Source organism: Frederiksenia canicola (assembly GCF_011455495.1).
Classification (GTDB): domain Bacteria; phylum Pseudomonadota; class Gammaproteobacteria; order Enterobacterales; family Pasteurellaceae; genus Frederiksenia; species Frederiksenia canicola.
Genome location: NZ_CP015029.1, coordinates 346,029 through 461,371, shown reverse-complemented (window position 1 = coordinate 461,371; position 115,343 = coordinate 346,029). Strand labels below are relative to the sequence as shown.

The window sequence follows — 115,343 nt, the reverse complement described above, 5'->3', positions numbered from 1 at the left end:
CGCGTGCGGTTAAACAAAAAGGCTTTGCGGGTAAAATTGTTGCAGTAGGCTTTGATGGTAACTCAGACCTACAAAACTTCGTGCGTGATGGAACCTTAGATGGCATCGTGGTGCAATCTTCTTACCAAATGGGTTATAAAGGGGTTGATTCTGTAGGTAAAATCATTAAAGGTGAAAAAGTGGAGAAAACTATCGACACAGGTGTTGTTTATGTAACCAAAGACAACATTGACTCAGAAGAAGCGAAAGCTGTTCTTTACTAATAAAGAAAAGGCGACAAGCAGCGGTCTGTTCTTAATCATTTTTTACGCTTCCAACCTTCTGTTGCTGGCTAATTATTTAGAAGGAGATTCTCTAGCAATCCGAGAAATTGTACTGCGGAAGCGTTATTGGATGTATATAGAATGGCTTTTTGATATTGAAAATAATGCCCCCAATCGGCTAGGCCGTTGGGGGCATGGTAATGTTTATTTTTTTACTTCTTCTTTATTGAAATGTTCGGTGAAGAAGAAAGTGTGTTGGTGAATCGATTCACGCCAATAGTCCCAAGTGTGTGAACCTGGTTTTTCGATGTAAGTGTGTTTTACATTGAGATCCAGTAGCTTTTTGTGGAGAGCTCGATTGGGCTCAATAAAAAAATCATCGATACCACAGTCGATGATGATTTGTGTTTTACTAAAAATAAAACGATGAGCTAAGTCTGTGATATTGTAATTTTCCCAATTTTTATTGATCACGGCAGAAATTCCCCAATTATGTTGATATTGCTGTGGGATAACGCCGCCACTCATACTGCCGATATAGCCAAATAAATCTTGGTTATTCACACCGATATACAAAGCACCAAATCCCCCCATGCTCAGTCCGGTAATCGCTCGATGTTCTTTGGCGGCAATAGTCGCATAGTTTTGATCAATATAAGGCACTAACTCTTTAGCGATAAAGGTGTGGTATTTAGAGTCAGGCTTGACTTCGCTATCTACAAACCAGCTGTCGTAGTTGCCATCGGTAGAAACATAAATCACATGGTATTTATCGGCTAATTCTCCTAATGCCGTTTTTTCAGGGTAATTACGATGGTTGCCAGACCAACCATGTAAAGTATAAATGACACTATATTTTTTATCCTCAGAATAGCCGTTAGGGAGTACGACTGTCGTCGGTACTTTTTTATTCATACTAGGGCTGAATACGTCTATTTGTTTTTCAACAAATGCCATACTGCCAGCGGAATAGCATAAACCGAATACCACACAAGAAAAACCAATGATCTTTTTCATCATAGACTCCTTTAATGTTATGGATTGAACGTAATGCTTATATCGACATAATGCGTATTGGTATAAAAAATAGCAATGTATTTAGGTTGAGATAAATCAAAGGAAAAATTATTTTTTATGGCGAAATAAACATACTTGTAAGAACAAATGCCCGATTTTGACCGAATGTGTAAAAATCGGGCATTTTTCTACCGTTCAACCCCACCCATTTTGTGATTTTGTTCACAAAAAATTAACTAAAAAGATACAAATCAAATAAATCTGTTTAGAAAGTCACCGTTTTGGTCAATCATAACTCAGTACAAGCGGTCAGATCCCGACAACATTTTGCAAATGACCCTATTTCCACTCAACTCGAAGGAGAATTTTATGGTTAAGTCTTATCAAATGTATATCAATGGCGAATTTACTGATGCTGCCCACGGTCATACTTTTGAAGTGTATAACCCAGCGACTGAACAAGTGGTTTCGACGGTGCCTCGCTCAAGCGATATTGATGCGATCCGAGCCATTGATGCGGCGGACAACGCTCAAGAAGCGTGGGAGAGATTGCCTGCCGTTGAGCGTGGTAAATATCTGCGGTTGATTGCGAACGGCATTCGTGAACGAGCTGATGAAATCGCCCGCACGATCACCGAAGAAATGGGTAAAACGTTGGCTCTCTCGTTAGTAGAAGTGAATTTTACTGCCGACTATTTGGATTATATGGCGGAGTGGGCTCGCCGTTATGAAGGCGAAATCATCCAAAGCGACCGTCCGAATGAGCATATTTTCTTATATAAAAAAGCGATTGGTGTGACCACAGGGATTTTGCCGTGGAACTTCCCTTTCTTCCTTGTGGCTCGCAAAACCGCACCAGCCTTGGTAACGGGGAATACAATCGTGATCAAACCGAGTGAAGATGCCCCAAACAACGCCATTTTGTTTGCAGAAATTGTGCATAAAATCGGCTTGCCGAAAGGGGTTTTCAACGTGGTAACAGGCTTTGGTAACGAAGTGGGTCCAGAGCTTTCGTCTAATGAAAGAGTGGGAATGGTATCCTTCACAGGCAGCCAGTTAGCAGGGCATAAAGTGATGGAAGCCGCAAGCAAAAACATCGTGAAAGTGAACTTAGAGCTTGGTGGTAAAGCCCCTGCGATTGTATTAGACGATGCTGATTTAGAATTAGCCGCCACCGCTGTGGTAAATTCTCGGGTGATCAACTCAGGGCAGGTGTGTAACTGTGCGGAGCGGATTTACGTTCACCGCAGCATCAAAGACGCTTTCGTGGCGAAACTCACTGAAAAAATGCAAGCGGTGCGTTATGGTAATCCATTAGAGCGTGATGACATTGATATGGGGCCGCTCGTCAATGAAAAAGGCCTAATTAAAGTGAAAGAGTTGGTTGAACGTTCATTGCAACAAGGCGGACGTTTGGTGATGGGTGGTAAAGTGGTCGAAGGCACGGGCTACTATTTCGAGCCGACCATTATTGATAATGTGGACAATTCAATGGAAATTATGCGGTCAGAAATTTTTGGGCCAGTGATTCCTGTTGCCACATTCGATACTATTGATGAAGCGATCAAACTTGCTAACGACTGTGAATACGGCTTAACGTCGTCCGTTTACACCCAAAATTTAAACAAAGCGATGAAAGTCATCTCCCGTTTGAAATTCGGTGAAACCTATGTGAACCGTGAAAACTTCGAAGCAATGCAGGGCTTCCACGCAGGCTGGCGGAAATCGGGTATTGGCGGTGCTGATGGCAAACACGGCTTAGAAGAATATCTCCAAACCCAAGTGGTTTACTTGCAGTTTGATGATAAGGTCTAACCTTTAGGGCTAACAAGCGGTCAGATCCCAGCAAAAATTTGCAAAAAATTGGCGGGATCTGACCGCTTGTTGTCTATATCTACTTAAATCCGTCCGAATTTACCCCGATTGAAATCATCAATCGCTTGGCGAATTTCTTCAATGGAATTCATGACGAATGGGCCATAACCAACCACAGGCTCATCAATCGGCACACCCGAAAGCAGTAAAATTTTCACTTCCGCATCGCCTGCAGAGACACGCACTTCGCCGTTGGTTTGTTCAAAGTTTACCAACTGACCTGCACTGGCGTTGTCTTTGCCGTTGAACGTGGCATCACCACGTAATACCACCATAGAAAGACTGTGGCTGGCTGGAATGTTAAACACGGCGTCTTTACCTGCATGGATCACCACATCCCACACATTCATTTCAGTGAATGTGTCTGCCGCCCCTTTGGTTGTGTCCATTTCACCCGCAATGATGCGAACGTGTCCCGCATCATTTGGAAGTGCGATCACCGGAATGTTCTCTTTGGCTAGATGTTGATAGCGTGGTGGGGTGTTTTTGTCTTTTGCAGGCAAATTGACCCAAAGTTGCACCATTTCAAATGTGCCACCGCTTTTGCTGAAGGCTTCAGAGTGAAACTCTTCGTGCATAATGCCCGCACCTGCGGTCATCCATTGTACATCGCCCGCTTTGATCACGCCGCCGCCACCGGTGGAGTCACGGTGAGCTACTTCGCCTTGGTAAGCGATAGTCACCGTTTCAAACCCTTTGTGCGGATGCTCGCCCACGCCGTGGGCGTGATCTTCATAATGACGGTTTGGCTCGAAGTGGTACGGTGCCGCATAATCCAACATTAAGAATGGATTGGTGCCACGATCTTCACCCATATGAGAGAAAAGTGGTTGTACTAAGAAACCATCGCCAACCCAGTGTTGGCTATTTGCTTGATAAACTTTTTTCACATTACGCATAATAAAATCCTTTGTTTTCAATTGGTGAATTTTTAGTGAAGTTGCATACCCACAGCTTGCATTTCACGTAATTTTGCGGGGGTAACGTCATTCCCTTCACTATCTAGTACGGTTACTGTGGACATAATATTCACCACTTGGCCGCGAATTTGGCTGAGATAGGCTTGACGTAAAGTGGCACGCTCTGCGATTTCATCACTACTCAAGCCAACCGTTTTGGCTTTACGTGCCAGTTCATTGATTCGATCTAATTCTGCGATACGCATCGTTTGCTCCTTGGTTATCTTCATTTAATTTTGCTAATTTTCACTAGCATTTCGTTTTGTTGTATGTATTATATGATGTACAAACCTAATTACAAGTACGCACATTTTTGATACTGTAAAAGACGTGAAAAAATAATGGGAGAAAGACAATGAAAGAAAAACCAGAAAGCCTTGAACATCAATCCGTTTGTTGCCCTGTTAGCACCACATTAGAAATTATTGGCGGGAAATGGAAAGTGTTGATTTTGTATCACTTAAACAGCCAAACTCGCCGTTTTAACGAGTTGCAACGGCTATTACCGAAGGTGACACAGCGGATGCTCACCTTGCAATTACGTGAATTAGAAATGGACGGTATCGTTCATCGTGAAGTTTATCCCCAAGTACCACCAAAAGTAGAGTATTCACTCACGGAATTTGGTTCTACCTTGATGCCAGTGATTGAAGCGATGTTTGAATGGGGGCAACGTTATGCGGTGGAGTGTTTGAAACACAAGAAAGGGGCATAACAAGCGGTCACTTCCTTGCAAAATTTTGCAAAAACTGACCGCTTGTGTTTACTTCGCAAATGCTATTGAGTGAGTGCAAGCTACTGAGTTTTATAAACGAATTAGTGCTTCGTCCTTACTTAGTATTACTTAGTATTAGGAGGCATCGCTTTTTTGATCTTATTTGTGATTGTGCGATGGCGACATAATACCGCACATCTAGTTTCTGTTTACATACCTTTACAAGCAAAAATACATTTGAGATAATATGATAATTATTGTTATTTGTATTTTTGTTTGCTTATTTCCTTTCTTTATTACCTTATATAAGTAAATTCTTAAATATACAACCTTCTATGAGATAAAACATAATGAGAAATAGAGTGCATTCTATTCTTATAACAACATTCGTTACTTGTTTACATGTGTTACTCGCTTGGGGGCTGATGCAAATTCCTTTTAATACCTTAGAGTTTGATGAGATCAGTAATTTACAAATGGTTGAAGTTAATCTCGGTGTGGAGGCACCGAGTGTTGAGGTAGCACCAGAACCTGAGCCTGAGCCTGAACCAGAGCCCGAACCTGTTGTTAAGGAAGAAATTACTACGACTGAAGTACCTGAGCCAGTTGCTGATTTGGTTAAGGAAGAACCCAAAATTGAGCCACCACCAAAAGTCGAACCCCCGAAAAAGAAACCAGAACCTAAACCTAAAAAGGCAGAGAAAAAACCAAAAGAGAAGAAAGAGGTGAAAGTTGCAAAAAAAGCAGAAAAACCGACCGCTTCCCAAGGAAAACCAACAGCTGAAGGTCCTATCGGTAAGGAGAATGGGGTTGCAGGTAGTAGCGCTACGCAAGGAAATGGGCATACCAATGCCAGCCTTGGGGCTGGGTATGGTAAAGCAATGGTTGGGCGTTGTTCGGATATTTCTGATGAGGCCGATGATGAAGGTTCGGTTAAATTAAAAGTAGCTGTTGCTGAAAGTGGTAAAGCTTCTAGCGTGGAGGTCATTGGTCCATCTGGCATTAAGCGTTTGGATAATCAGGCAAAAAGAATAGCATCTTCCCATATTTATAGCCCTGCTAGATCAAATGGTAAAGCCGTTGCAGGTTTAGTTATTTTTACGATGAATTTTAAATGTGGCAGTGCTGCATAATTTAATTTCGTTTTTGAGAGGTTTTATATGAACTTAATTGACATTTTTAAACATCAGGACATGGTACTTTCTATCTCATTCGGGATATTGGTACTGATGAGTGTAATTTCTTGGAGCATTATTTTTATTCGTTTAACACGTATGATGAGCGTGAAAAGTCGCAATAAAAAAACCTTAGCCACTTTTTGGCAATCTCAACATTTGAGCGAAGCTCAACAAAATATTACTAAAGACAGTTCAGTTATTGCTCGTATTTTGAAAGAGGTTTTACCAAGTTACCAAACCTACATCAATCAAAAAGATAAACTTTCAGGCTTACAATCACAACTCTCTTTGAAAGACTTCTTAACGTTAAATATTCGCAATGCGATGAGCCAAGTATTACGTCAGTTTGATGGTGGATTAGTTACTTTAGCTTCCATTGGTGCGGTTGCTCCTTTTATCGGTTTATTTGGAACAGTATGGGGTATTTTTAATGCCTTAATGGATATTAGCCAGCAGGGGCAAGTGAGTATTGCAACAGTGTCTGCACCAATTGGTGAGGCTCTTGTCGCAACGGCAATGGGGTTATTTGTAGCGATTCCAGCAGTATTAGCTTATAACGCCATTACTCGCTTAAATCGTAATTTATCCCAAGATTTAGATGCGTTTGCACACGATCTTTATGTGTTCTTACTCAACAAAACAGAGGGCTAAAAAATGGCATTTGGATCATTTGAGAAAGAATCTGGCGGTGTGATGTCAGACATTAACGTTACCCCCTTGGTTGATGTCATGTTAGTGTTGTTGATTGTATTTATGATCACAATGCCTGTTTTAACCCAATCTATTCCTCTTGAGCTACCAACGTCAAGCATTGAAAAACAATCTGAGCCGAAGAAAGTGATGCGTATTGCCATCAATCAATCAGGAACGTATATCGGTGAACAGCTTGTTTCAGAAGATGAGTTAAAAACTCAACTTATTCAACAGTTTCAAGAAGATAAAGATGCCGTTGTGGCAATTTCTGCTGATGTTGCCGTCGAGTATCGCTATGTTGTGAAGGTGTTAGAACTTGCTCAACAGTCAGGCTTGAAAAAAATCGGATTTGTAACGGAAGTGAAATAAGACAAGAGGTTTCTTATGAAGTATGCAGTAAAAACAACGTTAGCGGTTGTGATCTCTTCAATGCTTGCAGCCTGTGGCGGCACAAAAGGTAGTTTTGGTGTAGATGATGTTGAGGTTGAAAAACCGGGCGTTACTAAGGGGAGCTCAAAAGATATCAGTACCACGCCAAGAGTAAAAGCTGAAGAAGCAGAAGGCATTATGCGTCCTGCATTAGGGTATGAAGTGAAGATTCCTGTGAGAAATCGTCATCCTAAAAATAAAGATGTACACGTTTCATTGAATACGGAAAGCATTGTTGCCTTGAATCAAAATAATAATGACGTTCCTCATTTAGATGAGGTAAAAAAATCGTCAGATAATGCGGTTGTAATTTATACCCATACGAATACGGGTAAAGCAAGTGCGGAAAGAAATACGGAGTATGTGAAATCAGGCTATGTAGCAAATATAGGTTGGACGGATAGACGCTTTCGAGAGGGAATATTTAAGGTGGGGCCTTACGGTTATGTTTATTACCATGGAACAAACCCTTCAACCGCAGTACCTGCAACATTGAAGGCAACTTACCAAGGGACGTGGGATTTTGTAACAGATGCAAAAGACGGACGTAATTTTGATGGTTCAGGCTTTAACCCGGGTATTTACCGTCCAGGTGATTTTGCTGGGGCATCTTCTTTTGATGATCGTGTTCATAATCAGAAAGATGGTAATAAAATTGGACATACAAGTGAGTTTGATGTTGATTTTGGCACCAAAAAACTCTCTGGCAAGCTATATAAGCATACTGAGGTAAATAATAATAACCCTGAACAAGCACATCTTCTTCGTTATACGATATCAGCTGACATTGTAGGAAACCGCTTTAAAGGAAAAGCGATTGCTAATGATAAAAATAATGAAGCATTTAAACAGGATTCCAACTACCTAGAAGGGGGGTTCTACGGACCAAACTCCGAAGAGTTAGCAGGGAAATTCTTAGCAAATGATTATTCTTTATTCGCTGTATTTGCTGGAAAGCGTGCGAAAACAGAAGGTGAAAAAGTCGAGAAACAATACGATGCGGTTTATATTCCTTTAGATAATTTTAAGGCTAACGATCTCAATACGTTCGGTAATATCGATAAACTAATTATTGATGGTAAAGAGTATGATATTGCTACGAATAAAGATACTTTTGTAAGTTATAAAACGGATAAAAAAGACGGCACTAAAATAGTGATCTGTTGTAGCAATTTAGATTATGTCAAATTCGGTAATATTGGTGTCAATAACCAAGCAAATTATTTCTTACAAGGTGAAAGAACAGCAACAAAAGAAATGCCAACCTCGGGAGAAGTAAATTACAAAGGAACTTGGGAAGGTTATATCTCGGATAGTGCGGTATGGAGTACGTCGGCAGGAAACCAAAATGGTGGAAGCCGAGCGGAGTTTGAAGTTGATTTTGGCAGTAAAAAAATTGCGGGTAAATTAACGGCGGAAGAACGTATCAACCCAACTTTTATTATTCATGGCTCTTTAGATGGAAATGGATTTAATGGTAAGGCATCAACAGGAAAAGATGGCTTCAACCTTGATCCTGCGGCAACAAATAGTTCACGCATTGTTCATATTCAGAATGTTGATGTCAAAGGCGGATTCTTCGGCAAAGATGCATCGGAATTAGGTGGTTCTTTCCACAGTGAAGCATCAAAAGTGGGCGTTGTTTTTGGCGCAAAACGCCAAGCAAATGAATAATGAGGTATGCCATGAAGCAATCTGTATTTAAGTTAAATTTAATTAGCGTCGCACTTTTTTCAAGCTGTTTAGTTGGTGTTGTGCAAGCGGATGAAAGTCAAGAAAAAATTACTACACTAAGCGATGTGACTGTTACAGGGGTGAAGAAAAAAATTCACCGTAAGGAAAATGAAGTCACTGGCTTAGGTAAATTAGTAAAAAATGTTGATTCTATCAATAAAGAGCAGATTTTAGGAATTCGAGATCTCACTCGTTATGATCCGGGTATTTCTGTGGTTGAGCAAGGTCGAGGTGCATCAGCGGGTTATTCGATTCGTGGTGTGGATAAGAACCGTGTTGCGTTAGTGGTTGATGGTCTTCCGCAGATTCAATCCTATGATGTACTTCGCTCATCTGGTGGAAGTGGTGCGATCAATGAAATTGAATATGAGAATATTCGCTCTATCGAAATTAGTAAAGGAGCGAGTTCTGCAGAATACGGTAGCGGCTCTTTAGGGGGAGCGGTCGGTTTTAGAACCAAAGAAGCAAAAGATATTATCAAGCCTGGGCAAAGTTGGGGGCTAAATAGTAAAAGTGCTTATAGCAGTAAGAATAAGCAGTTTACCAACTCACTTGCTTTTGCAGCAGAGCACAATGGCTTTGATGCGTTAGTCGTTTATACCCATCGTAAAGGGAAAGAATTACAAGTTCATAAAGATGCGGGTAGCCGCTCTCAAACGATTCAACGTGTTTCAGGCTATTTAAACGAGTATCAGCTTTCACATACGCTTGATGAAAGAGCAAAATACGATTGGTTTTTAATTGAAAGTGAGTGTAAAACCTTAGATTGCCAGCCTAAGCCAGGTGTAAGAATGACGAGAGCAACTCCTCCTACTCGCCGAGAAGTACCCGCATTGAGTGCTGCTGAGGAGAAAAACTATCTGGCGATGGTTCATCCAATCGAAACGGTAAGCGGTAATGAATATACGGGTGAAGGTAGAGTTAAACCGAATCCAATGGATTATAAAACGGATTCTTGGTTAGTTAGATTAGGCTATCAATTTACCCCTAAACACTATCTTGGCACTATTTTTGAACATACCAAGCAGCAGTATGATATTCAGGATATGGCAGTACCCAAATATTTTACGAATGCAGATGTACAGCGTAATCTTTCACCAAATCCAAATACAGGCATTTATGAAGGGAATAATATTTTAGATGGTCTAGCATTCCGTAAAGAGTATTTCCGTCCGTTAGCGATAGGGTTACGTTGGTCTCGTACACAATTTATTGATGAAGAGCATACAAAAATACGTTCAGGTTTAGTCTATCGCTATATGAATCCCGAAAAAGATGGGGTTGTGGATAATCTTACTTTAAGTGCGGATAAGCAGAAAATTGTGATTGATAACTTCTTGCATCAAAAACATTGTTCTGCGTATCCAACCGTGGATAAACATTGCTTACCAAGTTTAGATAAGCCTTGGTCTTACTATCAAGCCGAACATAATGTTTATACCGAGAAGCACGATGTCGTTAGACTTGAGTTGGATAAAACCGTCAAGCTTGGATTTACCAAACATAAATTAGGGGTATTAACCGGTTTCGATAAGTTTAAGTCTAGCTTAGCTCGCAGTGATTTCTTTGAACAGTATGCAGGCTTTGAATGGAAAACATTATTGGGTCGTGGGACTTTTGATAGCCCCTATATTTATCGCAGAGAAAAAGAGCAAATTGTGACCAAGCAGCTCTGTAATTGGGAAAAACCTTCAGGTTTAACAGATTGCTATACTCGCCACATTACAGGGCATAATTACTATCTAGCGCTACGTGATCATATGAGTTTAGGTAAGTATATTGATTTTGGGGTTGGTGCACGTTATGACTATCATCAAATGAAATCAAATGATAAATGGACAGGCAAAGGTTCTTACAAAACCTTCTCTTGGAATGCGGGTATCGTTGCTAAACCGACGGATTATATGTCACTTTCCTATCGTGTCTCGACAGGCTTCCGTGTACCAAGTTTCCAAGAGCAATTTGGTTTACGCACACCGGGCTTAGAGCGTGGTCGTGATGATGATGCACAGTATGTGAGTAAACTCGATCCTGAAAAAGCCTTTAACCAAGAAGTCGGCATTACCTTTAGAGGTGATTTTGGAACACTTGAGACGAGTTACTTCAAAAATACCTATAAAGATATGATTACTCTAGCGAAGATCCGAGGGCTTGATGCTGGAAACGTGTTTAGCTATGGCTACCACAATGCACAAGAAATCGAACTCACAGGGATTAACTTGCTAGGCAAAATTGACTGGAATGGTGTTTGGGAAAAAGTTCCAGAAGGCATTTACACTTCTCTCGCTTACAACCGCATTAAGCCGAAGAAAGTGAAAAACAAGCCGAATTACACCCATATTCAAAGCCCATTATTGGATTCATTACAACCTTCTCGCTATATCATTGGGTTAGGTTATGATGATCCAAATGATAAATGGGGAATCCTTGGTTCTATGACCTATTCAAAAGGAAAAAGTAATGCGGAGTTAATTGGAACGGTAGAACACGGTGAGCGTGTTTATGCGGAACAATCTACTAAAAAACGCACAAAACCTTGGCGTATTTATGACTTAGTTGGCTATGTGAATGTAAAAGAGTTCCTAACATTGAGAGCGGGTATTTACAATGTCTTCAATACTCGTTATACCACTTGGGAATCGGTTCGCCAGTCATCTATTAATGCCTTAAATAGCCAAAAAGCGGTCACAAATTATGAGCGTTTTGCTGCACCAGGCAGAAACTTTACGCTCTCTGTGGAAATGAAGTTCTAATGATCAGCGTATAAAAAATGAAAGGGGAAACGTGCGTTTCCCCTTTGTTTTTGCAAATTTCGACAAGAAACTGACCGCTTGTTGTTACTTCACCAATGCCATTGAGAGCAAGGTGATCGGGTGTAAGCAGGTAAGATTGGTGGACATATCAATCTGCCATTTGCACGTTTCGCATTCAGATACCACAAAATCAAAGCCACCGTTATTGATGTGGTTGAATAGTGGGTTGCCTATAGCTTGGGAAACATCGTAGTTTTCCGCTTTGAAGCCGTAAGTGCCCGCAATACCACAGCATTGTGATGGCAGCATCACAATATCTAAATCAGGAATGTGACGCAACACATCTAGCGTATAAGGTGCCCAGCCTGCTTTATCAACGTGGCAAGCGGTGTGATATGCCACCCGCAGCGGCATTGATTTAAATTTTGGCTTGCGACCTTCGTTGAAAAGTTGATAGAGATAGCGAGTGACAATATTCACGTGTGGGCGAATGGCGGCGTTATCCATGCCGAGAACGTGGTGATATTCATCTCGTAAGTTCATCGTACAGCTGGAAGATGTACCGACCACATCTAAGGCTTTCTCAACCACTTTTTCCAACTCTTTCAAATTGAATTTCGCCAAGGTTTTGGCTTTTTCAGGGAAGCCGTTCACTGCCAATGGTAAGCCGCAACATTTCTCTTTTTCAAGTAGCACCACACCAATGTCCATTGCATTAAACACATCAATTAATTCTTTGCCAAGCTGTGGGTTGTTGTAGTTGACATAACAGCCGTGGTAGTAGGCAATTTTGTCTTTATACCGTCGTTGGCGTTCAGCTTCTTTTTTCAGATACCAGTTGCGGAATGAACCGAAAGCATATTTCGGTAAAGTACGATGGCGGCTGACATTTAACGTTTTTTCGAGCAGGAATTTGGTTGCTTTGAGCCCAGTAATGGTATTCACAATTGGGGCGAATGGTGTATTGAGTTTCCCCATTATATCGGTATTGCTCAGTACCGCATCCCGTAATTTATGCATCAATGGTTTGTTTTGGCGGTCGAGATGTTTATTTCTGGCACGCACGATAATGTCGCCGATTTTCACATCAGACGGGCAGGCAATTTCACACCGTTTGCAGTTGGTGCAATATTTCAGTGCTTCATCATACAAATCTGCACTTTTCAACCGCAATCGCTCTCCGTCAGGCCCTGACTGTTTCGGACCTGGGTACGCTGGATTTTGGCGAGAAACAGGGCAAACTGCTGTGCAAGCGGTGCATTTTATGCAGCTTTCAAAACTTTCATCAAAGCTTTGATGCACCATTGCAGGATTCAGATTTTGTTGAGCTTGTTCGATTAAACGTTGAATGTTATTCATAATATTTCTCCCACAATGTGGAATTTGTTATCCCTTCAAAATTTCATCTGCCACCGTCAATGCAGTGACCACAGCTACACCTGATCCACAGCCGAGTTCAAGGCTGTTGAAACCGCCGAGAACGTTGCCAATAGCATAGAGGTTTGGCACAAACTCACCTTCTTTTTGCACTTGGCAGCGGGAGTTGATTGCCACACCTGCCGATTGATACGGTTGCGGGGCGGAGAAGCGGTTTGCCGTCCATGACAAGCGGTCAGTTTTATCAAACGTTTTGCAACCGATGATATCGCTATGGAAAATCGGCTCAAAAATCTGTTCAAACTCCGCCACTAAGCCGTTACTGAAGTAGCTGCCTGTGGCTAATACAAAATGCTCTGCCACAATTGGATCTTGCTGATGCAATTGGGTGTAAATGTGGCTCACTTTGCCGTTATCAAATTTGGCTTTCAAGGCTTTATCGCCGTTGAGCATCAAGCCACCGAGTTGTTCAAATCTGGCACGTAACTGTTTGTGTTGACGAATACCAAGCAGAGAGGGTGGCAAGGTTGGCAGTTCAAAAATCGCCAAACCGACCGCTTGTTTCAGTGCGTTGAAGAAACTTTGATCGTCCAAACCAAAACAAGCGGGCAGGAAAATGGCTTCGGCACCTTGGCTGGCTTGCTGAATTTCTTTGACCAAATCCGCAAATGCCAGTTTGTGTTCCAACAGTTGAGCGATATTCACACTGCGGAATTCGCGGGCGTTATCACGTAGCTGGTCTAACTCTGGGATGTGTAAATAAGCAGTGCTAAGTTCGCAATGGGCGAATGATGGAGTCTGTTTGAGGTTGTCTGCCAATAGCTGTGGCTGGAAATCGTGGTAACCTTCAATGCCTAGCACCGCAATTTTTTGATAGGCAAAAGGCTCGTTACCTTGCACGGTCGGAACACTATTAGGTGAAAGCCATGTTGAACGCAACCCTCCAAGCGGTGTGATCCGCAGATGATTTTGCAAATGTGAACCGACTAAATCAAGGTTGAGAGAGGCGGCTAATTGTTCAAATTGTTGTGCTTTTGCGAAAGTCTTTTCTTTTCCAATCAAGCAATATGGATGTTGCGGTAGTTGTTGATAAAGTGCGGTGTAATTTTGCTCTAAGGATAGGATTTTTCGTCCGCTAGGTAGTTGACCAAGCAGATCCATTGAGCCAGAGCTAAAATCAATGGCTGCTTGCCCATTATTGATAATTACGCATTTCTTGCCTTTTTCTTGGAGGGCAATCCCACAGGTGAGTCCAGCTAAGCCCCCACCAATAATCACTACATCAAAATTCATTGTCATCTGTCCCCTGCTGTGCTTGTTGTTCAAGCGGTTGAACATCATTCAAACCGAGTAGGCTGTAATAGATCCAACTGGTAAATTCCGCTTCTCGAATGGCATCGCCCCATGCAATTGGCTCAATGCCCCGCCAACGCTCTTCCATAAAAGAGGCAAGCTGCGTAGTAGATTGGCGTGGCGTGGCAACATTAAAGCGAGTCATCAACCCTGCAGCGCGACAGGCACAAAGTTCTGCTTGGCAAGTGCCCATTCCCACACGAGTGCGGCGGCGGAGATCGACTAAGTTATTGACGCTTAATTCATCGACGGCATAACGCACTTCACCAGCGGTAACCGCTTCGCATTCGCATACCAGTGAGCGATCCAGTCGTTCTTTATCCAGCAAGCGAGTGGCACGAGAACCATGGCGATACACTGCCGAATAACGAATGGTGCTTGGCAACGAAATCACTTTACTGTTGGTTTCCGCACGGCTTTCGCTTGAGCCGGGTAAGGCTCGTTCGGCGGTGGTACAGCGAGTGGTTTTGTTTAGTTTTTTGCAAACCAGATCCGTTGCCCATTCAGCCATTAAACGGTAGGTCATCAATTTACCGCCCGTGATGGTGATAAAGCCTTCTAAGCCGTCTCGCTCTTGGTGGTCAAGCAAGACGATGCCACGGCTGACGTTACGACCAGACGGATCATCATCGCTTGCTACCAGCGGACGCACCCCCGCATATGCCCGGAGCACACGGGTATGGCGAAGGCTTGGTGCGAGCTTTTCACCTTCACGGAATAGAATATCCACTTCTTCAGGGGTCACGATCATATTATCGATTTGATCGTAGGGAATGCGACTCGAAGTCGTGCCGATTACACTGATGGTATCGCCCGGCACGAGTATGTCAGCATCGGCTGGATTGCGGCAGCGATTAATCACCATTTTGTTGATGCGGTGCCCCATGACGAGCAATGCGCCTTTCGCTGGGAACATTCGGATCTTAAGATCGGCATATTCGGCAATGCCTTGTCCCCAAATACCGCTGGCATTGACCACAATGGGAGCGAAAAATTGGCGGTCGATGCGGTTTTTGTGATCATACACATTTACGCCGATCACTTTGCCACCTTCGCGAATTAAGCCCTTCACTTCGCAGTAAGTGAATACTTTTGCACCATTTTCGGTCGCATCTAACATATTGGAAGCGGTTAAGCGGAAAGGGTCAATTGAGCCATCTGGCACCACTACAGCTCCGATTAAATCAGGATTGACAGACGGTTCCATTATTTTGGCTAATTTCGGATCAATCGCAACCGCTTCAATATCCGAGGCGGCACAAGCATCGAGGAAGGTTTTTTGGTAGTTGATGTCATCTTCAGGCAGAGTGATGAAAAGCCCTTCGGTTTCATCAATACAGTGGCGAGCAATTTTACGCAGAATGCGATTTTCGATAATGCACTCCTCGGCGGATTCACGATCTTTGACGGCATAACGTGCCCCACTGTGCAACAAACCATGGTTACGTCCAGTCGCCCCAGTGGCAATATCTCTGCGTTCCAGCAAAATACAGTTGATGCCTCGCAACGCACAGTCTCGGGCAATCCCCGCCCCTGTTGCTCCACCACCGATAATGATCACGTCGGTGCTTTGTGGCGAAAAGTCAGCAGCATTGCGATATATTTGAGGTGATATATTCATAGCTCCCCCACAATTAATTAAAAAATCATCAAAATCATTGTAAAACGAAAATATTTTAGCGTTAAACAACATTAATCAACAATAAAATGATCGAAAAAGAAAGTAAATTTGTGACATATTTCACATATGTACACAATTTTTGTGAATTGGCTCACAAAATTAAAGATTAGTGCTTTGAAAATTATCTAAAAAATTTATTATTTGCGTGGCAGGTTCAGAAATGAACATTTTTCTTTTACCTTTTGTTTTGGAGTTTCTTATGTTTGGTCCATTTAAACCCGCTCCGCATATTCCGGAGCTTCCTGCGGACAAGATAGATTCCACGTATAAACGCTTGCGTTGGCAAGTGTTTGCAGGGATTTTCTTTGGTTATGCCGCTTATTATTTTGTGCGTGCTAACTTTGATTTAGCCCAAAAAGGTTTGATTGAAGCAGGTATGTATAACAAAGCTGAACTGGGTATTATCGGTACAGGTGCTGGTTTAGCTTATGGTTTATCTAAGTTCTTTATGGCGTCAATTTCTGACCGCTCAAATCCAAAAGTTTTCTTACCATTTGGTCTTTTACTCTCTGGTCTCTGTATGACTATGATGGGGTTAATGCCTTGGGCAACTTCAGGTATTGCGGTAATGTTCGCGTTAATCTTCTTAAATGGTTGGTTCCAAGGTATGGGGTGGCCACCATGCGGACGCACAATGGTTCACTGGTGGTCTAAATCTGAACGGGGTTCTATTGTGTCTATTTGGAATACCGCTCACAACTTAGGGGGAATGGTTCCAGGTGCGATGGTGTTACTTGCAAGTGCGTTGTATTTCTCTACCCATGGTGTTGAAGCAACAGCAAAAGATGTATGGCAAGAAGCCCTTTACTATCCAGGTATTGCAGCGATGATCGCCGCCATTCCGATTTATTTTGTAATGAAAGATACCCCACAATCTTGTGGTTTACCGCCAATCGAAAAATGGCGTAATGACTACCCAGATGACTATAACGAAAAAACCTACGAGCATGATTTAACAGCAAAAGAGATCTTCGTGACTTATGTGTTGAAAAACAAATTGTTATGGTACATCGCTATCGCTAACGTCTTCGTTTACTTAATTCGTTATGGTGTATTGAAATGGTCACCAGTTTACTTAGGTGAAGTAAAACACTTCAACATTAAAGGGACAGCTTGGGCATATACCATTTATGAGTTAGCGGCAATTCCAGGTACATTATTATGTGGTTGGGTATCGGATAAAGTGTTCAAAGGTAAACGTGGTTTAACAGGCTTCATCTTTATGATTTTAACCACCGCTGCGGTTGTAGCCTTATGGTTAAATCCAGCAACACCAGAAAATGAATTGGCTCAATATGCAGGTCACGCTTGGTATGAAAACCCATATCAATTAATGGACTTCATTTTAATGACCACTATTGGTTTCTTAATCTATGGTCCTGTAATGCTTATTGGCTTACACGCTCTTGAACTTGCACCGAAAAAAGCAGCAGGTACCGCAGCAGGCTTCACAGGGCTATTTGGCTACCTTGGTGGTACCGTTTCTGCATCAGCGGTGGTTGGTTGGGCTGCTGAATACTATGGCTGGGACGGCGGTTTCTACGTGATGATTGCCGGTGGTGTGTTAGCCATTCTGTTAATGTTTATTACAATGATTGAAGAAAGTAAACATAAAGCAAAAATTGGTGATACTTACGGTAACTAATTTTTAATTGCAAAGGGATATGCAAAAAAGCATATCCCTTTTTGTTTACAAGCGGTCAGTTCCGCAAAAAGTTTTGCAAATGTAAGGCAATCAATCTTTCTACCTTGCATTCTAAAATCACAAAGGAGTTACCTATGAAAATCAAAACATTAGCCTTTTCAACCTTAGCGGTTGCGTTACTTGCAGGTTGCCAAACCGCACCACAAATGGAGATGAGCAAATCAGACAAAATCATCATTGCTCACCGTGGAGCGAGTGGTTATTTACCTGAGCACACGTTAGAGTCCAAAGCCTTAGCATTTGCTCAACATGCGGATTATTTAGAGCAAGATTTAGCGATGACCAAAGACAACCGCTTGATCGTGATCCACGACCACTTCCTTGACGGCTTAACCGATGTGGCAATCGGATTTCCGTATTCATACCTTTGAAGATGAAATCGAATTTATTCAAGGTTTAGAAAAATCCACAGGCAAAAAAGTGGGTATTTATCCTGAAATTAAAGCCCCGTGGTTACATCATCAAGAAGGTAAAGACATCGCCCTTGAAACGCTCAAGGTGTTGAAAAAATACGGTTATGATAGCAAAGACGATATGGTTTACCTACAAACCTTCGACTTCAACGAACTCAAACGCATCAAAACCGAGTTGTTGCCAAAACTCAATATGGACGTGAAATTAGTACAATTAGTCGCCTATACCGACTGGCACGAAACGGAAGAAAAAGACAAGTCTGGCAAATGGGTGAATTATGATTACGACTGGATGTTTAAACCTGGGGCAATGGCGGAAGTGGCGAAATACGCAGACGGTGTAGGCCCGGGTTGGTATATGTTGGTGGATGATAAGCAATCCAAACCAGGCAACATCGTATACACGCCATTAGTAAAAGAGCTGGCAAACTACAAAATGGAGCTACACCCGTACACGGTGCGTAAAGATGCATTAGCCCCATTCTTCACTAATGTGAACGAAATGTACGATGCCTTGCTCAACAAGGCGGGAGCAACAGGTGTGTTCACGGACTTCCCAGACACTGGCGTGGAATTTTTGAAAAAACAGAAATAGTGTCGGAATAAGCGTCACTTAAAATATTCACCGCTTGTATTGGAGAAATACAAGCGGTGACTTTTTATGCATTTTTTGCAAATTTTTGCAAGGAACTGACCGCTTGCTAGTAGGTCTGAGCATCTCGTAAGAGATGCACGTTTCCCTTGCGGCGGAGAAGTCCAGAGCGGTCGAAATATTCGATCAGTTGCACCGTCAGTTTACGACCGTAGCCGATTTCATCTCGCAGCTGATTCACCGAAATCTCGCCATGTTCTGCGATGAACTGTTTGATCAGTTGGGCAAATTCGCTGATCTGTTCGTGCAGTAAAAAGCGGTCTTTCACAATTGGCACGAGATAGCCAAGTTTGCCTGCTTTGTAGAGTAAGTTTCGCATTTGGGTTTCGTCCATCGAGAGTTGGTTGGCGATATCCCGCACCCATAGGGCTTGGTTGGTTGCTGCGAAAAGCGGTCGGATTTCCGCCCAAATGTGCAATTCTTCTGCGGAAAATTCAATGCGATGTTCAGGCGTATGCACCCAGCCACGCGTTTGAGCGAGCTGTTGTGTGCCAAGCAGTTCATCAATTAACGCCAGCACCACAGACTCAGGTTGCTCAAGGGCAGCGATGCGGTGCAAGCGGTTTTTGGTTACGCCGAGCTGGTCGCTATGCTGTTCGTGATAGTGGCGGATTTTCTCAATAATTCGCTGCTGAATTTGCTGTTTGTAGGTAAGATTAAACAGGTGGTTGGCACTGAGAAAATAGTCGCTCTGCTCAGCGAGGGCTTCTAAATCAGTGATGAAAATTTGTTCATTCCACAACAACTGCGGTAAATTGACCGCTTGTTGCTGGAGTTGAACATCAATCCGATCACGATAATCTTCCCCTTTCGCCAATGTTGCCAAATATGCCAAGCGTACTTCGCTGCGTTTATGGCGTTTGGGCGCGTTTATTTCCAAAATTACCGCTCCCGCAACGGTTTGGCTATCATCGCCATTGCGAATAATCAGCTTATCGCCCACCACGCAAGGCAACGGCTGATCGAAAATGACTTCGGCTAAACTCTCGCCAAATCTATCTGTTTGTTTGCGATCAAGCAGGTTTAATTTGCCGGTAATATGGCTTGCGTAGTGATACAAATGTATCATGTTGCTCTCTTTTAGCTCGCTTGCAGCGGTGAGTTTAACGGCAATTCGGTCAGTAGTTTGTGGTTCAAGTTGAGTGATCCAATCGCCCCGCTGAATCTCATCTTTCTCCGCATTAGCGATATTTAACGCCAGTCGTTGTCCCGCCAAGCCCACGGCAGACGGCTGATTTTGGGCATGAATATTTTTAACCCGCACTTTTTTACCGTTCGAGAGAAAAAATTCATCGCCAATGTGTACCTTGCCCGCCACTGCCGTGCCTGTCACCACCAAGCCAGCCCCTTTGACGTTAAACACTCGGTCAATCGCATAACGAAACGGTTTGTGTAGCGGTTGCAGCTCTTGCGAGAGTTCAATCAGATGCTCTTTCAGCTCGTCAATGCCTGTTTGGGTTTCCGTTGATGTCACAAAAAATGGTGAGTTCGCTAAAAATGGATAACGCTGGCGAAGTTGGTTGGATAACTGAAAAATCTGCTCTGCACTCGCTCGATCGGATTTGGTCAGAACCACGATAATTTGCTTAAAATTCAATAAATTAAGAATGGTGAGATGTTCTTCTGTTTGCGGTTTAATCCCTTCATCCGCTGCCACCACCAACAAGGCGTGCTGAATCCCCCCTAGTCCCGCCAACATATTTGACAAAAACCGCTGATGCCCCGGCACGTCAATAAAGCCAATCACTCGATCTTCGATCGGCAAATAGGCATAGCCTAAATCAATCGTCAGCCCTCGCCGCTTTTCTTCGGGCAAATGGGCGGTATGCGTGCCTGTTAAGGCATTTAATAATGAGGTTTTGCCGTGATCGACATGGCCGGAAGTGACGATGATCATTGCTTTCTCCTAAAGATTTGCCACACTTTCGAACCTGCGAATAAGTCATCATAACGTGTGGTTTTTTTGTGCATTGTGGTTCTCTCATTTTGTTGGGGGGATCTGTATGTTCCCTGTTTTCTCTTTGCAAAATAGTATGCAAAACTGACCGCTTGTTGTGGACGGGCACATCGATCCGCCTCTCCTCGACAATTAATACAGCTAGTTTCCTTTTCTATAGCTTAATAGCTTGTTTCGTTTCCAACATCTCAACCAGTTCCCCAAACTCCGCGACGGATCGTAAATCCAACCACATTTTTTGTTGGTGAATTCGGGCGATGATAGGTTGTGGGTAGGTTTTGAAATGTTTTTCTAAATCAAGCAAATCGCTTTGTTTGCTTGCAGAAATCGTCACCGCAATGGATGGAATTTGCTCCGTTGGCAAGGCACCACTGCCTATTTGGGCAAGGCTGGGCTCGATTTGCAAAAGATAGCGAGAATCTAACCGCTTGTGGAGAGTGGTTTTGAGTTGCTCTGCCTTGTACTGTAAGTTCTCAAGCGATTGCGTGAGTAGCTGTAGCGTTGGGAGATTTTCTGCCAATTTGTCAGGGAAAAGATAGTGGCGAAGGGTGGCTTCAAGGGCGGATAAAATCACTTTATCGCATCGTAAAACTCGTTTGAGCGGGTGCTGTTGCAAGCGGTCAATCAAGGCTTTTTTGCCGATAATGATGCCTGCTTGTGGGCCGCTGAGCAGTTTATCGCCTGAAAAGGAAACCAAATCCACACCCTCGGCGATTTTTTGTTGCACCATTGGTTCTTCAGGCAAGTTGAAGGCGGTTAAATCCGCGAGTGAGCCGCTACCGAGATCGCTGATGACGGGCAAATCAAATTCTTTGCCGAGCTCCACCAATTCTTCTTCGCTGACACTCGCAGTAAAGCCTTGAATATGAAAGTTACTGGTGTGAATTTTCATTAAAAAGGCAGTATTTTCGTTGATGGCGTGACGATAATCGCGTAAATGGGTGCGATTGGTCGTGCCGACTTCCACCAATTTGCAGCCCGCTTGCTGCATAATATCGGGAATGCGAAACGCTCCGCCGATTTCCACCAACTCGCCCCGAGAAACGATCACTTCTTTACCCTGAGCAAAGGTGGCTAACATCAACAACACTGCCGCAGCGTTGTTATTCACCACGCAAGCGGCTTCAGCGCCCGTAATTTGTTGTAATAATTGAGAAATATAGAGATCACGATGGCTGCGTTTGCCCGCATCAATATCAAACTCCAACGCCACATTGTGCTTCATCGCATCAGTCGCTGCGGCAATCGCCCCCTGCGACCACAGCCCCCGCCCTAAATTGGTGTGTAGCACTGTGCCGGTTAGATTGAACACTTTTTTAATCGCCACCTGTTTTTGAGCCTGCAAACGGTCAGAAATCACGTCAAAAATGCCATTTTCTGTTTGTATAACATCGGGCAGGCTTTGATCTTGTTGAATTTGGTGGCGGATTTGCTCAATCAGCGAGCGAGCCTGATCTACAAAGGCATGATGTCCAAATTCCGCCACTAACGCAGAGCCTTGTGGTGTTTTGAGCAATTTATCAACAGAAGGAATGGCACGAAATAGGTTTTGCATTGGGGTGATCTCTTTGAGAAATTTTGCACAATTCTAATAAATTCAGTAGAATATCGCCACTTTTTCGGAGGTGTGTCATATCCGGTGATGTGGCAGGACTTCAAATCCTGTTGAGGACGCCAGCGTTCTCGGGTGGGTTCGACTCCCATACGCCTCCGCCAATATCTCAATTTTATCCATTCCATGACCATCAAAACCAAACGTCCAACCTTGCAAGACATCGCAGATTCGCTCGGTATTACTAAAATGACGGTGAGTCGTTATTTGCGTCAGCCTGAATCCGTGGCGGTGGAAACTCGCCAAAAAATTGCAGAAGCGGTAGAACGGCTTGGTTATATTCCCAATAAAGCACCGAATATGTTGTTCAATGCTCGCAGTCGTGCGATTGGGGTGCTTGTGCCGTCTTTAACTAACCAAGTGTTTGCCGATGTGATTAAAGGGATTGAGCAAGTGACAGATGCCGCAGGCTACCAAACGATGTTAGCTCACTATGGATACAGCCAAGAAAAAGAAGAACAACGGATTGAGTCTTTGCTCTCTTATCATGTAGATGGCTTAATTTTATCTGAAACAGGGCATTCAAAACGCACGTTAAAAATGTTGAAAACGGCGAATATTCCCGTGATTGAAATTATGGAAACGAGTGAGATTGGGGCACAACAAGCGGTGGGTTTTGACAATATTTCTGCAGCTCAAGCGATGACTGAAACGATGATTGCTCGTGGCTGCCGTCATATTGTCTATTTTTCAGCTCGAATGGATAAACGTACGCAATTGAAAATGCAGGGGTATGAACAGGCGATGCGTAAACATCATCTTGTGCCGCAGAGCTTATGTACCGAGCAACCCTCTTCGTTTTCGCTCGGGGCGGAGCAGCTTCGCCAAGCATTACAGGCGTACCCTAACATCGACGGTATTTTTTGTACTAATGATGATTTGGCGATCGGGGCATTGTTTGAATGCCAACGATTAGGCATTAAAGTGCCTGAACAAATTGCGATTGCTGGCTTCCATGGGCACGATGTGGGGCAATCGCTCACGCCACAGCTTGCCACCGTAATTACGCCCCGTTTAGCGATTGGGCAAACCGCAGCTCAGGCACTGTTGGCTCGGATTGATGGCACAACACCATTTAGCCCGATTATCAATTTAGGCTATCAAATTCACTTAGGTGAAAGCATTTAAAGCAGCGGTTGTAATGCTTGCACGCAGCGTTTGACCACTTCTTCAAAGCTCGCATCAATATCAATAAAAATCACATCAGACTCATCAGCTTGCGGTACTTCTAGGGTATCAAACTGACTTTTGAGCATGTCGGCTTTCATATAATGTCCTTGGCGTTTTTTCATTCGTTCCAACACCAACTCAAATTCCCCGTGTAAAAACAAGAAATGCAAGCGGTTATTTCCTTGGCGAATTTTGTCACGATAGGCTTTTTTTAAGGCTGAGCAAACAATAATGCCTTGTTCATTTTTTTGTATCAGACTAAAAGCGGCATCGTTGATCCGCTCTAACCAAGGTTCGCGATCTTGATCGTTTAACGGAATGCCTTGCCCCATTTTGAGAATATTAGCTCTTGGGTGCAGATCATCGCCATCAATCAATTTGAGATGGAGTCGTTCAGCCACTGCGGTGCCAACTGACGTTTTGCCTGTACTTGATACGCCCATCAAAATAAATGCTTTTCCGTTAGACATAAATCCCCCATACTTGATGTTACTTATAACATTATTCTATTCTGTTGTCTGGTTAAATAGCGAGAATATTCTTATCAAAATTTGAACCTGTTCACATTTTTGAAATAATTTTGGCGAAAATATTTACATGTTTTTAGGTTGAATGTATGTTACCTGTAACAAATCAACCACAGGAGGTTTCCTATGCCTATTTTGATTATGGTCGTAGCGATTGTGCTATTGCTGGTTTTAATAATGAAATTCCGAGTTCACGCCTTTGTGGCGTTAGTCAGCGTGAGTTTACTGACTGCTTTGGCGTCAGGCATTGCGATTGATAAAGTGCTCCCTACGATGTTGAGTGGATTTGGTGGAACACTCGCGTCTGTCGCCTTATTAGTTGGGCTTGGGGCGATGATTGGGCGTTTGCTGGAAATCACTGGCGGAGCCAAAGTGTTAGCCGATACCTTAATCAATAAATTTGGGGCCGAAAAGGCACCTTTTGCGTTGGGGGTGGCTTCACTGCTATTTGGTTTCCCCATTTTCTTTGATGCAGGCTTGGTTGTGATGCTGCCGATTATTTTCAGCGTAGCGAAGCAGTTTGGTGGCTCTGTACTGCGTTATGCCTTGCCATCAGCAGGGGCGTTTGCGGTAATGCACGCCTTTTTACCACCGCATCCAGGGCCAGTGGCATCGGGGGATTTACTCGGCGTGAATATGGGGTTACTGGTCATTGTTGGGCTAGCCTGTGCTATTCCAACATGGTATATCGGCACCTATTTATTCAGTAAATGGGTCAGTGAACGCATTCACGTTGATTTACCAAAAGCCTTTTTAAATGCGATGTCCGTGAATGAAGTGGCGGTACAAAATCCACCAAGTTTCAGACGTGTTTTAACCGTATTGTTACTGCCTATTTTCCTGATTTTATTTGACACAGGTTTGAACACACTGAGCGTTGCCAAAGTGATCGATGGTTCAGAACTTTGGGTACAAAGTCTGCGTTTAATCGGCAAAACACCTGTAGCATTATTAATCACCCTGATTGTCGCGATTGCGTTGCTGCGTGGGAATCGTAGCTTTGAGCAAATTGAAAATATCTGCAACAATGCCCTTGGGCCGATCTGTTCGATTATTTTGGTCACCGGTGCAGGCGGAATGTTCGGTGGCGTATTGCGTGCGAGCGGCATTGGTGATGTGCTGTCGGGTTTACTTGCCGACACGGGAATGCCAATTATTGTCGCTGCTTTCTTAATTGCTACGATTTTCCGTGTTGCACAAGGTTCAGCAACGGTAGCATTGACCACGACCGCAGCCCTGATCGCCCCATTAGTGGCGAATGCCCCAGAATTGAGTCAATTTGATCTCTGCTTTATCGTGATTGCCATTGCGTCGGGTGCGACAGTGCTTTCCCACGTGAACGATTCTGGGTTCTGGCTGGTGAGCCGCTTCTTAGAAATGGACGAAAAAACCACGCTCAAGACGTGGACACTGCTTGAAACATCTATCGGCTTAGTCGGTTTTGCGATTGCCTTAATCGGCAGCCTCTTGCTCTAGTCGTATGACAAGCGGTCAGATCCGCTGAAAATTTTGCAAATGTTGTCTTTGCAAAAAAAAGCTAGGATCTGACCGCTTGTCAGCAAAAATGCGACGTACTTCATACTTTTCACAAAAATTTAACAACCCCTCCCAAAATCTTGCTACACTTTTCCCGTGAAGACTTTTCTAGAGACGGAGTGAGAAATGCAGCAATCAACTCAACAAATCATCGAACAAACAGAACAATTTGGGGCGAAGAATTATCTGCCATTGCCGATTGTGATCAGCAAAGCTCAAGGCATTTGGGTCGAAGATCCAGAAGGAAAACGCTATTTGGATATGCTCAGTGCCTACTCAGCGGTAAATCAAGGGCATTGCCATCCGAAAATTGTGCAGGCGTTGAAAGATCAAGCCGAGCGAGTGACGCTCACTTCACGGGCGTTTTATAACGATCAACTTGCCCCTTGGTACGAAAAAATCTGCAAACTCGGTAAAAAATCCATGGCGTTGCCGATGAATACGGGGGCAGAAGCGGTTGAAACGGCGATTAAAACCGCACGCCGTTGGGCATATGATGTGAAAGGAGTGGCAAAAGATCGGGCAGAAATCATTGCTTGTGTGGGCAATTTTCATGGTCGTACGATGGCAGCCGTTTCCCTTTCGTCCGATGCTGATTATCAACGTGGCTTTGGGCCTTTGCTACCGGGGATCAAACTGGTGCCTTACGGCGATTTAGATGCCCTGAAAAATGCCATCACTCCAAACACTGCAGCATTCTTAGTTGAGCCAATTCAAGGCGAAGCAGGCATTTTAATTCCACCAACAGGCTTCCTAAAATCTGCTTACGCACTCTGCAAACAACACAATGTGCTGTTTATCGCGGACGAAATCCAAGCAGGGCTTGGTCGCACAGGGAAACTGTTTGCGTGCGAATGGGAAGGTTTCGAGCCAGATATGTACATTCTCGGTAAAGCTCTCGGTGGCGGCGTGTTCCCGATTTCTTGTGTTCTAGCAGACAAAGCGATTTTAGGCGTATTCAACCCAGGTTCTCACGGTTCAACTTTCGGGGGGAACCCCTTGGCGTGTGCGGTGTCGATCGCTGCACTTGATGTATTAGTTGAAGAAAACTTGGCGGAGCGTTCCCGTGAATTAGGCGAATACTTCTTGACGGAGCTGAAAAAAATCCAGCACCCGAAAATCAAAGAAGTACGAGGGCGTGGCTTGTTCATTGGCTTGGAGCTGACTGAGGCTGCTCGCCCATACTGCGAAGCCTTGAAAGAGAAAGGTTTGCTGTGCAAAGAAACCCACGACACTGTCATTCGTTTCGCCCCGCCACTTGTGATCGAAAAAGCCGATCTTGATTGGGCGTTGGAACGCATTCGGGAAGTATTGAGCTAAGTAAAACGGAAGGGCAACAAGCGGTCAGATCCGACCAAATTTTTGCAAAATGTTCGCAGGATCTGACCGCTTGTATTTTTGGTTAAAAAACAAACTGGCTTTTAGTAGTTCTCCACATTACAAATAACCTATTGTTTTTATTAAATTATTTATCCAATATAAGATCTTGTTTTGAGTTATACAGGATCTTTTTTCCGATCTATCACAATTTTATCCACAGATGATGGGGATAATCTTACCTTGAATGTGAATAAGCCATCAAATTTTAACAAATCACGATCAAGTTATTCATGTATGTGAGTTTAAACAGCGATCAAATGTGAATACATACAGTGAATATTGATCGACAAAACCAGTAGAAAAGATCCGAGGATCGTGTTGCGATCATCTTATTCCCAAGTTGAGTTCAGAAAGTTATCAACAAATATTCAACTTTTCCACAGAGTTATCCACAGTTGGTAAATTTTTTCAGGAAACTGACCGCTTGTTGCTCCCCTTTTTGGTTGTTCAATCGGCAGAATTATGAAACAATTCTCTCCTATTGTATTCACGCAAAACAAGGCGGTCTAAGTTGATCGATTTTGATGGTTACCGCCCAAATGTTGGTATCGTCATCTGCAATAAACAAGGGCAAGTTCTCTGGGCAAAACGGTTTGGACAAAATTCGTGGCAGTTTCCGCAAGGAGGCATTAACGAAGGTGAAAACATTGAAACAGCAATGTACCGTGAGCTTTATGAAGAAGTCGGTTTATCTAAAAAAGATGTGCGGGTGCTTTGGGCATCGAAGTATTGGCTAAAATATAAACTCCCTAAGCGATTGGTTCGTACGGAAAATACCCATCCAGTGTGTATCGGGCAGAAGCAGCGTTGGTTCTTATTACAACTGGTTAGCCCTGAGAGTATGATCAATTTGAAAACAAGCAAAACGCCAGAATTTGATGGTTGGCGTTGGGTGAGTTTTTGGTATCCAGTGCGACAGGTTGTGTCGTTCAAGCGGGATGTTTATCGCAAAGTAATGAAAGAATTCGCTCAAGTGTTAATGAGCAATCACCCACCAAAAGATCTGCAGCCGCAAGAACGTAAAGAATCTCGTCCAGAACGACGGGAATCTCGTAAACCTTATCGCGTAAACAAGGGGAAACAACGTGATTGAAATCTTTTTTAGCTGTTTAGCCTTAGGGGCTGTTGTGGGATTTTTGGCAGGGCTGTTTGGTATCGGCGGCGGGCTGATTATTGTGCCTGTGTTGGTTTATCTCTTTCCATTAGTGGGAATTCCAAACGAATATTTGATGTCGATGGCACTCGGCACTTCCTTTTCGACTATCGTGGTCACGGCATTTTCTGCTGCACATCGTCACCATAAAAACGGCAATGTTGATTGGCAAGTGAGCAAATATTTTATCCCAGCGTTGATGATTTCGGTTTTTATTGCAGGTTTTGCAGTCACCAGCGTGCCAAAAGAGCAAATGTCGAAGATTTTTGCGGTGATCGTGCTGTTTTTAGCTGGAAAAATGCTGTTTTCCTTGAAGAAAAAAGCGTCACAAGTCAAGCCAATTACCCCCCAATCCACCATTATTGCTGGTAGCATTATTGGTGTGATTTCGAGCATGGCGGGCATTGCAGGTGGAGGGCTTATCGTGCCTTATTTGGATGGGCGTGGCATTGAGATGAAACGAGCCATTGGCACCTCTTCTTTCTGTGGGGCATTGCTTGGGGTTTCAGCGACCTTCAGTTTTATTTTCAACGGCTGGAATATGCCGAATTTGCCTGAGTATTCCTTAGGTTATGTCTATTTGCCAGCGTTACTTGGTATTACCTTAACTTCTTTTTTCACTTCAAAATTAGGGGCTAACGCCGCTAATGTGCTACCTGTGCCTGTACTGAAAAAAGCCTTTGCAGTGTTGCTGGTCTGCATTGCGATCAATATGTTTTTAAAATAGCGAGAACAAATGAACGAATTTATGATTTTCCCACAAATCGACCCTGTGGCAATAAAACTCGGACCGTTAGCCATCCATTGGTATGGCTTGATGTATCTATTCGGCTTCGGTTTTGCCTATTGGTTAGGCTACAAACGAGCTAAAAGTTCCCACGGTGTCTGGACAACAGATCAAGTCGATCAACTGCTGTTTAACGGTTTTTTCGGCGTGATTTTAGGTGGGCGTATTGGTGATGTCTTGTTTTACAGTTTCGACCGCTTACTTGCTGATCCGCTTTATTTGTTTCGCATTTGGGAAGGCGGAATGTCGTTCCATGGCGGTTTGATCGGGGTGATTTTGGCGATGATCTGGACGTCTCGCCGTCAGCAACGTGCTTTCTGGCAAACGGCGGATTTTGTCGCCCCACTCGTGCCTGTTGGCTTGGGGCTAGGGCGAATTGGTAATTTCATCAACGGCGAACTTTGGGGGCGAACCACCGATGTGCCTTGGGCGATGATTTTCCCGCACGTTGATCATCTCCCTCGCCACCCCTCGCAGCTCTATCAAGCCGCATTAGAAGGCGTGGCATTGTTCGTGATTTTAAACCTATTCATTCGTAAACCACGCCCGACAGGTGCAGTAGCAGGGCTGTTCTTGCTTTGCTATGGCATTTTCCGCTTCCTTGTGGAATATGTACGAGAAATCGACCACAGTGTCAATGTCACCACTGATCTGATCACGCGCGGACAAGAACTCTCCCTACCGATGATTATTGGCGGAGTGGTGATTATGGCGATTGCCTATAAGAAACAATAACCAGTAAGGGCGGATCTGCCAGTCTGCCCATAACAAGCGGTTGGTTTTACTCACAAATTCCTTAGGGAATTTGTTCGCCCCTTCGGGGTCGTTGGCAAAGCCAACGTTCAAAATGCTAAAGCATTTTGTACCGAATTTTTTGCAAATCAAAAATGGGCGGACACCTAGATCCGCCGCTACAACATAGCGAGATAATACCATGACCCCCAAATTCAAACTCATCGGCTTTGACTTAGACGGCACCTTAGTCGATAGCCTGCCTGATCTTGCGCTTTCGCTCAATTCTGCCTTTGCGGAAGTGGGCTTGCCACAAGCCCCTGAAGAGTTGGTGCTAACGTGGATTGGCAACGGGGCGGATATTCTGTTCGCCCGTGGGCTAGAATGGACGGGTAGAGCCGATGAATTTTCTGCTGAACAGCTAGCTCAACTGAAACGCCGTTTTGGGCAATTCTACGGCGAAAATGTGTGTAACATCAGCAAACTCTACCCAAACGTGAAAGCAACGCTCGAAAAATTGCATGCCCAAGGCTACATTTTAGCGGTGGTCACTAACAAGCCGACCAAGCATGTTCAGCCAGTGTTGCATGCCTTTGGCATCGATCACCTATTCAGCGAAGCCCTTGGTGGACAATCGCTCCCCGCAATCAAACCACACCCTGCTCCGCTCTACTATTTATGCGGTAAATTCGGGTTATATCCGCACGAAATGCTATTTGTTGGTGATTCGAAAAACGATATTCTTGCTGCCCAAAATGCCGGCTGCCAAAGCGTTGGCTTAACCTACGGCTACAACTACAACATCCCAATCAGGGATTCTAAGCCGGATTATGTATGCGATGATTTTGCGGAAATTTTAGAGATTGTCGGTGAGTGATTTGCAAAACTTTTGTAAAATCTAACCGCTTGTATAACAAAGAGAAACAAAGATGATGACTAAACCAATTGTATTTAGTGGTGTTCAGCCTTCTGGCGAACTGAGTTTAGGTAACTATTTAGGGGCGTTACGCCAATGGACCAAAATGCAGGACGATTACGACTGTTTGTTCTGCATTGTCGATTTGCACGCGATCACCGTACGTCAAGATCCCGAAGCGTTACGCAAGGCGACCTTGGACACCCTTGCGATCTACCTTGCTTGTGGTATTGATCCCAATAAAAGCACGATTTTTATTCAGTCGCACGTGCCTGAGCATTCGCAATTAGCATGGATTTTGAACTGCTACACCTATTTTGGTGAAATGGGCAGAATGACCCAATTTAAAGACAAGTCCGCTCGCCACGAAGACAATGTGAACGTGGGGTTATTCACCTATCCCGTGCTGATGGCGGCGGATATTCTGCTCTATCAAGCCAACCAGGTACCCGTGGGCGATGACCAAAAGCAGCACCTTGAAATTACCCGTGATATAGCTAATCGTTTCAATGCGTTATACGGCAAAAAAGATGTGGAAGGTAATCTCACTGACGGTATTTTTGCGGTGCCAGAGGTGTTTATTGCCAAAACGGGGGCGAGAATTATGTCGCTGCTTGAGCCAACCAAAAAAATGTCAAAATCGGATGAAAATCGCAATAATGTGATCGGTTTGTTGGAAGATCCAAAATCCGTAGCGAAAAAAATCAAACGGGCAATGACCGACGGCGATGAGCCGCCAGTGGTGCGTTATGATGTACAAAACAAACCGGGCGTGTCGAATTTGTTGGATATTTTAGCCAGCGTCACTGGTAAAACGATTCCAGAATTAGAAGCCGAATTTGAAGGGAAAATGTACGGTCATCTTAAAACCGCCGTTGCGGATGAAGTGTCTGCGATGTTAACCGAGCTGCAAGAACGCTACCACCATTTCCGTAACGATGAGGCGTTACTCGAAAAGATCTATCGTGAAGGGGCAGAAAAAGCGAGAGCCAAAGCCCAAGCGACCTTGAAACAAGTTTATCAAGCGGTTGGATTCGTCGCCTAATTTGCAAATGAAAAGCGAGATAATCTGACGAAGAGTATCTCGCTTTTGCTAGGAACTTTGAGGGCGTTATTTCCGCCCAAACATGCCGCCTAAGCCGCCGAGTCCACCTAAACCGCCCATGCCGCCCATCATGCCTTTCATACCACGCATCATTTTTGCCATGCCGCCTTTACGCATTTTTTTCATCATGCGTTGCATTTCATCGAACTGTTTGAGCAGTTTGTTCACGTCTTGCACCTGTGTGCCAGATCCAAGAGCAATACGGCGGCGGCGGGAACCTTTGATGATGTCGGGGTTGGCACGCTCTTTGAGAGTCATTGAATTGATGATCGCTTCCATTTTGATGAACATTTTGTCATCGACCTGATTTTTAATATGATCAGGCAAGTTTTTCGCACCTGGGAGTTTGTCGAGCATCGACATCATTCCGCCCATTTTTTTCATTTCGACCAGTTGTTCACGGAAATCGTCTAAGGTGAAATCGTCGCCTTTCTTGAATTTCGCCGCCATTTTTTCGGCTTTTTCCTGATCGACCGAGCGTTGTAAATCTTCAATTAACGACAGCACATCGCCCATACCTAAAATGCGAGAGGCGATGCGATCAGGGTGGAATGGTTCAAGGGCATCCGTTTTCTCGCCCACGCCCAAGAATTTAATTGGTTTACCTGTGATTTGACGAATAGACAACGCCGCACCACCTCGTGCATCGCCATCGACTTTGGTTAAAATCACCCCTGTGAGTGGCAAGGCTTCATTAAAGGCTTTGGCCGTATTCGCCGCATCTTGACCCGTCATTGCATCAACAGTAAAGAGCGTTTCAATCGGGTTAAGCACCGCATGAATTTGCTGGATTTCCTCCATCATTTCGCCATCAACGTGCAAGCGACCTGCGGTATCGACAATCAACACATCAAAGAAATTGAGTTTGGCGTGTTTCAACGCATTTTCAGCAATCTCAACAGGTTTCTGGCTGGTTTCCGTTGGGAAGAAATCGACCTTCAAGGCTTCTGCCAAGGTTTGAAGCTGTTTGATCGCCGCAGGGCGATACACGTCTGCCGACACGACCAACACTTTTTTCTTATGGCGTTCTTTTAAGAATTTTGCTAATTTACCGACCGAGGTGGTTTTACCCGCCCCTTGCAAACCTGCCATTAAAATCACGGCGGGTGGTTGGGCTGCAAGGTTTAAGCCTTCGTTCGCTTCGCCCATCGCTTTTTCAAGTTCCGCTTGAACGATTTTGAGAAATTCTTGCCCTGGGGTGAGACTCTTATTGACTTCCTCGCCAATCGCTCGTTCTTTGACTTTGTTGATAAACTCACGCACCACTGGCAAGGCAACGTCCGCTTCTAGCAACGCCATCCGCACTTCACGCAGGGTATCTTTAATGTTGTCTTCAGTTAAACGCCCTTTGCCTGTGATATTTTTCAGGGTTTTCGACAATTTGTCGGATAGATTCTCAAACATAGTTTTTCTCTTCGTTTATAAGGTCATGCAAGCGGTCATTTTTGACGATTTTTTTGCAATTTGTCTCCCCTGTTGAAAAAGGGGATTAAGGGGATTTCGCTTGCTGTAGGAAATTGTTGGGCATTATACAAAAAAATCGGCTAAAATTCGGCGAAATTTCTTCAACGAGAGCAAAATGATGAGTAAATCGATCTGTATTATCACGGGCAGCACTTTAGGTGGAGCGGAATATATCGCAGACAATCTCAACGAGGTGTTGAGCGGGCAAGGGTTTGAGGTGGTCTTGTTTAACAATGCCGAATTGCGTGATATTCAACATCAGCCGCATTTGTTGGTGGTTAGTTCTACTCACGGAGCAGGAGAATTGCCCGATAATATCAAGCCGTTATTTGACACGATTGAGAGCGAAAAACCCGATTTAAGTGGTATGAAGTTTGCGGTGATCGGGCTTGGCAGTTCCGACTACGATACCTTCTGCAATGCGGTCAACATTATCGAGACCCAACTCACTGCTTGTGGTGCAAACCTCGTGTGCGAGTCGTTGCGGATTGATGCAGCAACCAATTTTGACCACGATGGTTCGGCGGAAGCATGGTTACCAAATTTTACTGAGAAATTGTAAATGAAAGTCGGATTGGTGTTAGAAGGCGGGGCAATGCGGGGTATGTTTACCGCGGGTGTGCTGGATGTGTTTCTTGATGAAAATATTCACATTGATGGCATTGTGAGTGTTTCGGCTGGGGCGTTGTTTGGGGTGAATTTTCCGTCTAAACAAAAGGGGCGGGCATTGCGTTATAACAAACAGTTTTTGGGGGATAAGCGTTATATCGGTTGGCACAGTCTGCTTACGACAGGCAATATCGTAAACAAAGACTTTGCCTTTTACGAAGTGCCTTTCAAATATGATGTGTTTGATAATGATGCCTTCAAACAATCGGGAATCGATTTTTACGCCACCATCACCAATGTGGAAACTGGTATGGCGGAATACATCAAAATTACCGATCCTTTTGCCCAAATGGAAGCTTTAAGAGCCAGCTCGGCGATGCCTTATGTCTCGCAATTTGTTGAAATAGATGGCAAAAAATATCTCGATGGTGGCATAGCAGACAGCATTCCGCTGACATTTTGCCAATCGCTCGGCTTTGACAAAATCATTGTGGTGCTCACCCGCCCTTTTCAGTACCGCAAAACCCCAAGCAATCCCTTACTGAGCAAACTGTTTTATCATCGGTATCCTAATTTGGTTCACACCTTGCAAAATCGCTATCTTGAATATAATCAGCAAGTGGAAAAGGTGATTGCAGAAAGTGAAAAAGGTACGATTTTTGTGCTTCGTCCCTCGCAAACGTTGCCGATTAAGCGGATTGAAAAAGATTTGAGCAAAATTCAAGCCATGTATGATTTAGGCGTAGCAGATGCCATTCGTGAAATGCCTGCACTCAACGCATACTTGGCTGCCTAACAAGCGGTCAGATCCGAGCAAAAATTTGCAAAAAAGTGCGATGAGGTCGCTACACTGGGAATGCCATGTGAAAAAGCGGATGAAATGTGCGAGAATAGTCGCTCTTTATCGGACAATATGATGTTTTTATGACTCACCCAACCTATCACTGGCCACATCCACACGACTTATACCCAGATCGCAATGGTAAATCTTACCGTATGAAACGGCTACGTTATCGTCTGCGTTCGTTGTGGAATTTGCCGTCCATTAAACGTTTTGAAACCTTTATCAATCAATCGCCACAGTTGATCCCACTGCTGAATCAGCACCCGAGTTACAGCTATCCCGTGGCACACCGTTTTCTTGACAAGCGTTTTAGTCGCCAACAACGACTGGCTGCAGTTTGTGAGAATTTGACATTTCTGCCTGAAAAATTAGCATCTTTGGGTGTACCGCCATTGTGGGAGCAGCCAATGAGTTTTGGCGAGGTGATTCCTGATTTTGAACTTTTTTTAGACATCAATCATCACCAAGCCATGGAAGGCTATTGGGCGTTAGAGCTGCGATACAAACCAACGGGAGAAAATATCTATTTGCTCACCTTTGGCAAAGTGCAGAATGCGTTATTGATAGCGGTGATCCAAGGACCAAAAAGCGAACATTCCAAAGAATTAGTTAAACAGCTCACCAAAAAATGCCACGGCTTACGTCCTGCTTATTTAATGGTGGAAGCGATGAAAGCCTTAGCAAAAACCTTAGGCTATCAAAAGTTGTTCGGCATTCCACAGAAATACCAAAACAAATCCCGTTTGATTCAGGCAAGTCGTTATGTAGTGGACTATGATGTGATTTTTTCGGAATCTGGCGGGGAACCGGGAGAATATTGGCAATTGCCAACGGACTTCTCGATGAAAGATCTCGAAAGTATTGCGAGCAATAAACGCTCAATGTATCGCAAACGCTATGCAATGTTAGAGCAGCTCTATCAATCGATGCAAAACCAATTGGTGAAACCATAACTAGAAAACCATGCAACTCAACATTCACAACGCCCAATTTTCATTACATAAACAGTGTTTAACGATTGAACAACTGACCATTCAGCACGGTGACTTTTGGGTCATCGTGGGTGGCAATGGCAGTGGGAAAACCGCCTTTTCGCAAAGTTTGAGTGGGAAGTTACCGCTTGCAAGCGGTCAGTTTACGTCAGAATTTTGCAATATTGCCCTCTCTTCTTTTGAACGCCAACAGCAAATCGTTGAAGTGGTGTTTAAAAGCCGTAACAATGATGCGGTCAGCCCCGATGATTTTGGTGTAACTGCTCGCCAAGTGATTTTAAATGGCACGGACAATCCGCAATTATGTGAGCACTACGCTGAAAAATTGCACATTTTGCCGCTACTTGACCGCCCGTTTATTCAGCTTTCAACGGGAGAAAGTCGCAAAGTGTTGCTCTGCCAATTGCTTGTGAGTAGCCCCGACTTGCTGATTTTAGATGAACCCTTTGAAGGACTCGATCAGCAATCGGTGAAAGATTGGCTGAATTTGTTAGATGAACTCAAACACAAAATGGCGTTGGTGCTGATCGTCAATCGGCTCAATGATATTCCTCCGCATGCCACCCACTTGGCGTTGTTGGATCAACTTCAACTGATTTTACAAGGCAAGCGGTCGGAAGTTGAGCAAAATTCGCTCTTTCAACAACTGATCTACGCCGAACAAGCCATTGACGTCCCCCTGCCAAAAAGTGCCGCACCACAGGAAACCTTACCGCCTGATCTTCCTCCTTTTGTGCTGAAAAAGGTGAATATTCAATATGGCGATAAGAAAATTTTAGAGAATTTGTCTTGGACGGTTGAGCCACAGCAACATTGGTGGATTAAAGGTCCTAACGGTGCAGGCAAATCGACCTTGCTGTCGGTGCTTTCGGGTGATCACCCGCAATCCTTCGCCAACCACGTTGTGCTGTTTGGCAAACAACGTGGCTCAGGCGAAACCATTTGGGAAATCAAAAAACACATTGGCTATGTGAGCAGCCAACTGCATATGGATTATCGAGTGAATTGCTCGGTACGAGAGGTGATTGTGTCTGGTTTCTTGGATTCAATCGGTGTTTATCAGAAAACGCCCGATGCCTTACGGATAAAAGCCGATGAATGGTTGGCTCGTTTGAATTTGAGCCATTTAGCCACTAAACCCTTCCGTTCACTCTCGTGGGGGCAGCAGCGATTGCTGTTGATTACACGAGCAATGGTAAAACACCCACCCATTCTGATTTTAGATGAACCGTTGCAAGGCTTAGACGGCTTAAATCGCAAATTGGTCAAACACTTTATCGATCAGCTGGTGCAAAATAGCCAAACGCAACTGCTCTTCGTTTCGCACCAAGATCAAGATGCCCCAAGCTGCATCACGCATTTATTTGAGTTTGTGCCAACCGAACAGGGTTATTGTTACCAACAACAAGCGGTCAGATCCGCCTAAAGTTTTGCAAATTTCTTAAGGCATTTGTGAGTCAATCTCACCGCTCGTGTCAGGTTACGCTTTGAGTTTATCGGCACAAATGACTAATTGTGCCGCTAACTTATGTTTTGCCCATTGAATATGATGCCCAAAACGTGCATCAAATTGCTGCTTGTAGTGTGCCCAACGGTTTGTTTTACCATATAAGGTGCGTTTAGTTTCTTCCAGCAAATCGTTTAGGCTTTGTTCAGCTGTAACCGTATCCGCTTTTAGCTGGTTGATGTGCTGATTCACTTTTTCCGCAAAATGGTGCTGAAGTTGAGCAATATCCGCATCATCATGAGCGATTTCAGTCAGTTCTTGTTCAAGTTCCAACGGTTTGTCCAAGGTAAGTAACTGTGCTTTACTCTGTGAGATTTGTTCAGCTAGAGCCACCTGTGCTTCGACTAATTGCCTCGAGAAATGTTCACTCTGCTTAATTTTCTGCTCAAGGGATTGCTTCATCTCGCGACTTTTCGAGAAGGTTGCTTCAGTGAGTTCTGCAAGATGTGATCTTAGGCTGTCAATAATTTCTTGTTTTGTCATTTTGTGTTCCTTGTTAAGTGAAAACGATGATGAACTATCATCACGAATGATTAAAACAGATGAACCTGAAGAAAATCTTAAGGGGCAGAAAAATGATACAAGCGGTCAGATCAGGCAAAAATGTTGCAAAAAAATGGCAGGAACATCGTCCTGCCAAAATACGCTAATGAACAAAATTTCAAAAGGAATGGAGAAAATCTCTCAAGTGCCGCATTGAAACAAATAAATCTTAAGACATTCTTAAGAAATACTTAAGTAGCGTGATTTTGAATCAATTTTGCGAAATTTCACAAAAGATCGTGGCAAGCACAGCAGAAAATGCTAGAATTGCGAGCTTTCAAAAGTTCCAGTTATCTATTTTTTACTTTTTAGGTCAGATATGTCTAAAGAAATTCAACCAAAACATCCTGAAACCGCAGAAAAAGGGGTGAAAAGTAAAGGTGCAAATATCGCCTTATGGGTATTAGCAATTGCATTTTTGTCGGTTGCTGCAGTTGGAAATGCATACTTTGCTAGCCACTTTACTTTTGTGGTGCGTGTATTACTCTTAGTTGTGCTATTAGTTGGTGCCGTTGTTTTTGCCGCATTCACTAATCAAGGTCAAAAAGCGATCACTTTTATCAAAGAATCTCGCCATGAACTACGTAAAATTGTTTGGCCAACTCGCCAAGAATCAACCCAAACCACATTAATTGTCGGGGCGGTGTGTGTCGTGGTGGCGTTAGCATTATGGGGAATTGATTCCATTATTGTTTCTGTGGTGACATTTTTAACAAATTTGAGGTTCTAACATGAGCGAAACAGAATTAGAAGTTCAAGCACCAACCAAAATGCGTTGGTATGTTTTGCAAGCTTTCTCGGGTTTTGAAGCCCGTGTAGCAATGACTTTGCGTGAATATATCAAATTGCATAATATGCAAGATCAATTCGGCGAAGTGCTTGTACCAACGGAAGAAGTCGTTGAAAACGTGGGGGGACGCCGTCGTAAAACGGAGCGTAAATTCTTCCCAGGCTACGTGTTAGTTCAGATGGAAATGAACGATGATACTTGGCACTTAGTGAAAAGTGTGCCTCGTGTCATGGGCTTTATCGGTGGTACGGCAGATAAACCCGCTCCGATTTCACAAAAAGAAGCTGAGCGTATTCTAAACCGTGTACAAGAAACCGCAGACAAACCTCGTCACCGTAAAGAATTCCAACCAGGTGAAGAAGTACGAGTTACCGAAGGACCATTTGCAGACTTCAATGGTACAGTCGAAGAAGTGGACTACGACAAAGGTCGTCTTAAAGTATCTGTGTCGATCTTTGGTCGTGCAACGCCTGTTGAGCTTGAGTTTGGTCAAGTGGAAAAAGCGAACGGCTAGTTTGCAAAAAATTCTCAGAAAAGCACCGCTTGTAAAACAGCAAACGGTGCTTTTTTCCGTAGTGGGAAGTGTGATGTTGAGATAAAACGCTTGAAAAACGATCACAAACCCAGTAAAATTCGCACCCTATTTACGAGCCAGTTCACTGGCTCGTATTTTTGTGTAGCACATCGTGCTTATTGGAAACAGGGGAGCTAGTAATAGCGTTATCACCCAATTAGAGGAAACTTAAAAATGGCAAAAAAAGTCCAAGCATACGTTAAGTTGCAAGTTGCAGCAGGTATGGCTAACCCGTCACCACCAGTTGGTCCTGCATTAGGTCAACAAGGTGTGAACATCATGGAATTCTGTAAAGCATTCAACGCTCGTACTGAGAGCTTAGAAAAAGGTTTACCAATTCCAGTTGTTATCACTGTTTACGCAGACCGTTCTTTCACTTTCGTTACTAAAACGCCACCAGCAGCGGTATTATTGAAAAAAGCTGCGGGTCTTAAATCAGGTTCTGCAAAACCAAACAAAGACAAAGTTGGTAAAGTAACTAAAGAACAAATCCGTCAAATCGCTGAAACTAAAGCAGCAGATATGACAGGTGCAACAATTGAAACTAAGATGAAATCTATTGAAGGTACTGCACGTTCAATGGGCTTAGTGGTGGAGGAATAATACGATGGCTAAATTGACTAAAAAAATGAAAGCAATCAAAGCTGGCGTAGATTCTACTAAAGCATACGAAATCAACGAAGCGATTGCAGTATTAAAACAATTCGCAACAGCGAAATTCGTTGAAAGCGTTGATGTTGCAGTAAACTTAGGTATCGATCCTCGTAAATCAGACCAAAACGTACGTGGTGCAACAGTATTACCACACGGTACTGGTCGTACAGCTCGTGTTGCTGTATTTACACAAGGTGCTAACGCAGAAGCTGCTAAAGCAGCGGGTGCTGATTTAGTGGGTATGGAAGACTTAGCGGAACAAGTGAAAAAAGGCGAAATGGACTTCGACGTGGTTATTGCATCACCAGATGCAATGCGTGTTGTGGGTCAATTAGGTCAAATCCTTGGTCCACGTGGTTTAATGCCAAACCCGAAAGTAGGTACCGTGACTCCAAACGTTGCTGAAGCGGTTAAAAATGCAAAATCGGGTCAGATCCGTTACCGTAATGACAAAAATGGTATTATCCATACCACAATCGGTAAAGCAGATTTCTCACCTGAGCAATTAAAAGAAAACCTCCAAGCATTGTTAGCGGCTTTAACTAAAGCTAAACCAACAACAGCTAAAGGTGTATTCATCAAGAAAGTAAGCATCTCTACGACAATGGGTGCTGGTGTTGCTGTTGATCAGTCTTCACTATAATTGCTAAATAGTTAAATAAAAGACCACAGAAATTCGATTTCTGTGGTCTTTTTCTTTATAGGATAAAACGTTACAATTTTGCCGCTCACAAGCGGTTAGATCTTGGTAATTTTTTACCAAAGGCAGAGAGATATGAATACATACAATTTTTCGTTCTTAACATCTCATTACGAACAGCTTTCCGAATTGGCGACTTTAGCTGAGAAGTTGCTTCATATTGATGCGGGAAGTTGTTTAACTCGTTTACGCAGTTTTGCGGAAGAAATGGTTTAGGAGATCTATAAAGAAGAAAAATTTGCACGACTGCCTCAAGCCACGTTTAATGAGTTGCTGAAATCGACCGAATTTAGAAATTCAGTCGATAAATCATTATGGTATCAGTTAGATTATTTGAGAATAAAAGGTAATCGTACAGCGCACGGTGCAGTTGGAAAAATTGAGGTAGCTAAGCAAGCCTTAAAAACCGCACATAAACTCGCTATTTATATGGCGGTGCGTTATGCCAATTTGCCAATTGATAAATTACCCGCCTATATTGAACCTACCTTTGAAGCGTCAAATACCGCCACGACAAAACGCTTACAAGCATTAGAAGAAGAACAGAAGCATCTTCACGCAGTCATTGCTCAATTAGAAGCAGAAAGGCTTGAACAAGCTCGTTCTGCAGAAATGTTATCGACAGATGATCTTGCATTACGTCAGCAGCAAAGCCAACAAGTCGCAAATAGTTTAAATTGGGATGAAGCGACAACTCGCCGTCAGTTGATCGATGCTATGTTAGCCAATGCAGATTGGAACTTGCATAATAGAGATGACGTTCAGTTTGAATATCGTCTTACTAACTTTACAGGTTCAATATCAGGCAAAGGTGCCGTTGATTACGTTTTATGGGATAGCGATGGCAAGCCGCTGGCTGTGTTAGAAGCCAAGAAAACGAGTGTTGAAGTACAACGTGGACGTGAGCAGGCTCGTTTATATGCCGATGCATTAGAAGCTCAATTTGGGCAAAGACCGATCATTTTTTATAGCAATGGCTATGAAACCTATATTTGGGATGATGCCGTTTACAATAGTCCTCGCCAAATTTTTAGTTTTTATGATAAAGAAAGCCTACAAAAATTACTCTTTCAACGGCAGTACAAATTAAATTTAGCGGAAAATTACCCAACAGAGTGTACGCAAATTGCCGGGCGGAATTATCAAACCGCAGCCATTAAAACCGTTGCAGAACATTTCCAAAACCAACGTCGTGCGGCATTGATCGTACAGGCGACAGACACAGGTAAAACCCGTGTAGCAATCGGGCTAACCCATCTATTGCTTGCCAAAAACTGGGCAAAGCGAGTGTTGTTTTTATGCGACCGCCGAGAATTACGCAAGCAAGCAGACGACGATTTCCGTGAATATGTACCAACTGAACCCCGCTGTGTCATCGGAGAAGCTAATCAAATTGAATCCAGTGCACGTATTTTTATCGCCACTTATCCCGCGATGATGAATCGTTTTGCTCAACTGAATACAGGGTTTTTCGATTTGATCATTGCCGATGAATCGCACCGCTCTATCTACAATAAATACGGCGATATTTTCCACTATTTTGATTCGCTCAAATTAGGGCTTACTGCAACGCCAGTTGGTTTTGTTAGCCGTAATACGTATGAAATGTTTGGTTGTGAAAATCAGAACCCAACGTACTCTTTCAGCCTTGAAGAGGCTTGGGAGCACGAGCCACCTTATCTTGCTCGTTACGAAGTGCAAGAAGTCACGACAAACTTTCTACGCAATGGCATTCGTTATGATCAACTGTCTGATGAACAGAAACGTCAGCTAGAAGAAGATCTTGGCGAAGAAATGGCACAACATGCTGATTTTGAAGGTTCTCAAATTGGGCGAAATATTATCAGCTATGACACCGATAGCATTATCATTGATAATTTAATGCAAAATGGGCTGAAAGCGAAAAATGGCATAATGGGCAAAACGATTCTTTTTGCGCAAAGCCAAAAACATGCGGAACATCTCGAACAAGTCTTCTGCGATCGTTATCCACAATTTGGCACAAAAATGTGTAAAGTGATTCACAACAATGTGCCACACGTGGATAGACTCATCACTGAATTTAAAGATCCCAACAGTGCTTTCCGTATTGCCATTTCAGTGGATATGTTAGACACAGGGATTGATGTGCCGTCTATCTTAAATTTAGTGTTTGCAAAATCGGTACGATCGAAAGTGAAATTCTGGCAGATGATTGGGCGAGGCACTCGTCTTTGCCCGAAATTACTTGATGGCGATCAGGACAAAACCAAATTTATTATTTTCGACCATCACCAAAATTTCACCTATTTTGATGAAAAATATCAAGAACCAGAAGATCTCAATCAAGCGAAACCACTGTTACAGAGCTGTTTTGATGCTCGGCTTGCCTTTGCCAAAGTCGCCAAAGCGAAAAATCAGCATTGGGATTTAATCCGCCATTTATTGCAGCAAGATATTTTAGCTCTCCCGCTTGATGCAATAGCTGTAAAACGGGAAATGCGGACCGTCGTTCTCTTACGAGAAACCGATCTGCTTGCCGAGTTCGACAGCACCACACAGCATTGGCTTGAGAAAACCATCTCACCATTGATGGCACAGCGAGAGCTGCCCGAGTCAGAAGTACAAGCGGTGAGATTTGACCGACTCATTGCACAAATTCAACATTTATGGTTAGCGGGATCAGCGGATTTAGCGGCATATAAACAGAGTTTGCTTGACTGGTTAAGTGAACTCGCCACCAACCTAGACGTGGTTCGCAAACATCTCCTCACTATTGAACGCTTGCAGCAACCCGTTTTTTGGCAATCAGAAAATATTGCAGCGCTAGAACAAGCACGTTTGATTTTGCGGGGAATTATGCAATACCGCAAACAGCAAACCACTTCACCGTTCGCCTTTGGGAATAAAACCAAAGCCGAAGATGGTGAGATTCAGATGACGATACGAGATCCAATCTTACCTCAATACGCAGACCGCCAACGCTACAAAAAACTGTTTGCAGAATTTGAACAGCACCCTGTCATCATCAAAGTGAAACAAAACCAAGCGGTGAGTAAAACCGAGATTGAGTCGCTGTTTGCTTTAGTTCTAGCTCAGCATCCTGATGTGCAATTTAACGATTTAATTGCGTTTTATGGTGATACACCAGAAAACCTAAACCGCTTGTTAAAAGAGATCGTGGGGTTAGACAGCAAAGCCATCAGCCAACATTTTGAACAATTCATTCAACAGCACCCGAATCTAACTGCCTTGCAGGTACGTTTTATCGACTTATTGCAAAGTGTCATCGCCAAACATGGCGGCATTACCCGTGAACGCTTATTTGATGCCCCTTTCACGCATCTTCATGCCGAGAGTATTGACGGCATCTTTGATGTAAACAGTGCGGATGAACTATTTGAACTGCTTCACCCTTATTTTGTCGAGCCTTTAACCCGTGCGGAAACGTTAGGACGTGTGAATGATGACTGAGTTATGTGTGGCGAAATGGCAAACGTTACACAATATACCGACGTAGATGTCCCACAAGGTGTAGGTTGTCTGGTGAAAAATAAACCAACAAGCGGTTAGATCCGCTCATTATTTTGCAAATCCGATTTGCAAAAAATAATCAGAAAGTGACCGCTTGTATTAAGTTCTTCTTTGAGCAGTGAGAGAGTCTTAATGGACAGTGATGGTGAAGAGAGATGTAGAAGAATTTTATGGAGAAAGAATGAAATTAGGTGAGTTAGTTAATATTAAAACAGGAAAGCTTGACGCAAACGCAGCAGTAGAAAATGGACAATATCCTTTTTTTACCACTGCTCGTGAAATTTCCAGAATAGATAAATATAGTTTTGATGATGAAGTTGTTTTAGTTGCAGGCAATGGCGATCTAAATGTTAAATATTACAAAGGCAAATTTGATGCTTACCAAAGAACCTATGTTTTAACTTGTAAGAAAGATAAAGAGCTTAATATGAAGTATCTTTATTATTTTATGGAGAAATATTTGGGGGTGTTGCGTCAACAAGCAATTGGGTGTGTGATTAAATACATTAAATTAGAAAATTTAACTGAACCTAATATTTATTATCCAAGTATTGAAACCCAAACCCAAATCGCCCAAATTCTCGATAAATCCACAGCACTGATTGCAAAACGCAAAGCACAAATAGCGGAGCTGGATAAGTTAGTGCAAAGCGTATTTTTGGAGATGTTTGGGGATCCAGTAATAAATACAAGGAATTGGAACTTGGTGCAATTATCTACTTTGGGATATTTAGGTAGGGGGGGTTCAAAGCATAGACCAAGAAATGATCCTAAATTGCTTGGCGGAGAATATCCATTTATTCAAACTGGTGATATTGCAAACTCGGGACTTTATTTAGAAGAATATAAGAACACTTACTCGAAAAAGGGATTTGAACAAAGCAAAATGTGGGAAAAAGGTACTCTTTGTATTACGATTGCGGCAAATATTGCTAAAACAGCAATTTTAAAATTTAATAGTTGTTTTCCTGATAGTGTTGTTGGTTTTATTCCCAATTCTCACACAAATGCCATTTTTATTAATTATTGGTTTAGTTTTTTTCAGCGTATTTTGGAAGAAACTGCACCTGAATCAGCACAAAAAAATATTAATCTAGACATTCTTTCAAAGTTAAATGTAATTTGTCCTGACATAAAACTCCAAACCCAATTCGCCCAAATAGCTGAAAAAATCCACGCCCAAAAATCCTTGCTACAAAAAAGCTTGGCGGAGTTGGAAGTGCTGCATCAAGCGTTGATGCAGAAAGCCTTTAACGGGCAGTTTGTTGGCTAACAAGCGGTCAGATTAGAAGAAAATTTTGCAAATAAAAAGGAAAAAAGATGCTCACAGGCAAAATTCGCAGTGATATTGATAAATTATGGGAAAAGTTCTGGACAGGCGGTATTACCGATCCGCTGACCGTCATCAAACAAATTAGCTATTTAGTATTCGCACGAATGCTCGATATGCAAGAAGAAGCGAGCGAACGCAAAGCATACCGTACTGGCAAGCCCTTTAAACGCATTTTTCCTGACACGCCAGAAGGGCAAGCGTTGCGTTGGAAAAACTTCCGTCAAATGTCAGGAGCATTACTCTATCAGCACTTAAAAAACAATGTGTTTCCCCATTTCACCGAGCTTGCCGCAAACGGAGCGGAGCTTGGTAAAACGGGCGAATATATGAAACAAGCCTCCGTGGAAATCAAAAATGAAAGTGTGTTGGTATCAGCGGTAGAGCTTGTCGATCAGTTGCCACTCAATCAAAGCGATGTAAAAGGCGATATTTACGAATATTTATTGAGCAAACTTTCAACTGCGGGCATTAACGGACAGTTCCGCACACCTCGCCATATCATTGATATGATGGTGGCATTAGTTGCCCCAAAACCAAACGAAACGGTGTGCGATCCTGCCTGTGGCACCGCAGGTTTTTTAGTGCGAACAGTGGAGTATTTACACAAAACGCACACCAGTAAAAACTATTTGCAGCCCGATGAGGAAGGGAATGTCCATTACATCGGTGATTTATTAACCGATGCAGAACGGCAATTTATGTTGAATCAAATGTTTTGGGGATTCGACTTTGATAGCACGATGTTAAGTGTTTCCAGTATGAATATGCTGCTGCACGGTATCACGGGGGCAAATATTTGCTATCAAGACACCTTAAATAAATCAATTCAAACCCATTACCCAGACCAAGAGAAAGATTTCTTCGATGTCATTTTGGCAAACCCACCTTTTAAAGGCAGCCTAGACGAAGCGAATACCAACCCTGATGTATTAAAAGTGGTGAAAACCAAGAAAACGGAATTGCTGTTTGTTGCTCACATTCTGAATGCGTTGAAACTCGGTGGTAGAGCGGGAGTGATTGTGCCTGATGGCGTGTTGTTTGGTTCATCTAAAGCACATAAGCAGCTGCGTCAAACACTGATTGAACAAAACCAGTTAGAAGCCGTGATTAGCTTGCCAAGCGGCGTGTTCAAACCCTACGCAGGCGTTTCTACTGCGATTTTGCTATTCAGCAAAGGCGGCAATACTCGCCAAGTCTGGTTTTATGATGTGCAGGCAGATGGTTATAGTTTGGATGATAAGCGTTCACCCATCGCTCAAAATGATTTACCTACCGTCGAAAAAGCGTGGGCAGAATATAAAACGTTGTTGCTTGCCAATCAATATGAAGAAATTGCTCGCCGCTTCGGTGATAAAACCCAACCAAGTTTTGTCGTTGATGTGGCTGACATTGTGGAAAATGGCTACGATTTATCGATCAATCGCTACAAAGAAGTTGTACACCAAGAGCAGGAATATGATCCACCTTGTGAAATTTTAGCTCGAATTGAAAGCCTCGAAGTCGAAATTCAACAAGAGCTTGCGGAACTAAAGGCGTTAATCAACGCATAAAACCGTTTACAGGTTTAATATTTGAGCGTATAATCCGCAACTCATTTTTGCCCTATGGGCAGAATATTGATGGTGCTTGCCTTTTCAAGCCCCGTCCAAGACCGTAGGTGAACCGGTGTGAACCGTTTCTTAATGGAATAACCTACGTAGATGGTGAACAGACAGAATTTTCTGCTTCTGGACACCTTAGGCTCAAAAAACGTTTGGTAACAAGCGGTTACTTTTTTGAGATTTTTTGTAAATTCCACGTTTTTTGTGGAGTGTATCAGGAGCTAAAACCAATGGCATTAAATCTTCAAGACAAACAAGCAATTGTTGCTGAAGTAAACGAAGCTGCCAAAGGTGCCCTTTCTGCTGTCGTTGCGGATTCTCGCGGCGTAACAGTAGATAAAATGACCGAGTTACGTAAAACAGCTCGTGAATCAGGCGTGACAATGCGTGTGGTACGTAATACTTTATTACGTCGTGCGGTTGAAGGCACTGAATTCGAGTGTTTAAAAGACACGTTTACTGGTCCAACTCTTATCGCATTCTCTACTGAACATCCAGGTGCAGCAGCACGTTTGTTAAAAGATTTTGCGAAAGCAAACAAAGAGTTTGAAATTAAAGGTGCAGCCTTTGAAGGTAAAGTACAAGATGTTGAATTCTTGGCAACATTACCAACTTACGAAGAAGCAATTGCACGTTTAATGGGCACAATGAAAGAAGCTGCGGCAGGCAAACTTGTTCGCACTCTTGCAGCATTACGCGACAAATTACAAGAAGCTGCATAATTTTAAGCAGAAAACTTCTTAACTCGTTTAACTTATTTACTTTAGGAATTGATTGTTATGTCATTAACTAACGAACAAATCATTGAAGCGATCGCTTCTAAATCAGTATCAGAAATCGTTGAATTAATCGCAGCGATGGAAGAAAAATTCGGCGTATCAGCAGCGGCAGCAGCAGTTGCAGTAGCAGCTGGTCCAGCGGAAGCAGCAGAAGAGAAAACTGAATTCGACGTAATCCTTGCTAACGCAGGTGCGAACAAAGTTGCTGTAATCAAAGCAGTACGTGGTGCAACTGGCTTAGGCTTAAAAGAAGCAAAAGACTTAGTTGAATCTGCACCAGCAGCATTAAAAGAAGGCATCTCTAAAGCAGAAGCTGAAGCACTTAAGAAAGAATTAGAAGAAGCTGGTGCACAAGTAGAAATCAAATAATTTTTGATTTTTGTGTAACGACCTTCAAGGTTCAGAAAACCCCGATGAAAATATCGGGGTTTTTGTTTTTGATTTGCAAAAAATTGTGGAAAACTGACCGCTTGTATGTGGTCATTTAAACGATAATTTTTTAATCAATCCATTGATTTGTTATCCAAATCTCCCTATAATTGCTAGTCCGAATTTGCATTAAATGGCTGGTGGTAAACCACCAGCCATTTTGTGCTTGATATGTTCAGGTAAACTTGTGTCGTTTAAGTTTATCTAACTGATTGATTTTAAAGTCAATTTAAAAGTTTGCAAGCAGTCACTTCCGTTGAGCGTTTTGCAAATCTTCCTAACCCGATCAAACGCCAGAGCGGTAGTGATTTTTGACCCCTGTTCCCTGATTGGAAAACGACATCTCGTATCCTATTTTATATGCCACTTCCTGCCAGTCTTTAGGCGGATTGTGAAAATTCAACCAGATAAAAAATCAAGAAGGCTATCTAACAATGGCATACTCATATTCCGAGAAAAAGCGTATCCGTAAGAGCTTTGGTAAACGCCCACAAGTTCTGAACGTACCTTATCTATTAACTATTCAGCTTGATTCTTTTGATAAATTCATTCAAAGAGATCCTGAAGGACAACAAGGTTTAGAAGCGGCATTCCGTTCAGTGTTCCCGATTGTCAGCAACAACGGTAGCACCGAATTACAATACGTTTCTTACGAATTAGGTGAACCTGCGTTTGACGTGCGTGAATGCCAAATTCGTGGCACAACCTATGCCGCACCGTTGCGTGTGAAATTACGTTTAGTCACATTCGATCGTGAGGCGGCAGCAGGTACCGTTAAAGATATTAAAGAACAAAACGTCTATATGGGCGAAATCCCATTGATGACCGACAACGGGACTTTCGTGATCAACGGTACCGAGCGTGTTATCGTGTCACAATTACACCGTAGTCCAGGCGTATTCTTTGATTCTGACAAAGGTAAAACACACGCATCAGGTAAAGTGTTGTACAACGCTCGTATCATTCCTTACCGTGGTTCTTGGTTAGATTTCGAGTTCGATCCGAAAGACAACTTATACGCACGTATCGACCGTCGTCGTAAATTGCCAGCCACCATTATTTTACGTGCTTTAGGCTACACCACCGAAGAAATCTTGAACTTGTTCTTTGAGAAAGTGAATTTTGAAATCAAAGACAATCAATTATTGATGGAACTCGTTCCTGAGCGTTTGCGTGGTGAAACAGCCGCATTCGATATCGAAGCAGAAGGTAAAGTGTATGTAGAAAACGGTCGCCGTATTACTGCACGTCATATCAAAGCATTAGAAAAAGATAATATTACTCAAATCAATGTGCCAACCGAGTATATCATTGGCAAAGTCACAGCAAGAGATTACATCGATCTTGAAACGGGTGAAGTGGTTTGCCCTGCAAATACCGAGCTAAACTTAGAATTATTAGCAAAATTGGCTCAAGCAGGTTATCACCAAATCGAAGTGTTATTCACTAACGATTTAGATTACGGCCCATACATTTCTGAAACCTTGCGTGTGGATCCGACCTACGACCGTTTAAGTGCGTTAGTGGAAATCTACCGTATGATGCGTCCAGGTGAACCACCAACAAAAGAAGCGGCAGAAGGCTTATTTGACAATATGTTCTTCTCAAGCGACCGTTATGATCTTTCAGCGGTAGGTCGTATGAAATTCAACCGTTCACTTGATATTCCTGAAGGTGAAGGCTCGGGCATTTTAAGTAACGATGACATCATCGGCGTGATGAAGAAATTGATCGAAATCCGTAACGGTCGTGGCGAAGTGGACGATATCGATCACTTAGGTAACCGTCGTATTCGTTCAGTGGGCGAGATGGCTGAAAACCAATTCCGTATCGGTTTAGTGCGTGTTGAGCGTGCCGTGCGTGAGCGTCTCTCACTAGGCGATTTAGATGGGGTTACTCCACAAGATCTGATCAATGCAAAACCAATTTCTGCGGCCGTGAAAGAGTTCTTTGGTTCTTCACAGCTTTCGCAATTTATGGACCAAAACAACCCGCTTTCAGAGGTTACTCACAAACGTCGTATTTCTGCGTTAGGTCCAGGTGGTTTAACACGTGAACGTGCGGGCTTTGAAGTGCGTGACGTACACGCAACTCACTATGGTCGTGTATGTCCAATCGAAACGCCTGAAGGTCCAAATATCGGTTTGATTAACTCACTTTCTGTTTATGCACGTACTAACGACTATGGTTTCTTAGAAACGCCATATCGTAAAGTGGTAAATGGTCAAGTGACTGAAGAGATCGAATACTTATCAGCGATTGAAGAAGGTAACTTCGTGATCGCACAGGCGAACTCAAACTTAGACGAAAACTTCCGTTTTACAGATACCTATGTCACTTGTCGTGGTGAACATGGTGAGTCTGGTTTATATCGCCCAGAAGAAATTCACTATATGGACGTTTCAACACAGCAAGTGGTTTCTGTTGCGGCGGCGTTAATCCCGTTCCTTGAACACGACGATGCGAACCGTGCGTTGATGGGTGCGAACATGCAACGTCAAGCCGTGCCAACATTGCGTGCGGATAAACCATTAGTCGGTACTGGTATTGAGAAAGCCGTGGCACTCGACTCGGGTGTAGCCGTCGTCGCAAAACGTGGTGGTACGATCCAATACGTTGATGCCTCTCGTATCGTGGTTAAAGTCAACGAAGACGAAACGGTAGCGGGTGAAGCAGGTATTGATATTTATAACTTAATCAAATATACCCGTTCAAACCAAAACACCTGTATCAACCAAATTCCTTGTGTGAAATTAGGCGAGCCAGTTGAACGTGGTGAAATCTTAGCTGACGGTCCTTCAACAGACTTAGGTGAGTTAGCCTTAGGTCAAAACATTCGCGTGGCGTTCATGCCTTGGAATGGTTATAACTTCGAAGACTCAATGTTAGTGTCTGAGCGTGTGGTACAAGAAGATCGCTTCACCACCATTCACATTCAAGAACTTTCTTGTGTGGCGCGTGATACCAAACTGGGTGCGGAAGAGATCACGGCTGATATTCCAAACGTGGGCGAATCAGCATTAAGTAAATTAGATGAATCAGGTATTGTTTACATCGGTGCGGAAGTAAAAGGTGGCGACATCTTAGTGGGTAAAGTCACTCCGAAAGGCGAAACCCAATTAACCCCAGAAGAGAAACTTCTCCGTGCAATTTTCGGTGAAAAAGCGTCTGACGTTAAAGATTCTTCATTACGTGTACCAAACGGTACATCAGGTACGGTTATCGATGTTCAAGTCTTCACTCGTGATGGCGTAGAAAAAGATAAACGTGCGAAAGACATCGAAGAAATCCAACTTCGTGAAGCGAAAAAAGACTTAACCGAAGAGTTGGAAATCTTAGAAGCAGGCTTATTCACTCGAGTGCGTAACTTGTTGGTGGAAGGCGGTGTGTCTGAAGCAGCGTTGGATAAAGTTGATCGTGAAAAATGGTTAGAACAAACCTTAGACGACGAAGTAAAACAAAACCAATTAGAACAGCTTGCAGAACAGCACGAAGAGTTGCGTAAAGAGTTTGAACGCAAACTTGAAATCAAACGCAATAAGATTATCCAAGGGGACGACTTAGCTCCTGGCGTATTGAAAGTGGTGAAAGTGTACCTTGCGGTGAAACGCCAAATTCAACCAGGTGATAAAATGGCGGGTCGCCACGGTAACAAAGGGGTTATCTCGAAAATCAACCCTGTGGAAGATATGCCATACGATGAAAACGGTCAGCCAGTTGAGATCGTATTGAACCCGTTGGGCGTTCCGTCTCGTATGAACATCGGTCAGATCCTTGAAACTCACTTAGGCTTAGCAGCACGTGGTATCGGCGATCAAATCAATGCGATGATCAAACAGCAGCAGTCAGTGGCGAAATTGCGTGACTACATGCAAAAAGCCTACGATCTCGGTCACGGTTCGCAAGTGGTTGATTTAAGCAAGTTCACCGACGAAGAAGTGATGACTCTTGCACAAAATTTACGCAAAGGTTTACCACTTGCTACCCCAGTATTTGACGGTGCACATGAAAAAGAAATCAAAGGCTTATTAGAATTAGGTGGCTTACCAACTAGTGGTCAGATCACCCTTTATGATGGCCGTACAGGTGAGAAATTCGAGCGCCCTGTAACCGTAGGTTATATGTATATGCTCAAATTGAACCACTTAGTTGATGACAAAATGCACGCACGTTCAACCGGTTCTTATAGTCTTGTTACGCAACAACCGCTCGGTGGTAAAGCACAGTTCGGTGGTCAGCGTTTCGGTGAGATGGAGGTTTGGGCATTAGAAGCATACGGTGCAGCCTATACGCTTCAAGAAATGCTTACAGTGAAATCCGATGACGTGAATGGTCGTACGAAGATGTATAAAAACATCGTAGATGGCACACACTATATGGAGCCAGGTATGCCAGAATCCTTTAACGTAATTACCAAAGAGATCCGTGCATTAGCGATCGATATGGAGTTGGACGAGGCGTAATATCCTTATGGATGGTGTGCGTCAGACCAGTGCCATCAAAGATTAAGGATGATACAAGCGGTTAGATCCTGCAAAAATGTTGCAAATTTGCAAAACATCTGGCAAATCTGACCGCTTGCAACCCAATTTATATCGCAATGGTTTGCCGTTGCGAACTTTATAAAACCTACATCACTAGGGGCAAAAAAGTGAAAGACTTAGTTAAGTTTTTAAAAGCACAATCAAAATCAAGTGACGATTTTGATGTGATTAAAATCGGTTTAGCATCGCCAGATAAGATCCGTTCTTGGTCTTTTGGTGAAGTGAAAAAACCAGAAACGATCAACTACCGTACCTTCAAACCAGAACGTGACGGTCTTTTCTGTGCACGTATTTTTGGGCCAGTGAAAGATTACGAATGTTTGTGTGGTAAATATAAACGCTTAAAACACCGCGGTGTGATCTGTGAAAAATGTGGCGTTGAAGTCACGCAAACCAAAGTACGTCGTGACCGTATGGGCCATATCGAATTGGCTTGTCCAGTGGCACACATCTGGTTCTTAAAATCACTGCCGTCCCGTATCGGTTTGATTTTAGATATGCCGTTGCGTGATATTGAGCGTGTGCTTTATTTCGAAAGCTATGTAGTGATCGAGCCAGGTATGACTGATCTTGAGAAAAATCAGTTATTAACTGAAGAACAGTATTTAGAAGCGGAAGAGCGTTGGGGCGACGAATTTGAAGCGAAAATGGGTGCGGAAGGTATCCAAGCATTGTTGAAAGATTTAGATCTGGATCACCAATGCGAAATGTTGCGTGAAGAATTACAAGAAACCAATTCCGAAACCAAACGCAAAAAAATCACCAAACGCTTGAAATTACTTGAAGCATTTATCCAATCAGGCAATAAGCCAGAATGGATGGTGATGACGGTATTGCCAGTGCTTCCGCCAGATTTGCGTCCATTAGTACCACTTGATGGTGGTCGTTTCGCCACCTCTGACTTGAACGATTTATATCGCCGTGTTATCAACCGTAACAACCGTTTAAAACGCTTGTTAGATTTGATTGCACCAGACATCATCGTGCGTAACGAAAAACGGATGTTACAAGAGTCAGTCGATGCGTTGTTAGACAACGGTCGTCGTGGTCGTGCGATTACCGGTTCAAACAAACGTCCATTGAAATCATTAGCGGATATGATCAAAGGTAAACAAGGTCGTTTCCGTCAAAACCTATTAGGTAAACGTGTTGACTATTCAGGTCGTTCGGTAATCACCGTAGGTCCATACTTACGTCTACACCAATGTGGTTTGCCGAAGAAAATGGCATTGGAATTATTCCGTCCATTTATCTACTCAAAATTAGAAAGTCGTGGTATCGCATCAACCATTAAAGCCGCGAAGAAAATGGTAGAGCGTGAAGATCCAATCGTATGGGATATTCTCGCAGAAGTGATTCGTGAACACCCAATCCTGCTTAACCGTGCACCAACGCTTCACCGTTTGGGTATTCAAGCGTTTGAACCGTTGTTGATTGAAGGTAAAGCGATTCAGTTACACCCACTTGTGTGTGCGGCGTTCAACGCGGACTTCGACGGTGACCAAATGGCGGTACACGTTCCATTAACCCTTGAAGCACAATTAGAAGCTCGTGCGTTAATGATGTCTACCAACAACGTTCTCTCGCCTGCGAACGGTGATCCGATTATCGTACCATCGCAAGACGTTGTATTAGGTCTTTACTATATGACCCGTGACAAAGTGAACGGCAAAGGTGAAGGAATGTACTTCCTTGATCCACGCGAAGCTGAAAAAGCGTACCGTACTGGTCAAGCAGAATTACATTCTCGTGTAAAAGTGCGTATCACGGAATACGAGAAAAATGCAAGCGGTGAGTTTGAACCAAAAGTTTACTTAGTAGATACCACAATCGGTCGTGCAATTTTATGGATGATCGCACCGAAAGGAATGCCATTTAGTTTGTTCAACCAAGCATTAGGCAAAAAAGCGATTTCAAAATTAATCAATGAAAGCTACCGTCGTTTAGGCTTGAAAGAGTCAGTGGTTTTCGCTGACCAAATTATGTACACCGGTTTTGCTTATGCAGCACGTTCAGGTTCATCTGTTGGTATCGACGATATGGTGATCCCAGAACAAAAATACAGCATCATCGCTGCCGCAGAAGAAGAAGTAGCAGAAATCCAAGAACAATTCAACTCTGGTCTTGTGACTGCAGGTGAGCGTTATAACAAAGTGATCGATATTTGGGCGGCAGCGAACGAACGTGTCTCGAAAGCGATGATGGAAAACTTATCGACGGAAGAAGTGATTAACCGTGAAGGTAACCCAGAGAAACAAGCGTCATTCAACAGTATCTTTATGATGGCGGATTCAGGGGCGCGTGGTTCTGCAGCACAGATTCGTCAGTTAGCAGGTATGCGTGGTTTGATGGCTCGTCCAGATGGCTCGATCATCGAAACACCAATTACCGCCAACTTCCGTGAAGGCTTAAACGTTCTTCAGTACTTTATTTCAACCCACGGTGCCCGTAAAGGTCTTGCGGATACGGCATTAAAAACAGCGAACTCAGGTTACTTAACCCGTCGTTTAGTAGATGTGGCACAAGACTTGGTGATCGTAGAAGATGACTGTGGTACACACGAAGGTATCGTGATGACCCCGCTTATCGAAGGCGGTGATGTGAAAGAGGCCTTGCGTGATCGTGTACTCGGTCGTGTGGTAGCGGAAGACGTATTAAAACCAGGTACAGAAGACGTCTTAATTCCACGCAATACCTTAATCGATGAGAAATGGTGTGATGTGATTGATGCGGAGTCTGTGGACGTCATCAAAGTGCGTTCAGTCGTAACCTGTAACACTGACTTTGGTGTATGTGCGAAATGTTACGGTCGTGACTTAGCTCGTGGTCACTTGATCAATCAAGGTGAAGCTGTGGGTGTTATTGCGGCACAATCTATCGGTGAACCGGGTACACAGTTAACGATGCGTACGTTCCACATCGGTGGTGCGGCATCTGCGGCAGCCAAAGAATCCAGTATTCAAGTGAAGAATGCGGGTACGATTAAACTTGCCAACGCAAAATTCGTGACCAATAAAGAAGGCAAATTTGTCTTAACTTCTCGTAATACTGAATTAACGGTAATTGACGCATTCGGTCGTACCAAAGAAAACTATAAAGTGCCTTACGGTGCGGTACTTTCAAAAGGCGACGGTGCAGAAGTAAATACTGGCGAGGTCGTGGCGAACTGGGATCCGCATACAATGCCGATCATCTCCGAAGTGAGCGGTTTCATCAAGTTCAGCGACATCGTTGATGGCTTGACGGTAACTCGCCAAACGGACGAACTCACTGGTCTTTCATCAATCTCGGTACAAGATGTGGGTGAGCGTGCCACAGCAGGTAAAGACTTACGTCCAGCATTGAAATTAGTGGATGCCCAAGGCAATGACATTTTAGTGAACGACACACCAGTACAATATATCCTTCCAGGTAAAGCGATTGTGAGCTTGAACGAAGGTGCCGAAGTGGCAGTGGGTGATGCGTTAGCACGTATTCCACAAGAAAGCACAGGAACCAAGGATATTACTGGTGGTCTTCCACGTGTTGCAGACTTGTTTGAGGCACGTAAACCGAAAGAGCCTGCTATCTTGGCGGAAATTTCAGGTATCGTCTCATTTGGTAAAGAAACCAAAGGAAAGCGCCGCTTGTTAATCACGCCAGCAGAAGGCGAGACTTACGAAGAAATGATTCCAAAATGGCGTCAGCTCAACGTATTTGAAGGTGAATTGGTACAACGTGGTGATGTAATTTCTGACGGTGCGGAAACCCCACACGATATTTTACGCTTGCGTGGTGTTCACGCCGTAACCGATTACATCGTAAACGAAGTGCAAGAAGTTTACCGCTTACAAGGGGTAAAAATTAACGATAAGCATATCGAAGTCATCGTTCGCCAAATGTTGCGTAAAGCGGTGATTACCAATGCTTACGACTCCGAGTTCCTTGAAGGTGAACAAGTTGAAGTGGCTCGTGTGAAAATCGTCAACCGCAAACGTGCGGAAGAAGGCAAACCGTTGGTGGAATTTGAACGTGAATTGCTTGGTATTACCAAAGCATCCCTTGCGACAGAGTCATTTATCTCTGCGGCATCGTTCCAAGAAACCACCCGTGTGCTTACCGAGGCAGCCGTGGCTGGTAAGCGTGACGAATTACGTGGTTTGAAAGAAAACGTGATTGTCGGCCGTCTAATTCCTGCGGGTACTGGTTTTGCTTACCATCAAAACCGAGCCAAACGTCGTGCAGAGGGTGAAATACTTCAAACATCAGAACAAGCGGTGACTTCCGCCTCAACTTTTGCAAGTGCAGAAGACATTGAAGCAGAGACACAAAGCGTTGTGAATGATGAAGCCACTCAGAGCCTTGCCGCATTACTCAATGCAGGTTTTGATATGGATGATGAAGAGTAGTTAATTCTATCTTATGAAAAAATCCCCCAAATTCTGAGCGAGTTTGGGGGGATTTTTTAATGATATTCATTTTTGATGGATTTCTAATAAATGACATTGTAAAATAATACCCCTATAAATATTGTCGATTAGGCAATTATAAAGCGATATCAAGATTTTTTATCATTAAAGGAGACAAACCATGAAACCATTAAAGTTAACGGTTGCAGCATGCTTATTAGCTTCCATTGTTCCAAATCTATCTTTAGCGAATGATCTAAGCAAAAGGGTTGGAACAAATGAAGCTAAGATAGAAAATTTAGAAACTCGACTTGGTCTTACTACTAATCAAGCTGTTGCTGCAGTAAATCTAGCAGCCGAAAATCAAAGTAAAAAAGCAGATAAAACCTATGTCGATGCGAAGCTACGTGAGAAAGCGAATTTAGCGGATATAGAAACAAGGTTTGTAGATGTTCATGCTATTTTAGGTGGTAAAGCAGATAAAACCGAGTTAGCTCAAAAATCGGACAAAACCTATGTTGATGGCAAACTCAGTGAGAAGGCCGATAAGACGGAATTAGCTAAAAAAGCGGATCAATCTTATGTTGATGGAAAACTCAATGAGAAGGCGGATAAAACTGAATTAGCTAAAAAAGCGGATCAATCTTATGTTGATGGAAAACTCAGTGAGAAAGCGGATAAAACAGCATTGACCGCTCTAGATTTAAGAGTTAAGCAAAACCAAGAGGCAATCGCCTCACTTAAACCAGCCAATATTGAAGGCTTAAAAGCAAGAACCGCAAAACTTGAAGCGTCTGTATCAAAATTAAATGCTCAAGTGCAAAGCAACACACAGCGTTTAGACAAGCTCAATGAAGAACTAAAAAGAGGGTTAGCGACCCAAGCGGCATTATCTGGTCTTTTCCAGCCATATAGTGTGGGTAAGTTCAATGTAACGGCTGCGGTTGGTGGATACCAGTCTAAATCAGCGGTTGCAGTGGGAGCGGGTTATCGCTTTAATGCCCATTTCGCAGCAAAAGCTGGCGTAGCGATGAGCACAGGGGATAATAATGCCTCTTACAATGTTGGTGTTAATTATGAGTTCTAATTAATCCGATAGTCAATGAATAATAAAAGAGTTGCTAACCCATAATGGATAGCAACTCTTTTTATTTTAAGCGGTTAAAAGTAGAGATTTCAATGTATATAAGGCATCGAGTGCCTGTTTTGGTGTAAGTTCGTCTGGGTTGATGTCGGCTAACGCCATTTCAACCGCTGAAGGTTGTGCAAGCGGTGAGTTTTGGGCGGAAATTTGCAAATCCGTTGGTTCGGCGTTGAATAGCAAATCGCCCTGTGGATTATCGTGCAGTTGGGCGGTTTGCTGTGAAAGCTGTTCGAGCTGAGCGAGTTTCTGTTTTGCCAGTTGGATCACCTGCTTCGGCACGCCTGCAAGAGCTGCCACTGCCAAGCCGTAACTTTTACTTGCAGCCCCTTCCTGCACGCTGTGCATAAAGGCGATGGTGTCGTTATGCTCCAAGGCATCTAAATGTACATTCGCTACGCCTTTGAGCTGGTTCGGCAAGCTGGTTAATTCAAAATAGTGAGTGGCAAAGAGGGTGAGGGATTGGGTTTTTTTCGCCAGCCATTCGGCGCACGCCCACGCCAGTGATAAGCCATCATAAGTAGATGTACCACGCCCGATTTCATCAACGAGCACAAGGCTCTGCTCGGTGGATTGATGCAGAATGTTCGCCATTTCCGTCATTTCTACCATAAAGGTTGAACGCCCAGAAGCGAGATCGTCCGATGCACCGATACGGGTGAAAATGCGGTCGATTGGCCCAATTTCCGCACTCTCTGCAGGCACAAAACTGCCGATATATGCCATCAAAGTAATCAAAGCGATTTGACGCATATAGGTGCTTTTTCCGCCCATATTCGGCCCTGTAACAATCAGTAGATGGCGTTGTGGATCGAGATAAACGGGGTTAGCGATAAAAGGATCTTTCAGCACTTGTTCCACCACAGGGTGACGACCACCTTTGATATTGATTTGGCGTTTCGGGCTGAAGGTTGGCATCACATAATTGAGGCTTTCGGCACGTTCGGCAAAGTTGGTGAGCACATCAAGCTCGGCAAGTGCAAGGCTGGCAAGTTGTAATTCGCCTAAACGTGGCAAAAGTAAATCGAACAACTCATCGTAAAGTTGTTTCTCTAAAGCGAGCGATGCTCCTTTAGATTTCAACACTTTATCTTCATACGTTTTTAGCTCTGGAATAATGTAGCGTTCCGCATTTTTCAACGTTTGGCGGCGAACGTAGTGAATCGGTGCTTTGTGAGCTTGCCCTTGGCTAATTTGAATGTAGTAGCCATGCACTGCATTGAAGCCGATTTTCAGGGTATCAATGCCTGTTTGCTCACGTTCTCTTTGCTCTAAATCATCAAGATATTGGGTTGCCCCTTCTGCCAGATTTCGCCACTCGTCCAGTTCTGCATTGTAGCCTTCGGCAATCACGCCACCATCTCGAATAAGCTGCGGAGGGTTGTCGATAATCGCTTTTTCCAGTAGCTCGTGCAGTTCGCTAAAATCAGCGATTTGTGTGAGGGGTTGATCTAAACAAGCGGTCAGATTTTGCGATAATTTTACAATATCAGGCAGTTGCGCCAAGGCTTGACGCAAACGAGTGAGATCTCGAGGGCGAGCCGTTCGTAATGCCACCCTTGCTAAAATGCGTTCCATATCGCCCACTTGTTGTAGAAGTGGTTGAAGCGGTTCAATGCGTTCGTGCTGTTGTAAGGCAAGGATAATCTGTTGACGAGTGTTAAGTTTATTGAGATCACGAATCGGCTGATGAATCCAACGTTTAAGCAAGCGGCTACCCATTGGGGTAACGCATTTATCTAGCACTGAAGCCAAGGTATTTTCTACGCCACCGCCAAGATTGGTGGTAAGCTCTAAATTTCGACGTGTCGCAGCATCAAGCAGAATGGTGTCACTATTTTGTGCTAAATGAATGGCATTGATGTGGGGCAAGGCAGTGCGTTGGGTTTCCTGCGCATAATGAAGCAAACAGCCCGCGGCACAAAGCCCAACTAATGCTTTATCTACCCCAAAACCCGCCAAGTTTTGCGTACCAAATTGGCGGTTGAGCAACTGAATGGCGGTGACTAACTCAAATTCCCATACCGCACGACGGCGTAAACCTTTGTAGCCTTGCAAAATGCCCGCTTCGCTAAAATCTTCAGGGTAGAGAATTTCAGCAGGTTGTGTACGTTGTAGCTCCGCCGAAAGGGCTTCTTTGCTTGGTAATTCGCTAATCAAAAATCGACCCGATGCCATATCCAAGGTCGCTAGGGCAAACACACCTTTTTCCTGATAAATCGCTGCCACCAAGTTATCTTGGCGTTCTGGCAACAAGGCTTCATCGCTTACCGTCCCCGGCGTGACAATTCGCACTACTTTTCGCTCAACAGGGCCTTTACTGGTGGTAGGATCGCCCACTTGCTCACAAATCGCCACCGACTCACCCAGTGCCACCAGCTTGGCTAAGTAGCCTTCAACAGCGTGATAAGGCACGCCCGCCATTGGAATCGGCTCGCCTGCGGATTGCCCACGTTTGGTGAGTGAAATATCCAACAACGCCGCCGCCTTCTTCGCATCATCATAAAATAGCTCGTAAAAATCCCCCATTCGATAGAACAGCAAAATATCAGGATTTTGGGCTTTGAGTTGGAGATATTGTTGCATCATTGGCGTATGCGTAGAAAGGTCTTTGGTCATCGGTTTGTTTTGATTAGTTGAAAATGGCGAGTATTTTAGGCGGAAAGGCTAGCGAGCAAAAGAGCAAGCGGTCAGTTTAGCGGGAAAATTTGCAAATTTTCATCGGGAACTGACCGCTTGTAGAATTAGAAAATCGCCTCTAAACGTAAGAAAGCCCCAAGATGATGTGAGCGGTTGAGCCTTTTGTTGTTGTAGAATGATAGCTCAGGCTGAATAAATAGCCACTCACGTAAAATGGGTTGGCGATAAGTGATAAACGGGCCGTAATGGATCAACTTAAAGCGTTTGTGTTGAATATCACCACCGATTGACAGACCGTAGTTCAAACGTTTGTAACCTACAAAGTTGTGCTCGCGATATAAACTATTTCCCCAACGTAAATTCTCATCAACATCGTGGGTGTACTCAAAATAAGTGTGGTTATTGATGAAAGCGATATCATCTTGGACATATTTATTTTCGAGGTTGGTTCGTACATAGTGTTTACTATTTGAACCATAGCGGTAGATTTGTTCGAGACGGGTTGAGAATTGGTTAGTATGTTGCCATTTTTTACTGGCTTTGGCTCGTACGAAAATATCCGCTCCAGAGCGAATCCCTAAATCAAGATCCGTCTCTATGCCAAGGTTTTTGATACCATCCGACCAACGCAATGCAAGGGAATTATTGTCTTGGCGAGCTTGGTGTTTGTCGTAATATTTATCTTTGGGTAATCGTTCTCGGTAATTTGGTGCAGTTTGAACACGATCTTGGGATTGGTTATCTAAATCTTCATCCCCCATAACAATACTTAAATGCTTTTTCAAGGCGGGTAAGCGTAATTTAGCTCGTATGCGAGGTTTAACTGAATAGCCATCATAACGATTCCATTGGTTATCTAACATAACACGCAAATTCGCTGAGGCAGGTTTATCTGGGTCTGGAGTGCCAACCCAATCATCGAGTACATTTGACCAGCTATGTAACGTCTCTCTCACTTTGCTATGTTGTTTATCTAGCATAGTTTCATTTGCGAATAATGCAACGGGAAAGCAAAGCGATAATATTGAAATAGTAAGCTGAGCATGTTTCATAAAATCCCTCCATTCATCTTTTGGTGAGATATTACGCTAATTTTGTCAAAATCTAAACTGAAAGCGGTTAGATTCAGTGCATTTTTTGCTATTTTCTAAAAAGAAAATCCCTTGCCGTAAGACAAGGGATTGGAATATGGTGCACTAGCTGGACTCGAATTTAAAGAATAACTTATTGTATTATATATAAAATAAATTTTGATGTTTTGTTAGTGGTTACTATGGCGGTTACTAAAATTCAAAATCATTTCAAAAATAGATCCGCATCAAAGGCATTCTAACTTATCCGTCAAAAATAAAAAATTCTACGAAAAAAAACTTTTTGAGAAATTGTCTCACTTTTTACACTTCGCACTTTTTTGATGTTTAAGGTATTGAATAATAAAGCATTTTTGGAAAGTGAAAATTTTTTGAGAAGTGGGGAAACTTGCCACTTATTTTCACTTTTGGCGATAATTTAGGCAAAAATAAAGCCTAGCTGTTATGCTAGGCTTGTTCGTTTAGCTATCCCAATCTTTCAGGCTGTGATCGATGTTAATGTAGTAGATATTTGTCAAGGTTAAGCCGTCTTTAAGCCGTGTCAGCAACCTGTTCCTACTGCCACGCTCTTTTAGAGCATACTCAAACGCCTGTCTAAAGCGGTTGCGTTGTAGTGGGTTGATAATGCCCATTCGCTCGCAATAGTACAAATACGCAGAATGCAACGCTGTGCGGTGTGCGTGGGGTTTTCGGCTACTGCCAAGGGTTAAGCCGTTGATAATTTCCCGTGCTTCAAAATGCTTCGCAAACTGCAGTATGTGATCCGTTTCTTCCTTGACTTCGAGTGCTTCTTCACTGGTTTTTTGTTCTTCTAGCAAGGCTTTAGCTGCCATCGGTTCAGGGAAAGCATCAAGCAGTAATCGAACAATACCGCCCGCTTCTTGCTCCAACTTGTCTTTTAAGTGATAGTCTTTTTCGCTCTCGCTTACTACCTTGTTAAATTGGAAGATCACCCGTCTGCGTGATGTACCGCCTTTTTGCTCCTTGAATATGATTGGGCTATTGCCGGTAATCAGGAAAATGGCTTTTACTACATCCTTAAATGCCCCTTTATACAGTGGGCGAAAGCTAATTGCATCGCCACCAGTGATAGAGCGTAGAATGCCGCCGTCACTGATATAGCTTTCTTGGTCGGGAGAATAGCACAGTGTTTTATCGATTAAACCGCACCGCATTGTTGGGTTTTCTAAATCTTTCAGGCTGAATGCTGCCGTGTTATCTTCACCGCCCGCCAAAATTTTGGCTAAATGGTTGAAGATACTTTTACCCGTGCCACCTTCGCCCGTTATCTCTAAAAAGAGCTGCCATTCGTAGCGGTTAGTCAATATCATATACAACGCCGCCAAAATGCGATCACGCTTTTCTGCTTTGCCATCACTGACCCAATTTAGCCATTTGTCAAAGTTTGGGGTGGGCGTTTGGCTTGAAAAGTAATCTATATTGATGAACGATGTTAAAAAATGCTCTTTGGCGTGGGGCATAAATTCCCCAGTTTGCTTGTGTAAAATGCCATTGGAAAAGGCAAGCAAATTCGGATCACGTTTTCCCATTCGTTCGGCTTCATATTTGAATAGGCTCAACATCTTTTCAATATGGCTTGCTTTATATTTGGTAATGCCATTTTCAAGAAAGAAATTGCGAATAAGTCGCCCCATTGCCACATCTTCCACTGCTTCCCATTTTTTCCCTGTGTAGTGGTAAAGGGTTTCTAATTGCTCGTGGTAATAGATTGGCTTATTGTGCCATTCCATAAACGCCGCTAACTTTTCATTGTCACCCATTGTCTCAAACAGTTTTACAAATTCGGCTCGGCGTTGTTCAGGGGTTTTACTGGCTTCAGCCGCCAACTGTGCTATTCGTTGTGAATCAGGGTCGAACCTTAATCGGCGAATGTAACCGCTTAAATTTTCAAGCTGTTGCCCTGCTTCGTCATACATTATCACCGTATCGGCTTCCGTTTGGCTCGCTATTTGGTCGCATAAAATAGTAATAATGTTTTGCGATAGTGGCTCGGCATTGTTGCAACGCTGAATCGATATATGCTGCACCGTTGGCGGTGCGACTTGATAGGCGGTTAGCTCCGCCAATTCGTTTACATCAAGCACGATTGGCGGGGTAAATTCCCACGTTGGCAAAATCTGATTGAGATCTATCTCTGCCTGTGAACGCTCTGCTTGTGGCATTTTGGCAAAATCCCACGCTTGCGAACCGATAAAAATTTGACATTCTGTTGCCCCTTTAGGCTGTTCTTTCAGATTCGGGGCTTTTTTCAGTTTAATGTTTTGTGCCATTCTCGCCCCCTGTTGCTGTCGCTTCTGCTTCCAGTGCGAATAGAATGTGATTGATGATGTTAGAAAACTGATTCACTAAGAAAAAGCTTGCAGTGCAACCTAACAAATTTTGCTGAATTTCTTCGTTAGTGAACATTGTCGCTAATTCGGCTTCGTCTTTTGTTGGTGGTATTGGCATTTGTTTGAGTAGCACATCATTGATTACTTGTAGTTCATCCACCATTCTAAGCGCAGCATTTGGTTTTATTAGAGCAATGCTTGCCAAGTTTTCCGCCAATTCTTCAAATACTGCAGCAGAATAAGGAAATGTTGGGTTATTTGTACCGTTGGCAACATTATCATAATGAATCGCAATGGCTTGCTGTTCCGTTTCGTTGAAGTTACTCCAGTCGATTTTATTGTTTTCGTTAGTCATTGTTACCCCCTTGTAATACGTTGTCCGCATCATCAATCAGCTTGTTAATGCGTTTGATATGCCCCCGCAAGGTGTCGATTAGGTTTGCCTGTTCGTCACAATGCCAGTTAATCACTCGGATAGCGTGCCGTAAGGTTTCGCCTGTGTATTGGGTTGGTTCATCATTGATAAAGGTTGCCTGTGCCAAAATGCGATTGTTAGCAATTTCCATTTGGTCGAGTAAGCTCGGTTGAATTTTGATGTGTTGCATTGAGTTAGTCATCCTACACCTCCGCCAAGTCGTCTAAGCCTTTGTTTATCAATGCCAACACACCATTTAATGCGGTGTAATGGTCTGCCATTTCATCAGCTGTAAGCGATTGTTGAATAAATCCGATTAGAGCGTGAGCTTGCCATAGGGAATCAATGCCATCTTTTAAACATTGTTGAGCCTGTTCATCTAAAAAGTATGGATTATTTGTTTTGCTCATTGTCGCCCCCTTTTTCTAAAATAAAATCAATGCGTCCTTGAATATCATTCGCTTGTCTTTGTAATAGGCTTTCAATGCCTTTTAGCATCTGTTCAAGCTCGCACGTGTCTAAATCGTCTAGGGCGGTGCGGTTATGCAGTACATTGAGCATTACAATAGGCTGATTTAATCGCTCTACAGCGTTTTTTAAAAGGTCAAATTGAAGGGGTAAATCTTTACGCATAAATCCCCCCTTGTACTTGGAAAGAGATTGTATTTGTAGGGTGTACGGCGGTGCCGCATACCTTGCCCAAAGTTGGGCGGGGTTTGGCATTACAAGCGGTCAGATTCTGCGAAAGTTTTGCGAATTTCTGCTCGGCGTAGTCGCTCAAGCGGTCGGGGAATTGTGCCACGATGTGAAGTAAACGATATTGGGCGGATAACTGCCAGCGGGCTTCGTCTGCACTTGGGGCTTGGACTTTAACAATGTTTTCTTGATAGGCGTGTGCGTAACGATTTACGCATTTGAGTAGGTAGATCATTGGGGTAACTCCACAGATAGATTTTTGACTATCTACCGCAAGTTTCCACGCTTGGCGGTAGAGCGTAACGGGGTGGAAAACTGTCATCTGTGGAAAACAGCCAACGATTGAACGTTGCCCATTACGCCCCACCATAGAATGACGCTCTTGGCTTTCGTGAAGCTCTAGGCGTTCTTGGGGTGTGCGTAAGCTACGAACAAAAAAAGCGCAAGGCGCGCTATTGTTCGCCACAGATAAATAATTCGAGTTTCCACGCTCGGCTTCCGATTTTGCGAAAGCAGGGGCAATATAGCCCTGCTCGGTGGATTTGTGAAGTGAAAAAAATTCATAGTTATTGATTTTTGAATTAAATTTGCTAATATGTTTGCGCATTTCTTTTTTCGACATATGGTTTACTCCTAATGTGAAATTTCCCCCAAGTCGCAAGGCTTGGGGTTTTTATTGCCTGCGGTTAGCTGTTTTTCAGTGTGATAATGAATTGAGCTAAATCGGGTAATCGCCAAAATAGCAATGCCAGCCCGCCACTAATCCCCAAAGCGATTAGTAAGAATTTAAAGCCTTTGTATAGCTCCATTCCCGCCGCATCTGCACCTTGTTCGCTCATTTGTCCCCCTAGTGTGAATTTTGTGATGAATTTGAAGATGTTCATTTTTGCCCTAAAAGCTCGATAGCTCGCTCAATCTGCTCTTTGGTGATTGGCTCAATATCGGCATAATCTTTACGGTGTTTGTTCGCTTGTAGTTTGCCGTTGTGGAAATTGGCAATTTTGCGCACCTGTGCTGCATCTGCCACGGTGTAGCGCGTGTAAAGCCGCCCCGCGGGGCTTTCTTCCTTAATACGTTTGAGTTTGATCGAGAGCAAATTTTCTAAGCGGCTCACTTCGTTGCGAGCGTTCAAGAAGTGAACTTCAAAATAGGCTTCTTTCTCGCTAATCCCTAAATGAACGTTAGAAATTAAGGCGCGCGTAACGGTAAGTAGTCGATTTGCCATCATTACCCCCGTGCGGCTTCTTTGGCGGCAATCCATTGGCGGATTTCGTCCAAGTTCCAGCGGATATGATTTTGAGAAAGCACTATCGGCTTTGGAAAGGTGTGATCTTCTTTGCGCAGTGCGTTGAGCTTGGTGCGTTTAAAGCCGACCATTCGCATTACGTCTTCGGTGTTGCCCCAAACGGCTTGTACTGGTGGTTGGGTTTGTTTGATTGGTTGGGTCATTCTTTCTTTTCTCCCGTTAAGCTGTGTTGTGAAGTGATTGGTTAAGCAACGTTGCGAGAGTATTAGAACGAATTAGGATAGGCTTATAGCAAGGGGGTAATAGCAACTTTCGCTATTACCCCTTACTATCATAGTAATAAAATCAATTAGTTACGATTAAGTGGGCAAGCAATAATTTCTATTGCTTGGGCTTGTTTTTGGGAAAGGTTATATTTTTGCTGTAAATCAGCAACAATAGCCGTAGATTTTGGGGCGTTATTCAAGGCTTCATCATAGGCTTGCCAGTACGTTTTACGGGTTTGAATGGCTAAAGCCAAGCGATCATTTTCCATAAATTCGTTGAGTAATATCACTTGATTTTGGCTTTCTAATTGTTGGTGAAGTTGAGCAACCTGTTTTTCTAACTGTTCGATTTTATCTTGATATTCTTTTATTTTATGAACATCATTATTTTCGTTTAGTTGAATAAACCTAATCAAGTCATCGTGTAAAATTTCTATCTGATCTAAGGATAGTTCAAAGGTGTCATCATTTCTTAATGCAACATCAACAAGATTAAAATTTATTTCAAAAGACATCGTTACCAAAATATCATTTTCATCTCTCTTTACTGATTGAATAGGAAATGATTTAGGGACTTTTATTCTTTTTTGGCTAGTAATAGAATGTTCATTCCCATAAAACGCTTCTTTGGGTAAATCAAAGTAACCTTGAATAGATAGCATATATAAATGCCTTAGTTCTAATTCAATGAAGTCATTTTGATGATGTATAAAGTCAATCGTTTTTCTATCTCCAAACCGATCAACTGTATCTAGGCTTCCAGAAAGATATAAGTAACGGCTATTAAATTGGTATCTATCTGAAATTAAAGCATCAGTATATTTTATCACTTCCAAGTGATTGTTTTTATAAAGAACAGTGTGACTTTCCCAAAATGAGATTATTTTGATGTTACATTCTATTCCGCCAATGCTATATATTGCTTGATTGCTGCACTCCATTCTGATTACCGTTTTTAATAATCCATTTCTCGCAAAATGAATTAAATCCGCAATTTCTAGCAAATCATAATTATGATGCTTTTTAAGGTAATCTAATGCTTGTGACAATGTATAGGATGTTCTATTTGGAATTAACATTTATATTTCACCTAGATTTTAATTAAAGTCAAAAAATCCACTTCTGAAAGCAGTTGAATAGGGTGTCCTTTCTCTATTAGTTCCCTTGCTTTGATTTCTTTGCTGCTAAGCTCTTTTCCATTGAGTTTCGTTAAATCCTGTTCGCCAATCACCAGTAGCGTTACTTTTTTACTTACCCCTGTTGCAACATTACAGCCTGCTTGAGCCGCCAATTCTGCCGCTTTGGCTCTTGGGATAGACAATTCGCCCGTAAATACGATTGTTTCACCGTGTAATTCGCCTTCGGGGTTGCCTTCTAACTTACCGTGGGCTTTTTGGTAATTTTCAAGATCAATCGGTTTTTTTACTCTCTGCAACCAAAAATCTAAATCTTGCTGACTATCCGCCAAGGCTTTTAGTAAGATTTCCCCTGCAACAAGCACATCATCCAACGCATCGTGGTGATTAGCCTGCTTAATCTTTAATGCACTTGCCATACTTGCTAATCCATAGCCATATTTCGCAAATTCTTGATTCCAAGAGCGGCGGACTACTCGCACAATATCCAGCCATTGATTTGATAATTCAGGGAAAATTCGAGTGAGTGAGCTACGATCAAATGCACCATAAGAGCAAATAAGATTATCCGCAAATTTGGCTTTGATTGTGTCTGCTACATCTGAAAGTGTCGGTGCGTTCCTTACAGTTCTTTCGTCTATGCCGTGGATTGCCACGTTCATATAGTGAAAGTCTGTTTTAGGATTGATTAAGGTGTGCCATTGGTCTGTAATTTGCCCGTTTTCGTAGGTGACGATAGCAATTTGGCAAATGCTCGTGATGTTTGGGTTTGCCGTTTCAATATCAACAATTACGTATTTCATAAAATGCCCCTTTCGCATTTTCCCTTATGGTAGGAACGCACCAACAAGATAAGGTTTCTTGCTTTCGGGGATCAGCCTAGGTGCGTTTGATTTGGTTATTTTTTCGGTTTATGGCTAACTGGTTGTGTCGTTGGTCTTGGTGGTGGTGCTTGATTAGCTACTTTTAAATTAAAACCTTCAGATATTTGTCGGTTTAAAGCAGCAACATTTAGGCTTCTTGTTTCATAATCTGAAATACTATATCCTTCAAGAGAAGGATTAGCTCCATCGGTCTGATTTGATTTTTTATCTTCTTCTGTCATTAGTTTCCTCCGTTTGTAGGTTGTTGAGTTGTTGATATGAGTAAATTATCAGGTTTTTCAGATAGACTAATATAATCTACTTTGTATATGCTATCCATACCATTATCAGAAATTATAAAGACCTCTGCATTATGTATACACAGCTCACAAAAACCATCTGTTTCATTTATAGATACTACTATACCACGAATAAATAAATCTTTATCCCATATGGTAACATCTATCCAATCATTCCTTTTTAATTTTAATAACTGGTAATTAGTTGAATAGTTACCATATTTGCTCGTTAATCCTAGCTTCAGCAATAAGGATGAAAAATACTCTTTATGATCAATATAGGAGATAAATAAACCTAATAAAAATGAGACAAAACCAGCCTTAATTATCTCTTGATAAGGTATTTCTTTGATTTCTTTATTGTTAAAATCCCATACATTTAAGATTTTTACATCCTTCATATCAAAACCCACTTTTCCAACTTCATAGAAAAGAGTAGCTATATAGTATAGCTGAAGGATAGCATAGGACATCACACCATAAAAAATAATAAAAATTGAGTATTTGAAATTGTCCCAAGGCTTATGTTCAGTTATTTTATCTAGTAGCATAGTTGTGATAATGCCAGGAAATAAAATCATAATGATTTTTATGCTAAGTTCATCCATATATTTTCTTCTCTTTGGTTATTTAGCCAGTATTTTGTAGGCTTTTTTTAGTTTTTTCAAGGCTAATTCATTGCCGACTGTTGGCAAAGTGAAGAATAAGGCTTCTATTTTCTCTATTCGGGCTTTTAAGCATTGAACTAGCTCTTTTTTAGGGTATGGCTCAAAGTCATCGTATAAACTCATAAAAGTGAAAGTTTTTTTATTTCCGCCAAGATAGTATTCAATAGCAAGATCCATTAAAACGGGGTTATTTTTCGCAATTTCGCACTGCATTTTAGGCTCCTTGTGGTAATATAAAAGGTCGATTTGTACCCCAAAAGCCTATACAAGATTTCTTGTGTGGGCTTTTTTATAGATCCAATCCATTAAACTCCGCCAAGGCTTTCTGCTGTTCTGCCGACATCTCAAAGGCTAAATCGCCATATTCTAATTGATACGTTCCCAACGCCATTAAGAAAGCGATTGTGGGGTCAATCTTATTTGCTGATTTCTTCTTGTTTGGTTTGATATTGGCATTGGCATCACTTTCCATCACCACATTTGACAACGCCCAGGATAATATCGGGTCGCCGTTGTGTTCTATCATTTGACGGTTGATCAGCACTTCCGCAGATTTTGCCACTGGGCTGTAGCGTTGGTAAGTTTGTGGGAATGGTTCAACATCTAAGCCATAGCCTTGTAATTGTGTGCGTAGGTGTGTGGCATTCCATACATCAAAGCCAATCATTTTGATTTCGTACTTCTCGGCATCTTTGAAAATATCATCTCGAATGCGGTCGTAGTCGATACAGTCGCCCTTAGTAATCCGTAGCCACCCCATACGCTCCCAGTTGCGATACATTGCTCTATTTTTGTTGGCCACGTTCTGCAGTTGATATTCAGGAATGTAGTGTCGGGTAATTAGCCGCACTTTGTTCTGTTCGACTGGGAAAATGTAGCAAAGACTGGTTAAGTCATTGGTGCTTGATAGGTCCAGCCCCATATAGCACGCCTTGCCCCGTAAATCGTCTTCGTAGTAGGCTCTTTCGCACGCTTTCCAGTTGCCTTCGCCAAGCCAAGGGGTAGAGCCATTGCACCACACATTAAAGCGTTTGGTGAGCATTTCCACCCATTCGGACGGAATGCCACGAGCTTTCGCTATGGTGTTCTCAAAATCTTTGTAGGGAATCGATTTGCCGATATTGGGGTTTGCCTTGATCCAGTTTTTCGGGTCGTCCACTTCGTTTTCATCATCGAGTTCATAAATCAGAATGAAGATAGACTCGTTCTTTTCTGTGCCGTCTAGGATTTGGCAACAATAGTCATAATGTTGCTTACAAGCTGAAATGGTGTTACTACCTGCAGTGGTGATCGCAAATAAAAGCCCTTCAGGTCTTGCCCCTTGTCCTAACTCTAACGCACTGTATACACTGTTATCGGGGTGTAGGTGATATTCATCGACTATCGCAAGGCTCGGGTTTGTACCTTCAATGGTGCTAGATTTCGCTGCAAGCGGTCGCATTAGGCTGTTTTTTTGCGAATAGAGCATTTTATGCTGTTGAATAGTGAGCCTTTTACTCAATGGCTTGCTAAGCAGTGCCATTTTCTTGGCATCATCAAACACAATTCTCGCTTGGTCTCGGCTTACTGCTGCGGTGTAAATATCTTGTTGCCCTTTTTCCATCACTAAGAACCAGTTCGCCAAGATAGCCGCCACCGTTGATTTAGCATTTTTTCGGGCCACTTGAACATAAGCAGAACGATATTTTCGCAAGCCAGAATCACGATATTTAAAGCCTAAAATGTTCGCAAATAAGAAAATTTGCCAATCTGATAATTCAATCGGCTGTTTATATAGGTGTCCTTTGACGTGGGGGCAAAGTGCGGAAAACTTGACGAACTTCGCTACCGTTTCCACATCAAAATAGTAATCAGGGTTGGCAAGGTCGGCAAAATAGCGATCAACCGCTTGCTTGATGCGTTTACAAGCAATGATTTCACCGCTTTTTACTTGCTCTGCGTAGGTGTGCCATTGGCTCATAGTTTGTCTAATTCGTCCGCTTCGTCTGTGTCGATTGGGGTTTTACGTCTGCTTACAGGGTCAAAACCAAGCAGGGACGACATTTTAATGATGATTTTTTCCGCTTCACTTTTGGCTGTTAAGGCGGGATTGCGGGCTTCTGTGCCTTGGCTGTTGGTAATACTAAAACCACGCTCTGCGATATTTTGAACCGCTTGGCGATAAAGCGAATAGTTCACGCAATATAGTTCTAAGTTGGTGTAATCTTCGCTAGTAATATCGCCACGTTCGGCTAATACTTGAATTTTGCTGCCCCATTGCTCCTTTGCGATTTTGTCGAGATAGTCGGGGGCTTTCGGTAGTTTCTTTTTTGTCATTGGATTTCCTTATATTCAACGGGCCCGATTTTGAGCTGGCTCAAGTGTTACCATATGACCACGGTTCAGTTATGTACATATGTACATAGCTAAGGTGTTGTGATATCGCAACAGCTCAACCGATCCAAAATTGGATCGGCTCAAAAGTGAGCCCACCTATATTTTCTGAAAAATTGCCGTGCGTAAAAATTAACTTGGGGGGGCGGTTCTGACGGGTTGAGCATTTCTTTTCAAAACTCCCCCCACCCGTTGCAATCGTTCAAAATTTCCGCAAAGCTCAAATTTGAGCTTCGTTTATTATTTATACAAAATCCAGTTTTGGATTTCGTCAGTCCTTTACTTCTTCGCACCATAACCACGTTTGTCTATTTCCCTTGTCTTGTAGCTGTGGCAATCTCGACAAAGGGCTTGATGATTGCTTGCTACCCAAAAGAGCGGATCAGCTTGTCCATTCTCTACGGGCTTGATGTGGTCAATAACTGTCGCTGATGTATAAATCCCTTTAGCTAAACACATCACGCACAACGGGTTATGCTTGAGATATTCCGCTCGATACTTCGACCACTGATAGTTATAACCACGCTTTGCTGCACTCTCTCGGCTGTCCTTTGGCTTATGTTCCACACATCGTCCCGACTTCACTCGGTGACGACAACCTGGGAAAGTACAACGCCTTAATGGTTGCATCGGCATAGCTTATCCCCTAGTAGATTGCGGGTTCTCGGTAGGGATTCCATAATGCCTTGATAGTCATCGGGACTTCATACTGTTGAACATCACTGACTATTTCACGATTCACATATAAGTGACCGATAAACATCAAGCAACCTACTTTAATTCCCTTGGTAAATTGCACCGTTTCCGCTGTGGTTTCATTTCCCCACACTTTGCCGATATGATTGCTTGCCGCTTCCAGTGCAGCATCGGCATAGGCTTCTAAGAGTTCATCATCAAGATCGTGTTCTATGCGTAAGTGGGCTTTGATTTCGTTTAGGTCAATAGTAGGTTTAGCCATTGTGTGCTTCTCCTTCCTTACACATTAGTTGAAGTTCTTCGTGACGTTCTTTGCTGTCGATTACCGAATAAATATCAAAAATCTGTTCGCCATACTTCACTCGCATTTTGCGATCAATCTTTAAATCAGGTTGATAACGAATGCGAATGCGTGTGATATTTTCTCCCATCATAAAAGGGCCACTAAAATATTCACGCCCTTGTAATGGCTCAATACTTGCCCGAATGGTTTTTACATCTTCCCAATCTCGCTTTACTGAACCATAATTATTCGATTTAGGTAAAACTCTCTGCAGTGTAATCACCTTATCGAATCGCCCAGCCCTAACCATTCTCGCCATCTTTGCCCCCTTGTTTGACTTCTACAGTCTGCTTCCACGCTTGACTAAATTCATCACCACCATCATAAGGCGGTAAGCCTTCACGCTTGCGAGCTTCATTCGGGCTAAGAATGCCGCACTTGATTGCGGTGTCATAACTGCGAAAGCGGTCTTGCTGATTGGTTCGCAATAAGTCGCTAGTGTCAAACTCAATTACATAACGCTTACGGCTGTTACTGGTGAGATCAATCATCAACGCATCTTTAAGCTGCTGTTCAAAATTGACTAAATGCGGTCGCAAGGTTTGACCTAAGAACGCCCGACTGGCTTCACTGAAATTCGCATAGCTTGAATGTGAATAATCTTGTAGGAAAATCGGGCTGATATTGAAAATGCGGGCAATATCTTCAATAGTGAATTTACGACTTGATAACCATTCGGCATCTTGGTTACTCATTCCCAACTGCTTGTAATCCATTCCACCTTCTAAAATTGGTGTCTTACCTGCATTTTTTGCACCTTGATAACGTTTCAAGGCTTCCATCGCCTTTTGCCCTTTGGCTTGGTCGAACCATTCCGTAGTTGTCACAATACCACCCGCCATTAAGCCGTTTTTCATAATTGCTGATCCGTGTCGCTGTTGAGCTATACCAAGCCCGACAGCTTCTCGGCAAACGGTAATAGGCGAACGCCCCATAAAGCCATCATTAGAGGCGTGGCGTAGGTGTAAAATTTCATCTTGTAAGTAGGTATGAAGTCGCCCGTCTAAATCGGCAATTTGATAGATATATTCGCCTTTCGGGGTGCGTTGGATATTGACCGCTTGCGGGTGAAAAGGGGTTAGGCTCTCGGCTTGCCCTTTATCATTCCAACCAATCACCGCATAAGCATTCCCATTCAGTAGAACGTGCCGCATCATCACTTCTTTAAATTGGTAAGGTGTTTGGTTACGGTTCGGCATTTCATTGAGCAGATATTCTACGCTGTGATTTTCTATGCGTTTTCGACCGCTTGCATTTACTTCAAACAAATAACAAGGCATTGATGCCACCGCTTGAGCAATGACATTCACCGCATTTAATACCGCTGGCAACGCTTCGGCGGTGTAGGGGCTGACATATTCGCCCGCCCCTGTGTTTGCCGTACCAAGTAAGCCTATCAAGTCATCAATCGTAAGGCTTCGGGTCTCGGTTTTCTTTTTGAATAATCCGAACATTTAAGCCCCCAATAGTTGCAACCACTTCTTGCGGTTGTCATCTTGCCAAGTTGTAGAATCTTGACCTTTTGCCACCGCTTGCGAACGTTTTAAAATTTCAAGGCTTGAATCAGGGTAGGCGGGAATACTGGTTACGGTGATTTCTACCAATTCCGCTTGCTGTACCGTCCGTAAATTCGGCTCTACACTAAAATCCCATTCATTCTTGATCGTGCGAAAGCCAAACGACATTCCGCTAATATCACCACGTTCAACACTGACTAATAAATCTCGCCCTAATTGTGTATCAGGTGGAATCAGCTCAAAACGCAAGCCAGTGCTATCTTCTTCTAGTTTGAGTGTACTGCTTGAAGTTCGTCCTAGCAGTTTTGTGTGATCGTGTTCAAACAACGCCCGCACATCTTTGCCCGACTTCAAGGAATCAGTAAACGCATTCGGGGCAAAACGTTCTACATATTCGCCCCACAATGTTTCGCTTTCTTTGTTCCACTGCACCACATAACCGACTAATTTCTTGCTTTCACTATCGGCTGAAAGTGTCGCAGAACGAATTTCTAAATCTTTGTCTGTTGTTGTCATCTTCTATCACCTTAAAGACAAAAAAGGGGCGTATCATCGCCCCTGTGGTTGTTCTGCTTAGGCTTTCGCTTCAAGCACTTTAATAGCGTTGGAATCCACCACGCCACCGCCAAGATATTTATCAGTGTGAACCTTATAAAAGCCGGGCTCGGTGATTGCATCAGGTTTGGTGCGTGTGCCTGTTGCGTGATCGACAATCGTATAACCACGTTTGAAGTCACCCACCGCCAAGAAGGCATTTGTACCTGTTGCATCGGGCATTGTTTCCAAATAGTACACTGGCAAGCCTAAAAGGGTCGCTGGGCTACCAACTTGTAAGCCATCACGCCAAATGTAATCGCCATTGCCATTTTTGAGTTTTTGCAATGTGGCCGCCGTTTGTGAGTTCATCACCCAAACGGCATTTTTACGGTATTTGCTATGCAACGAGAACAAGAGATCGATCAAGGTGTCCGCAGATAGTTTTGCGGGTTGCACTTCCATTTTCTGCAATGTGCCAAACGGGCGGGCTTTGTCGTTTTGTGTTGTTCTTGGATAGGTTAAAAAGCCTTTAGCTTGTTTTGTGCCTGTGCCGTTGGTGAGATCGGTTTCTTCCGTTTCAACAAAAGATTCTGAAATTTCATCAGTAAGCCAGCCGAGAATATCCACGCCGCCAAAATCCAAAATCTCTTGAGTGGTTTTCGGGTAGGCGTAAATGTTATGAACCGCAATAGTAACTTCATTCAATTTCGGTGTTGCTGTTTCTGTGCGTTGTTCACCTTCGCCAATATGATTTACTGCTGCACCGCCAGCCGATACTAATTTCTTCCACTCTTTGCCTTCGGTGAGTTTCACCACATTAGCAATCTGACGCATCACAGAATCATCAGTCAAACGAGTCATCACTTGCTTGTCTAACTGTGGGATTACAGAATAGCCACCATCTGCACCGCTATTAGTATTTGTGGCTAAAGAACGCAATTCACCCGTTTTAATCCAGTGTCGCAATTCTTCATTGCCTACGTTTACTTTGGCATTTTCGACATTTTGCCCTTGCTGATTACGTTGTTCATCGGTGATCGCTTCATAGCGTGCAATTTCTTTCGCTAATCCGTCAGCTTGTGAACGTAGTTCATCAAACTTCGCCCCTTCTGCTTCAGTGGTTGAGCGTTTTTCTTCGTCTGCTTTGGTTAAGATCGAACGCATCTCATTTTCTAACACTGCTTTTTGCTGGCGTAGTTCTAACAATTTTTTAAACATTATTTACTCCTTAGAGTTTTCTTTGAAATTGTACATATTGGTTAATTCATAACGAATTCGGTAATCAATTGCCGAACCTACCCAAACATTATTTTCAGTGTCATATTCGTATTCGTAGGCTTGATGAAAGTCTGATCGAATAGAAAAATGCTTAAAGCTATGACCAAGAATGATGTTGTTGATTTTCTCGCTGATTTCATCAAGACGGGCTTCACCTTCGTTAAAAGGGATATAAGTCAAAATACTTAAGTTTGCCTGCCATTCGATGCTACCAATTGCGATAGGGTCGGCTTCGGCTGAATTGAGATAAACCGCAATCAACGGCAAACCATTTTCAACATCATCAATTTTAGGTAGTCCATTGTGAAAATAGCCAACATCTTCAATTGCATTTGCTAAAAGCTCGACAACTTCTTGACGAATTCTGTTATGAATGTTCATTTAAGTCCTCTTAATTAAGAAGGCTACAAATAGCCCATAGCACAATATAAGGACAAATAAACAGTAGTAAATAGGTTGATTTTTAGGCGGTAAGATACGATAAAAAACGAAAGCTAAATTTACAAAACTTTTTCAGGCGGGAATTTTGGCGGCTGAACGGCTGAATTTGAGCAATTATTTATTTCACTTTTTCACTTTTAACTCACTTTCTACTTTCTCTTTATATATCAATTATTTATTTCTTTTATAAATGGAAAAGTGAGAAAGTGAGTAATATATAAAAGGGAATTTTTAAGAATTGAAAAAGGAATAAAAAAGCCCCGATGAAATACGGGGCTAGTGGTTACTTGGCAAGGGTGGAACGTATCGAGCACTGCTCGACATAATCGCCCCATAGCTGCATTACGGGCTTACGTTGTTCTAAATAGGTGGTGCGATTGTAAACTAGGCTTACTTCGCTCCCTGTAGCGTGTGCCAAGCACGCTTCGGCTACTTCATAACTTACACCATTTTCTGCTAAAAAGGTTCTAGCAACCGCTCTTAGTCCGTGGGCGGTTTGTCGTCCGCTATATCCCATTTTTCTTATAGCACTATTAGCGGTCTCTTTACTCATAGATTTATTCGGATCGCTGTAGTGCGGGAACACATAACGGGCATTACTTGAAATTGACTTCATTCTTTCCAAAATAGCGAGAGATTGAGTAGAAAGCGGCACAGTATGGCTATTTGCTCCTTTCTTGGTTTTTTTCATCTTCTCGGCTGGGATATGCCATAGCTTTTCATTCCAATCAATTTCAGACCACTCCACGCTAACAGCTTCAGCGGGGCGAACCATTGTTAATAGCTCCCACTGGATTAAAATCTTAGTTATTAGATCACGATTAGAGTTGTGTAGCACCGCCAAAAATTCAGGCAATTCGCTCGGATGAATGGCTGGGTTGCTCTGCTTCGGCTTCTTACTGAATGCTTCGCCGACTTTTTCGCAATAGTTAAACTGCAGCAATCCCGTATTTACGGCATAGTTTAAGATTTGATTTGTAAGCCTAATCAGGCGGTGTAATGTATCGCTTTTTCCTGCCGCTGATAACGGCTTTAGCGTTTCCACCAGTACAAACGGGGAAATGCTAGAAATGGGATAATGCCCCAACTTCGCAAAGATATATTTTTCAAGCCTTTGCCAATTCTTTTCCATAGTTAAAGGTTCAACATCAGTCTGCCGTTTTACTCGCCAATTCTCTGCCACCTTGTAAAAGGTATTTGATAAATCTTGCCGTTGAGCCATTTCTTGTTCTTGGCGGTGAATTTGTGGATCAATACCTTTAGCTAATAAAGCACGATATTCATCACGAATAGTTCTAGCTTGTGCCAAAGTAATTTCGGGGTAAGTGCCAAGAGAAATTTTAGTGCGTTTATTAGATATAGGGCGATAGTAATTAAATTTCCAGCTTTTAATGCCAGTAGATAGCACTAACAGAAAAAGCCCGTAGCCATCAGTCAAACTATAATCTTTCTCTTTAGGTTTAGCTTTATCAACTTCTGTGTTTGTTAAAGGTTTGGTAACTCTTGCCATAGTAACCGCCAAAAATTTTAGTAACCGCAAAAATAAAATCTCGCAAGCCTTGAATATCAGGCTTCCCCGCGTTTTTAGTAACCGCGACTTTGGGGATCTTAGCACGCGGTTACTAAAACGGTTACTAAAATTTGCGATTAGATAAGGTAAATTGCGACAAAAAATGACAAGTAAAAAGGGCTAGAAAAGCAAAAAGCCCTTGATAATCAAGGGCTTTACGAAAGGTTGCGTTAAGTTACGCTAGGAATAATGGTGCGACTAGCTGGACTCGAACCAGTGACCCCCACCATGTCAAGGTGGTGCTCTAACCAACTGAGCTATAGTCGCAAAATCAAGCGGAATTCTAGTGAAAAATTAGTATGGATTCAAGTGCTTTTCATTGGTTTGCAGGCAACTGATGATTTTTAATGCGAATTTAATGCGGTTTGAGTGAAAATCGCTTTGTCTTCCCAGCGTAGTAAGGTGAGATAATTGCCCCATACACAGCCAGTATCTAAGGCATAAATATTTGGGGGTGTTGGGTAACCGATAAGACTTGCCCAATGCCCAAACAGAATGTCTTGGGTGGTAAATAGTGGGTTAGCGAGTTCAAACCATGGCTTCAATTCATTATTTACTTCGTGCGGTGGTAATTTACACTCAAAATCTAACCGCTTGTCAGGGTAGCAGAATCGCATTCGAGTAAAAACGTTAATCGCATAACGTAGTCGTTCAATGCCTTGTAAATTCGCTGACCAGTGATCGGGCTGATTATCATACATTTGAGCCAGTAGCTCGCCATATTGCTCAGAACGCAGTACTTGCTCAACCTCATGAGCACATTGTTTGGCGGTAGCAAGATCCCATTCTGGGCTAATGCCGGCGTGTGTCAGAATAAACTGATGGCGTGGATGTTGTAACAAAAGGGGTTGCTGGCGAAGCCAGTTAATTAATTCATGACGATCAGGTGCATTTAAAATAGCATCCACTTTATCTTTTGATTTTACTTTCTTGATGCCAAGAGCAGTCGCTAAGAAGTGTAAATCATGATTACCAAGCACTGTTTTGGCTTGTTCACCTAGTGATTTAACAAACCGAAGGCATTCTAGAGAATGATCACCTCGAGCGATCAAGTCGCCTGTTAGCCATAGCTCATCCACTTTAGGGTCAAATGCCACGTTGGCAAGAAGTTGCTGGAATTCGGCAAAACAGCCGTGTAAATCACCGATAATATAGGTTGCCATGATAAGAGTGCAATAAGAAAGAGAGATTGAGATTTTATAAAAGAAAAAAGGGCATCGCAAGGATGCCCTTTTTGACAAGCGGTAACTTAGAGCAAAATATTTGCAAATAATAAACCAAAGCCTAAGCTGAAAGCCATACTGAGTAGACCAGGCAACATAAAGCTGTGGTTGAAGATGAATTTACCAATGCGTGTTGTACCCGTGCTATCGAAGTCGATAGAAGCGATGATCGGACCGTAGTTTGGAATGAAGAAATAACCATTTACCGCAACGAATACCCCGATAAGCACTGGTGCAGGAATACCAAGAGCAATACCTACTGGGAAGAGGGTGGCAACTGTTGCCCCTTGGCTATTCACTAAAATAGAAAGCATGAAGAGTGCCGCCGCAAATGCCCAAGGAGCAGTTTCCACTAAGCCTTTTGCCATATCTTTTACTTCAGTCATATGGGCTTGCATTAAGGTGTCGCCTAACCATGCAATACCGAAAATTGCAATCACCGCACGCATACCTGCGTGGAATACGGAGCCTTGCGTAATCGCATTGCCGTTTGGTTTGCAGAATAAGATGATTAACGCCCCTACACTTAACATGATGATTTCAATGGTATGAGCCATTCCCATTGGCTTGCCATCAAATGCTGGGCGAAGTGCAGGGAATGTTCCCATAATCACGACTAATAATGCCCCAAATAGGAACAAGCCAACGGATATTTTAGCGGTTGGTTTAATCTCAATTTCTTGAGTTTTTATCTCCGTCTGATTAAGTCTTACATACTCTGGATCTTGTAATAGACGTTGATAATTCGGGTCATCTTTTAGCTCTTTACCTAATTTATTCACGATAAGTGCCGCACACAACAGCCCCAAAATAGTCGCTGGAATCGTAACGCTTAATACACTTCCTAAGGTAATGCCTTGTGGCTCAAGAAAAGCAACGACAGAGGTTACCGCAGCCGCAATTGGGCTTGCTACAATCGCAAATTGTGAGGCAATAACGGCCATTGAAAGTGGACGCTCTGGGCGAACACCGTTATGGCGACTCACTTCCGCAATAACAGGTAATACAGAATAGGCAACGTGTCCTGTTCCTGCTAAGAACGTAAATAACCAAGTTACCGCAGGGGCGATGAACGTAATCTGTTTCGGATTACGACGTAGGATGTTCGTTGCGATTTTGATCATATAGTCTAAGCCACCAGCGGCTTGCATTGCCGCTGCGGCAGAAACTACAGCCATAATCATAAACATGACATCAATAGGCAGACCCGCGGGTTTTAAACCGAAAACAAAAGCCAAGATAGCCAAGCCGATACCACCCATTACCCCTAAACCGATACCACCAATACGTGCACCGACTAGAATACAGAGTAATACAATGGCAAATTGAATAATAAACATTGCAGACATAAATTGCTCCATTGTAATTTAAGGAAAAAATCGCCATACTGAGAGAGCAAAAAATTGCTTTGTCTATCCATCGAATATGGCACTGCATTTAGAACGGTTCGCAATATAACACAGAAAAATATTCTCTCTATGCTCCAGATCAACAAAGATTTATAAATCATAGGAAAAAGTATGCAATTTTCAAAAATGCATGGATTGGGTAACGATTTTATGGTCATTGATGGCGTTACTCAAAACGTTTATTTAACGGAAGAAATTATTCGTAAATTATCTGATAGACATCGTGGGGTTGGTTTTGATCAGCTATTGTTGGTTGAGCCGCCCTACGATCCAGAACTCGATTTTCATTACCGTATCTTCAATGCAGATGGTAGCGAGGTTTCTCAATGTGGCAATGGGGCAAGATGTTTTGCTCGCTTTGTGACACTAAAAGGATTGACTAATAAACAAGATATTGGTGTAAGCACTGCCAAAGGCAAAATGGTGCTCAGTTTGAAGGAAGGTGGGGAAATTCGGGTGAATATGGGGGAGCCAATTTGGGAGCCGAACCAAATCCCATTCACTGCCAACAAATTTGAGAAAAACTACATTTTACGTACCGATATTCAAACGGTCTTGTGCGGCGTTGTATCAATGGGCAATCCTCACTGCGTGCTACAAGTCGAAGATATTGAAACAGCGAATGTGAACGAGCTTGGTCCTTTGCTCGAAAGCCATGAGCGTTTTCCCGAGCGGGCTAATATTGGCTTTATGCAAGTGGTCAATCGCAATCACATCAAATTACGTGTATTTGAACGGGGGGCGGGCGAAACTCAGGCGTGCGGTAGCGGTGCGTGTGGAGCAGTGGCTGTTGGGATTATGCAAGGTGTATTAGCCAGCCGAGTTCAAGTAGATTTACCAGGTGGAACGCTACAAATTGAATGGCAAGGCGTCGGTCACCCGCTCTATATGACAGGTGATGCAGTACATATTTATGATGGGTTTATCAAGTTATAAAACACAAGCGGTCAGATTGTGGCAAAATTTTGCAACAAACTGACCACTTGTTATGCGATAAGTTACAGAATAAATCGACTCAAATCTTCATTCTCCACCACATCATTGAGAGCATTGTTTACATAGTTTTCATCGATCACAATTTTTTGTCCTGAACGTTCGCTGGCATCGAAGGAAATATCATCCATCAAGCGTTCTAACACCGTATGTAAACGTCTTGCTCCGATGTTTTCGGTTTTCTCATTCACTCGGAATGCAGACTCTGCAATGCGGCTGATGCCATTTTGAGTAAATTCGACGTCTACCCCTTCGGTTTTCATCAATTCACGATATTGAAGCGTTAAAGAAGCATTGGGTTCAGTTAAAATACGTTCAAAATCTTCCTTGTTAAGCGATTTCAACTCCACACGAATTGGCAAACGTCCTTGCAATTCAGGCAGTAGGTCGGATGGGCGAGCCACTTGGAAAGCGCCTGAACAGATAAACAGAATATGATCGGTTTTCACCATACCGTGTTTGGTATTCACCGTTGAGCCTTCAATAATCGGCAGTAAATCACGTTGAACCCCTTCACGAGACACGTCGCCACCGCTGTGTTCGCTCTTTTTACAGATTTTGTCGATCTCATCAATAAACACGATGCCATGTTGCTCAACGGCTTCAATCGCTTGTTGTTTGAGTTCGTCTTGGTTCACCAATTTTGCCGCTTCTTCGTCGATCAAAATTTTGAAAGCATCCTTGATCTTCATTTTGCGTTTTTTGGTTTTGTTTGGTGACATGCCTTCAAACAGTGATTGAAGCTGTGAGGTCATTTCTTCCATACCTGGTGGGGTCATAATTTCTACGCTGACAGGGCTGGAAATATCGATTTCGATCTCTTTATCATCAAGCTGACCTTCTCGCAATTTTTTACGGAAAATTTGGCGGGTTGATTTATTGTCCGCACTTTCGGTATTGCCCCACTGATCTTTCGCTGGTGGTAGCAATATATCTAAAATGCGATCTTCCGCCGCTTCTTCTGCACGAAAACGATTTTTTTCGACCGCTTGCTGACGTACCAATTTCACTGCCACATCGGTTAGGTCACGAATAATTGAATCGACTTCTTTGCCGACATAACCGACCTCAGTAAATTTTGTGGCTTCCACTTTGATAAATGGAGCATTCGCTAACTTTGCCAAACGACGAGCGATTTCTGTTTTACCCACGCCCGTTGGGCCGATCATCAGGATATTTTTCGGGGTGACTTCTTGACGTAGATCTTCAGGTAACTGCATACGACGCCAACGGTTACGTAACGCAATCGCCACCGCACGCTTCGCTTCGTGTTGTCCAATAATATGAGCATCAAGCTCTGATACAATTTCTCTTGGGGTCATTGACATAGTAATTTGTTCCTTTGATGGCAATTCTGCCCCCGCTTGCGGGGGAAGTACCCTGCGTAGCAGGGGGTAGGGGGCAATTTAAGAATGAGTGAATAACTGGATTTTGCCCCCTTCGGCTCGTTTCACTCGCCACTTCCCCCGCAAGCGGGGGCAGATTTTTTTTGAGTAGATACGCTAAACTTCCTCAATCACGTGATTATGATTGCTGTAAATATCAATATCGCCTGCGATTTTTAGGGCTTCGGAGACGATTTCTTTGGCGGAGAGTTGGTTGTCTGTGCGAAGTAAAGCTAGGGCGGCGGCTTTAGCGTAGTTGCCGCCAGAGCCGATGGCAAGCACATCTTGTTCGGGTTCGATCACATCGCCACTACCCGAAATGAGCAAAAATTCGCTGTCGTTAGCCACGATCATCATGGCTTCTAAACGACGTAAAGCACGGTCGGAACGCCATTCTTTTGCTAGTTCCACAGCGGATTTAACTAAATGCCCTTGGTGTAATTCGAGCTTTTTCTCAAAGAGATCACGCAAAATAAACGCATCTGCGGTGGAGCCTGCAAAACCCGTTACGACTTTGTCTTTATACATACGGCGAACTTTACGCACTGTGCCTTTTTCAATGCAGTTACCTAAGGTTGCTTGTCCATCGCCGCCGATAGCGACTTTGCCGTTGCGACGAACACATACAATCGTTGTCATTTTTATTCCTTATTTTTCAGAAAACTGGGCGGGATATGGGGGTGGAATGGGGAAATTCAAGCACAAGCGGTCAGATTTTATAAAAGTTTTGCAAATCCGCGAGATGCGAATAAAACAAGAAACCCGCTAACGAGTCAGCGGGTTTGAATTTATTTGAATGCTACTTCACTTGGCTACCAATTACGCCACCAAGTGCGGCACCACCAAGAGTTGCACCAGCCCCCCCGAATATCAGATTACCAGCAACTCCACCTACAGCGGCACCCACAGCGGTATTTTGCTGTTTTTTATCTAAGTTTTGACAAGCCCCGAGTGAAATAACCATCGCTAAAACAGCCAGTGATTTTGTTAAAGTAAGTTTCATATAAACTCCGATAAAAATAATGTACTAAGAAGATTCTCTTAGCACTTATAAGAGTGTGGTTTAATGAAAAAGTTCCGTTGTGATTTTTTTAAGTCACTTTTCGGCGGAGATGCACTCCAATTGGTGTTTTCTGAACACATTCTACTTCTGCCTTATAACACAACACTTTTACGCCTTTCTGAATGGCTTGCTCGAACAGCTCGGCATATTGGGGGTCAATCTGCTTTGCCACTTCGAATTGTTGAATACCCGTGTGCAATACCGCGAAAAAAATCAGGGCTTGATGCCCATTTTGTGCCATTGTGGTGAGCTCTCGCAGATGTTTTTGCCCTCGCTCTGTTTTCGCATCGGGGAACATACCAATACCATTTTTCGTTAATAAGGTGGTGGATTTCACTTCCACAAAGCAATCGGGCTGGCCATCGTTTTTCAATAGGAAGTCAATACGGCTGTTTTCTTCACCATATTTTTGTTCGGGTAAAATGGTTTGATACTCCGATAATTCGCTAATCCAGTGATTTTCCAACGCTTCTTGTACCAGCTGATTGGCTCGTTGGGTGTTCACACAGATAAAATTGCCTGTTTGGGTTTCGGTGAGTTCCCAAGTGTGGGCGTATTTGCGTTTAGGGTTGTCTGAAGTGGAAAACCAAACGCGATCGCCAACGGTCGCACAGCCTGTCATTGCGCCAGTATTCGGGCAGTGAATGGTAATTTGTTTGCCATTTTCAAGCTGAATATCGGCAAGAAAGCGTTTGTAACGGCGAAGTAAAATGCCGTGTGAAAGTTCAGGAAATTGCATATCACGTTAGGGAAAAGAAAATGGCACGATATTAGCCTTTTGTTCCAATCAATTGCAAATTTTTGCTAGAATCTGACCGCTTGTTTAACCAAAAAAGGAAAAGACAATGAAACTTTATTATCTCCCCGGTGCTTGTTCATTCGTGCCACATACCGCATTAGAGTGGATCGGCAAGCCTTACGAAGCTGAAGCGGTGACTCGCGAGAAAATCAAATCCCCTGAATATTTGAAACTGAATCCACAAGGATCGGTGCCGCTATTAGTGGACGGCGATTTTGCACTTTCACAAAATACGGCGATTTTGTTCTATCTCGATCAACTGCACCCAGAAGCCAAACTTTTCGGCAGCCAAACGCCCCAAGATCGAGCCAAAGCGATGCGTTGGTTAGCGTTTTTCAACTCTGATGTGCATAAAGCCTTCGCCCCATTTTTCCGCCCATTGCCTTATGTAAAAGACAACGAAACCTTGTTGCAAGAGATTCGCGAACACGCAGCCACGACCATTTTAGGCTACTTAGCGGTTGCCAACCGACATCTTGAAGCCCACGCCTTCTTTGGCGAAAATCTTTGTGTCGCAGACATCTATCTCTACATTATGCTCTGCTGGTGCCAAAAAATCGGACTGGACTTCAGCCATCTCAGCCGCCTAAAACCGTTTATGGAGCGTGTCGAAGCCAACAAAGGCGTAGATTCAGTACGTGAGCAAGAAGGGTTGAAAGGCTAATTTCCCCTTTATTGAACCAAAGCCGCTAATTAGCGGCTTTTCTTATGAGTCTTTCTTTGTCGGTGGATTGGCATTTATCGGTAAAGATGAATGGGTGATTTTTACATCGGGAAAGTGCTCTTTCATTTTATGGCGAAATACTTCTACTTTTCGTTTTTGATTTGTTTTTTCATAGTTTGTCCCGAGAATCACTTCATCAACCATATTGCTAATGTCTGCGTAAGGGACAAATACCGAATTGGTTTTATCACAACATTCGGTCTCTTTACCAATTTCCTTTAAAGTCAAAATTCTAAACTCTTCTTCATCTCTAAAGGCAAAGTCTTTAAAAAGATAGCGAATATATTCGAGATCTTGTTTTTCTATTTCGTTATTCGTTTTTGAGATTTCTTCTCTTAAATCTTTTAAAGCCTTTTTTAATTTTTCCACTCTAATACGATGCCATTCATCACTATTACCTACTTTAGGTAAGTAAATTGCAAATTTTTCATCGGGTTTAGTTGTGATAATTTCGCATTTGTTTCTGTCGATATAATCATCTAAATAAGCGATATAAGCAATTTGGTAAAGGGAATAATGTTTTTCCGATGAAGAAATCGGGCTTCCAATTTCTCTTTCATTTTTCATTGAGGAAAAACTTTTCGCTATATCAATTTGCTTTAACCATTTTCTATTTTTATTAAATACTAAACAACAGCCAGAGGCTTCTACACCATCTTCTTTGCCATATAAACGGAACTGATTGAGATCATTGACTCGATGGGAGAAACAACTAAAAAAAGCATTATATTTCGGAAATTCAGTGATATTTTCGAGTGATGCTTCAGGAATACCTAAAAACTCGAATAAAGACTTCCCTTCATAAGGATCATTCATATACGTCGCACTATTCATTCGCATTGGTTTAGGTGATTTTTCTATTTCAGAATCTTCGTTTTTAGTTTCTTTTAATCCAAAAAGTAATTCTGTTACATCGGGATTTGTATAATGTGCAAATGTTGTATTGCTTGCTTCAAATGGGAAGATGCTTAATGATGCTAAGATCTCAGAAATACTTTTTTGATGTTTGTTTGTCGAACGCTCAAAAAGAGTTTGGTGAGTATAGTTAACTTTGTGTTGAATTGCTTCCTTAAATAACGATGTTACTTCTTGTTCATCAGAAGTTTTGATCGCCTGCTCAAAGTGACAGCGCCCGAGCCAATATTGAGAATAGCCTTGTTGTTCAATGCGTTTTTGTTTATCGGTGAGCTGTGTAGCTAATTCAAACCATTTAGTGTGATGTTCAATTGCTTTGTCAAAGAGCGGCTTTGTGGTTTTTTCATCAGCAGTTTTAATTGCGTGCTCTAAGTAACAATACCCAAGCCAAGATTGATTATGGTATTGTTGTTCAATACTTTTCTGTTTATCTGCTAGCTGTGTAGCTAATTCAAGCCCCTTAGTGTGATGCTTAATCGCTTTGTCAAAGAGTGGTTCTGAGATTTGTGTATCAGAAGTGTTAATTGCTTGCTCTAAGTAACAACGCCCAAGCCAAAATTGAGCATAGACTTGTTTTTCAATGCGTTTTTGTTTATCGGTGAGCTGTTTCGCTAAATTAAGTCTTTCTTGATTGTGTTCAATCGCTTTGTCAAAGAGTGATTCTGCGATTTGTGTATCAGAAGTGTTAATCGCTTGCTTAAAGTAACAATACCCAAGCCAATCTTGAGCATAGATTTGTTTTTCAATGCGTTTTTGTTCATCGGTGAGCAGTTTAGCTAATTTAAGTCTTTCTTGGTGGTGTTCAATCGCTTTGTCAAAGAGTGATTCTGCGATTTGTGTATCAGAAGTGTTAATTGCTTGCTCTAAGTAACAACGCCCAAGAGTAGATTGAGCATAACCTTGTTGCTCAATGCCTTTTTGCTTATCGGTTAGCTGTTTCGCTAATTTAAGTCTTTTTTGATTGTGTTCAATTGCTTTGTCAAAGAGTGGTTTTGCCGTTTGTGTGTCAGAAGTGTTAATTGCCTGCTCAAAGTAACAACGCCCAAGCCAATCTTGAGCATAGATTTGTTTTTCAATGCGTTTTTGTTCATCGGTGAGCTGTTTAGCTAATTCAAGCTCCTTGGTGTGATGCTCAATCGCGTTGTCAAAGAGTAATGTTGCTGTTTCTTTATTGGAAGTTTTAATCGCTTGCTCTAAGTAACAACGCCCAAGCCAAGATTGAGCATAGACTTGTGTTTCAATGCGTTTTTGTTCATCGGTGAGCTGTTTAGCTAATTCAAGCTCCTTGGTGCGATGCTCAATCGCGTTGTCAAAGAGTAATGTTGCTGTTTCTTTATTAGAAGTTTTAATCGCTTGCTCTAAGTAACAACGCCCAAGCCAAGATTGAGCATAGACTTGTGTTTCAATGCGTTTTTGTTCATCGGTGAGCTGTTTAGCTAATTCAAGCTCCTTGGTGTGATGCTCAATCGCGTTGTCAAAGAGTAATGTTGCTGTTTCTTTATTAGAAGTTTTAATCGCTTGCTCTAAGTAACAACGCCCAAGCCAAGATTGAGCATAGACTTGTTCTTCAATGCGTTTTTGTTCATCGGTGAGCTGTTTAGCTAATTCAAGCTCCTTGGTGTGATGCTCAATCGCGTTGTCAAAGAGTAATGTTGCTGTTTCTTTATTAGAAGTTTTAATCGCTTGCTCTAAGTAACAACGCCCAAGCAAAAATTGAGCATTAATTTGTTCTTGAATATGTTGAGTTTTATCGGCAATACTCCCTAACGCTTCATTGAGTTTATCAATCGCTTCTGGATATTTTTTTTTATCAAATAATTCTTTGCCTTGGTTAATTAATTGTTGAGGAGTCATCTTGCTATTCCTATATCTCGTTTTAATATCTTATTGTACTAAAAAGCAACTAAAAAATAACCGAAATTGATCAAATGGCAATCAAGTTTAGACAAGCGGTCACTTCCCGTGAGAAATTTGCAAATTTTTCGCAGGATCTGACCGTTTGTGTCGCTTTTTTGCTAAAATCCCGCCATTTTTATTCAACGAGAAAGGCAATGTTAAATTCCGTTTCAAACAGCTTGCTTGCACCGAGTGGGCTTGAGCTTTCGCAGTTGGCGAAGGTGTTAGATATTTTTTCCGATCGTCACATTGATTATGGCGATCTCTATTTTCAGTTAAGCCAAGACGAGAGTTGGTCGTTGGAAGATAGCATCATCAAAGAAGGCGGGTTTTATATCGATCGTGGTGTGGGCGTGCGGGCGGTATCGGGCGAGAAAACGGGCTTTGCCTATGCCGACCAAATCACGCTCAATCAGCTTGAGCAGTGTGCGATGGCGGCACGTTCAATTAGCCAAACAAGCGGTCAGTTATTGGTAAAAAATTTCAAGAAAGTGACCGCTTGTCCACGCTATCCAGCGTTAAATCCCCTTGAAAGTTTGAGTCGTGAGCAGAAAGTGGAGTTACTGCATTTAGTTGACCGAATGGCTCGGGCGGAAGATCCACGGGTAATTCAAGTCAATGCCAGTTTGTCGGCGGTGTATGAAGAAATGTTGGTCGCTGCCACCGATGGCACACTCGCGGCAGATATTCGTCCGCTGGTTCGCCTTTCTATTTCCGTATTAGTGGAAAAAAACGGCAAACGGGAGCGTGGTAGTGCGGGGGCGGGCGGACGTTTCGGGCTAAATTGGTTCTTTGAGCCGCATCACACAGGCGACAGCCGTGCGGTCTATCTCGCCAAAGAAGCCGTTCGCCAAGCGGTGGTCAATTTGGGAGCGATTGCGGCGCCTGCAGGGGCGTTGCCGATTGTACTTGGAGCAGGTTGGCCGGGAATTTTGCTGCACGAAGCCGTCGGGCACGGCTTAGAAGGCGATTTCAACCGTAAAGCGTCATCGCTTTTCACGGGGAGAATTGGCGAGCTGGTGACTTCTCCGCTCTGCACCATTGTCGATGACGGCACGGTCGACAATATGCGTGGCTCCATTACCGTTGATGATGAGGGCGTGCCTTCACAGCGTAACGTGTTGATTGAAAACGGGATTTTGAAAGGCTATATGCAAGACAAAATGAACGCTCGCTTAATGGGCGTTGCCCCAACAGGCAACGGGCGGCGGGAATCCTATGCACATCTGCCGATGCCACGCATGACTAACACCTATATGACGGAAGGCAACCACGAATTTGACGAGATGATCGAATCCATCGACTTCGGCATCTACGCCCCGCATTTCAGCGGTGGGCAGGTCGATATTACGTCGGGCAAATTTGTGTTCTCAACCTCGGAAGCTTATCTGATTGAAAAAGGCAAAATAGGCAAAGCTGTAACGGGGGCAACCCTTATCGGCTCAGGGATCGAAGCGATGCAACAAGTGTCAATGGTCGGCAAAAAAATGGAACTTGACCTCGGTATCGGCACCTGTGGAAAAGAAGGACAAAGCGTCCCCGTTGGCGTGGGGCAGCCGTGTGTGAAGTTAGATAAAATTACGGTGGGTGGTCGAGGATAAGGTTTCTACTCACCGATCGAGCAAGTTCCTTCTACTTTCTTTGCTTGTGCAAAGAAAGTAGCAAAGAAACACCCCCTGCTTCGCTTGGTTGTGATTTCTTTAACGGAAAATTTGTAAACTCGCTACGCTCAAACAGTACAAATTTTCCTAGAAATCACAAGCCGCTCAGAAGGGAACCTGATCCGTCTTTTCGATTTGCAAAATTTTCATTAGAACTGACCGCTTGTAAAGAACATATTTCCCCTGCGTTTCGCCGCAGCGGTTGCGTAAACTTTTGAGAACGACTTTTCGTGTTTGAGCTTGCAACGCAAGCGAGTTTGAAAAGTTCGTTCCAAAAGTTAGCAATAAGCGTAGGGAAAAGAAACGCTTGGGGTCGCTTTTCTTTGCCTACTTTCTTTGGCGAAGCAAAGAAAGTAGGGAACTTATCTTCTTTGTGATGTTTGATAAACATCATCAATATAAAAAGGAAAAATATCAATGGCTTGGGTACAAATTCGTTTAAATAGCACAGATCAAAAAGCAGAAGCAATCAGTGATTTTTTAGAAGAAATCGGGGCGGTGTCTGTCACTTTTATGGACAGCCAAGATACACCGATTTTTGAACCATTGCCGGGCGAAACTCGCCTGTGGGGCAATACAGACGTTGTCGCCTTGTTTGATGCGGAAACAGATATGCAGACAATCGTGGCGGCATTGCAAACAAGCGGTGTGATTGAGCCAGAATTTGCCTACAAAATTGAACAAATTGAAGATAAAGATTGGGAACGAGAGTGGATGGATAACTTCCACCCGATGCAGTTCGGTCGGCGGTTATGGATCTGCCCAAGTTGGCGAGAGGTGCCTGATCCAAATGCGGTGAATGTGATGCTTGACCCAGGGCTTGCATTTGGCACGGGGACCCATCCGACTACGGCCCTTTGTTTGCAATGGCTAGATGGATTGGATTTACAAGGCAAAACGGTCATCGACTTCGGTTGCGGTTCGGGGATTTTAGCGATTGCGGCGTTGAAACTCGGGGCAAAAGCAGCGATTGGCATTGACATCGACCCGCAAGCGATTTTAGCCAGCCGTAATAATGCGGAAGCGAACGGCGTGGCGGACAAATTGCAACTCTTTCTCGCCAAAGATCAACCGCAAAATCTACACGCAGACGTAGTGGTCGCAAACATTCTCGCTGGGCCGTTGAAAGAACTTGCCCCGCAAATAATCACGTTGGTGAAACCGCAAGGCGATCTTGGTTTATCGGGCATTCTCGCCACTCAAGCAGCGTCCGTATGTGAAGCGTATCAAACCGCCTTTGAGCTTGATCCTGTCGTTGAAAAAGAAGAATGGTGCCGAATTACCGGCGTGAAGCGGTAAATCCATTTGCAAAAAATGCAACGGAACTGACCGCTTGTTGCGGTCAGTTTGCGTTGATACGGCTCGTCTGTGATGAGTTAATTCTCTGCCACTCGTTAAAAACGGGCGGCATCAACATCTCCCTAACCTATTCAATCCACGCTTTAAGCAAGGCTAACACCAGCGGAAATGCTGTCCAACCTTCTCGGTCGAGAAAATGCCCGCCGTGGTTTAAACGGAAATAATCCGCCTGCAAATGTTGTGCCAAGGCATCGCTATATTGGTGTGGCACGATATGATCATCCAACGCCGCAACCACTTTGCAAGGAAACGCCGTCAAAGTGGGCTGTTTCGCATAAAATTCAGCAAAAGGTGCAAGCTCTGGCAAGGTGTGTAACGGTTGATAGAAACCCGAAACCAATATCGCACCTGCTGGCGTAAGCTGCTGTTTGGCAAGGAAATTTAGCCAAGTGATACAGCCCAAACTATGTCCGACGATAATCGTTTTTTCATCCATTTGCACATGCTGCTCTAAAAACGCCACCCATTTTTCAGGCGTTGGATTGTCCGAATCAGGCATCGCTAAACGTTCGCACGGCACGCCAATGCTCTCTAACTCCCGTGCTAACCAGGGAAACCAATGTTTGTCGGGGGAGGCGGTATAGCCATGCACAATATACACTTTCATTTTTTATTCCTTATAAAAACAAGCGGTCAGATTCTAGCACAATTTTGCAAAATTCTTGGCTGATCTGACCGCTTGCAAAAGTATGATCCATATCACAAAACCAATAAAAAGTTGGGCGGACACGGGGCGTGGCGTGGTACTATTTCATCGCTATTTTTTGATTATTTCTTAGGAGAAAACGATGGAATTTCGTATTGAAAAAGACACGATGGGTGAAGTGAAAGTCCCTGCTGATCGCTACTGGGCGGCACAAACTGAGCGTTCACGCAACAATTTCAAAATTGGTCCTGAAGGCTCAATGCCTGCCGAAATTATCGAAGCTTTCGGTTATCTTAAAAAAGCCGCTGCCTTTGCTAACCACGATTTAGGGGTATTGCCTGTTGAAAAACGCGATTTAATCGCTAAAGCCTGTGATGAAATTCTAGCCAAGCAATTAGATGGCGAGTTCCCACTGGTTATCTGGCAAACCGGTTCAGGCACACAATCAAATATGAACGTCAATGAAGTGGTAGCAAATCGTGCCCACGTGCTTAATGGTGGAAAATTAGGCGAAAAATCCATCATTCACCCGAACGATGATGTCAATAAATCCCAATCTTCTAATGACACATATCCAACGGCAATGCACATTGCCGCATACAAAAAAGTGGTTGAACACACTTTGCCTTGCATAAAACGTTTACAAAAAACCTTGGCGGATAAAGCCGAAGCCTTTAAAGATGTGGTGAAAATTGGTCGTACGCACTTAATGGACGCTACGCCCCTTACTCTTGGTCAAGAGTTCTCAGCCTATGCCGCACAACTTGCATTCGGCATCAAAGCCTTAGAAAACACCTTACCGCACTTGCGTGAGTTAGCCCTTGGCGGCACGGCGGTGGGTACAGGCTTGAACACACCAAAAGGCTACGATGTGAAAGTGGCGGAATACATCGCTCAATTCACTGGCTTGCCATTTGTCACGGCTCAAAACAAATTTGAAGCACTTGCCACCCACGATGCGATTGTGGAAACACACGGTGCGTTAAAACAACTGGCGGTTTCACTCTACAAAATTGCGAATGATGTGCGTTTGTTGGCGTCAGGTCCACGTTCTGGTATTGGTGAAATTTTAATCCCTGAGAATGAGCCAGGATCGTCCATTATGCCAGGTAAAGTGAACCCAACTCAATGCGAAGCGATGACCATGGTTTGTGCTCAAGTGTTGGGTAATGATGTCACTATCTCATTCGCTGGTACACAAGGACATTTCCAATTGAATGTGTACAAGCCAGTTATGGCGTACAATTTCTTGCAATCTGCACAATTATTGGGCGATGCATGTGTGTCATTCGATGAACATTGTGCAATCGGTATCGAGCCAAACTACCCACGTATTAAACAGCAATTAGAGCAATCATTAATGCTCGTCACGGCATTAAATACCCATATTGGTTACGAAAATGCAGCGAAAATTGCCAAAACAGCTCACAAAAATGGTACAACTCTCAAAGAAGAAGCGATCAACTTAGGTTTAGTGACTGCAGAACAATTCGATGAGTGGGTACGCCCAGAAGATATGGTGGGGAGTTTGAAATAACGGAGAATAAGGGGGTGTGAATCATCCCCTATTTTTTCGACGAGCTCTTGGATGAGCGGCATCATAGATTTTTGCAAGATGTTGGAAATCTAAATGGGTGTAAATTTGAGTGGTTGACAGATCGCTATGCCCGAGCAATTCTTGTACCGCACGTAAATCGGAACTGGCTTCTAAAAGATGTGTTGCGAAAGAATGCCGCAGTTTATGGGGGTGTAAGTGGCTGGTAAGCCCTTGTTGTTTTCCCCATTTTTCCATCACAGCTTGGATTGAACGGTGGGCTAAACGCCCACCTTTTTTATTTAAAAACAATGCGTTATCGTGAGGTTTGAATTGTTCTCTTACATTAAGCCAGCGTTGAATGGCGGCAATCGCTTTTGAGCCAATAGGCACAATCCGCTCTTTACTGCGTTTACCGAGTACTTTCACTTCGCCCACGGTAAGATCGAGATCGCCTAAGTTTAAGCCTTGTAACTCTGATAAACGTAAACCAGAACTATACATCAGCTCCATCATTGCCAAATCCCGCAGATCCAATGGATCATGGCTATCAGAATTGAGCAGCTGAGCGACTTGCTCCGCATCAATGTTTTTTGGCAAGTGCTTCGGGGCTTTGGGCGATTTGATCCCAATTGCGACATTATGGCTGAGCGTGCCTTTTTCAACAAGAAAGGCCAAAAATTGGCGTAAGGCGACCAATCTCAGCCCAACACTTTTTGCTCCCAAGCCCTGCTGTTTATGGCTTTGAGCTACCATCCAACGTACCGCTTGAACATCGACAGACTGCCAATCTAGAATTTCCGCTTGAGTAAACAGTGCACAAATTGCCTTAAGCTGCCGTTGATAGTTGCTCAACGTGTGTGGGCTGACTTGCTTTTCAATTCGCAGAAAGTCCCAATAGGGCTGTGTTTGAGCGTAAAGAAGAGACATACTAGGCGAGATTCAATTTACCAATTTGAATGCCAATTTTGCCCAATGCCACAGGGCCTAAATACTCGGCAAGGAATTTGAATAAATCTTCCACATTGTCGAAAATATAGTGATTCTCGACTTCTTTTTCGACCTTGCGAGTAAATTCATAGCGGACTTTTTCGCCATCAATATGGGCTTCTAACTTGAGTGAAACCGTTTCAAAATAGTGGCTCATCGCCCCTTCTAAACCTGGGTCACTCACTCGCACATCCCATTGATTGCTAAATAAAAGTTCGGTTTTGATTGTCATATTATCTTTCCTATATTGACGAAAAATGCTACAAAAGTTGTTTCCGATAATATTCAATATTGGCTTTGTCACTATCCCAAAGTAGCTTGTTGTTTTCTGCTTTATTTAACCAATATTTTGCCTTCTCGGGCTGTTGTTGATGAAGGTAAATTTTGATCATCAAGAATTGGCTATCAATATTATCTCGATGAGCTGATTTTCTAATAAAATTGACCACTTGCGGGTTGCTGTCGGCGAGTTCAATGTGTTCTTCAATTAACTTTGCTAAATTGATTCCCGAGCCGGCATGACCTTTTTCGGCAAGCGGCAACCAAGTATCTACTGCCAGTTGAAAATTGCCTTGTTCAATGGCTTGCATTGCTTTCTGCCAACCGTCTTCAATTGGATCTTGCCCATAGACGAAATGGGGCGATAGCGGGATTGCCAATAGAATAGGCAGCCATAGTGTTAATCGTTTTTTCATGTGATTTGCAAAATTTTTATAGAAAACGACCGCTTGTCATCAACAAGCGGTCTGATTTGAGCAATTTATTGCAACACCGAAATATCTGCTACTTGTAAGAACAGATTTTGTAGGGTGTTTAAAATCGCTAAACGATTTTGGCGGAGAGCGGGATCTTCCGCGTTCACCATGACGTTGTCGAAGAAGTTATCCACAGGCTGACGTAAACTTGCCAGTTTATCCAATACTGCTGTGTAATCGCCTTGAGCAATTAACGGTTCCACTTCTGCTTTTAAGCTCAATACGGCTTCCGCAAGGGCTTTTTCTGCAGGTTCTACGCAAGCGTTCACATTGATTTCGCCGATAGCGGTTTCTGCTTTCGCCAAAATGTTGCTCACACGTTTATTCGCTGCGGCTAATGCGGCAGCAGCTTCCAAACTACGGAAATGCGATACCGCACGCACACGAGCGTCAAAATCCGCTGGGCGAGTTGGGCGGCGAGCTAATACAGCTTGGATCACATCAACACTAAAGCCTTCGTCTTGATACCAAGCTCTGAAACGACCAAGCATAAAGTCCACCACTTCATCAACCACGTTAGCATTAGTCAGTTTATCACCGAAAAGAGCGGTCGATTTTTTAACTAAATCTGCAAGATCGAGCGGTAAATTTTTCTCAACGATGATGCGTAACGCCCCCAATGCGGCACGACGTAGAGCGAATGGGTCGGCACTGCCTTTTGGTTGCTGACCGATACCGAAAATCCCTGTGAGTGTGTCGAATTTGTCCGCTAAAGCTACTGCACTTGCTACTAATGATTTTGGCAATTCATCGCCCGCAAAACGAGGCATATATTGTTCGTTCAATGCCACCGACACTTCTTCATCTTCGCCATCGTGACGGGCATAGTGCATTCCCATTACGCCTTGGGTATCGGTAAATTCAAACACCATATTAGTCATCAAATCGCATTTAGAGAGCAAGCCCGCACGTTTCGCTTTGGCTTCGTCTGCACCAATTTGTTTCGCAATTTCCCCTGCAAGTTGTTCAATACGAGCGGTTTTATCACGCAATGTGCCAAGCTGTTGTTGGAATAAAACCGTTTCCAAGCGTGGAAGTTGGTCTTCTAAACGCTGTTTTAAGTCAGTTTTGAAGAAGAACTCGGCATCGGTTAAACGTGGGCGAACCACTTTTTCGTTTCCTTCAATAATCTTGCTTGGATCTTCAGGATTGATATTCGATACAAAGATAAAGTGCGGTAATAATTTGCCCTCTTTGTCATAAATCGGGAAATATTTTTGGTCGCCTTTCATGGTGTAAACCAAGGCTTCCGCTGGCACAGCAAGGAAACGATCTTCAAATTTCGCCGCTAAGACATTTGGATATTCCACCAAGGAAGTGACTTCATCTAATAAGTCGTCTTCAATGTCCGCAACGCCACCGAGAGCGGTCGCTTTTTGCTGAGATTTTGCAAAAATTTCTGCACGACGCTCGTTGAAATCAGCAATCACCGAGCCTTTTTCTTTGAGTAACTGTGGATATTGATCAGCGTTGTCGATTTGGAATTCAGGCTCGCCAAGGAAACGGTGCCCACGAATAGTGCGACCGCTTGCTACGCCTAAAATTTCGCCTTCAATTAACTCTGCACCGAACAGCAACGTCACCGTATGCACAGGGCGAACGAACTGTTCGCTTTTATCGCCCCAACGCATGGTTTTCGGGATAGGTAATTTCGCCAAAGCGTTGCTGATAATGCCAACTAGCAAGTTTTTGGTCGGCTGACCTTCAATCACCGCACGATGTACCAGCCACTCACCTTTGTCGGTAGCGATACGCTCTGCCTGTTCAACAGCAATGCCACAGCCTTTCGCCCAGCCTTCTGCCGCTTTGGTTGGCTTACCTTCAGCATCAAACGCCGCCGACACCGCTGGTCCACGCTTTTCAACTTCTTTGCTCGGCTGACTTTCCGCCAAACCTAGCACCTTCACCGCCAAACGGCGTGGTGCTGCAAACCATTCTACTTTGTCAAAAGCCAACCCCGCTTGGTTTAACTCTTGCTCTACATTCTCCGCAAATGCGGTCGCTAATTTTTTGAGTGCCTTCGGTGGCAACTCTTCAGTGCCGATCTCGGCGAGGAAGTTTTGTTTCATTTTGTTTTTCTCTTATAAAATCTCAATATAACTAATTTACTATAAATTCTTTAATGGCTAACCAATCTTCCCATGCGTATTCAGGTGAGATATCTTGATAACCACGATTTTCTGATAATTCTATAAAATCAGAATAATTCATCCTAATGCAAGTACAATCTTCTGCTATTTTCATAACTTCTTCTTGAGTCAATGGAAAACCCTTCTCTTTTTCTGCATTAACTAACAAACTAAGCTAGGAATTGGCACAATAATACTTTTTTCTTTCATAAATTTTACCTTGCTCTTCTAATATAAATGCTTAACTAGCTGGTATTTAACACTTACTTCGCAATCTTAGTCTGCCAAATCTCCCCTAGCCCCTCTTTGCTAAAGAGGGGAACTTGATCGAGGGAGATTGTAGCTACTTATTCTACTTTTCGATCTTATTTTTGAGTATTTCCACTTCACGCTAATTTGTGGAAATCTAATCCCCCTCTTTAGCAAAGAGGGGCTAGGGGAGATTTGGCAGTCTCAAATTCCGAAGAAATTAATTTAATCTTCCACTTCTCCTATCAAAAATTGATAAATCTCTTCCACCACATTATCAATTTCTAACATTACTTGTCTGTTGTCAAAACGTAAAACCGTTAACCCAAGAGATTGTAATTCTAAATCTCTCATTTTATCTTTTACTTGATGCTCATTGTCGTAATGTTGTCCGCCATCAAGTTCAATTACTAACTTTGACTTTGCACAATAAAAATCAACAATATAAGTTAAAAGCGGTTTTTGGCGATTAAATCTGAAACTGAGTTGATCATTACGCGATCTTGCCCATAATTTCTTTTCTGCATCCGTTTGGGTTGAACGCAACTTTTGGGCATTTGGCTTTAACGATTTTGTATAAGGTTTCATTTGCAAAATTTCCGTTAAATTTAACCGCTTGCAAAATTATTCCTATGGCTTCGTTTCTCCCAACGCTTGGTATTTTTCATTCATCTTACCCGCCCATTCCACTAAGTGCGGTGCGATTTCATTGAGATTGATACCTAATTTTTCGCTACGTAAGAGATACCAGTCAATCAAGCAAACGGCGGAAATGGTGCCAAGATTTAACTCATCGCCAAATTGAGTGAGATGCTTTTCTAACTCTTTGAAACTACGGATATTTCGTTCAGTAAGTAGTTGATGACGAGCTGTCCACCATTCATTTTCAGGGCGAAGTAGACGTTCAGAAATAATCGGTAGCGTGTTCTCCATAATGCCGTCGGTCAGTGCGTGGAGCTGTAGCACTTTCCAACGCTCACTATTGCGTGGCAATAAAAGATGCTCTGGCTGACTGTTTGCCCCTAAATGATCCAAATACTCACAAATCACATGGCTGTTATATAGCCATTCGCCGTTATCCATTTGTAACGCAGGCACTCGACCGAGCGGATTATCTTGATTATGTGGCGAATTGGGATCAAAAGAAGATTGAATAGTCATCAATTCAATTTGATCATCTAGCTTGTGATGTTTAATTACCGCCATCACTTTGCGAACATATGGGCTTGTGGTTGAATGCCAGAGTTTCATTTTATTTCCTTACTTAAATAACGGTTCAAGCTCGTTTAAATTTAGATAAACCTCATCACCCAAAAGTAGAGCTGGAATACCGATATAACCATTTTGTTTGGCTTGCTCAAAGGCTAGGTGATTATCTCGTAATTTTAAGAAATGTTTGAAATTTGCCATTGAACACATAATTTCCACCGCTTCATAATCTACCTTTAAACGTTCCAATTCTGCCATGAACGGTGGTGTGTCAGGGCAGAGATTGGCGAAAAATAATGTGGGTTTAGTCATAATACATATCTACTCTAAATCTCTGACTAGTTCTTATCTTTATAAAAATCCATCACATTTGAACATTTTTTCTCTATAGCCATAGCGTATAAACGATTAAAACGTCCATCTGCCGCATTCATATCTACAGTATGAGCATTACTAGTATCAATAAAGAACCATGGAACAAGTAGGAATATACCACTCACGCCCAAAAAAGCATTTAAGCCAATTTGAGAATTTCTATCACTGTGTGATTTCTCTTTAATTTTTTTAGCTTCTTGCATTTCATGCAAAATAATTTGACATGATTTTGTATCATCCCCTGTTTGAGATAGAGGGATAGGATTTGGTTTAGTCTGCATACAAGCAGATAAAAATGTTGTAATAACAATTGATGTAATGACTTTTTTCATATAAAGGCTCTTCTAGTTAAACAAAAATAAAATGAATGGTATTTTTACTTACACCCCGGGAACCCTAAGGCTTCACGGCTTGCATAATAGGCTTCGGCAACACCTTTGGTTAGGGCACGAATGCGTAAAATGTAGCGTTGGCGTTCGGTTACAGAAATCGCTTTGCGTGCGTCTAATAAGTTGAAGCTATGTGCTGCTTTTAAGATGCGTTCGTAAGCAGGTAACGGTAATGGTTTTTCAAGGGCAAGTAGCTCTTGAGCTTCTTTTTCGTACTGTTCGAAGCAGTAGAATAAGAAATCAGTGTTGGCGTATTCAAAGTTGTAGGTAGATTGTTCTACTTCGTTTTGGTGGAATACGTCGCCATAGGTGGTTTTACCGAGTGGACCATCAGACCAAACAAGATCGTAAACGCTATCTACGCCTTGAATGTACATCGCTAAACGTTCTAAACCGTAGGTAATTTCGCCTGTAACAGGTTTACATTCTAAGCCGCCAACTTGTTGGAAATAAGTGAATTGGGTCACTTCCATCCCGTTGAGCCACACTTCCCAGCCTAAGCCCCAAGCACCTAAAGTTGGGTTTTCCCAGTTATCTTCCACGAAACGAATGTCGTTTTGCGTTGGGTCGAAACCGAGCATTTTTAAGCTGTCTAAATAGAGTTCTTGAATGTTGTCTGGTGAAGGTTTAATCACCACTTGGAATTGGTAGTAATGTTGTAAACGGTTTGGGTTTTCGCCGTAGCGACCATCTGTTGGACGGCGTGAAGGCTGAACATAAGCAAATGCCATTGGCTCTGGACCTAAGGCACGCAAGCAGGTCATCGGGTGAGATGTCCCCGCACCGACTTCCATATCAAACGGCTGAACGATAGTTGCCCCTTGCTGTGCCCAGTAATCTTGCAGGGCGAGAATCATACCTTGAAAGGTTTTTACGTTAAATTTTGCACTCATTCTAATTTTCTCTAAAAATATCCAAAAAATGGCGGATATTATAGCTTGCAAGCGGTTAGATTTGCGGATTTTTTTGCAAATTTGCATGAAAAAAGCAAGGCATTTGCCTTGCTTTAGGAGAGATTATGGAGCTGGATAGTAGGTGTGTGAACCAGGGCCAACAGGCAGCCCTAAAATGAATACCCAGACGTAGAACAGAATTGTCCAGCCGACAATGAAGATGAAAGAATATGGAATCATCATTGCCATCAATGTTCCAACGCCCGTATCTTTCTTATAGCGAACGGCCACTGCCATGATTAAACCGAAGTAGCTCATCATTGGCGTAATGATATTAGTGGTAGAGTCGCCGATTCGGTATGCTGTCTGAATCACTTCAGGTGCATAGCCCACTAGCATCAACATTGGTACGAAAATGGGTGCGGTGAGTGCCCATTGTGCTGAAGCAGATGAGATCATTAAGTTGATAAACGCACAGATTAAAATAAAGCCGATAAACAGTAATGGACCTGTGAGTTTCAAATCAATTAATAAATTTGCCCCTTTCACCGCCACGATTGAGCCGAGATTGGTCCAGCCAAAAAATGCCACAAATTGTGCCGCAAAGAACACCAATACGATATACATTCCAAGTGAGCTAATGCTGCCTGACATTGCTTTAACGAGATCTTTGCTGTCTTTCATCGAGCCAGTCACACGTCCGTAGATGTAGCCTGGAATTGCAAAGAAGATAAAAATAAAGACGACAATACCATGCAAGAATGGTGAACCAGCAACTAATCCTGTTTTTGGATGACGTAAAATTCCATCTGCTGGCACAACTGACCAAGCCAATAATGCGGCAAAAATCAGCATCGCAAAGCCTGCCCATTTCAACCCTTTTTTCTCAAGTGCGGTGAGTTTATCAATTTTGCTGTTGAGAATTTCGGTATCTGATGCATCTGCTGAGTTGTACTTGCCCAGTTGTGGTTCAACGATTTTTTCGGTAACAAAGTAACCTAAGCCAGCGACTAAGAATGTACTCACAATCATAAAGAACCAGTTTGCTTCAGGGCCAACAACATAGTTTGGATCAACTAATTTGGCGGCTTCTTGAGTAATTCCAGAAAGAAGCGGATCAACGGTGCCGAGTAATAAGTTTGCACTATAACCACCAGATACCCCAGCAAATGCGGCGGCAAGTCCAGCTAGTGGATGGCGACCAAGAGCATGGAAAATCATTGCGGCTAATGGAATTAAAACGACATAGCCTAATTCAGAAGCGGTATTTGAGATCACCCCAGCAAAGACAACGGTGAAAGTGACCAATTTTTTCGGCGCACCTACGACCAAACCACGCAATGCCGCTGAAATCATCCCTGATGATTCTGCGATACCAACCCCGAGCATTGCAACGAGTACCGTACCAAGCGGAGCGAAATTGGTGAAGTTTTTCACCAAACTACTGACCATATAAGCAATGCCTTCTTGGCTAAGTAAGCTACGAACATGAATTATCCCGTCTGCTGCACGAGCAGATGCCGTAGCAGGGCGAGGGTCGGCAACGCTGACGCCAAAGTAGGACAAAATGGCAGAGAGTACGATCAAAATTGTACACATCCACATAAAAAGAATAATGGGGTGGGGTAATAGGTTGCCAAGCCATTCGACGCTGGTCAAAAAGCGTTGCATGCCCCCTTTCTTTGGTTGATTTTGCTGCATTTGCAAACTCCTCATACTGTGTTGCTAAAAATTGTACAAATTATTTCACATTTCTTTAACAAACTCAAAATAATAAACATTATTTACCTTTCTTGATATGAGTAAAACTCCCGCCAGATTTTTTCCTTTACTCGACAAAATGCGTTACACTAAGGCAAACCCTGAGTCATAAGGAGCGAACTATGAACATTCCATTCTGCTTACCTGAAAATATTACCCCCGAAGGCTTTTTGCAAAATTATTGGCAGAAACGACCGCTTGTGATCCGCAACGGCTTGCCGCAAATTGTGGGGCTATTTGAACCAGCGGATATTATCGAGTTGGCTCAGGAAGAGGAGGTGACTGCGCGTTTAATCCAAACACACCAAACCGAAGACGGCGAGAAATGGTCGCTCAAACGCAGCCCGCTGGCTGAGGAGGATTTTGAACACTTGCCTGAACAGTGGTCTGTGCTGGTGCAAAATTTAGAGCAATGGTCGCCTGAACTTGGTGCGTTGTGGCAAGCCTTTGGCTACATTCCGCAATGGCAGCGGGATGATATTATGGTCTCTTACGCTCCAGCGGGTGGTTCGGTTGGCCGTCACTATGATGAATACGATGTCTTTTTGGTGCAGGGTTATGGACACCGCCGCTGGCAGCTTGGGAAATGGTGCGATGCCAGCACAGAGTTTAAAGCGAATCAGCCGATCCGCATTTTTGATGATATGGGCGACATCATTTTTGATGAAGTGCTTGCCCCAGGCGATGTGTTGTATGTACCGTCTCGCTTGTCGCACTACGGCGTGGCACAAGATGATTGCTTAACGTTCTCGTTTGGCTTGCGTTTCCCGAATGCGACGGATTTGCTCGAAAACCTGTGCAAAACCATTGAACACCAAAGCGATATTTTGCCAAGTTCGCAATTTGCCATTCCGTTCCGTTTATCGCCAAACGCTCAGCCGAATGCGTTACTCGATCCAAAAATGGTGGCGACACTCAAAACCCAACTGATTGATTTATTGCAGCAGTCGAGCCAATTTGATGAGCTGTTTACTCATAGCGTGGCGACTGCGGTGAGTGCTCGCCGTTATGAACAGCTCACTGAAGACAACGAATTTTATCCAGATGAAGTGCAAGAAGTGTTGGAAGCGGGCGGTTGGATTCAACAAGATGCCAACGTCAAAATGCTTTACACGGAAAATCCGTTGCGGGTTTATGTGAATGGTGAATGGATCGATGAATTAAACGAAGCAGAAGCGAATTTGTTGATTCGTATTGCCAACGGTGATGCGATTTCGTGGAATAAACTCGCCTCGCGGGTCGAAAACCAAGACGAACTTGAGTTATTACTCGATACCCTGTGCGACTGGCTCGACAGTGGTTGGGTAACATTAGAAGAAGGTGAATAAATTTTCGAGATCCAATAAAAATAGAGGCGTTTAAAACGCCTCTATGTGTTTGTTGGTGTCGTAGATTATCCGATTATCCACAACAATAAGTTCACGTTTAAAATCCCAAGGGTAACGCTGAGCAAGATGTTATTCAGCCATTTGTAGCTGAGTACAACGGCAACGAGTGACACAATCTGAGCAAAAAAGCGTGAATAATCATGTGTGGCTGTTGGCAGGCTGAGGCTGGTTAGTACGAGCAGTAGCATAATCACAAGCGGTAACATTTTGTTGAGTTTTTGCAAAATCGGATGTGCAAGTAATGTTTTAGGCAACACCTGTGGGATAAAGCGTGGAAGTTGTGTGCCGAGCGTTAATGCGACGAGCATTAACATCATTTCCCAATCAGTCATTGGTTTGCTCCTTGTTACGAGTGAAAGATTGCGGTAATAGGGCAACAATAACAATCGCAATCAAGATGGCAATTAATAATACCGAGCTATCGCTGATTTGGCGGGCGAGCAGAAAGCCCACAAGCGCAATGAAAATGGATTTCCACTGTTTTTGGGTTTTGTATTGTTCATACGCTAAAATGGCAAATAAACATGGCAGTGCAAAATCTAGATTGGGAATATAGCGAGAAATGGAGTCTCCTAGCACAATGCCAACAATGGTTGCGAATGTCCAATAGCCTACGCCTAACATTGTTGCTTTGAACATCATTGATTGACGAGCAGTTGGGGGGAGAGTGCTTAACAAGGCAAAATTTTCATCGGTCATATAGCTAATACTTAAGGTGCGTTGGGGCTTTTCTTCTGGAAGAAATTCTCGCATATTTAAAGTATAAAAAATAAACCGTAAGCTCATTAGTAGTGTGCTTAGAAAAATGGAAACAAGCCCCGCACCTGAGACGAAAAAAGGAATGGCTGCATACTGGGCGGTGCCTGAGAATACGGTGATACACATTACAATAGTAAACCAAGCGGGAAGTCCAGCATTGGTTGCCAGTACGCCATAAGCAATGCCTGCGGCGAGATACCCCATAAAAATGGGCGTGGTGAGCTTAATCGCACTTTTCCAGCTATTTTCTAGATGATGTTCAAACTGATTCGACATAAAACCTCATACATAAAATAAAGGAACTGGCAGTGTGGCCAGTTCCTTCGTCTCATTATAACCAAATTTCGGTAAAACGCATTTGCAAAATTTGGGGCGGATCTAACCGCTTGTTACCAACGTATTGTCACTTTCAGACCTTTATTTCCTTCCGTATCAAACGCATTTTCCACTTGAACTTGGCTGTGATGTAGCTCAGCGATCCGATGCACAATGGAGAGCCCTAAACCGCTTCCTTTTTCATTTTGCCCTGCTGGACGGTAGAAGCGTTGTCCAAGTTTTGCTAGGTCCTCATCGCTCACCCCTCCGCCGTTGTCTTGTACGGTAATGGCATTTTTCTCCAAGCGAACCATGATTTTTGAACCTTCGTTCGCATATTTGATGGCATTATCGAGTAAATTTCGCATGAGCAACGAGAGCAAAAGGGGCTGCCCTTTGCGAGTTGGTGGTGTGTCAATATGCTCAAAAATCAGTTCCATATTGCGTTTTTCAGCGCTGAAATAGAGCTCGCTAATAATGGATGGAATCAATTTCTCCCAGTGTATATCTTCAACACCTTCAAGTGCCTTTAAGTTATCCAAACGAGAGAGAGTGAGCAGTTGCTCAATGAGTTGTGTTGCGCGGTTGATGCCTTGTGTCAGGTTATTTAATGCTTTGTCTCTTAGCTCGTTGTTTTCTCCTGCAATTTGGGCGATTTCAGTCTGAATTTTGAGTGCGGCAAGTGGGCTACGCAATTCATGTGCTGCATCAGACGTAAAACGTCGTTCACGCAATAGCATTGTTGATGTGCGGTCAAAGAACTGATTAAGTTCTGTGACAAGTGGTAAGATTTCCTTCGGCAATTCTGTGGTGTCGATCAGTGTCGTTTCTTCTGGAGTGCGTTGGCTCACCTGTTCGCTAACTTGTTTTAAACGATAAAGCTCTCGATTGATCAACCAAGTAATGAACGCCAGCAGTAAAGGAAGGCTTGCAAACCAAATCCACATTTGCCCGAATACCATTTTGTTAATCAGATCTTCGCGATAATCAATTTCTTGTCCTACAGCAACACTTAATCGTCCATCACCAATCGGGAGCCAGAAAATTCGCCAATCATCATCTTCATCTTGGATTTTAGTGGTAGCAAATCCGATATGATGTTTGTAAGTGAAGTTCTCGCCATTTCGGCCGTCACTGAGTACCATTTCTCCCCGATGAGTGAAAACGGCAAAAGCTAATGCGTCATCATCAAAATGGGCTTTTTTGAGCGATTTCTTGCGTTTGGGGTGTTTGTCTAACAACAGCATATGGAGATCGGAGGTTGCCAAGCGTTGAGCAAACAGAATTTGTTGTGCATCAAAAACTTCATTCACTTCTTTGCGGACTTGTACCCACGCAACGGCAGTAGAAACCAACCAGATAGACATCGCTGCAATAGAAAGAATGACGATTAAACGGAAACGTAAGCTACGATTTTTACGGATTCTCATCATTTTTTCCTAAGGCATACCCGACACCATGCACCGTTCGAATAAATTGCTTGCCTAGTTTTTGGCGTAAATTATAAATATGCACTTCTAACGCATTACTGCTAACTTCATCATCCCAAGTGTAGAGTTTTTCTTCGATCATGGAACGAGTCAGAACACGATCTTTGTTGTGCATAAAGAGAGCAAGTAAATGGTATTCACGGGTTGTTAATGCAATTTCTTGATCTTTCAAATAGACTTTTCGTAAGTTCGGATCAAAGCGAACCAAACTGTGTTCAATAATGGGATTGGTTTGTCCGTAGCGGCGGCGAATAAGTGCTTGTAAGCGAGCAACCACTTCAGATAAGGCAAAAGGCTTGCATAAATAATCATCGGCACCGAGTTGTAGCCCTTTAACGCGTTCATCCAATGTATCGCGGGCGGTGAGAATTAAGACGGGGGCGTCTTGATTGGCTTTTCGCCACTGTTGAAGTATGTCTAAACCATCCATTTTGGGCAACGTAAGATCCAGTACAACAGCATCGTAAGGTGCGGTTGCCAGTGCATCTAATCCTGTTTTCCCATCGGTAAACCAATCAACGCTGAACCCTGATTGGGTCAGCCCAATTTTAAGCCCTTCGCCAATTAAGCTATCGTCTTCGATTAATAAAATACGCATGGTTTTTCCTGTGAATGAAAAAAGTAGGGGCGAAAGATTTTCCGCCCCGCTATAAATTAGCAATTAGTGTTTTTGGATACGATACACATCAACGCTGTTTGCTCCAATCGTTTCTTTATCCACTTGACCGTAGAGAGTGATTCTGTCGTTCACCCCTACGTTTTGACCTTGCCAGGCGTTATCGTCAACATCAATTTTGATTTCGCCAGTTCCATCACGGAACATAAATTCATCGTCATCAATTTGACGAGTAATTGAACCAGTTAGCTTTGCAGGAGCATGGTCATTTGCTTCTAATGCTTGAGCAACGGTGCTAACCATTGTGCCTTGACTTGTAAAGCCGCCGCCTTGCTGCGTGTTATTACCTTGGAAACCCGCAACAGAGGCAGAAGATAACGCAAGTAAGGAGGCTAAAGTAAATAATTTTTTCATTAAGTTTGTCCTATCAGAAGTAAAACGATTGTGTGTTTTGATGTAAGCATTAAATCATTAAGATATTAAGAAAGTCTTAAGGACAAACATATTGTGAAATTATTTTTTATTATTTAAGTAGATCTCTTTCGCTTTAGGGACTAAACGAGCGAGATTTTTCTGGCGATCTTCGTTTGAAGGGTGAGTTGAGAAGATCGATAAACCAGAGCCTCCACTCGCTTGACTCATTTTTACCCATACATTCGGCGCTGCTTCAGGGTTATAGCCCGACTCCGCCATAAGGAATAGCCCTACTTCATCGGCTTCCGTTTCTTGGCTGCGTGAAAATGGCTTGTTCAAGCCGAACTCAGTAAGCATATCCACGGCATCATAGCCACCAACATTTGTTGAAATGCCTTGTGTTGCTAAGGCAATTTTACCTAACTCGCCTGCAATGCCGGTAATCGCACTGACAGTGCGGTCCGATTTACTATGCTCTTGCAGGGCGTGAGCCATTTCATGACCAACAATCACCGCAATCTCATCATCGCTCAGTTTTAAACGTTCAACTAAGCCCGTATAGAATGCCATTTTACCGCCAGGCATAGCCCACGCATTCAACTCATTATCTTTGAGAACAATCATCTCCCACTGAAATGGAACACCGGTTTTATTCGCTTTCTCAGCGTAAGGTTTCATTTTTTGGAATACGCGATGTACTTTTTGTGCGGTCGGGGAATTTGTATCAATCGCACGTTGGGCAGAGGCCTGTTGTTTCAATTGTGCATAGCTGTGAGCGGCTTCTTGATTCAAGCTCGCCGTATTCACACAACTCGCTATACCGAGAGAAACGAAAGTGATTGCGGCAAGTTTTTTGGCTTTTTTCATAAATAGTTCCGATTAATCATGGAGATAGAAAAATGCCAAAGGATGACCTTTGGCACCGATTAAATAACATTATTTTTTCGCACGTTCGAAAGATTCTAAAATCTCTTGGCGAGCCGCCTCAACGCCTTCCCAGCCATCAACTTTCACCCATTTACCGGCTTCTAATGCTTTGTAGCTTTCGAAGAAGTGTTGGATTTGTGCTTTTAATAATGCAGGTAAATCGCCCACATCTTTAATGTGATCGTATTCTTTACTTAATTTTGTGTGTGGAACCGCAACTACTTTTGCATCGCCACCGGCCTCATCAGTCATTTTTAACACACCAACTGGACGGCAGCGGATCACCGAACCTGGTTGAAGTGGGTATGGGGTTGGGACTAGCACATCCACAGGGTCACCATCAGAAGATAAAGTGTGGTTTACATAACCGTAGTTCGCAGGGTAGAACATTGCCGTTGCCATAAAACGATCCACGAATAATGCACCGCTTTCTTTGTCCACTTCGTATTTGATTGGATCAGAGTTCGCAGGAATTTCGATTACAACATAAATATCATCTGGTAATGCTTTACCAGCAGGTACGTTTTCTAAGCCCATTTTGGTTTCCTTCTTGTTAGAAATAGTGTGAAAAACGCAACAATTATAGCTGATCCTTTTCGCCACGCAAAGCAAGCGGTCAGATTTCAAGAGAATTTTGCAAATTTGCACTTTACATCTTGGACATATTATTGTAATTTTACACTACTTTAATAGTTTAAAGATACAAAAGGAACATAATATGGCACAGGAATCACTCAACCCACTCGTTACCCCCGATCATCTTGGTAATTTTGGTCAGCACGGCGGAAAAATCGCTCACCCCGCATTAGCCAAAGCCCTTGAAGAAATTGAGCAAGGCTTTCGTCAAATTATTGGCGATCCTGAATTTTTGGCTGAAATGAAACGGCTACAAGCAACTTATGTCGGTCGCCCAAGCCCGATTTATCACGCTCGCACCTTATCCAAAAACGGTGCTCAAATCTTCTTAAAACGCGAAGATCTCAACCATACAGGTGCCCATAAAATCAACCACTGCATTGGTGAAGTGCTGTTAGCTAAAAAACTGGGCAAGAAAAAAGTGATCGCGGAAACTGGTGCGGGGCAACATGGTGTTGCTCTTGCTACTGCAGCGGCCTTGCTCGGATTAGAATGTGAAATTCATATGGGTGTGCTCGATATCGCCAAAGAACATCCGAACGTTTCTCGTATGAAAATTCTTGGGGCCACCCTTGTGCCTGTTTCAGACGGTGCAGGCACATTGAAAGAAGCGGTTGATAGTGCTTTTGCCTCCTATATGCAGCAAATTGATGACAGTATGTTTGCGATTGGTTCGGTAGTCGGTCCAGCACCTTATCCAGAAATGGTGGCGTATTTCCAAAGCATTGTTGGACACGAAGCCCGAGAGCAATTCACCAATCAATATGGCGGCTTGCCTGATGAAGTGATCGCTTGTGTCGGCGGCGGTTCCAATGCGTTAGGGCTATTCAATGCGTTTATTGATGATAAAGAGGTTGCCTTGGTCGGTGTGGAACCTGCAGGCGAAGGGCTGGAAATTGCAGGTCGCCACGCAGCCACCATGACCAAAGGCAAATTCGGAAATATTCAAGGCTTCAACTGCTACTATTTACAAGAAGAAGATGGTACACCGTCTGCCGTTCACTCGATTGCCTCAGGCTTAGATTACCCTGGCGTTGGGCCGCAACATTGCTATTTGAAAGATATTGGACGTGGGCGTTACGAAACGGCTACCGATCAAGAGTGCTTAGATGCTTTTCTTGCCCTTTCTCGCCAAGAAGGGATTATCTCCGCCCTTGAAAGTTCCCATGCCGTCGCCTACGCCCTTCGCCGTGCTAAAGAATTAGGCAGTGATAAGCGTTTGCTCGTGAATTTATCAGGACGAGGCGATAAAGACATTGACTTCGTGCTGAGCAAAATCAATCTATAGCCAATACAAGCGGTGAGATCCATGCTGTTTTTTGCAATTTGCAAAACGTTTATCGGATCTGACCGCTTGCGTTTCACAAATTGCAATTATAAATGGCAATAATATCACTTTTCGCAATCATAAGTTCGGCATATACTCGCCATCAGTCAACATACACCTGATTTCAAAATAAAAGGAAAAGAACAATGGCAAACTACTTCAATACACTCAATCTTCGTCAGCAATTAGATCAATTAGGTCGTTGTCGTTTTATGAACCGTGATGAATTTGCCGATGAAGCAAATTTCTTAAAAGGTAAAAAAATCGTTATCGTCGGCTGTGGGGCTCAAGGCTTGAACCAAGGCTTGAATATGCGTGATTCGGGGTTAGACATTAGCTATGCGTTACGCCCTGAAGCGATTGCGGAAAAACGTGCCTCTTTCCAACGTGCAACGGAAAATGGCTTTAAAGTAGGCACTTACGAAGAACTTATCCCAAGTGCAGATTTAGTGATTAACTTAACCCCAGATAAACAACACTCAAAAGTGGTTGCAGATGTGATGCCGTTAATCAAAAAAGGGGCGGCGTTAGGTTATTCACACGGCTTAAATATCGTTGAAGTAGGCGAGCAAATCCGTCCTGACATCACGGTGGTAATGGTTGCACCAAAATGCCCTGGTACCGAAGTGCGTGAAGAATACAAACGTGGTTTCGGTGTGCCAACGCTTATCGCCGTTCACCCTGAAAACGACCCACAAGGCGAAGGCTTAGCCATTGCAAAAGCGTGGGCAGCAGCAACGGGCGGTCATCGTGCGGGCGTGTTAGAGTCCTCTTTCGTAGCGGAAGTCAAATCGGACTTGATGGGCGAGCAAACCATTCTGTGCGGGATGTTACAAGCAGGTTCGATCGTTTGTTATGACAAATTAGTTGCCGAAGGCAAAGATCCCGCTTACGCTGGGAAATTGATCCAATACGGCTGGGAAACGATCACCGAAGCGTTAAAGCAAGGTGGCATCACGCTAATGATGGATCGCTTATCCAACTCGGCAAAACTGCGAGCGTTCGAGCTTTCCGAGCAAATCAAAGACGAATTAGCGTTCTTATTTGAAAAACATATGGACGACATCATCAGTGGTGAATTTTCTGCCACGATGATGGCAGACTGGGCAAATGGCGATGCAAACTTGCTCAAATGGCGTGAAGAAACGGGCAAAACCGCCTTTGAAAACGCCCCGAAAGGCGACAGCATTCGCATTAGCGAGCAAGAGTATTTCGACAACGGCGTGTTAATGGTGGCAATGGTCAAAGCAGGCGTAGAATTAGCCTTCGACACAATGGTGGCAAGCGGTATCTATGAAGAATCTGCCTACTATGAATCGCTGCACGAATTGCCGTTAATCGCCAATACAATCGCTCGTAAACGCTTATACGAAATGAATGTGGTGATTTCCGACACTGCAGAATACGGCAACTACCTATTTGCAAACGTGGCAACCCCAATTCTGCGTGAAAAAGTGATCCCAACCTTACAAAAAGGTGATTTAGGCGAACCGACTCCAACGGTTGAAATTGACAACGTTACCTTGCGTGATGTAAACGATGCGATTCGCAACCACCCAATCGAGTACATCGGACAAGAGTTGCGTGGCTATATGACCGATATGAAACGCATTTCATCACAGGGTTAATTGAGATAGAATAAAGCCAGCTTTCGAGCTGGCTTTTCAATATTCGATAATAAAACTAGGAGATTATCCATGAATAATAAACTATTTAAACTAAGTACAATTTCATTAGCTATATTACTATATTCGAATTCATCTCAAGCAGAATATTGTGATATTCAACCTATTTCTAAAGATAATCGTGTATATCTTGATATAAACAATAATAGCTCTATTAAGAATCTACATAAATGTACTATTGATAAGAGCAAGGCAAATGAATTACTATCTATTAAAATTGATGGTATTAATGATTTTACAATAAGTGAAAGCAACATATCTGCCAATAGTTTGAATAAGAACCTGACCTTATTAGATATTAACAAATCCAATACATCCATAAAGGACTCAAGCCTATCTTTAATCATTCCAGAAAAATCCTATTCTAGAAATTTAATTGAAGCCAGAGATTCTAATTTGGCAATAAACAATTCAAACCTTAATCTCCAAATAGATTATATGGATTATTATGCTCACAAAGATTTTATTAGATTATATAACTCTATAGCTGATATTAAGAATACAACATTTTTGATTAGTGGACTGCCCACAAATGATAATAGAATAGTTCCTAAATTTATCGAAATTCTTAATAATTCTAAAGTAACATTAAATAATACTAAATTTGAATCCAACAGAGCTGTCCAAGGCTTTTGGTTAAATAATAATTCATCTCTTTCAATGGATAACGTAGATTTGGATTTTAGTGTAGGCAACAGTACTATTTTTGTATATGGAAAACAAGGAAATAGTATTATTTTAAATAACTCTAAGCTACAAGCAGAAAAATTTCTAGGAAGGATGATGTTTATAGATGAAAGAAGTGAGCCTGTTTCACTCAAAATAGCATTTAATAACAGCCATATCCAATCTAATACTTTAGCAAACTGGCAAGACTTTATACAGGATGTAACAATAGATCTTAAAAACGGCTCTACACTTAGCGGAAAATTAATTAGTGATAAATATAATTCAGGAAACCAAACGTTCAAACTTAATCTAAGTGAAAACTCTAAATTTACTGGCTCATTAGAAAATACCCCACATATATTATCTAAATATCTAGCTCACGTATCCTTAAATAATTCAACATGGGAAATAGATGATAATTCAAAAATCACATCTATGAAGATGCTTAATTCTAATGTATATATCAAGCCTATTAAAGATAACTTTAAGACATTGATTATTAGTGAAGATCTCAATGGGAATGGTATTTTTCATATAAACACTGATCTTGCCAATAATAAATCTGATTCTATCTATATTTATGGTAAGGATAGTGGTAAATTTTATCTTAATATAAATGATACAGGAAATGAACCAAATGAGGCAAATGGCATAGTTTATTTAGTTTATACACAGACAGATGAAAATGGAGCAGAATTCAGCCTGCTTAATCGAGATTATGTAGATGCGGGTGCTTACCGATATCGTTTATCAAAAGAGCGAGGGGCTTGGACTCTATCAAATAAACAAGCTGAGCTAACTAAACCTGTTGAACCCGTAAAACCTGTTGAGCCAGTAAAACCTGTTGAGCCAGCAAAACCTGTTGAGCCAGTAAAACCTGTTGAGCCAGCAAAACCTGTTGAGCCAGTAAAACCTGTTGAACCAACAAAACCTGTTGAGCCAGTAAAACCTGTCGAACCAACAAAACCTGTTGAGCCAGTAAAACCTGTCGAACCAACAAAACCTGTTCTGCCAGTACCACCAACAGCACCAAGCGTTCCAACTCAAGTGGTATTGAGTGAAAAATCGAATGCGTTAGTTTCATTACGTCAAGCACAATTATTGCAATTAGAACAAAGCCTTGCAGGGCTTCACCAACGTTTAGGTGAAATCAAACAAGGTGAAAATGGCAATGTTTGGGTGAGAAATCTCAACAGTCGTAGCGATTTTGCCGCAACCAAAACAGCAGAAAATAGCCAATCATCTGGTTTCAAACAAGATTTCCACGGCATTCAAATCGGTACAGATGCAAACGTATCCGAAAACCTTCGTTTAGGCGGATTCGTCGGCAAGGAGCGTTCAGATGTTGATTTCAATGGTGAATATGGTTCAGGCAAAATCAGCGGGCAGTCCGTTGGGCTTTATGGCACTTACCAGACTGACAGCGGGTTATATTTTGATAATATCGCCAAATTCAGTCGATTAAATGTAAGCTCAAAAGGCACAGAAAAACGCCGTTATCACGCCTACACACTTTCTAGTGAGATTGGCAAAATCTTCACCTTTGGCGATCAATGGACTGTTACACCAAATGCTCAACTTGCGTGGACAACTTTATCAGGCAAAGCTGATGAACAGCGCATTTCAAGCCTTTACAGCCGAATTGGTACACGATTGGCGAAAGTGTTGAAAGTAGGTGAATGGCAATGGCAGCCTTATGCGGAACTCAATGCAGTTACCGCAAAAAATTCCAACAATCAAGTGAACGTGAACCAATACCGCTTTGATGTTGCTGCTAGCCGCGGCAGAGTGGAAACGGCACTCGGTTTGAACTTAACCAAAGGTAGCCACCGTTTTGGTATTGAAGCCAAAACAACAAATGGCAAATATCTAGATCAACCTCTCGTTATTCAAGCAGGCTATCGTTATTCTTGGTAACTTGCCACTGCTATATTTTGTAAATCACGCCACTTGCTGACTGCTTGTGGCGTGATTTTTTAGTAGCTCATACTAAATCACTCTTTTTTGTGTTTAAAGTACCGCTAACGCCGCATCGTAATTTGGCTCTTGTTTGATTTCAGGTACTAACTCGCTATGTAATACTTTGTTGTTTTCGTCTAACACGATCACGGCACGAGCAGTTAAGTTCGCTAATGGACCTGTCACAATGTCCACGCCAACTGCGTTGTGGAACGCTTTGTTGCGGAAAGTGGAAAGCACTTGCACATTTTCAATACCTTCTGCTCCGCAGAAACGAGCTTGAGCGAATGGTAAATCC

At 43.0% G+C, this 115,343-nt stretch carries 110 protein-coding genes, 2 tRNA genes and 1 pseudogene (2 of these 113 cut by a window edge); 46 read left to right on the top strand and 67 right to left on the bottom strand.

All coding sequences use genetic code 11. The features are described from left to right. On the top strand, nucleotides 1-263 hold the 3' end of the coding sequence (locus A4G17_RS02250) for an ABC transporter substrate-binding protein (protein WP_123957041.1). It extends 682 nt beyond the left edge of the window; 263 of the gene's 945 nt are visible here — the last part of the coding sequence; its start codon lies off the left edge, out of view; the stop codon is at nucleotides 261-263. Nucleotides 264-467: 204 nt separating this feature from the next. On the opposite strand, the gene A4G17_RS02245 is transcribed toward A4G17_RS02250, so the two are convergent. Beyond that, nucleotides 468-1,283 carry an alpha/beta hydrolase gene (locus tag A4G17_RS02245; protein ID WP_236941021.1) on the bottom strand — a complete coding sequence of 272 codons (816 nt, stop codon included), beginning with the start codon at nucleotides 1,281-1,283 and terminating at the stop codon, nucleotides 468-470. A 366-nt stretch (nucleotides 1,284-1,649) separates the two neighbouring features. On the opposite strand from A4G17_RS02245, the gene aldA reads away from it, so the two are divergent. Beyond that, nucleotides 1,650-3,095, top strand: a complete 1,446-nt coding sequence (gene aldA, locus A4G17_RS02240; protein ID WP_123957039.1) for an aldehyde dehydrogenase — start codon at nucleotides 1,650-1,652, stop codon at nucleotides 3,093-3,095. Nucleotides 3,096-3,178: 83 nt separating this feature from the next. On the opposite strand, the gene A4G17_RS02235 is transcribed toward aldA, so the two are convergent. Beyond that, complete coding sequence (locus tag A4G17_RS02235) at nucleotides 3,179-4,054, bottom strand: pirin family protein (RefSeq protein ID WP_207948561.1); 876 nt, start codon at nucleotides 4,052-4,054, stop codon at nucleotides 3,179-3,181. Between the two features lie 32 nt (nucleotides 4,055-4,086). Beyond that, a complete protein-coding gene (locus A4G17_RS02230) occupies nucleotides 4,087-4,320 on the bottom strand; it encodes a DUF896 domain-containing protein (RefSeq protein WP_123957038.1) in 234 nt (77 codons plus the stop codon). A 149-nt stretch (nucleotides 4,321-4,469) separates the two neighbouring features. Between A4G17_RS02230 and A4G17_RS02225 the strand changes: the two genes are divergently transcribed. The 6 genes from A4G17_RS02225 (at nucleotide 4,470) to A4G17_RS02200 (ending at nucleotide 11,616) form a co-directional block, all read left to right on the top strand. Further along, complete coding sequence (locus tag A4G17_RS02225; RefSeq protein ID WP_123957037.1) at nucleotides 4,470-4,829, top strand: winged helix-turn-helix transcriptional regulator; 360 nt, start codon at nucleotides 4,470-4,472, stop codon at nucleotides 4,827-4,829. A 425-nt stretch (nucleotides 4,830-5,254) separates the two neighbouring features. Further along, complete coding sequence (locus A4G17_RS02220) at nucleotides 5,255-5,962, top strand: energy transducer TonB (RefSeq protein ID WP_236941020.1); 708 nt, start codon at nucleotides 5,255-5,257, stop codon at nucleotides 5,960-5,962. Between the two features lie 27 nt (nucleotides 5,963-5,989). Then, nucleotides 5,990-6,658 (top strand): MotA/TolQ/ExbB proton channel family protein, encoded by a 669-nt coding sequence (locus A4G17_RS02215; RefSeq protein ID WP_123957036.1) that lies wholly within the window; start codon nucleotides 5,990-5,992, stop codon nucleotides 6,656-6,658. A 3-nt stretch (nucleotides 6,659-6,661) separates the two neighbouring features. Next, a complete protein-coding gene (locus tag A4G17_RS02210; RefSeq protein WP_123957035.1) occupies nucleotides 6,662-7,069 on the top strand; it encodes an ExbD/TolR family protein in 408 nt (135 codons plus the stop codon). Nucleotides 7,070-7,084: 15 nt separating this feature from the next. Then, nucleotides 7,085-8,803 (top strand): transferrin-binding protein-like solute binding protein, encoded by a 1,719-nt coding sequence (locus tag A4G17_RS02205; RefSeq protein WP_123957034.1) that lies wholly within the window; start codon nucleotides 7,085-7,087, stop codon nucleotides 8,801-8,803. 11 nt (nucleotides 8,804-8,814) lie between these two features. Then, nucleotides 8,815-11,616, top strand: coding sequence for a lactoferrin/transferrin family TonB-dependent receptor (locus tag A4G17_RS02200; RefSeq protein ID WP_123957033.1), 2,802 nt, complete (start codon nucleotides 8,815-8,817; stop codon nucleotides 11,614-11,616). Between the two features lie 84 nt (nucleotides 11,617-11,700). Here the strand turns inward: A4G17_RS02200 and glpC are convergent, their stop codons facing one another. Genes glpC through glpA form a run of 3 tightly spaced genes read right to left on the bottom strand, consistent with a single transcriptional unit; the run spans nucleotide 11,701 to nucleotide 15,967 of the window. Further along, nucleotides 11,701-12,975, bottom strand: a complete 1,275-nt coding sequence (glpC, locus tag A4G17_RS02195; protein WP_123957032.1) for an anaerobic glycerol-3-phosphate dehydrogenase subunit GlpC — start codon at nucleotides 12,973-12,975, stop codon at nucleotides 11,701-11,703. Between the two features lie 27 nt (nucleotides 12,976-13,002). After that, nucleotides 13,003-14,286: a glycerol-3-phosphate dehydrogenase subunit GlpB gene (gene glpB / locus A4G17_RS02190; RefSeq protein ID WP_123957086.1), complete on the bottom strand. Its 1,284-nt coding sequence runs from the start codon at nucleotides 14,284-14,286 to the stop codon at nucleotides 13,003-13,005. Then, a complete protein-coding gene (glpA, locus tag A4G17_RS02185; RefSeq protein ID WP_123957031.1) occupies nucleotides 14,276-15,967 on the bottom strand; it encodes an anaerobic glycerol-3-phosphate dehydrogenase subunit A in 1,692 nt (563 codons plus the stop codon). The genes glpB and glpA overlap by 11 nt, the downstream gene beginning before the upstream one ends. Before the next feature lie 259 nt (nucleotides 15,968-16,226). On the opposite strand from glpA, the gene glpT reads away from it, so the two are divergent. Together glpT and glpQ are read left to right on the top strand one after the other, a co-directional pair. Then, entirely contained in the window at nucleotides 16,227-17,672 is a 1,446-nt protein-coding gene (glpT, locus tag A4G17_RS02180; RefSeq protein ID WP_123957030.1) for a glycerol-3-phosphate transporter, read from the top strand. A 134-nt stretch (nucleotides 17,673-17,806) separates the two neighbouring features. Further along, nucleotides 17,807-18,740, top strand: a pseudogene (gene glpQ / locus A4G17_RS02175) (glycerophosphodiester phosphodiesterase). A 106-nt stretch (nucleotides 18,741-18,846) separates the two neighbouring features. On the opposite strand, the gene selB reads toward glpQ, so the two are convergent. Next, nucleotides 18,847-20,694 (bottom strand): selenocysteine-specific translation elongation factor, encoded by a 1,848-nt coding sequence (selB, locus tag A4G17_RS02170; RefSeq protein ID WP_123957029.1) that lies wholly within the window; start codon nucleotides 20,692-20,694, stop codon nucleotides 18,847-18,849. A gap of 214 nt (nucleotides 20,695-20,908) precedes the next feature. Then, entirely contained in the window at nucleotides 20,909-22,309 is a 1,401-nt protein-coding gene (gene selA / locus A4G17_RS02165; RefSeq protein ID WP_123957028.1) for an L-seryl-tRNA(Sec) selenium transferase, read from the bottom strand. Nucleotides 22,310-22,375: 66 nt separating this feature from the next. Between selA and A4G17_RS02160 the strand changes: the two genes are divergently transcribed. Next, nucleotides 22,376-22,470 (top strand) — tRNA-Sec (locus tag A4G17_RS02160). A gap of 22 nt (nucleotides 22,471-22,492) precedes the next feature. Beyond that, on the top strand, nucleotides 22,493-23,494 hold the full coding sequence (gntR, locus tag A4G17_RS02155) for a gluconate operon transcriptional repressor GntR (protein ID WP_123957027.1): 1,002 nt from the start codon (nucleotides 22,493-22,495) through the stop codon (nucleotides 23,492-23,494). Here the strand turns inward: gntR and A4G17_RS02150 are convergent. After that, nucleotides 23,491-24,006 (bottom strand): gluconokinase, encoded by a 516-nt coding sequence (locus A4G17_RS02150; protein WP_123957026.1) that lies wholly within the window; start codon nucleotides 24,004-24,006, stop codon nucleotides 23,491-23,493. The genes gntR and A4G17_RS02150 overlap by 4 nt on opposite strands. A 183-nt stretch (nucleotides 24,007-24,189) precedes the next feature. Between A4G17_RS02150 and A4G17_RS02145 the strand changes: the two genes are divergently transcribed. From A4G17_RS02145 to lgt, 6 genes are all read left to right on the top strand, one after another. Next, complete coding sequence (locus A4G17_RS02145; protein ID WP_123957025.1) at nucleotides 24,190-25,539, top strand: GntP family permease; 1,350 nt, start codon at nucleotides 24,190-24,192, stop codon at nucleotides 25,537-25,539. A gap of 186 nt (nucleotides 25,540-25,725) precedes the next feature. Continuing rightward, nucleotides 25,726-26,919 (top strand): ornithine--oxo-acid transaminase, encoded by a 1,194-nt coding sequence (locus tag A4G17_RS02140; RefSeq protein WP_123957024.1) that lies wholly within the window; start codon nucleotides 25,726-25,728, stop codon nucleotides 26,917-26,919. Next, the gene (locus tag A4G17_RS10330; RefSeq protein WP_257792951.1) at nucleotides 26,883-27,005 is read left to right on the top strand and encodes a hypothetical protein; all 123 of its coding nucleotides are present in this window, start codon (nucleotides 26,883-26,885) and stop codon (nucleotides 27,003-27,005) included. Before A4G17_RS02140 ends, A4G17_RS10330 begins: the two co-directional genes overlap by 37 nt. Nucleotides 27,006-27,490: 485 nt before the next feature. Further along, nucleotides 27,491-28,072 (top strand): RNA pyrophosphohydrolase, encoded by a 582-nt coding sequence (gene rppH / locus A4G17_RS02135; RefSeq protein ID WP_123957023.1) that lies wholly within the window; start codon nucleotides 27,491-27,493, stop codon nucleotides 28,070-28,072. Continuing rightward, nucleotides 28,065-28,859: a sulfite exporter TauE/SafE family protein gene (locus tag A4G17_RS02130; protein ID WP_123957022.1), complete on the top strand. Its 795-nt coding sequence runs from the start codon at nucleotides 28,065-28,067 to the stop codon at nucleotides 28,857-28,859. The genes rppH and A4G17_RS02130 overlap by 8 nt, the downstream gene beginning before the upstream one ends. Before the next feature lie 9 nt (nucleotides 28,860-28,868). Further along, nucleotides 28,869-29,654 carry a prolipoprotein diacylglyceryl transferase gene (gene lgt, locus A4G17_RS02125; RefSeq protein ID WP_123957021.1) on the top strand — a complete coding sequence of 262 codons (786 nt, stop codon included), beginning with the start codon at nucleotides 28,869-28,871 and terminating at the stop codon, nucleotides 29,652-29,654. On the opposite strand, the gene A4G17_RS02120 is transcribed toward lgt, so the two are convergent. Next, nucleotides 29,598-29,855, bottom strand: a complete 258-nt coding sequence (locus A4G17_RS02120; protein WP_165894253.1) for a hypothetical protein — start codon at nucleotides 29,853-29,855, stop codon at nucleotides 29,598-29,600. The genes lgt and A4G17_RS02120 overlap by 57 nt on opposite strands. On the opposite strand from A4G17_RS02120, the gene A4G17_RS02115 reads away from it, so the two are divergent. Together A4G17_RS02115 and trpS are read left to right on the top strand one after the other, a co-directional pair. Continuing rightward, entirely contained in the window at nucleotides 29,854-30,528 is a 675-nt protein-coding gene (locus A4G17_RS02115) for a phosphoglycolate phosphatase (RefSeq protein ID WP_123957019.1), read from the top strand. The genes A4G17_RS02120 and A4G17_RS02115 overlap by 2 nt on opposite strands. Before the next feature lie 55 nt (nucleotides 30,529-30,583). Further along, nucleotides 30,584-31,612 (top strand): tryptophan--tRNA ligase, encoded by a 1,029-nt coding sequence (gene trpS / locus A4G17_RS02110; protein WP_123957085.1) that lies wholly within the window; start codon nucleotides 30,584-30,586, stop codon nucleotides 31,610-31,612. Between the two features lie 66 nt (nucleotides 31,613-31,678). Here trpS and ffh read toward each other — a convergent pair whose 3' ends face one another. Then, a complete protein-coding gene (gene ffh / locus A4G17_RS02105) occupies nucleotides 31,679-33,076 on the bottom strand; it encodes a signal recognition particle protein (protein ID WP_123957018.1) in 1,398 nt (465 codons plus the stop codon). A 178-nt stretch (nucleotides 33,077-33,254) separates the two neighbouring features. Between ffh and mioC the strand changes: the two genes are divergently transcribed. From mioC to modF, 4 genes are all read left to right on the top strand, one after another. Further along, a complete protein-coding gene (gene mioC / locus A4G17_RS02100; protein WP_123957084.1) occupies nucleotides 33,255-33,698 on the top strand; it encodes an FMN-binding protein MioC in 444 nt (147 codons plus the stop codon). Next, nucleotides 33,699-34,541: a patatin-like phospholipase family protein gene (locus A4G17_RS02095; RefSeq protein WP_123957017.1), complete on the top strand. Its 843-nt coding sequence runs from the start codon at nucleotides 33,699-33,701 to the stop codon at nucleotides 34,539-34,541. 128 nt (nucleotides 34,542-34,669) lie between these two features. Further along, nucleotides 34,670-35,542, top strand: coding sequence for a VirK/YbjX family protein (locus A4G17_RS02090; RefSeq protein WP_123957016.1), 873 nt, complete (start codon nucleotides 34,670-34,672; stop codon nucleotides 35,540-35,542). Between the two features lie 10 nt (nucleotides 35,543-35,552). Further along, a complete protein-coding gene (modF, locus tag A4G17_RS02085; RefSeq protein WP_123957015.1) occupies nucleotides 35,553-37,007 on the top strand; it encodes a molybdate ABC transporter ATP-binding protein ModF in 1,455 nt (484 codons plus the stop codon). A gap of 54 nt (nucleotides 37,008-37,061) precedes the next feature. On the opposite strand, the gene A4G17_RS02080 is transcribed toward modF, so the two are convergent. Then, the gene (locus A4G17_RS02080; RefSeq protein ID WP_123957014.1) at nucleotides 37,062-37,571 is read right to left on the bottom strand and encodes a hypothetical protein; all 510 of its coding nucleotides are present in this window, start codon (nucleotides 37,569-37,571) and stop codon (nucleotides 37,062-37,064) included. A 379-nt stretch (nucleotides 37,572-37,950) separates the two neighbouring features. On the opposite strand from A4G17_RS02080, the gene secE reads away from it, so the two are divergent. From secE to A4G17_RS02020, 13 genes are all read left to right on the top strand, one after another. Continuing rightward, entirely contained in the window at nucleotides 37,951-38,361 is a 411-nt protein-coding gene (gene secE, locus A4G17_RS02075; protein WP_123957013.1) for a preprotein translocase subunit SecE, read from the top strand. A 1-nt stretch (nucleotide 38,362) separates the two neighbouring features. Then, on the top strand, nucleotides 38,363-38,935 hold the full coding sequence (gene nusG, locus A4G17_RS02070; RefSeq protein WP_123957012.1) for a transcription termination/antitermination protein NusG: 573 nt from the start codon (nucleotides 38,363-38,365) through the stop codon (nucleotides 38,933-38,935). Nucleotides 38,936-39,169: 234 nt separating this feature from the next. Further along, nucleotides 39,170-39,598, top strand: a complete 429-nt coding sequence (gene rplK, locus A4G17_RS02065) for a 50S ribosomal protein L11 (protein ID WP_123957011.1) — start codon at nucleotides 39,170-39,172, stop codon at nucleotides 39,596-39,598. A 4-nt stretch (nucleotides 39,599-39,602) separates the two neighbouring features. Further along, on the top strand, nucleotides 39,603-40,292 hold the full coding sequence (rplA, locus tag A4G17_RS02060; protein WP_123957010.1) for a 50S ribosomal protein L1: 690 nt from the start codon (nucleotides 39,603-39,605) through the stop codon (nucleotides 40,290-40,292). Nucleotides 40,293-40,424: 132 nt separating this feature from the next. Beyond that, complete coding sequence (locus tag A4G17_RS10230) at nucleotides 40,425-40,565, top strand: hypothetical protein (RefSeq protein ID WP_207948560.1); 141 nt, start codon at nucleotides 40,425-40,427, stop codon at nucleotides 40,563-40,565. 54 nt (nucleotides 40,566-40,619) lie between these two features. Next, a complete protein-coding gene (locus tag A4G17_RS02055) occupies nucleotides 40,620-43,802 on the top strand; it encodes a type I restriction endonuclease subunit R (protein WP_207948559.1) in 3,183 nt (1,060 codons plus the stop codon). 241 nt (nucleotides 43,803-44,043) lie between these two features. Beyond that, nucleotides 44,044-45,135, top strand: a complete 1,092-nt coding sequence (locus A4G17_RS02050) for a restriction endonuclease subunit S (RefSeq protein WP_123957009.1) — start codon at nucleotides 44,044-44,046, stop codon at nucleotides 45,133-45,135. 47 nt (nucleotides 45,136-45,182) lie between these two features. After that, nucleotides 45,183-46,745: a type I restriction-modification system subunit M gene (locus A4G17_RS02045; RefSeq protein ID WP_123957008.1), complete on the top strand. Its 1,563-nt coding sequence runs from the start codon at nucleotides 45,183-45,185 to the stop codon at nucleotides 46,743-46,745. A gap of 281 nt (nucleotides 46,746-47,026) precedes the next feature. After that, nucleotides 47,027-47,518 (top strand): 50S ribosomal protein L10, encoded by a 492-nt coding sequence (gene rplJ / locus A4G17_RS02040; protein WP_123957007.1) that lies wholly within the window; start codon nucleotides 47,027-47,029, stop codon nucleotides 47,516-47,518. A gap of 57 nt (nucleotides 47,519-47,575) precedes the next feature. Then, a complete protein-coding gene (gene rplL / locus A4G17_RS02035; protein ID WP_123957006.1) occupies nucleotides 47,576-47,944 on the top strand; it encodes a 50S ribosomal protein L7/L12 in 369 nt (122 codons plus the stop codon). 494 nt (nucleotides 47,945-48,438) lie between these two features. Further along, nucleotides 48,439-52,467 carry a DNA-directed RNA polymerase subunit beta gene (rpoB, locus tag A4G17_RS02030; RefSeq protein WP_123957005.1) on the top strand — a complete coding sequence of 1,343 codons (4,029 nt, stop codon included), beginning with the start codon at nucleotides 48,439-48,441 and terminating at the stop codon, nucleotides 52,465-52,467. Between the two features lie 188 nt (nucleotides 52,468-52,655). Next, nucleotides 52,656-56,936 (top strand): DNA-directed RNA polymerase subunit beta', encoded by a 4,281-nt coding sequence (gene rpoC, locus A4G17_RS02025; protein WP_123957004.1) that lies wholly within the window; start codon nucleotides 52,656-52,658, stop codon nucleotides 56,934-56,936. 181 nt (nucleotides 56,937-57,117) lie between these two features. After that, entirely contained in the window at nucleotides 57,118-58,023 is a 906-nt protein-coding gene (locus A4G17_RS02020; RefSeq protein WP_123957003.1) for a YadA C-terminal domain-containing protein, read from the top strand. 66 nt (nucleotides 58,024-58,089) lie between these two features. Here A4G17_RS02020 and mutS read toward each other — a convergent pair whose 3' ends face one another. The 29 genes from mutS to A4G17_RS01875 all read right to left on the bottom strand — a co-directional run bounded on the left by mutS (nucleotide 58,090) and on the right by A4G17_RS01875 (nucleotide 81,075). Then, nucleotides 58,090-60,696: a DNA mismatch repair protein MutS gene (gene mutS / locus A4G17_RS02015; RefSeq protein ID WP_123957002.1), complete on the bottom strand. Its 2,607-nt coding sequence runs from the start codon at nucleotides 60,694-60,696 to the stop codon at nucleotides 58,090-58,092. A gap of 125 nt (nucleotides 60,697-60,821) precedes the next feature. Then, nucleotides 60,822-61,769, bottom strand: coding sequence for a hypothetical protein (locus A4G17_RS02010; protein ID WP_123957001.1), 948 nt, complete (start codon nucleotides 61,767-61,769; stop codon nucleotides 60,822-60,824). Between the two features lie 500 nt (nucleotides 61,770-62,269). Continuing rightward, the gene (locus tag A4G17_RS02005) at nucleotides 62,270-64,099 is read right to left on the bottom strand and encodes a DNA primase family protein (protein ID WP_123957000.1); all 1,830 of its coding nucleotides are present in this window, start codon (nucleotides 64,097-64,099) and stop codon (nucleotides 62,270-62,272) included. Then, complete coding sequence (locus A4G17_RS02000) at nucleotides 64,083-64,514, bottom strand: hypothetical protein (protein ID WP_123956999.1); 432 nt, start codon at nucleotides 64,512-64,514, stop codon at nucleotides 64,083-64,085. The genes A4G17_RS02005 and A4G17_RS02000 overlap by 17 nt, the downstream gene beginning before the upstream one ends. Next, on the bottom strand, nucleotides 64,507-64,764 hold the full coding sequence (locus A4G17_RS01995) for a hypothetical protein (protein WP_165894252.1): 258 nt from the start codon (nucleotides 64,762-64,764) through the stop codon (nucleotides 64,507-64,509). Before A4G17_RS01995 ends, A4G17_RS02000 begins: the two co-directional genes overlap by 8 nt. 13 nt (nucleotides 64,765-64,777) lie before the next feature. Beyond that, the gene (locus tag A4G17_RS01990) at nucleotides 64,778-64,984 is read right to left on the bottom strand and encodes a hypothetical protein (RefSeq protein ID WP_123956997.1); all 207 of its coding nucleotides are present in this window, start codon (nucleotides 64,982-64,984) and stop codon (nucleotides 64,778-64,780) included. Continuing rightward, on the bottom strand, nucleotides 64,968-65,207 hold the full coding sequence (locus A4G17_RS01985) for a hypothetical protein (protein WP_123956996.1): 240 nt from the start codon (nucleotides 65,205-65,207) through the stop codon (nucleotides 64,968-64,970). Before A4G17_RS01985 ends, A4G17_RS01990 begins: the two co-directional genes overlap by 17 nt. Then, entirely contained in the window at nucleotides 65,200-65,892 is a 693-nt protein-coding gene (locus A4G17_RS01980; protein WP_123956995.1) for an ash family protein, read from the bottom strand. Before A4G17_RS01980 ends, A4G17_RS01985 begins: the two co-directional genes overlap by 8 nt. A 64-nt stretch (nucleotides 65,893-65,956) precedes the next feature. Then, on the bottom strand, nucleotides 65,957-66,109 hold the full coding sequence (locus tag A4G17_RS01975; protein ID WP_165894251.1) for a hypothetical protein: 153 nt from the start codon (nucleotides 66,107-66,109) through the stop codon (nucleotides 65,957-65,959). Between the two features lie 41 nt (nucleotides 66,110-66,150). Next, nucleotides 66,151-66,498 carry a hypothetical protein gene (locus tag A4G17_RS01970; protein ID WP_123956994.1) on the bottom strand — a complete coding sequence of 116 codons (348 nt, stop codon included), beginning with the start codon at nucleotides 66,496-66,498 and terminating at the stop codon, nucleotides 66,151-66,153. After that, nucleotides 66,498-66,719, bottom strand: a complete 222-nt coding sequence (locus A4G17_RS01965) for a helix-turn-helix transcriptional regulator (RefSeq protein WP_123956993.1) — start codon at nucleotides 66,717-66,719, stop codon at nucleotides 66,498-66,500. Before A4G17_RS01965 ends, A4G17_RS01970 begins: the two co-directional genes overlap by 1 nt. 146 nt (nucleotides 66,720-66,865) lie before the next feature. Further along, nucleotides 66,866-67,861, bottom strand: a complete 996-nt coding sequence (locus tag A4G17_RS01960) for a hypothetical protein (RefSeq protein WP_123956992.1) — start codon at nucleotides 67,859-67,861, stop codon at nucleotides 66,866-66,868. A gap of 11 nt (nucleotides 67,862-67,872) precedes the next feature. Then, entirely contained in the window at nucleotides 67,873-68,721 is an 849-nt protein-coding gene (locus A4G17_RS01955) for an exonuclease domain-containing protein (RefSeq protein ID WP_165894250.1), read from the bottom strand. Between the two features lie 95 nt (nucleotides 68,722-68,816). Beyond that, on the bottom strand, nucleotides 68,817-69,023 hold the full coding sequence (locus tag A4G17_RS01950) for a hypothetical protein (protein ID WP_123956990.1): 207 nt from the start codon (nucleotides 69,021-69,023) through the stop codon (nucleotides 68,817-68,819). Continuing rightward, a complete protein-coding gene (locus tag A4G17_RS01945) occupies nucleotides 69,023-69,688 on the bottom strand; it encodes a hypothetical protein (RefSeq protein WP_123956989.1) in 666 nt (221 codons plus the stop codon). The genes A4G17_RS01950 and A4G17_RS01945 overlap by 1 nt, the downstream gene beginning before the upstream one ends. A gap of 18 nt (nucleotides 69,689-69,706) precedes the next feature. Continuing rightward, the gene (locus A4G17_RS01940) at nucleotides 69,707-69,961 is read right to left on the bottom strand and encodes a hypothetical protein (RefSeq protein ID WP_123956988.1); all 255 of its coding nucleotides are present in this window, start codon (nucleotides 69,959-69,961) and stop codon (nucleotides 69,707-69,709) included. A gap of 76 nt (nucleotides 69,962-70,037) precedes the next feature. Further along, nucleotides 70,038-71,708, bottom strand: coding sequence for a terminase large subunit (locus A4G17_RS01935; protein WP_123956987.1), 1,671 nt, complete (start codon nucleotides 71,706-71,708; stop codon nucleotides 70,038-70,040). Beyond that, nucleotides 71,705-72,064, bottom strand: coding sequence for a phage terminase small subunit P27 family (locus A4G17_RS01930; protein WP_123956986.1), 360 nt, complete (start codon nucleotides 72,062-72,064; stop codon nucleotides 71,705-71,707). Before A4G17_RS01930 ends, A4G17_RS01935 begins: the two co-directional genes overlap by 4 nt. Before the next feature lie 336 nt (nucleotides 72,065-72,400). Next, nucleotides 72,401-72,757 carry an HNH endonuclease signature motif containing protein gene (locus tag A4G17_RS01925; protein WP_123956985.1) on the bottom strand — a complete coding sequence of 119 codons (357 nt, stop codon included), beginning with the start codon at nucleotides 72,755-72,757 and terminating at the stop codon, nucleotides 72,401-72,403. A 10-nt stretch (nucleotides 72,758-72,767) separates the two neighbouring features. After that, nucleotides 72,768-73,079 carry a head-tail connector protein gene (locus A4G17_RS01920; RefSeq protein ID WP_123956984.1) on the bottom strand — a complete coding sequence of 104 codons (312 nt, stop codon included), beginning with the start codon at nucleotides 73,077-73,079 and terminating at the stop codon, nucleotides 72,768-72,770. Next, entirely contained in the window at nucleotides 73,072-73,419 is a 348-nt protein-coding gene (locus A4G17_RS01915) for a phage head closure protein (RefSeq protein ID WP_123956983.1), read from the bottom strand. Before A4G17_RS01915 ends, A4G17_RS01920 begins: the two co-directional genes overlap by 8 nt. Continuing rightward, nucleotides 73,403-74,614, bottom strand: a complete 1,212-nt coding sequence (locus A4G17_RS01910; RefSeq protein WP_123956982.1) for a phage portal protein — start codon at nucleotides 74,612-74,614, stop codon at nucleotides 73,403-73,405. Before A4G17_RS01910 ends, A4G17_RS01915 begins: the two co-directional genes overlap by 17 nt. Beyond that, nucleotides 74,615-75,193 carry an HK97 family phage prohead protease gene (locus A4G17_RS01905; protein ID WP_123956981.1) on the bottom strand — a complete coding sequence of 193 codons (579 nt, stop codon included), beginning with the start codon at nucleotides 75,191-75,193 and terminating at the stop codon, nucleotides 74,615-74,617. It lies immediately after the preceding gene. 57 nt (nucleotides 75,194-75,250) lie between these two features. Beyond that, on the bottom strand, nucleotides 75,251-76,432 hold the full coding sequence (locus tag A4G17_RS01900) for a phage major capsid protein (protein ID WP_123956980.1): 1,182 nt from the start codon (nucleotides 76,430-76,432) through the stop codon (nucleotides 75,251-75,253). Nucleotides 76,433-76,435: 3 nt separating this feature from the next. Continuing rightward, a complete protein-coding gene (gene gpU, locus A4G17_RS01895; protein WP_123956979.1) occupies nucleotides 76,436-76,873 on the bottom strand; it encodes a phage tail terminator protein in 438 nt (145 codons plus the stop codon). A gap of 343 nt (nucleotides 76,874-77,216) precedes the next feature. After that, nucleotides 77,217-78,443: a tyrosine-type recombinase/integrase gene (locus A4G17_RS01890; protein WP_123956978.1), complete on the bottom strand. Its 1,227-nt coding sequence runs from the start codon at nucleotides 78,441-78,443 to the stop codon at nucleotides 77,217-77,219. 250 nt (nucleotides 78,444-78,693) lie between these two features. Next, nucleotides 78,694-78,770 (bottom strand) — tRNA-Val (locus A4G17_RS01885). Nucleotides 78,771-78,847: 77 nt separating this feature from the next. Then, nucleotides 78,848-79,666 (bottom strand): bis(5'-nucleosyl)-tetraphosphatase (symmetrical) ApaH, encoded by an 819-nt coding sequence (gene apaH, locus A4G17_RS01880; RefSeq protein WP_123956977.1) that lies wholly within the window; start codon nucleotides 79,664-79,666, stop codon nucleotides 78,848-78,850. A gap of 86 nt (nucleotides 79,667-79,752) precedes the next feature. Next, a complete protein-coding gene (locus tag A4G17_RS01875; protein WP_123956976.1) occupies nucleotides 79,753-81,075 on the bottom strand; it encodes an anaerobic C4-dicarboxylate transporter in 1,323 nt (440 codons plus the stop codon). Nucleotides 81,076-81,246: 171 nt separating this feature from the next. On the opposite strand from A4G17_RS01875, the gene dapF reads away from it, so the two are divergent. Continuing rightward, the gene (gene dapF / locus A4G17_RS01870; protein ID WP_123956975.1) at nucleotides 81,247-82,071 is read left to right on the top strand and encodes a diaminopimelate epimerase; all 825 of its coding nucleotides are present in this window, start codon (nucleotides 81,247-81,249) and stop codon (nucleotides 82,069-82,071) included. 62 nt (nucleotides 82,072-82,133) lie between these two features. On the opposite strand, the gene hslU is transcribed toward dapF, so the two are convergent. The 4 genes from hslU to sfsA all read right to left on the bottom strand — a co-directional run bounded on the left by hslU (nucleotide 82,134) and on the right by sfsA (nucleotide 85,315). Continuing rightward, nucleotides 82,134-83,456: an HslU--HslV peptidase ATPase subunit gene (gene hslU, locus A4G17_RS01865; RefSeq protein WP_123956974.1), complete on the bottom strand. Its 1,323-nt coding sequence runs from the start codon at nucleotides 83,454-83,456 to the stop codon at nucleotides 82,134-82,136. Nucleotides 83,457-83,630: 174 nt separating this feature from the next. Further along, on the bottom strand, nucleotides 83,631-84,152 hold the full coding sequence (hslV, locus tag A4G17_RS01860) for an ATP-dependent protease subunit HslV (protein ID WP_123956973.1): 522 nt from the start codon (nucleotides 84,150-84,152) through the stop codon (nucleotides 83,631-83,633). 160 nt (nucleotides 84,153-84,312) lie between these two features. Continuing rightward, nucleotides 84,313-84,477: a glycine zipper 2TM domain-containing protein gene (locus A4G17_RS01855; protein ID WP_418886399.1), complete on the bottom strand. Its 165-nt coding sequence runs from the start codon at nucleotides 84,475-84,477 to the stop codon at nucleotides 84,313-84,315. Nucleotides 84,478-84,604: 127 nt separating this feature from the next. Next, on the bottom strand, nucleotides 84,605-85,315 hold the full coding sequence (gene sfsA / locus A4G17_RS01850; protein ID WP_123956971.1) for a DNA/RNA nuclease SfsA: 711 nt from the start codon (nucleotides 85,313-85,315) through the stop codon (nucleotides 84,605-84,607). A 106-nt stretch (nucleotides 85,316-85,421) separates the two neighbouring features. On the opposite strand from sfsA, the gene A4G17_RS01845 reads away from it, so the two are divergent. Beyond that, nucleotides 85,422-86,039 (top strand): glutathione S-transferase family protein, encoded by a 618-nt coding sequence (locus tag A4G17_RS01845; protein WP_123956970.1) that lies wholly within the window; start codon nucleotides 85,422-85,424, stop codon nucleotides 86,037-86,039. Nucleotides 86,040-86,081: 42 nt separating this feature from the next. Here the strand turns inward: A4G17_RS01845 and A4G17_RS10270 are convergent, their stop codons facing one another. Next, nucleotides 86,082-88,868, bottom strand: a complete 2,787-nt coding sequence (locus tag A4G17_RS10270; RefSeq protein WP_165894241.1) for a tetratricopeptide repeat protein — start codon at nucleotides 88,866-88,868, stop codon at nucleotides 86,082-86,084. A gap of 197 nt (nucleotides 88,869-89,065) precedes the next feature. Between A4G17_RS10270 and tldD the strand changes: the two genes are divergently transcribed. Then, on the top strand, nucleotides 89,066-90,511 hold the full coding sequence (tldD, locus tag A4G17_RS01835; protein WP_123956968.1) for a metalloprotease TldD: 1,446 nt from the start codon (nucleotides 89,066-89,068) through the stop codon (nucleotides 90,509-90,511). A gap of 154 nt (nucleotides 90,512-90,665) precedes the next feature. Here the strand turns inward: tldD and A4G17_RS01830 are convergent, their stop codons facing one another. Then, nucleotides 90,666-90,965, bottom strand: coding sequence for a hypothetical protein (locus A4G17_RS01830; RefSeq protein WP_165894249.1), 300 nt, complete (start codon nucleotides 90,963-90,965; stop codon nucleotides 90,666-90,668). 23 nt (nucleotides 90,966-90,988) lie between these two features. On the opposite strand from A4G17_RS01830, the gene prmA reads away from it, so the two are divergent. Next, a complete protein-coding gene (gene prmA / locus A4G17_RS01825) occupies nucleotides 90,989-91,870 on the top strand; it encodes a 50S ribosomal protein L11 methyltransferase (RefSeq protein WP_123956967.1) in 882 nt (293 codons plus the stop codon). Nucleotides 91,871-91,997: 127 nt separating this feature from the next. Here prmA and A4G17_RS01820 read toward each other — a convergent pair whose 3' ends face one another. After that, nucleotides 91,998-92,537, bottom strand: a complete 540-nt coding sequence (locus A4G17_RS01820) for an RBBP9/YdeN family alpha/beta hydrolase (RefSeq protein WP_123956966.1) — start codon at nucleotides 92,535-92,537, stop codon at nucleotides 91,998-92,000. A gap of 181 nt (nucleotides 92,538-92,718) precedes the next feature. Between A4G17_RS01820 and fumC the strand changes: the two genes are divergently transcribed. Continuing rightward, the gene (gene fumC, locus A4G17_RS01815) at nucleotides 92,719-94,113 is read left to right on the top strand and encodes a class II fumarate hydratase (protein ID WP_123956965.1); all 1,395 of its coding nucleotides are present in this window, start codon (nucleotides 92,719-92,721) and stop codon (nucleotides 94,111-94,113) included. A 21-nt stretch (nucleotides 94,114-94,134) separates the two neighbouring features. On the opposite strand, the gene xerC is transcribed toward fumC, so the two are convergent. From xerC to A4G17_RS01760, 11 genes are all read right to left on the bottom strand, one after another. Then, nucleotides 94,135-95,040 carry a tyrosine recombinase XerC gene (xerC, locus tag A4G17_RS01810; RefSeq protein WP_123956964.1) on the bottom strand — a complete coding sequence of 302 codons (906 nt, stop codon included), beginning with the start codon at nucleotides 95,038-95,040 and terminating at the stop codon, nucleotides 94,135-94,137. Nucleotide 95,041: 1 nt separating this feature from the next. Beyond that, a complete protein-coding gene (locus A4G17_RS01805) occupies nucleotides 95,042-95,332 on the bottom strand; it encodes a DUF5377 family protein (RefSeq protein ID WP_123956963.1) in 291 nt (96 codons plus the stop codon). A gap of 28 nt (nucleotides 95,333-95,360) precedes the next feature. Further along, nucleotides 95,361-95,795 carry an SEL1-like repeat protein gene (locus A4G17_RS01800; protein WP_123956962.1) on the bottom strand — a complete coding sequence of 145 codons (435 nt, stop codon included), beginning with the start codon at nucleotides 95,793-95,795 and terminating at the stop codon, nucleotides 95,361-95,363. Between the two features lie 65 nt (nucleotides 95,796-95,860). Further along, a complete protein-coding gene (glyS, locus tag A4G17_RS01795) occupies nucleotides 95,861-97,924 on the bottom strand; it encodes a glycine--tRNA ligase subunit beta (RefSeq protein WP_123956961.1) in 2,064 nt (687 codons plus the stop codon). Nucleotides 97,925-97,955: 31 nt separating this feature from the next. Beyond that, the gene (locus A4G17_RS01790) at nucleotides 97,956-98,117 is read right to left on the bottom strand and encodes a hypothetical protein (RefSeq protein WP_165894248.1); all 162 of its coding nucleotides are present in this window, start codon (nucleotides 98,115-98,117) and stop codon (nucleotides 97,956-97,958) included. Between the two features lie 341 nt (nucleotides 98,118-98,458). Then, nucleotides 98,459-98,821, bottom strand: a complete 363-nt coding sequence (locus A4G17_RS01785; protein WP_123956960.1) for an endonuclease domain-containing protein — start codon at nucleotides 98,819-98,821, stop codon at nucleotides 98,459-98,461. 42 nt (nucleotides 98,822-98,863) lie between these two features. Then, nucleotides 98,864-99,484 carry a glutathione S-transferase N-terminal domain-containing protein gene (locus tag A4G17_RS01780; RefSeq protein WP_123956959.1) on the bottom strand — a complete coding sequence of 207 codons (621 nt, stop codon included), beginning with the start codon at nucleotides 99,482-99,484 and terminating at the stop codon, nucleotides 98,864-98,866. 9 nt (nucleotides 99,485-99,493) lie between these two features. Then, nucleotides 99,494-99,754 (bottom strand): hypothetical protein, encoded by a 261-nt coding sequence (locus A4G17_RS01775; protein WP_123956958.1) that lies wholly within the window; start codon nucleotides 99,752-99,754, stop codon nucleotides 99,494-99,496. A 26-nt stretch (nucleotides 99,755-99,780) separates the two neighbouring features. Beyond that, nucleotides 99,781-100,149, bottom strand: a complete 369-nt coding sequence (locus tag A4G17_RS01770) for a hypothetical protein (RefSeq protein WP_207948558.1) — start codon at nucleotides 100,147-100,149, stop codon at nucleotides 99,781-99,783. Between the two features lie 44 nt (nucleotides 100,150-100,193). Next, complete coding sequence (gene glyQ, locus A4G17_RS01765; RefSeq protein ID WP_123956957.1) at nucleotides 100,194-101,099, bottom strand: glycine--tRNA ligase subunit alpha; 906 nt, start codon at nucleotides 101,097-101,099, stop codon at nucleotides 100,194-100,196. A 123-nt stretch (nucleotides 101,100-101,222) separates the two neighbouring features. Next, nucleotides 101,223-102,800 (bottom strand): AbgT family transporter, encoded by a 1,578-nt coding sequence (locus A4G17_RS01760; RefSeq protein WP_207948557.1) that lies wholly within the window; start codon nucleotides 102,798-102,800, stop codon nucleotides 101,223-101,225. A gap of 182 nt (nucleotides 102,801-102,982) precedes the next feature. Between A4G17_RS01760 and A4G17_RS01755 the strand changes: the two genes are divergently transcribed. Continuing rightward, entirely contained in the window at nucleotides 102,983-104,188 is a 1,206-nt protein-coding gene (locus A4G17_RS01755; protein ID WP_123956955.1) for a ribosomal protein uL16 3-hydroxylase, read from the top strand. A gap of 65 nt (nucleotides 104,189-104,253) precedes the next feature. On the opposite strand, the gene A4G17_RS01750 is transcribed toward A4G17_RS01755, so the two are convergent. The 7 genes from A4G17_RS01750 to ppa all read right to left on the bottom strand — a co-directional run bounded on the left by A4G17_RS01750 (nucleotide 104,254) and on the right by ppa (nucleotide 109,306). Continuing rightward, nucleotides 104,254-104,580 (bottom strand): AzlD domain-containing protein, encoded by a 327-nt coding sequence (locus tag A4G17_RS01750; protein WP_236941019.1) that lies wholly within the window; start codon nucleotides 104,578-104,580, stop codon nucleotides 104,254-104,256. After that, nucleotides 104,573-105,283, bottom strand: a complete 711-nt coding sequence (locus tag A4G17_RS01745; protein WP_123956954.1) for an AzlC family ABC transporter permease — start codon at nucleotides 105,281-105,283, stop codon at nucleotides 104,573-104,575. Before A4G17_RS01745 ends, A4G17_RS01750 begins: the two co-directional genes overlap by 8 nt. A 113-nt stretch (nucleotides 105,284-105,396) precedes the next feature. Beyond that, nucleotides 105,397-106,752: a quorum sensing histidine kinase QseC gene (gene qseC, locus A4G17_RS01740; RefSeq protein ID WP_123957081.1), complete on the bottom strand. Its 1,356-nt coding sequence runs from the start codon at nucleotides 106,750-106,752 to the stop codon at nucleotides 105,397-105,399. After that, nucleotides 106,739-107,410: a response regulator gene (locus tag A4G17_RS01735; protein ID WP_123956953.1), complete on the bottom strand. Its 672-nt coding sequence runs from the start codon at nucleotides 107,408-107,410 to the stop codon at nucleotides 106,739-106,741. The genes qseC and A4G17_RS01735 overlap by 14 nt, the downstream gene beginning before the upstream one ends. A 63-nt stretch (nucleotides 107,411-107,473) precedes the next feature. Next, nucleotides 107,474-107,842, bottom strand: coding sequence for a YgiW/YdeI family stress tolerance OB fold protein (locus A4G17_RS01730; RefSeq protein ID WP_123956952.1), 369 nt, complete (start codon nucleotides 107,840-107,842; stop codon nucleotides 107,474-107,476). Between the two features lie 99 nt (nucleotides 107,843-107,941). Then, complete coding sequence (locus A4G17_RS01725) at nucleotides 107,942-108,709, bottom strand: M48 family metallopeptidase (RefSeq protein WP_123956951.1); 768 nt, start codon at nucleotides 108,707-108,709, stop codon at nucleotides 107,942-107,944. A gap of 69 nt (nucleotides 108,710-108,778) precedes the next feature. Continuing rightward, nucleotides 108,779-109,306: an inorganic diphosphatase gene (gene ppa / locus A4G17_RS01720; protein ID WP_123956950.1), complete on the bottom strand. Its 528-nt coding sequence runs from the start codon at nucleotides 109,304-109,306 to the stop codon at nucleotides 108,779-108,781. 181 nt (nucleotides 109,307-109,487) lie between these two features. Here ppa and trpB point away from each other — a divergent pair, with 181 nt between their 5' ends. The 3 genes from trpB (at nucleotide 109,488) to A4G17_RS01705 (ending at nucleotide 115,003) form a co-directional block, all read left to right on the top strand. Beyond that, nucleotides 109,488-110,693, top strand: a complete 1,206-nt coding sequence (gene trpB / locus A4G17_RS01715) for a tryptophan synthase subunit beta (protein ID WP_123956949.1) — start codon at nucleotides 109,488-109,490, stop codon at nucleotides 110,691-110,693. A 185-nt stretch (nucleotides 110,694-110,878) separates the two neighbouring features. Then, on the top strand, nucleotides 110,879-112,360 hold the full coding sequence (ilvC, locus tag A4G17_RS01710) for a ketol-acid reductoisomerase (protein WP_123956948.1): 1,482 nt from the start codon (nucleotides 110,879-110,881) through the stop codon (nucleotides 112,358-112,360). 69 nt (nucleotides 112,361-112,429) lie between these two features. Next, nucleotides 112,430-115,003 (top strand): autotransporter outer membrane beta-barrel domain-containing protein, encoded by a 2,574-nt coding sequence (locus tag A4G17_RS01705; protein WP_123956947.1) that lies wholly within the window; start codon nucleotides 112,430-112,432, stop codon nucleotides 115,001-115,003. Between the two features lie 93 nt (nucleotides 115,004-115,096). Here the strand turns inward: A4G17_RS01705 and tpx are convergent, their stop codons facing one another. Further along, a protein-coding gene (gene tpx / locus A4G17_RS01700; protein ID WP_123956946.1) for a thiol peroxidase crosses the window boundary here: on the bottom strand, nucleotides 115,097-115,343 show its 3' end. It continues 251 nt past the right edge of the window; the window shows 247 of its 498 coding nt (coding positions 252-498); its start codon lies beyond the right edge, outside the window; it ends in the stop codon at nucleotides 115,097-115,099.

What these genes read in the sequence shown, in the direction of transcription:
- A4G17_RS02245 (WP_236941021.1), bottom strand. Translation starts at nt 1,283, where the DNA reads ATGATGAAAAAGATCATTGGTTTTTCTTGTGTGGTATTCGGTTTATGC.
- aldA (WP_123957039.1), top strand. Translation starts at nt 1,650, where the DNA reads ATGGTTAAGTCTTATCAAATGTATATCAATGGCGAATTTACTGATGCT.
- A4G17_RS02235 (WP_207948561.1), bottom strand. Translation starts at nt 4,054, where the DNA reads ATGCGTAATGTGAAAAAAGTTTATCAAGCAAATAGCCAACACTGGGTT.
- A4G17_RS02230 (WP_123957038.1), bottom strand. Translation starts at nt 4,320, where the DNA reads ATGCGTATCGCAGAATTAGATCGAATCAATGAACTGGCACGTAAAGCC.
- A4G17_RS02225 (WP_123957037.1), top strand. Translation starts at nt 4,470, where the DNA reads ATGAAAGAAAAACCAGAAAGCCTTGAACATCAATCCGTTTGTTGCCCT.
- A4G17_RS02220 (WP_236941020.1), top strand. Translation starts at nt 5,255, where the DNA reads ATGCAAATTCCTTTTAATACCTTAGAGTTTGATGAGATCAGTAATTTA.
- A4G17_RS02215 (WP_123957036.1), top strand. Translation starts at nt 5,990, where the DNA reads ATGAACTTAATTGACATTTTTAAACATCAGGACATGGTACTTTCTATC.
- A4G17_RS02210 (WP_123957035.1), top strand. Translation starts at nt 6,662, where the DNA reads ATGGCATTTGGATCATTTGAGAAAGAATCTGGCGGTGTGATGTCAGAC.
- A4G17_RS02205 (WP_123957034.1), top strand. Translation starts at nt 7,085, where the DNA reads ATGAAGTATGCAGTAAAAACAACGTTAGCGGTTGTGATCTCTTCAATG.
- A4G17_RS02200 (WP_123957033.1), top strand. Translation starts at nt 8,815, where the DNA reads ATGAAGCAATCTGTATTTAAGTTAAATTTAATTAGCGTCGCACTTTTT.
- glpC (WP_123957032.1), bottom strand. Translation starts at nt 12,975, where the DNA reads ATGAATAACATTCAACGTTTAATCGAACAAGCTCAACAAAATCTGAAT.
- glpB (WP_123957086.1), bottom strand. Translation starts at nt 14,286, where the DNA reads ATGAATTTTGATGTAGTGATTATTGGTGGGGGCTTAGCTGGACTCACC.
- glpA (WP_123957031.1), bottom strand. Translation starts at nt 15,967, where the DNA reads ATGAATATATCACCTCAAATATATCGCAATGCTGCTGACTTTTCGCCA.
- glpT (WP_123957030.1), top strand. Translation starts at nt 16,227, where the DNA reads ATGTTTGGTCCATTTAAACCCGCTCCGCATATTCCGGAGCTTCCTGCG.
- selB (WP_123957029.1), bottom strand. Translation starts at nt 20,694, where the DNA reads ATGATCATCGTCACTTCCGGCCATGTCGATCACGGCAAAACCTCATTA.
- selA (WP_123957028.1), bottom strand. Translation starts at nt 22,309, where the DNA reads ATGCAAAACCTATTTCGTGCCATTCCTTCTGTTGATAAATTGCTCAAA.
- gntR (WP_123957027.1), top strand. Translation starts at nt 22,493, where the DNA reads ATGACCATCAAAACCAAACGTCCAACCTTGCAAGACATCGCAGATTCG.
- A4G17_RS02150 (WP_123957026.1), bottom strand. Translation starts at nt 24,006, where the DNA reads ATGTCTAACGGAAAAGCATTTATTTTGATGGGCGTATCAAGTACAGGC.
- A4G17_RS02145 (WP_123957025.1), top strand. Translation starts at nt 24,190, where the DNA reads ATGCCTATTTTGATTATGGTCGTAGCGATTGTGCTATTGCTGGTTTTA.
- A4G17_RS02140 (WP_123957024.1), top strand. Translation starts at nt 25,726, where the DNA reads ATGCAGCAATCAACTCAACAAATCATCGAACAAACAGAACAATTTGGG.
- lgt (WP_123957021.1), top strand. Translation starts at nt 28,869, where the DNA reads ATGAACGAATTTATGATTTTCCCACAAATCGACCCTGTGGCAATAAAA.
- A4G17_RS02115 (WP_123957019.1), top strand. Translation starts at nt 29,854, where the DNA reads ATGACCCCCAAATTCAAACTCATCGGCTTTGACTTAGACGGCACCTTA.
- A4G17_RS02120 (WP_165894253.1), bottom strand. Translation starts at nt 29,855, where the DNA reads ATGGTATTATCTCGCTATGTTGTAGCGGCGGATCTAGGTGTCCGCCCA.
- trpS (WP_123957085.1), top strand. Translation starts at nt 30,584, where the DNA reads ATGACTAAACCAATTGTATTTAGTGGTGTTCAGCCTTCTGGCGAACTG.
- ffh (WP_123957018.1), bottom strand. Translation starts at nt 33,076, where the DNA reads ATGTTTGAGAATCTATCCGACAAATTGTCGAAAACCCTGAAAAATATC.
- mioC (WP_123957084.1), top strand. Translation starts at nt 33,255, where the DNA reads ATGAGTAAATCGATCTGTATTATCACGGGCAGCACTTTAGGTGGAGCG.
- A4G17_RS02095 (WP_123957017.1), top strand. Translation starts at nt 33,699, where the DNA reads ATGAAAGTCGGATTGGTGTTAGAAGGCGGGGCAATGCGGGGTATGTTT.
- A4G17_RS02090 (WP_123957016.1), top strand. Translation starts at nt 34,670, where the DNA reads ATGACTCACCCAACCTATCACTGGCCACATCCACACGACTTATACCCA.
- modF (WP_123957015.1), top strand. Translation starts at nt 35,553, where the DNA reads ATGCAACTCAACATTCACAACGCCCAATTTTCATTACATAAACAGTGT.
- A4G17_RS02080 (WP_123957014.1), bottom strand. Translation starts at nt 37,571, where the DNA reads ATGACAAAACAAGAAATTATTGACAGCCTAAGATCACATCTTGCAGAA.
- secE (WP_123957013.1), top strand. Translation starts at nt 37,951, where the DNA reads ATGTCTAAAGAAATTCAACCAAAACATCCTGAAACCGCAGAAAAAGGG.
- nusG (WP_123957012.1), top strand. Translation starts at nt 38,363, where the DNA reads ATGAGCGAAACAGAATTAGAAGTTCAAGCACCAACCAAAATGCGTTGG.
- rplK (WP_123957011.1), top strand. Translation starts at nt 39,170, where the DNA reads ATGGCAAAAAAAGTCCAAGCATACGTTAAGTTGCAAGTTGCAGCAGGT.
- rplA (WP_123957010.1), top strand. Translation starts at nt 39,603, where the DNA reads ATGGCTAAATTGACTAAAAAAATGAAAGCAATCAAAGCTGGCGTAGAT.
- A4G17_RS10230 (WP_207948560.1), top strand. Translation starts at nt 40,425, where the DNA reads ATGAATACATACAATTTTTCGTTCTTAACATCTCATTACGAACAGCTT.
- A4G17_RS02050 (WP_123957009.1), top strand. Translation starts at nt 44,044, where the DNA reads ATGAAATTAGGTGAGTTAGTTAATATTAAAACAGGAAAGCTTGACGCA.
- A4G17_RS02045 (WP_123957008.1), top strand. Translation starts at nt 45,183, where the DNA reads ATGCTCACAGGCAAAATTCGCAGTGATATTGATAAATTATGGGAAAAG.
- rplJ (WP_123957007.1), top strand. Translation starts at nt 47,027, where the DNA reads ATGGCATTAAATCTTCAAGACAAACAAGCAATTGTTGCTGAAGTAAAC.
- rplL (WP_123957006.1), top strand. Translation starts at nt 47,576, where the DNA reads ATGTCATTAACTAACGAACAAATCATTGAAGCGATCGCTTCTAAATCA.
- rpoB (WP_123957005.1), top strand. Translation starts at nt 48,439, where the DNA reads ATGGCATACTCATATTCCGAGAAAAAGCGTATCCGTAAGAGCTTTGGT.
- A4G17_RS02020 (WP_123957003.1), top strand. Translation starts at nt 57,118, where the DNA reads ATGAAACCATTAAAGTTAACGGTTGCAGCATGCTTATTAGCTTCCATT.
- mutS (WP_123957002.1), bottom strand. Translation starts at nt 60,696, where the DNA reads ATGACCAAAGACCTTTCTACGCATACGCCAATGATGCAACAATATCTC.
- A4G17_RS02010 (WP_123957001.1), bottom strand. Translation starts at nt 61,769, where the DNA reads ATGAAACATGCTCAGCTTACTATTTCAATATTATCGCTTTGCTTTCCC.
- A4G17_RS02005 (WP_123957000.1), bottom strand. Translation starts at nt 64,099, where the DNA reads ATGGCACAAAACATTAAACTGAAAAAAGCCCCGAATCTGAAAGAACAG.
- A4G17_RS02000 (WP_123956999.1), bottom strand. Translation starts at nt 64,514, where the DNA reads ATGACTAACGAAAACAATAAAATCGACTGGAGTAACTTCAACGAAACG.
- A4G17_RS01995 (WP_165894252.1), bottom strand. Translation starts at nt 64,764, where the DNA reads ATGCAACACATCAAAATTCAACCGAGCTTACTCGACCAAATGGAAATT.
- A4G17_RS01990 (WP_123956997.1), bottom strand. Translation starts at nt 64,984, where the DNA reads ATGAGCAAAACAAATAATCCATACTTTTTAGATGAACAGGCTCAACAA.
- A4G17_RS01985 (WP_123956996.1), bottom strand. Translation starts at nt 65,207, where the DNA reads ATGCGTAAAGATTTACCCCTTCAATTTGACCTTTTAAAAAACGCTGTA.
- A4G17_RS01980 (WP_123956995.1), bottom strand. Translation starts at nt 65,892, where the DNA reads ATGTCGAAAAAAGAAATGCGCAAACATATTAGCAAATTTAATTCAAAA.
- A4G17_RS01975 (WP_165894251.1), bottom strand. Translation starts at nt 66,109, where the DNA reads ATGAGCGAACAAGGTGCAGATGCGGCGGGAATGGAGCTATACAAAGGC.
- A4G17_RS01970 (WP_123956994.1), bottom strand. Translation starts at nt 66,498, where the DNA reads ATGATGGCAAATCGACTACTTACCGTTACGCGCGCCTTAATTTCTAAC.
- A4G17_RS01965 (WP_123956993.1), bottom strand. Translation starts at nt 66,719, where the DNA reads ATGACCCAACCAATCAAACAAACCCAACCACCAGTACAAGCCGTTTGG.
- A4G17_RS01960 (WP_123956992.1), bottom strand. Translation starts at nt 67,861, where the DNA reads ATGTTAATTCCAAATAGAACATCCTATACATTGTCACAAGCATTAGAT.
- A4G17_RS01955 (WP_165894250.1), bottom strand. Translation starts at nt 68,721, where the DNA reads ATGAAATACGTAATTGTTGATATTGAAACGGCAAACCCAAACATCACG.
- A4G17_RS01950 (WP_123956990.1), bottom strand. Translation starts at nt 69,023, where the DNA reads ATGACAGAAGAAGATAAAAAATCAAATCAGACCGATGGAGCTAATCCT.
- A4G17_RS01945 (WP_123956989.1), bottom strand. Translation starts at nt 69,688, where the DNA reads ATGGATGAACTTAGCATAAAAATCATTATGATTTTATTTCCTGGCATT.
- A4G17_RS01940 (WP_123956988.1), bottom strand. Translation starts at nt 69,961, where the DNA reads ATGCAGTGCGAAATTGCGAAAAATAACCCCGTTTTAATGGATCTTGCT.
- A4G17_RS01935 (WP_123956987.1), bottom strand. Translation starts at nt 71,708, where the DNA reads ATGAGCCAATGGCACACCTACGCAGAGCAAGTAAAAAGCGGTGAAATC.
- A4G17_RS01930 (WP_123956986.1), bottom strand. Translation starts at nt 72,064, where the DNA reads ATGACAAAAAAGAAACTACCGAAAGCCCCCGACTATCTCGACAAAATC.
- A4G17_RS01925 (WP_123956985.1), bottom strand. Translation starts at nt 72,757, where the DNA reads ATGCCGATGCAACCATTAAGGCGTTGTACTTTCCCAGGTTGTCGTCAC.
- A4G17_RS01920 (WP_123956984.1), bottom strand. Translation starts at nt 73,079, where the DNA reads ATGGCTAAACCTACTATTGACCTAAACGAAATCAAAGCCCACTTACGC.
- A4G17_RS01915 (WP_123956983.1), bottom strand. Translation starts at nt 73,419, where the DNA reads ATGGCGAGAATGGTTAGGGCTGGGCGATTCGATAAGGTGATTACACTG.
- A4G17_RS01910 (WP_123956982.1), bottom strand. Translation starts at nt 74,614, where the DNA reads ATGTTCGGATTATTCAAAAAGAAAACCGAGACCCGAAGCCTTACGATT.
- A4G17_RS01905 (WP_123956981.1), bottom strand. Translation starts at nt 75,193, where the DNA reads ATGACAACAACAGACAAAGATTTAGAAATTCGTTCTGCGACACTTTCA.
- A4G17_RS01900 (WP_123956980.1), bottom strand. Translation starts at nt 76,432, where the DNA reads ATGTTTAAAAAATTGTTAGAACTACGCCAGCAAAAAGCAGTGTTAGAA.
- gpU (WP_123956979.1), bottom strand. Translation starts at nt 76,873, where the DNA reads ATGAACATTCATAACAGAATTCGTCAAGAAGTTGTCGAGCTTTTAGCA.
- A4G17_RS01890 (WP_123956978.1), bottom strand. Translation starts at nt 78,443, where the DNA reads ATGGCAAGAGTTACCAAACCTTTAACAAACACAGAAGTTGATAAAGCT.
- apaH (WP_123956977.1), bottom strand. Translation starts at nt 79,666, where the DNA reads ATGGCAACCTATATTATCGGTGATTTACACGGCTGTTTTGCCGAATTC.
- A4G17_RS01875 (WP_123956976.1), bottom strand. Translation starts at nt 81,075, where the DNA reads ATGTCTGCAATGTTTATTATTCAATTTGCCATTGTATTACTCTGTATT.
- dapF (WP_123956975.1), top strand. Translation starts at nt 81,247, where the DNA reads ATGCAATTTTCAAAAATGCATGGATTGGGTAACGATTTTATGGTCATT.
- hslU (WP_123956974.1), bottom strand. Translation starts at nt 83,456, where the DNA reads ATGTCAATGACCCCAAGAGAAATTGTATCAGAGCTTGATGCTCATATT.
- hslV (WP_123956973.1), bottom strand. Translation starts at nt 84,152, where the DNA reads ATGACAACGATTGTATGTGTTCGTCGCAACGGCAAAGTCGCTATCGGC.
- A4G17_RS01855 (WP_418886399.1), bottom strand. Translation starts at nt 84,477, where the DNA reads ATGGTTATTTCACTCGGGGCTTGTCAAAACTTAGATAAAAAACAGCAA.
- sfsA (WP_123956971.1), bottom strand. Translation starts at nt 85,315, where the DNA reads ATGCAATTTCCTGAACTTTCACACGGCATTTTACTTCGCCGTTACAAA.
- A4G17_RS01845 (WP_123956970.1), top strand. Translation starts at nt 85,422, where the DNA reads ATGAAACTTTATTATCTCCCCGGTGCTTGTTCATTCGTGCCACATACC.
- A4G17_RS10270 (WP_165894241.1), bottom strand. Translation starts at nt 88,868, where the DNA reads ATGACTCCTCAACAATTAATTAACCAAGGCAAAGAATTATTTGATAAA.
- tldD (WP_123956968.1), top strand. Translation starts at nt 89,066, where the DNA reads ATGTTAAATTCCGTTTCAAACAGCTTGCTTGCACCGAGTGGGCTTGAG.
- A4G17_RS01830 (WP_165894249.1), bottom strand. Translation starts at nt 90,965, where the DNA reads ATGATGTTTATCAAACATCACAAAGAAGATAAGTTCCCTACTTTCTTT.
- prmA (WP_123956967.1), top strand. Translation starts at nt 90,989, where the DNA reads ATGGCTTGGGTACAAATTCGTTTAAATAGCACAGATCAAAAAGCAGAA.
- A4G17_RS01820 (WP_123956966.1), bottom strand. Translation starts at nt 92,537, where the DNA reads ATGAAAGTGTATATTGTGCATGGCTATACCGCCTCCCCCGACAAACAT.
- fumC (WP_123956965.1), top strand. Translation starts at nt 92,719, where the DNA reads ATGGAATTTCGTATTGAAAAAGACACGATGGGTGAAGTGAAAGTCCCT.
- xerC (WP_123956964.1), bottom strand. Translation starts at nt 95,040, where the DNA reads ATGTCTCTTCTTTACGCTCAAACACAGCCCTATTGGGACTTTCTGCGA.
- A4G17_RS01805 (WP_123956963.1), bottom strand. Translation starts at nt 95,332, where the DNA reads ATGACAATCAAAACCGAACTTTTATTTAGCAATCAATGGGATGTGCGA.
- A4G17_RS01800 (WP_123956962.1), bottom strand. Translation starts at nt 95,795, where the DNA reads ATGAAAAAACGATTAACACTATGGCTGCCTATTCTATTGGCAATCCCG.
- glyS (WP_123956961.1), bottom strand. Translation starts at nt 97,924, where the DNA reads ATGAAACAAAACTTCCTCGCCGAGATCGGCACTGAAGAGTTGCCACCG.
- A4G17_RS01785 (WP_123956960.1), bottom strand. Translation starts at nt 98,821, where the DNA reads ATGAAACCTTATACAAAATCGTTAAAGCCAAATGCCCAAAAGTTGCGT.
- A4G17_RS01780 (WP_123956959.1), bottom strand. Translation starts at nt 99,484, where the DNA reads ATGAAACTCTGGCATTCAACCACAAGCCCATATGTTCGCAAAGTGATG.
- A4G17_RS01775 (WP_123956958.1), bottom strand. Translation starts at nt 99,754, where the DNA reads ATGACTAAACCCACATTATTTTTCGCCAATCTCTGCCCTGACACACCA.
- A4G17_RS01770 (WP_207948558.1), bottom strand. Translation starts at nt 100,149, where the DNA reads ATGAAAAAAGTCATTACATCAATTGTTATTACAACATTTTTATCTGCT.
- glyQ (WP_123956957.1), bottom strand. Translation starts at nt 101,099, where the DNA reads ATGAGTGCAAAATTTAACGTAAAAACCTTTCAAGGTATGATTCTCGCC.
- A4G17_RS01760 (WP_207948557.1), bottom strand. Translation starts at nt 102,800, where the DNA reads ATGCAGCAAAATCAACCAAAGAAAGGGGGCATGCAACGCTTTTTGACC.
- A4G17_RS01755 (WP_123956955.1), top strand. Translation starts at nt 102,983, where the DNA reads ATGAACATTCCATTCTGCTTACCTGAAAATATTACCCCCGAAGGCTTT.
- A4G17_RS01750 (WP_236941019.1), bottom strand. Translation starts at nt 104,580, where the DNA reads ATGACTGATTGGGAAATGATGTTAATGCTCGTCGCATTAACGCTCGGC.
- A4G17_RS01745 (WP_123956954.1), bottom strand. Translation starts at nt 105,283, where the DNA reads ATGTCGAATCAGTTTGAACATCATCTAGAAAATAGCTGGAAAAGTGCG.
- qseC (WP_123957081.1), bottom strand. Translation starts at nt 106,752, where the DNA reads ATGAGAATCCGTAAAAATCGTAGCTTACGTTTCCGTTTAATCGTCATT.
- A4G17_RS01735 (WP_123956953.1), bottom strand. Translation starts at nt 107,410, where the DNA reads ATGCGTATTTTATTAATCGAAGACGATAGCTTAATTGGCGAAGGGCTT.
- A4G17_RS01730 (WP_123956952.1), bottom strand. Translation starts at nt 107,842, where the DNA reads ATGAAAAAATTATTTACTTTAGCCTCCTTACTTGCGTTATCTTCTGCC.
- A4G17_RS01725 (WP_123956951.1), bottom strand. Translation starts at nt 108,709, where the DNA reads ATGAAAAAAGCCAAAAAACTTGCCGCAATCACTTTCGTTTCTCTCGGT.
- ppa (WP_123956950.1), bottom strand. Translation starts at nt 109,306, where the DNA reads ATGGGCTTAGAAAACGTACCTGCTGGTAAAGCATTACCAGATGATATT.
- trpB (WP_123956949.1), top strand. Translation starts at nt 109,488, where the DNA reads ATGGCACAGGAATCACTCAACCCACTCGTTACCCCCGATCATCTTGGT.
- ilvC (WP_123956948.1), top strand. Translation starts at nt 110,879, where the DNA reads ATGGCAAACTACTTCAATACACTCAATCTTCGTCAGCAATTAGATCAA.
- A4G17_RS01705 (WP_123956947.1), top strand. Translation starts at nt 112,430, where the DNA reads ATGAATAATAAACTATTTAAACTAAGTACAATTTCATTAGCTATATTA.